89 protein-coding genes, 1 tRNA gene and 1 pseudogene are annotated in these 88,657 nt (G+C 71.8%); 42 read left to right on the top strand and 49 right to left on the bottom strand.

The features are described 5' to 3' along the window. The 3 genes from ACLF3M_RS27400 to ACLF3M_RS27390 form a co-directional block, all read right to left on the bottom strand. Positions 1-217 (bottom strand): NADPH-dependent FMN reductase (locus ACLF3M_RS27400; protein ID WP_430660179.1); only part of this gene is annotated, 217 nt, incomplete at its 3' end. A 361-nt stretch (positions 218-578) separates the two neighbouring features. Then, positions 579-1,496 (bottom strand): serine hydrolase domain-containing protein, encoded by a 918-nt coding sequence (locus tag ACLF3M_RS27395; protein WP_430660178.1) that lies wholly within the window; start codon positions 1,494-1,496, stop codon positions 579-581. Beyond that, entirely contained in the window at positions 1,493-3,043 is a 1,551-nt protein-coding gene (locus ACLF3M_RS27390; protein ID WP_430660177.1) for an ABC transporter substrate-binding protein, read from the bottom strand. Before ACLF3M_RS27390 ends, ACLF3M_RS27395 begins: the two co-directional genes overlap by 4 nt. Positions 3,044-3,784: 741 nt before the next feature. On the opposite strand from ACLF3M_RS27390, the gene ACLF3M_RS27385 reads away from it, so the two are divergent. After that, positions 3,785-4,438 (top strand): CopD family protein, encoded by a 654-nt coding sequence (locus ACLF3M_RS27385; protein WP_430660182.1) that lies wholly within the window; start codon positions 3,785-3,787, stop codon positions 4,436-4,438. Positions 4,439-4,597: 159 nt separating this feature from the next. On the opposite strand, the gene ACLF3M_RS27380 is transcribed toward ACLF3M_RS27385, so the two are convergent. The 10 genes from ACLF3M_RS27380 to ACLF3M_RS27335 all read right to left on the bottom strand — a co-directional run bounded on the left by ACLF3M_RS27380 (position 4,598) and on the right by ACLF3M_RS27335 (position 14,038). Continuing rightward, entirely contained in the window at positions 4,598-5,569 is a 972-nt protein-coding gene (locus ACLF3M_RS27380; protein WP_430660176.1) for a YeeE/YedE thiosulfate transporter family protein, read from the bottom strand. A 7-nt stretch (positions 5,570-5,576) separates the two neighbouring features. After that, positions 5,577-6,893 carry an NAD(P)/FAD-dependent oxidoreductase gene (locus ACLF3M_RS27375; RefSeq protein WP_430660175.1) on the bottom strand — a complete coding sequence of 439 codons (1,317 nt, stop codon included), beginning with the start codon at positions 6,891-6,893 and terminating at the stop codon, positions 5,577-5,579. Positions 6,894-6,896: 3 nt separating this feature from the next. Next, a complete protein-coding gene (locus ACLF3M_RS27370) occupies positions 6,897-8,045 on the bottom strand; it encodes a patatin-like phospholipase family protein (protein WP_430660174.1) in 1,149 nt (382 codons plus the stop codon). A 26-nt stretch (positions 8,046-8,071) separates the two neighbouring features. Beyond that, positions 8,072-8,893 (bottom strand): 3-hydroxybutyrate dehydrogenase, encoded by an 822-nt coding sequence (locus ACLF3M_RS27365; RefSeq protein WP_430660173.1) that lies wholly within the window; start codon positions 8,891-8,893, stop codon positions 8,072-8,074. Positions 8,894-8,954: 61 nt separating this feature from the next. Continuing rightward, positions 8,955-9,890 carry a LysR family transcriptional regulator gene (locus ACLF3M_RS27360; RefSeq protein WP_430660172.1) on the bottom strand — a complete coding sequence of 312 codons (936 nt, stop codon included), beginning with the start codon at positions 9,888-9,890 and terminating at the stop codon, positions 8,955-8,957. 119 nt (positions 9,891-10,009) lie between these two features. Then, on the bottom strand, positions 10,010-10,495 hold the full coding sequence (locus ACLF3M_RS27355) for a cupin domain-containing protein (RefSeq protein WP_430660171.1): 486 nt from the start codon (positions 10,493-10,495) through the stop codon (positions 10,010-10,012). 232 nt (positions 10,496-10,727) lie between these two features. Continuing rightward, positions 10,728-10,964: an anti-sigma factor family protein gene (locus tag ACLF3M_RS27350; RefSeq protein ID WP_430660170.1), complete on the bottom strand. Its 237-nt coding sequence runs from the start codon at positions 10,962-10,964 to the stop codon at positions 10,728-10,730. 20 nt (positions 10,965-10,984) lie between these two features. After that, positions 10,985-11,677, bottom strand: coding sequence for an RNA polymerase sigma factor (locus ACLF3M_RS27345; protein WP_430660169.1), 693 nt, complete (start codon positions 11,675-11,677; stop codon positions 10,985-10,987). Between the two features lie 150 nt (positions 11,678-11,827). Next, positions 11,828-13,285, bottom strand: coding sequence for a tetratricopeptide repeat protein (locus ACLF3M_RS27340; protein WP_430660168.1), 1,458 nt, complete (start codon positions 13,283-13,285; stop codon positions 11,828-11,830). A gap of 216 nt (positions 13,286-13,501) precedes the next feature. Beyond that, complete coding sequence (locus ACLF3M_RS27335; protein ID WP_430660167.1) at positions 13,502-14,038, bottom strand: hypothetical protein; 537 nt, start codon at positions 14,036-14,038, stop codon at positions 13,502-13,504. Positions 14,039-14,189: 151 nt separating this feature from the next. Here ACLF3M_RS27335 and ACLF3M_RS27330 point away from each other — a divergent pair, with 151 nt between their 5' ends. Then, positions 14,190-14,603 carry a recombinase family protein gene (locus ACLF3M_RS27330; protein WP_430660181.1) on the top strand — a complete coding sequence of 138 codons (414 nt, stop codon included), beginning with the start codon at positions 14,190-14,192 and terminating at the stop codon, positions 14,601-14,603. Beyond that, positions 14,531-14,716, top strand: a pseudogene (locus ACLF3M_RS27325) (transposase domain-containing protein); the annotation flags it as partial. The gene ACLF3M_RS27330 and the pseudogene ACLF3M_RS27325, both read left to right, overlap by 73 nt. A 480-nt stretch (positions 14,717-15,196) precedes the next feature. Here ACLF3M_RS27325 and ACLF3M_RS27320 read toward each other — a convergent pair. Continuing rightward, positions 15,197-15,286 (bottom strand) — tRNA-Ser (locus ACLF3M_RS27320). A gap of 260 nt (positions 15,287-15,546) precedes the next feature. On the opposite strand from ACLF3M_RS27320, the gene rplU reads away from it, so the two are divergent. From rplU to ACLF3M_RS27300, 4 genes are all read left to right on the top strand, one after another. Then, entirely contained in the window at positions 15,547-15,864 is a 318-nt protein-coding gene (rplU, locus tag ACLF3M_RS27315) for a 50S ribosomal protein L21 (RefSeq protein WP_430660166.1), read from the top strand. A gap of 30 nt (positions 15,865-15,894) precedes the next feature. Beyond that, positions 15,895-16,164, top strand: a complete 270-nt coding sequence (gene rpmA, locus ACLF3M_RS27310; protein ID WP_430660165.1) for a 50S ribosomal protein L27 — start codon at positions 15,895-15,897, stop codon at positions 16,162-16,164. A gap of 66 nt (positions 16,165-16,230) precedes the next feature. Then, positions 16,231-17,232: a GTPase ObgE gene (obgE, locus tag ACLF3M_RS27305; protein ID WP_430660164.1), complete on the top strand. Its 1,002-nt coding sequence runs from the start codon at positions 16,231-16,233 to the stop codon at positions 17,230-17,232. Between the two features lie 76 nt (positions 17,233-17,308). Next, positions 17,309-17,581 (top strand): hypothetical protein, encoded by a 273-nt coding sequence (locus tag ACLF3M_RS27300; protein ID WP_430660163.1) that lies wholly within the window; start codon positions 17,309-17,311, stop codon positions 17,579-17,581. Positions 17,582-17,590: 9 nt separating this feature from the next. On the opposite strand, the gene ACLF3M_RS27295 is transcribed toward ACLF3M_RS27300, so the two are convergent. Continuing rightward, complete coding sequence (locus ACLF3M_RS27295) at positions 17,591-18,568, bottom strand: Bug family tripartite tricarboxylate transporter substrate binding protein (protein ID WP_430660162.1); 978 nt, start codon at positions 18,566-18,568, stop codon at positions 17,591-17,593. 71 nt (positions 18,569-18,639) lie between these two features. Then, positions 18,640-20,103 (bottom strand): protein adenylyltransferase SelO, encoded by a 1,464-nt coding sequence (locus ACLF3M_RS27290; RefSeq protein WP_430660161.1) that lies wholly within the window; start codon positions 20,101-20,103, stop codon positions 18,640-18,642. Positions 20,104-20,183: 80 nt separating this feature from the next. Here ACLF3M_RS27290 and ACLF3M_RS27285 point away from each other — a divergent pair, with 80 nt between their 5' ends. From ACLF3M_RS27285 to ACLF3M_RS27275, 3 genes are all read left to right on the top strand, one after another. Continuing rightward, on the top strand, positions 20,184-21,683 hold the full coding sequence (locus tag ACLF3M_RS27285) for a M81 family metallopeptidase (RefSeq protein ID WP_430660160.1): 1,500 nt from the start codon (positions 20,184-20,186) through the stop codon (positions 21,681-21,683). A gap of 2 nt (positions 21,684-21,685) precedes the next feature. After that, on the top strand, positions 21,686-22,303 hold the full coding sequence (locus ACLF3M_RS27280) for a DUF1345 domain-containing protein (RefSeq protein WP_430660159.1): 618 nt from the start codon (positions 21,686-21,688) through the stop codon (positions 22,301-22,303). Positions 22,304-22,368: 65 nt separating this feature from the next. Continuing rightward, positions 22,369-23,352 carry a Bug family tripartite tricarboxylate transporter substrate binding protein gene (locus ACLF3M_RS27275; RefSeq protein WP_430660158.1) on the top strand — a complete coding sequence of 328 codons (984 nt, stop codon included), beginning with the start codon at positions 22,369-22,371 and terminating at the stop codon, positions 23,350-23,352. Positions 23,353-23,379: 27 nt separating this feature from the next. On the opposite strand, the gene putA is transcribed toward ACLF3M_RS27275, so the two are convergent. The 8 genes from putA to ACLF3M_RS27235 form a co-directional block, all read right to left on the bottom strand. Beyond that, the gene (putA, locus tag ACLF3M_RS27270; protein ID WP_430660157.1) at positions 23,380-26,778 is read right to left on the bottom strand and encodes a bifunctional proline dehydrogenase/L-glutamate gamma-semialdehyde dehydrogenase PutA; all 3,399 of its coding nucleotides are present in this window, start codon (positions 26,776-26,778) and stop codon (positions 23,380-23,382) included. Between the two features lie 206 nt (positions 26,779-26,984). Then, positions 26,985-27,707, bottom strand: coding sequence for an SDR family NAD(P)-dependent oxidoreductase (locus tag ACLF3M_RS27265; protein ID WP_430660156.1), 723 nt, complete (start codon positions 27,705-27,707; stop codon positions 26,985-26,987). Beyond that, a complete protein-coding gene (locus tag ACLF3M_RS27260) occupies positions 27,691-27,900 on the bottom strand; it encodes a hypothetical protein (RefSeq protein WP_430660155.1) in 210 nt (69 codons plus the stop codon). Before ACLF3M_RS27260 ends, ACLF3M_RS27265 begins: the two co-directional genes overlap by 17 nt. Further along, positions 27,897-29,717 carry a Rieske 2Fe-2S domain-containing protein gene (locus tag ACLF3M_RS27255; RefSeq protein ID WP_430660154.1) on the bottom strand — a complete coding sequence of 607 codons (1,821 nt, stop codon included), beginning with the start codon at positions 29,715-29,717 and terminating at the stop codon, positions 27,897-27,899. Before ACLF3M_RS27255 ends, ACLF3M_RS27260 begins: the two co-directional genes overlap by 4 nt. Further along, a complete protein-coding gene (locus ACLF3M_RS27250; RefSeq protein ID WP_430660153.1) occupies positions 29,714-29,863 on the bottom strand; it encodes a hypothetical protein in 150 nt (49 codons plus the stop codon). The genes ACLF3M_RS27255 and ACLF3M_RS27250 overlap by 4 nt, the downstream gene beginning before the upstream one ends. A gap of 5 nt (positions 29,864-29,868) precedes the next feature. Further along, complete coding sequence (locus tag ACLF3M_RS27245) at positions 29,869-30,087, bottom strand: hypothetical protein (protein ID WP_430660152.1); 219 nt, start codon at positions 30,085-30,087, stop codon at positions 29,869-29,871. Positions 30,088-30,146: 59 nt separating this feature from the next. Then, the gene (locus tag ACLF3M_RS27240) at positions 30,147-30,785 is read right to left on the bottom strand and encodes an NrsF family protein (RefSeq protein WP_430660151.1); all 639 of its coding nucleotides are present in this window, start codon (positions 30,783-30,785) and stop codon (positions 30,147-30,149) included. Between the two features lie 4 nt (positions 30,786-30,789). Then, positions 30,790-31,413 carry a sigma-70 family RNA polymerase sigma factor gene (locus ACLF3M_RS27235; RefSeq protein WP_430660150.1) on the bottom strand — a complete coding sequence of 208 codons (624 nt, stop codon included), beginning with the start codon at positions 31,411-31,413 and terminating at the stop codon, positions 30,790-30,792. Between the two features lie 439 nt (positions 31,414-31,852). On the opposite strand from ACLF3M_RS27235, the gene ACLF3M_RS27230 reads away from it, so the two are divergent. Next, positions 31,853-32,380: a hypothetical protein gene (locus ACLF3M_RS27230; RefSeq protein ID WP_430660149.1), complete on the top strand. Its 528-nt coding sequence runs from the start codon at positions 31,853-31,855 to the stop codon at positions 32,378-32,380. On the opposite strand, the gene opgC is transcribed toward ACLF3M_RS27230, so the two are convergent. After that, positions 32,377-33,510: an OpgC domain-containing protein gene (gene opgC / locus ACLF3M_RS27225; protein WP_430660148.1), complete on the bottom strand. Its 1,134-nt coding sequence runs from the start codon at positions 33,508-33,510 to the stop codon at positions 32,377-32,379. The two genes, ACLF3M_RS27230 and opgC, sit on opposite strands and share 4 nt — an antisense overlap. Positions 33,511-33,781: 271 nt before the next feature. Next, on the bottom strand, positions 33,782-34,957 hold the full coding sequence (locus tag ACLF3M_RS27220; protein ID WP_430660147.1) for a mandelate racemase/muconate lactonizing enzyme family protein: 1,176 nt from the start codon (positions 34,955-34,957) through the stop codon (positions 33,782-33,784). Positions 34,958-35,044: 87 nt separating this feature from the next. Here ACLF3M_RS27220 and ACLF3M_RS27215 point away from each other — a divergent pair, with 87 nt between their 5' ends. The 11 genes from ACLF3M_RS27215 (at position 35,045) to ACLF3M_RS27165 (ending at position 45,742) form a co-directional block, all read left to right on the top strand. After that, the gene (locus ACLF3M_RS27215) at positions 35,045-35,746 is read left to right on the top strand and encodes a GntR family transcriptional regulator (protein ID WP_430660146.1); all 702 of its coding nucleotides are present in this window, start codon (positions 35,045-35,047) and stop codon (positions 35,744-35,746) included. A 47-nt stretch (positions 35,747-35,793) separates the two neighbouring features. Next, positions 35,794-36,744 carry a tripartite tricarboxylate transporter substrate binding protein gene (locus ACLF3M_RS27210; protein ID WP_430660145.1) on the top strand — a complete coding sequence of 317 codons (951 nt, stop codon included), beginning with the start codon at positions 35,794-35,796 and terminating at the stop codon, positions 36,742-36,744. After that, positions 36,744-37,712: a Bug family tripartite tricarboxylate transporter substrate binding protein gene (locus ACLF3M_RS27205; RefSeq protein WP_430660144.1), complete on the top strand. Its 969-nt coding sequence runs from the start codon at positions 36,744-36,746 to the stop codon at positions 37,710-37,712. Before ACLF3M_RS27210 ends, ACLF3M_RS27205 begins: the two co-directional genes overlap by 1 nt. Positions 37,713-37,716: 4 nt before the next feature. Further along, positions 37,717-38,892: a mandelate racemase/muconate lactonizing enzyme family protein gene (locus tag ACLF3M_RS27200; protein WP_430660143.1), complete on the top strand. Its 1,176-nt coding sequence runs from the start codon at positions 37,717-37,719 to the stop codon at positions 38,890-38,892. A 276-nt stretch (positions 38,893-39,168) separates the two neighbouring features. Continuing rightward, positions 39,169-39,867, top strand: coding sequence for a GntR family transcriptional regulator (locus ACLF3M_RS27195; RefSeq protein WP_430660142.1), 699 nt, complete (start codon positions 39,169-39,171; stop codon positions 39,865-39,867). Beyond that, positions 39,858-40,949, top strand: a complete 1,092-nt coding sequence (locus ACLF3M_RS27190) for an isocitrate/isopropylmalate dehydrogenase family protein (protein ID WP_430660141.1) — start codon at positions 39,858-39,860, stop codon at positions 40,947-40,949. Before ACLF3M_RS27195 ends, ACLF3M_RS27190 begins: the two co-directional genes overlap by 10 nt. Next, a complete protein-coding gene (locus tag ACLF3M_RS27185; RefSeq protein ID WP_430660140.1) occupies positions 40,946-41,959 on the top strand; it encodes a Gfo/Idh/MocA family protein in 1,014 nt (337 codons plus the stop codon). Before ACLF3M_RS27190 ends, ACLF3M_RS27185 begins: the two co-directional genes overlap by 4 nt. 30 nt (positions 41,960-41,989) lie before the next feature. After that, on the top strand, positions 41,990-42,991 hold the full coding sequence (locus ACLF3M_RS27180; protein ID WP_430660139.1) for a TRAP transporter substrate-binding protein: 1,002 nt from the start codon (positions 41,990-41,992) through the stop codon (positions 42,989-42,991). A gap of 5 nt (positions 42,992-42,996) precedes the next feature. Then, on the top strand, positions 42,997-43,497 hold the full coding sequence (locus tag ACLF3M_RS27175; protein ID WP_430660138.1) for a TRAP transporter small permease: 501 nt from the start codon (positions 42,997-42,999) through the stop codon (positions 43,495-43,497). Continuing rightward, positions 43,494-44,780: a TRAP transporter large permease gene (locus tag ACLF3M_RS27170; RefSeq protein ID WP_430660137.1), complete on the top strand. Its 1,287-nt coding sequence runs from the start codon at positions 43,494-43,496 to the stop codon at positions 44,778-44,780. The genes ACLF3M_RS27175 and ACLF3M_RS27170 overlap by 4 nt, the downstream gene beginning before the upstream one ends. Next, complete coding sequence (locus ACLF3M_RS27165; protein WP_430660136.1) at positions 44,780-45,742, top strand: SMP-30/gluconolactonase/LRE family protein; 963 nt, start codon at positions 44,780-44,782, stop codon at positions 45,740-45,742. The genes ACLF3M_RS27170 and ACLF3M_RS27165 overlap by 1 nt, the downstream gene beginning before the upstream one ends. Positions 45,743-45,754: 12 nt before the next feature. Here the strand turns inward: ACLF3M_RS27165 and ACLF3M_RS27160 are convergent, their stop codons facing one another. From ACLF3M_RS27160 to aceA, 5 genes are all read right to left on the bottom strand, one after another. After that, positions 45,755-46,960, bottom strand: coding sequence for an FAD-dependent oxidoreductase (locus ACLF3M_RS27160; protein WP_430660135.1), 1,206 nt, complete (start codon positions 46,958-46,960; stop codon positions 45,755-45,757). Positions 46,961-46,965: 5 nt separating this feature from the next. Next, positions 46,966-47,709: a maleate cis-trans isomerase family protein gene (locus ACLF3M_RS27155; RefSeq protein WP_430660134.1), complete on the bottom strand. Its 744-nt coding sequence runs from the start codon at positions 47,707-47,709 to the stop codon at positions 46,966-46,968. A gap of 56 nt (positions 47,710-47,765) precedes the next feature. Beyond that, complete coding sequence (locus tag ACLF3M_RS27150) at positions 47,766-48,152, bottom strand: hypothetical protein (protein ID WP_430660133.1); 387 nt, start codon at positions 48,150-48,152, stop codon at positions 47,766-47,768. A gap of 344 nt (positions 48,153-48,496) precedes the next feature. Further along, the gene (locus tag ACLF3M_RS27145) at positions 48,497-48,715 is read right to left on the bottom strand and encodes a hypothetical protein (RefSeq protein ID WP_430660132.1); all 219 of its coding nucleotides are present in this window, start codon (positions 48,713-48,715) and stop codon (positions 48,497-48,499) included. A 25-nt stretch (positions 48,716-48,740) separates the two neighbouring features. Then, positions 48,741-50,009: an isocitrate lyase gene (aceA, locus tag ACLF3M_RS27140; RefSeq protein ID WP_430660180.1), complete on the bottom strand. Its 1,269-nt coding sequence runs from the start codon at positions 50,007-50,009 to the stop codon at positions 48,741-48,743. A 224-nt stretch (positions 50,010-50,233) separates the two neighbouring features. Here aceA and ACLF3M_RS27135 point away from each other — a divergent pair, with 224 nt between their 5' ends. The 5 genes from ACLF3M_RS27135 to ACLF3M_RS27115 are packed head-to-tail and all read left to right on the top strand — an operon-like array spanning position 50,234 to position 54,557. Next, complete coding sequence (locus ACLF3M_RS27135) at positions 50,234-51,634, top strand: helix-turn-helix domain-containing protein (protein WP_430660131.1); 1,401 nt, start codon at positions 50,234-50,236, stop codon at positions 51,632-51,634. Between the two features lie 11 nt (positions 51,635-51,645). Next, the gene (locus tag ACLF3M_RS27130) at positions 51,646-52,050 is read left to right on the top strand and encodes a VOC family protein (protein ID WP_430660130.1); all 405 of its coding nucleotides are present in this window, start codon (positions 51,646-51,648) and stop codon (positions 52,048-52,050) included. Positions 52,051-52,103: 53 nt separating this feature from the next. Then, positions 52,104-53,228, top strand: coding sequence for a flagellar motor protein MotB (locus ACLF3M_RS27125; protein ID WP_430660129.1), 1,125 nt, complete (start codon positions 52,104-52,106; stop codon positions 53,226-53,228). After that, positions 53,225-54,091, top strand: coding sequence for a flagellar motor stator protein MotA (gene motA / locus ACLF3M_RS27120; RefSeq protein WP_430660128.1), 867 nt, complete (start codon positions 53,225-53,227; stop codon positions 54,089-54,091). Before ACLF3M_RS27125 ends, motA begins: the two co-directional genes overlap by 4 nt. Before the next feature lie 31 nt (positions 54,092-54,122). Then, on the top strand, positions 54,123-54,557 hold the full coding sequence (locus ACLF3M_RS27115) for a PaaI family thioesterase (protein ID WP_430660127.1): 435 nt from the start codon (positions 54,123-54,125) through the stop codon (positions 54,555-54,557). On the opposite strand, the gene ACLF3M_RS27110 is transcribed toward ACLF3M_RS27115, so the two are convergent. Continuing rightward, positions 54,554-55,090: a hypothetical protein gene (locus ACLF3M_RS27110; protein WP_430660126.1), complete on the bottom strand. Its 537-nt coding sequence runs from the start codon at positions 55,088-55,090 to the stop codon at positions 54,554-54,556. The genes ACLF3M_RS27115 and ACLF3M_RS27110 overlap by 4 nt on opposite strands. A 36-nt stretch (positions 55,091-55,126) precedes the next feature. Next, positions 55,127-55,909 carry an enoyl-CoA hydratase/isomerase family protein gene (locus ACLF3M_RS27105; protein ID WP_430660125.1) on the bottom strand — a complete coding sequence of 261 codons (783 nt, stop codon included), beginning with the start codon at positions 55,907-55,909 and terminating at the stop codon, positions 55,127-55,129. Positions 55,910-55,993: 84 nt separating this feature from the next. Between ACLF3M_RS27105 and ACLF3M_RS27100 the strand changes: the two genes are divergently transcribed. Beyond that, positions 55,994-56,509 carry a pyridoxamine 5'-phosphate oxidase family protein gene (locus ACLF3M_RS27100; RefSeq protein ID WP_430660124.1) on the top strand — a complete coding sequence of 172 codons (516 nt, stop codon included), beginning with the start codon at positions 55,994-55,996 and terminating at the stop codon, positions 56,507-56,509. A 155-nt stretch (positions 56,510-56,664) separates the two neighbouring features. Here the strand turns inward: ACLF3M_RS27100 and ACLF3M_RS27095 are convergent, their stop codons facing one another. The 6 genes from ACLF3M_RS27095 to ACLF3M_RS27070 all read right to left on the bottom strand — a co-directional run bounded on the left by ACLF3M_RS27095 (position 56,665) and on the right by ACLF3M_RS27070 (position 61,725). Next, on the bottom strand, positions 56,665-57,423 hold the full coding sequence (locus tag ACLF3M_RS27095) for a potassium channel family protein (RefSeq protein WP_430660123.1): 759 nt from the start codon (positions 57,421-57,423) through the stop codon (positions 56,665-56,667). Positions 57,424-57,440: 17 nt separating this feature from the next. Beyond that, positions 57,441-58,319 (bottom strand): 3-hydroxybutyryl-CoA dehydrogenase, encoded by an 879-nt coding sequence (locus ACLF3M_RS27090; RefSeq protein ID WP_430660122.1) that lies wholly within the window; start codon positions 58,317-58,319, stop codon positions 57,441-57,443. Between the two features lie 188 nt (positions 58,320-58,507). After that, positions 58,508-59,431, bottom strand: coding sequence for an electron transfer flavoprotein subunit alpha/FixB family protein (locus ACLF3M_RS27085; RefSeq protein WP_430660121.1), 924 nt, complete (start codon positions 59,429-59,431; stop codon positions 58,508-58,510). 2 nt (positions 59,432-59,433) lie between these two features. Beyond that, complete coding sequence (locus ACLF3M_RS27080; protein WP_430660120.1) at positions 59,434-60,183, bottom strand: electron transfer flavoprotein subunit beta/FixA family protein; 750 nt, start codon at positions 60,181-60,183, stop codon at positions 59,434-59,436. 105 nt (positions 60,184-60,288) lie between these two features. Beyond that, a complete protein-coding gene (locus ACLF3M_RS27075; protein WP_430660119.1) occupies positions 60,289-60,486 on the bottom strand; it encodes a twin transmembrane helix small protein in 198 nt (65 codons plus the stop codon). Positions 60,487-60,525: 39 nt separating this feature from the next. Continuing rightward, positions 60,526-61,725 carry an MFS transporter gene (locus ACLF3M_RS27070; RefSeq protein WP_430660118.1) on the bottom strand — a complete coding sequence of 400 codons (1,200 nt, stop codon included), beginning with the start codon at positions 61,723-61,725 and terminating at the stop codon, positions 60,526-60,528. Positions 61,726-61,815: 90 nt separating this feature from the next. Between ACLF3M_RS27070 and ACLF3M_RS27065 the strand changes: the two genes are divergently transcribed. The 5 genes from ACLF3M_RS27065 (at position 61,816) to ACLF3M_RS27045 (ending at position 67,519) form a co-directional block, all read left to right on the top strand. After that, entirely contained in the window at positions 61,816-64,107 is a 2,292-nt protein-coding gene (locus tag ACLF3M_RS27065) for a mechanosensitive ion channel domain-containing protein (RefSeq protein ID WP_430660117.1), read from the top strand. A 127-nt stretch (positions 64,108-64,234) separates the two neighbouring features. Further along, positions 64,235-64,516, top strand: coding sequence for a hypothetical protein (locus ACLF3M_RS27060; RefSeq protein WP_430660116.1), 282 nt, complete (start codon positions 64,235-64,237; stop codon positions 64,514-64,516). A 143-nt stretch (positions 64,517-64,659) separates the two neighbouring features. Continuing rightward, positions 64,660-66,084, top strand: a complete 1,425-nt coding sequence (locus ACLF3M_RS27055; RefSeq protein ID WP_430660115.1) for a cytochrome ubiquinol oxidase subunit I — start codon at positions 64,660-64,662, stop codon at positions 66,082-66,084. Between the two features lie 5 nt (positions 66,085-66,089). After that, on the top strand, positions 66,090-67,136 hold the full coding sequence (gene cydB, locus ACLF3M_RS27050) for a cytochrome d ubiquinol oxidase subunit II (RefSeq protein WP_430660114.1): 1,047 nt from the start codon (positions 66,090-66,092) through the stop codon (positions 67,134-67,136). Between the two features lie 140 nt (positions 67,137-67,276). Beyond that, entirely contained in the window at positions 67,277-67,519 is a 243-nt protein-coding gene (locus ACLF3M_RS27045) for a hypothetical protein (protein WP_430660113.1), read from the top strand. Positions 67,520-67,526: 7 nt separating this feature from the next. Here the strand turns inward: ACLF3M_RS27045 and ACLF3M_RS27040 are convergent, their stop codons facing one another. Together ACLF3M_RS27040 and ACLF3M_RS27035 are read right to left on the bottom strand one after the other, a co-directional pair. Beyond that, positions 67,527-68,162, bottom strand: a complete 636-nt coding sequence (locus ACLF3M_RS27040; protein WP_430660112.1) for a glutathione S-transferase family protein — start codon at positions 68,160-68,162, stop codon at positions 67,527-67,529. A gap of 95 nt (positions 68,163-68,257) precedes the next feature. Next, positions 68,258-70,489 (bottom strand): primosomal protein N', encoded by a 2,232-nt coding sequence (locus ACLF3M_RS27035; protein ID WP_430660111.1) that lies wholly within the window; start codon positions 70,487-70,489, stop codon positions 68,258-68,260. A gap of 76 nt (positions 70,490-70,565) precedes the next feature. Here ACLF3M_RS27035 and fsa point away from each other — a divergent pair, with 76 nt between their 5' ends. The 6 genes from fsa (at position 70,566) to ACLF3M_RS27005 (ending at position 76,138) form a co-directional block, all read left to right on the top strand. Then, the gene (fsa, locus tag ACLF3M_RS27030; RefSeq protein WP_430660110.1) at positions 70,566-71,222 is read left to right on the top strand and encodes a fructose-6-phosphate aldolase; all 657 of its coding nucleotides are present in this window, start codon (positions 70,566-70,568) and stop codon (positions 71,220-71,222) included. A gap of 29 nt (positions 71,223-71,251) precedes the next feature. Next, positions 71,252-71,893, top strand: a complete 642-nt coding sequence (locus ACLF3M_RS27025) for a hypothetical protein (RefSeq protein ID WP_430660109.1) — start codon at positions 71,252-71,254, stop codon at positions 71,891-71,893. A 3-nt stretch (positions 71,894-71,896) separates the two neighbouring features. Next, the gene (locus ACLF3M_RS27020; protein WP_430660108.1) at positions 71,897-72,829 is read left to right on the top strand and encodes a tyrosine recombinase XerC; all 933 of its coding nucleotides are present in this window, start codon (positions 71,897-71,899) and stop codon (positions 72,827-72,829) included. Positions 72,830-72,991: 162 nt separating this feature from the next. Then, positions 72,992-73,213 (top strand): hypothetical protein, encoded by a 222-nt coding sequence (locus tag ACLF3M_RS27015; protein ID WP_430660107.1) that lies wholly within the window; start codon positions 72,992-72,994, stop codon positions 73,211-73,213. Positions 73,214-73,395: 182 nt separating this feature from the next. Next, positions 73,396-74,736, top strand: coding sequence for a glycosyltransferase family 61 protein (locus tag ACLF3M_RS27010; protein WP_430660106.1), 1,341 nt, complete (start codon positions 73,396-73,398; stop codon positions 74,734-74,736). Between the two features lie 64 nt (positions 74,737-74,800). Continuing rightward, a complete protein-coding gene (locus ACLF3M_RS27005; protein ID WP_430660105.1) occupies positions 74,801-76,138 on the top strand; it encodes a glycosyltransferase family 61 protein in 1,338 nt (445 codons plus the stop codon). 3 nt (positions 76,139-76,141) lie between these two features. Here the strand turns inward: ACLF3M_RS27005 and ACLF3M_RS27000 are convergent, their stop codons facing one another. From ACLF3M_RS27000 to ACLF3M_RS26970, 7 genes are all read right to left on the bottom strand, one after another. Then, the gene (locus ACLF3M_RS27000) at positions 76,142-76,660 is read right to left on the bottom strand and encodes an NADH-quinone oxidoreductase subunit B family protein (RefSeq protein ID WP_430660104.1); all 519 of its coding nucleotides are present in this window, start codon (positions 76,658-76,660) and stop codon (positions 76,142-76,144) included. 8 nt (positions 76,661-76,668) lie between these two features. Then, the gene (locus ACLF3M_RS26995; RefSeq protein ID WP_430660103.1) at positions 76,669-76,905 is read right to left on the bottom strand and encodes a hypothetical protein; all 237 of its coding nucleotides are present in this window, start codon (positions 76,903-76,905) and stop codon (positions 76,669-76,671) included. A 124-nt stretch (positions 76,906-77,029) separates the two neighbouring features. Further along, positions 77,030-78,541 (bottom strand): NADH-quinone oxidoreductase subunit C, encoded by a 1,512-nt coding sequence (locus tag ACLF3M_RS26990; protein ID WP_430660102.1) that lies wholly within the window; start codon positions 78,539-78,541, stop codon positions 77,030-77,032. Beyond that, positions 78,538-79,992 (bottom strand): hydrogenase 4 subunit F, encoded by a 1,455-nt coding sequence (locus tag ACLF3M_RS26985; RefSeq protein WP_430660101.1) that lies wholly within the window; start codon positions 79,990-79,992, stop codon positions 78,538-78,540. Before ACLF3M_RS26985 ends, ACLF3M_RS26990 begins: the two co-directional genes overlap by 4 nt. A 115-nt stretch (positions 79,993-80,107) precedes the next feature. Continuing rightward, positions 80,108-80,779 (bottom strand): hydrogenase-4 component E, encoded by a 672-nt coding sequence (locus ACLF3M_RS26980; RefSeq protein WP_430660100.1) that lies wholly within the window; start codon positions 80,777-80,779, stop codon positions 80,108-80,110. Beyond that, complete coding sequence (locus ACLF3M_RS26975; protein ID WP_430660099.1) at positions 80,776-81,735, bottom strand: respiratory chain complex I subunit 1 family protein; 960 nt, start codon at positions 81,733-81,735, stop codon at positions 80,776-80,778. Before ACLF3M_RS26975 ends, ACLF3M_RS26980 begins: the two co-directional genes overlap by 4 nt. Next, positions 81,732-83,768, bottom strand: coding sequence for a proton-conducting transporter membrane subunit (locus ACLF3M_RS26970; RefSeq protein WP_430660098.1), 2,037 nt, complete (start codon positions 83,766-83,768; stop codon positions 81,732-81,734). Before ACLF3M_RS26970 ends, ACLF3M_RS26975 begins: the two co-directional genes overlap by 4 nt. Positions 83,769-83,949: 181 nt before the next feature. Here ACLF3M_RS26970 and ACLF3M_RS26965 point away from each other — a divergent pair, with 181 nt between their 5' ends. From ACLF3M_RS26965 to ACLF3M_RS26955, 3 genes are all read left to right on the top strand, one after another. After that, positions 83,950-84,501 (top strand): TRAP transporter small permease subunit, encoded by a 552-nt coding sequence (locus ACLF3M_RS26965; protein WP_430660097.1) that lies wholly within the window; start codon positions 83,950-83,952, stop codon positions 84,499-84,501. A 130-nt stretch (positions 84,502-84,631) separates the two neighbouring features. After that, entirely contained in the window at positions 84,632-86,047 is a 1,416-nt protein-coding gene (locus tag ACLF3M_RS26960; RefSeq protein ID WP_430660096.1) for a TRAP transporter large permease, read from the top strand. A gap of 67 nt (positions 86,048-86,114) precedes the next feature. Continuing rightward, positions 86,115-86,579 carry a TrmO family methyltransferase domain-containing protein gene (locus ACLF3M_RS26955; protein ID WP_430660095.1) on the top strand — a complete coding sequence of 155 codons (465 nt, stop codon included), beginning with the start codon at positions 86,115-86,117 and terminating at the stop codon, positions 86,577-86,579. Between the two features lies 1 nt (position 86,580). Here the strand turns inward: ACLF3M_RS26955 and ACLF3M_RS26950 are convergent, their stop codons facing one another. Continuing rightward, on the bottom strand, positions 86,581-88,407 hold the full coding sequence (locus tag ACLF3M_RS26950) for a hypothetical protein (RefSeq protein ID WP_430660094.1): 1,827 nt from the start codon (positions 88,405-88,407) through the stop codon (positions 86,581-86,583). Positions 88,408-88,657: the final 250 nt, after the last annotated feature.

Raw genomic sequence — 88,657 nt, 5'->3', positions numbered from 1 at the left:
GCACGCCGTCCACTTTGGCGATCGCGGCCTTGAAATCCTTGGCGACCTTCGGAAAATCGGCGTCGTAGTCGTAGCTGTAGAGCGGCAGTTCGCCGAAGGGGATCTCCGCCATCTCGAGTTCGGCGGGGGCGAGGCGCACCAGGGCCATCGCGAGCCTTCGATTGATGGATCCCTTCGCCAGGCTGCCGACGAAATAGCCGATCCTGTAGTTCGGCATCGCCTTCACTCCTGTTCCGGTTCACCACGGCCTGCCGGTCCGCGTAGCAGTGTCCGAGGGACGATATAACGGCCCGGCCCCCGAGAAGGCCTTCCGGCGCGGTGCGGGATGGCAGACAAACGGTCGTCATTGTGCGTTCAGGACGGCCACCAGCCGGGCGAGGCCGCTGCGGCGAGCGCGAACTTCGTCCTCTGAGATTGCCCGTTCCGGGCGATGAACTTCAATCGGCCGAGCACCTAAGTGCCGTGGTCCGACAGCAGTAGGCGTGAACGCCAGCACCAATGCGCGGGCTGGTCCAAGACCCTCCGCGCTTGCTACCAGAGACTATCGGGGCGGCGAAGTATTTCCGTCGCCCATTGGCTCATTCTCCAGCGCAGAGCCGCGCCGTGAAGCCGGCGCGGATTCCATTGGGTTCCACCAAGCGATCGCGCCCGATGCCGACGTCAGCAATGGCGACGATGGCGGCGACGAGAGAGAGGCTTGGACAGCACCAGAGAAACGTGCGGATGGCAGTCCCACTGTCCGGGAAGGTCGCGGTGCCGCCATGACCGAACGCGTCGCGCGCCGCCGCGGGCCAGGCCGCGGCCTCGGCGTTCGAGTACCAGTTCCAGCCATAGCAGGCATCAAGCTCCGGATTCGCAGGCCGCGTCGCCCGCACGACATGCTCCGCCGGGATCAGGTCGCCGCCGCCCTCGGCCCAGAGCAGGCCCCAGCGCGCCAAATCCAGGAGGTTGGAATCAACGGCGAGCTTCGGCCCCGGGTCCTCGAACCGCGCCGGATCGAAGGGACGGTCGAAGTGGTAGAGGTGCCATGACGACAGGCCGAGCGGCTCCACCAGCGCCGTCCGGGTCTCGGCCAGGATGCTGTCCCCGGCCCAGCCATGCGCGCGGGCGACCACCCGTTCGGCGGCGGTGAAGGCAGCGTTGTTGTAGCGGAACCGCTCGCCGGGCCCTTCCGGCGCCAGCCAGCCGGAGGTGCCGGTCGCCAGCATGGCGAGAGTGATGGCGCGGTCGCGCGGATCGCCGCTGATCGCCACCAGGTCCGGCCACGCCTCGGCGGCGTTCAGCCCCGGCGTCAGCGTCCCGCGCGCGAGGGCGCGGCCGATCAGCGCGCTGTTGATGGACTTGCGGATGCTGCCGATCTCGAAGCGCGTCTCCGCGGTGAAGCCGTGTGCGAGCCGCTCTGCCGCCACCTGGCCGCGATGCAGCACCAGCCCGCCGAAGGGCGTGCCTTCGGACTGCGCGACCAGCCAGTCCAGCGCCGCTTCCGCCCGCCTCATGGCCGGCGCGCCGACATTGCCAGGGTGAGCTGGTCGAAGCGCGGCACGTAGACGATGCCGCCACGCGTTGCCCAGGTGTAGGATTCGAAGTGCAGCGGGATCAGCGCGTGGTCCGCTATCGCGGCCTCGGTCGCCTCGGCCAGCAGCGCCGCGCGCCGCGTGTCGTCGAAGGTGCGGAGCGCCTCGGCCAGCAGCGCGTCGACCTGGAGGCTGGAGTAGAGGCCGCGATTCTGCGCGCCCATGCCGGAAGCCGGGTCCACGGTCGCGACGAGGGCGCGGAGATTGGCCGACATCTCGCCCGAGGAACCGCCCCAGCCGCCCATCCAGAGGCTCGCCTCGCGCCGCGCGATGCGGGTCGCGGCGACCGAGAAGGGAACCGCCTCGAGCGTCGTGGCGATGCCGATGCGGCCGAACATCTGCGCCACCGCCTGCATCACCCGCTCGTCGTTCACGTAGCGGTCGTTGGGGCCGAGCAGGGTCAGGCGAAAGCCGTCCGGCCAGCCCGCCTCGGCGAGCAGGGCGCGGGCGCGCGCGGGGTCGTGCGGCGCGGGGCCGAGTCGGTCACTGGCGCCGAAATAGCCGGGTGGCGAGATCTGCCCGGCCGCGGTCGCGGCGCCGTCCATCACCCGCTCGACGATCTGCGCGCGATTCAGCGCCAGCGACAGCGCCTCGCGTACGCGGCGGTCGCGCAGCGGATTGCGCTCGACGGGCCGGCCCTGCGCATCCGCGACACCCGGCGAGGCATCGCGCGCCTGATCCATGCCGAGATAGATCACGCGTGGCGTCGGGCCGGTGAAAAGCGCGACGCCCGGCGCCCGGCGCAGCCGCTCGAAATGCACCGGGCTGACGCCGTCGATGAGCTGCACGTCGCCCGCCAGCAGCGCGGCCACCAGGGCCGTGGGGTTGGGGATGAAGCGGAACGTCACGACGTCCCATGCGGCGGCGCCGCCCCAATGGTCGGGGTTGCGGCGGAAGGTGACGCGGTCCCCGGGCGCGTAGCCGGTGAAGCGGAAGGGCCCCGTGCCGATCGCCGCGGGGCCGGCGTTGTAGTCGGCGGTCGACGCCTCCGCGCGGGCGGCGGAGATGACCGCGATCTGCGTCAGGTCGTTCGGCAGGCTCGGCGCCGGCTGGCGCGTCGCGATGCGGATGGTGAGCGGATCCACCACCGTCACGCCTGCCACCGCGGAGAGGTAGACGCCGAACGAGCCAGGACTGCCTGGCACGCTCGGCGCCCGCCGCAGGCTGGCGGCAACGTCGGCGGCGGTGAAGGGCGTACCGTCGTGGAAGCGGACATTCGGCCGCAGCGAGACTTCCCACTCCAGCGGGCCGGTCGCGCGCCAGGCGACCGCCAGCCCCGGCTGCAGCCGCAGCGCCTCGTCGGCATGAATCAGCCGGTCGAAGACATGCCGGTTAATCGCGTTGTTGGAGCCGAGCGTGTGGAAGTGCGGATCGAGGGAGGTGATGGCCGCGCTGAACCCGACCGTGAGGTCGTCGGCGCGCGCCGGGCCGGGAAGCAGCAGCAACGCGGCCAGTAGCAGACGGACCATGCGCCCAATCCTCCTGCGTCGTGCCGCAACCTTATGCACAGAAGTCAGTCAAAGCGGACCTCCCGGCCGTCCCAGCTCCTCGACGCCCGCAGAGCGGCGATCGTGGCTACCGAAGCCTGCGTTACCGGCGCGTCGCTTTGGGCATGCGGCTGTTCGTCCAACCCGCCTCCCCGAATGTGTCCGGGTTATAGTGCGTGATAGCGCATTAGGAGCATTGCTGGAGGCAGGGGCGCAAGTGCTCGCGCCGGGCTGCCACGCATGTCAGGGACGGCAGGCGGCGCTACCACCCACGACCGCTGGAACGCCTCCACCACACACAACTACCGCGCCCCAATGGGCGGCGCGGAGGCGCAGATCTCCTTGCCCAGCCCGCAGCCTGTCGCCGCGTCGGCGCTCGCCGAGCACCAACATTCGGCATCGCACCGTTTCCAGCGACTCGGCGCGCCGCTCGACAGCGGCTTGGCAGGTACCGAGGCGGCAGGGTTTCTCCTTCGGCACAGATGTTCTCCGGCCGGACACATGCCTCACGCGGGCCGGGTTCACCTGCCTGCCGGCGCCGCCCGGCCTCGCCGGCCCGATGTGTGTGGACGAGGTCTGGATGGGCTGGATCCAGGCTTGGGCCAAGCGCGAGCCTTTTAGCCCAACACGCCTCGGCTTCGCCTACATGATGGCGGGCGACAGCGCCACGGGCGGGGCGAGCAACACTGATCCCTTCGCCACCACGCCGACTGCGTCCAACGACTGGATGGTCGAGGGACCGCATGTGATGATCCTAACGCAGCGGGTTGGAAGGCGCTGGTCGCCACGGTCTACGGCCAGCTTGTCCTCGCGAAGGCCAGCGGGCCCGCGCTCCTATTTCTGCTCGCGATGCTGAACCACCTCTACCTGACCGCGGCGCTAGTTCGTAACGGCGCGCCAGTCTTGTCGCGCAGCATTCGCGCCGAGGTCGGGGTCGCAGCCCTTGTTCTCGGCGCGACCGCGGTGCTCGGCCTCACCGCGCCGCGCGCCGCCCCGACTGTGGGCAATGCCGCCCGTCGCGCGAGGCAGGCGCTTGCTGCGGCGCACAGCGTGGCCGTCGCCGCGAATGCCAGCGGTCTTGATCTTGTTCTGGAAGTCACGCCGGCCCGGGCCGGCAGCAATCGTCTTACGCTGGAGGTGAAGCCGCGGAACGGCAAGCCGCTCACCGCGAGGGAAGTCTGGCTGGAACTGTCGCAAACCGAGGCGGGCGTCGCGGGGCTGCGGCGCCGAATGCGCGCCGAGACGCCCGGCCGGTGCAGCTACAAGGGGACGGAACTGGCGGTACCTAGCCACTGGACCGCGCGCGTCGAGGTGCTGGTCAGCGACTTCGAGCAGGTTGCGGTGGAACTGGGCTTCGACATTGCATCGACTCGCTGAACAATTTTTTCTGGCCGCCGCGCCGCGCTCAATAGGCTGGCGCCGCGAAGCGGGCGCCACCTCCTGGCACAGCGGCCGTCGGGGGGGAGGCGTCCGCCCCATCACAAGCTCGGCGGACAGCAGACTCTCAGAGTGAGTTTTTGCGCTGACAAAGCCTCCTCAGGCGGACACCGCGGCGTACCGACGCGCCAGCAGGTGCATTGTCGCGATCGCAGCGCACATCGCGGCAAAGGCTACCCAGGCATAGGGCGCGAGGAGCGGCATGGCGAGCAGGATTAGCCCGTCGTTTGCGCCAGGCACGAGAAGGCCACCCCAGGCCATGATCGCGCCGCCGGCCAGACAGCGGAACAACTGAGCGGCCGTTACCCGGCGATGGCCGAGCTGACCCGCGCTCCACCCTCCCAGCACGGCACCCGCCAAAAGCGCCAGCAGGAGCAGCCCGCGCAGCGGAAGGCCCGGTGCCGCGCCGCGAGCGAGGTCGCCGAGCGCCTCGGTGTAGCTCCAGGCGCCGACGCCGATGAGCATGATGACGAAGGCAATGCCAATCACCACGGTCGCCGCATGGGGCGACCACGAGCTCGCGAGGAACTCGCGACCCCAGCCGCCGGCACGGCGGATCGCCAGGGCGGGCCGGAAGAGGCGCCATGCGAAGAGCGCCGTCACCGGCAACGCGGCCCAGGCCGGCGCCAGCAGCACCGGGGAGACGGTCCGCATCGGCGAGGGCGACGCGCCGATCAGCGGTCCGAAGCTCAGGCAGCCCAGGAAGAAACCGAGCGGCGTGGCAACATAGACCCACTCGCCGCGCCCGAGGCGCGCGATCGAGCCGAAGGCGCAGGCCCCGTTCACGAAGGCGCCGAGGCCGAGCAGGATCCCGCCCACCATCGTCCGAGCGCCGAGCTCGAAGCCCGGCGGCATCACGGCGGCGAGGCCGATTGCGTTGGCGATGACGAGCCCGCCCGCGACCCATAGCGATGCCTCTGTCATCGCGGCGAGACGGGTCGCGCGGCGCTCCGCCAGCACCTCCTCGACCGCGACCACGGCGCAGGTCGCGCCGCGCTGGATCGCGAAGCCCATTACCGCCGCGCAGATCAGCGCGACGGCAAGCGCCAGCTGGCCGGGCATGGTCCACATCGGCGCCTCACGCCGCGCGGCTCCGCTCCGGCTCGCCGACCGGCAGCGGTTCCTGCTCGATGCTGCGGGCGAAGCGGATATGGGTGATGTCCGGCGGGAACAGCATGCCCCAGCTCCATTCCACGAAGATGCGCAGCTTCCGGCCGAAGGTCGGCATCTGCGAGAGGTAGTAGGCGCGCCAGAGAAGCCAGGCCGGCAGGCCGCGCAGCGAAAGTCCCGTCAGCGCGGCGACGCCATTAAGGTGGCCGACCGCGGCCAGCATGCCGCGCGGGCGGTAGGCGAAGGGCCTCGGCGCGGCGCCGCGCACGACAGCAAGCAGGTTGTCGGCGAGCTGCCGCGCCTGGCGCACCGCGAACTGCGCGGTCGGCGGAGAGGTGCTACCGTCATGCGCATTCGGCACGAGGGCGCAGTCGCCGCAGGCCCAGACGTCGTCATGGCCCCGCACGCGCAAGGCCGGCTCGACGCAGACCCGCCCGCGTTCCGACACCAGGCCGAGCGTCGCGAGAAGCGCGTTCGGACGCGTGCCAATCGTCGCGACGACCGTGTCGGCGGCGAGCGTCTCGCCGCGTTTCAGCGTCACGCCCTCTGGCCCGATCCGCGCCGCGGCGGCGCCGAGCTGGACCTCCACGCCGCCATGCCGCAGCATCCCGAGCGCGGCCGCGCCGAGCCGTTCCGGCAGCTCCGGCAGCAGGCGCGGCAGGTCCTGCAGCAGCGTGACCTTCATCTCGTCCGGCGCCGCGCCCGGGTAGTAGCGCGCGATCCCTTTGAGGCAATCGCTCAGCGCCCCCGCCACCTCGACGCCGGAGAAGCCGCCGCCGATCACGACGAAATGGCCGAGCTGCCGGCGCCGCGCCGGTTCGGTCTCGAGCTCGATGCGCGCGATGCGCCGGAGCACGAGGTTGCGGATGTGCAGCGCGTCGCCGACCGTCTTCAGCGGAACCGCGTGCTCCGCCATGCCCGGGATGAGGTCGAGCCGCGCGCGCGTGCCGACGGCGAGCACGAGGTGGTCATAGGCGAAGCGCTGCTCGCCCGCGAGCGTCTCGCAAGTCAGCACGCGCCCGGCGAGGTCCGCGCGCGTCACACGTCCCATCACGAAGCGCCCGCCGCGCCGCACGTCAACGACCTGACGCAGCGGCGCGACGACATGCTCGGGGAATATGGCGGCGCCGACCACTTCGGGCAGCAGCGGGTTGTAGGTGGTCGTGCTCTCCTCGCTGAGCAGCATCACCTCCCAGCCCGGCGGCAGCCGGCCGAGCAGGCGCCGCGCGATGGCCGCGCCGGCGAAGCCGCCGCCGACGATCGCGATGCGGTGCGTGGGTTCCATCGCTCAGCCCTCGCTCACGATGTGGCCCGCCTCGGTCTCGTGCAGGATGAAGCCCTCCAGCGGATCGAACTGGTGGGTCCATGGCTGCTGCTCCAGCACGCGCAAGGTGTCGGCGTGGCCGGCTTCCCAGCGCGTGCGGATACCTCGGGCGCTGAAGTCGATGTCCTTGGTGTGGTCCTCGCCGGGCAGCATGGGTGCAAGCAGCCGCACCACATGCATGCGCGTCAGGCAACCATAGGCTGCGAGATGCCGCACCTCGGGATCGGCCCGCACGTCGTCGGGCAGCCGGGCCGCGAGTTCAGCGACGATGTGGCGCAGGCGATGCAGTTGCTTCTGTCGCAGAACCTGGGCGTTCGCGCGGCTGGCATACTGAAGGTCCTTTTGCCGGCTCATCACCGCGGCCATGTCCGCCGGCTCCGGGCCGTCGGGCTGCCAGATGTTGACAGTGAACACCAGCCCGTTGCGACGCGGGTTGTCGTCGAAGACGCACTCGACCGGCGTGTTGGAGAGGATGCCGCCATCCCAATAGAGGTCGCCCTCGATGCGGACCGCGGGGAAGGCCGGCGGAAGCGCACCGGAGGCCATGACGTGACGGATGGTCAGCGGCGTGTCGCGGCTGTCGAAGTAGCGCATCTCGGCCGTGCGCACATTGGCGGCGCCGACCGTCAGCCGCGTCGCGCAGGATCCGAGGATGTCGGGGTCGATGACCTGCTTCAGCGTCGCCTCGAGCGGGGCGGTGCTGTAGTAGCCCGCGGTCTCCGGCGTGAGCCCCATGCCCAGGAACGCCCACGGATTCGGCGTGAAGAAGCTCGGCAGCCCCCCAAGGATCGTCATGGCGTTGGCCGCCGCCGGACCGAAGACCGGCGCCTCGGCGAACAACTGCGTGAGCGGCGCGTGCGTCATGCGCGCCCAGAACTCGCGCAGCCGCGGCAGGCGCTGGCCGGGGCGGTTGCCCGCGATGATCGCCGCGTTGATCGCGCCGATCGAGGTGCCGATCACCCAGTCCGGCTCGATCCCCGCCTCGTCGAGCGCCTGGTAGACGCCGGCCTGGTAGGCGCCGAGTGCGCCGCCGCCCTGCAGCACCAGCGCGATCTGGCCGAGGCTCGCGTGGTCCAGCACCGGCCGCGGCGTCGTCATGGCATGCGTGTCCATCGCCCTGTCCCTCCCGCTGCCCCGGCTCAGTGCGCCGTCCAGCCACCATCGACGGCCAGCGCCGCGCCGGTGATGGAGGACGCGGCCTCGCCGGCCAGGAACATGACCAGCGCGCCGATCTCCTCGACTGAAGCGAAACGCTTGTTCGGCTGCTGCGCGAGCAGGACCTCGCGCACCACCCGCTCACGCGAGATGCCGTGCGCGGCGGCCTGCTGGTCGATCTGCTTCTCGACTAGCGGCGTCGCGACATAGCCGGGGCAGACCGCGTTGCAGGTGATCGGCTCCTCCGCCACCTCCAGCGCGACGGCCTTCGTCAGGCCGATCACGCCGTGCTTCGCGGCCACGTAGGCCGACTTGTAGGGCGAGGCCACGAGGCCATGCGCCGAGGCGATGTTGACGATCCGCCCGAAGCCGCCGGCGCGCATCGCGGGCACGGCGTGCCGGATGGTGTGGAAGGCGGAGCTCAGGTTGATCGCCAGGATCTGGTCCCACTTCGCCGGCGGGAACTCCGTGACCGGCGCGACATGCTGGATGCCGGCATTGTTGACGAGGATGTCGAGGCGCCCGTAGCGGTCGAGCGTTCCCTCGATCATCGCCTCGATCGCGGCGGGGTCGGACATGTCCGCCGGCGAGAAGGAGACGGGAACGCCGAAATCGGCGGCGATGGCCGCCTCCGCCTCCGCCACATCCTCGGGCCTGCCGAAGCCGTTCAGCACCACGGCCGCGCCACCGGCGGCGAGCGCCCGTGCGATGCCGAGCCCGATCCCGCTGGTCGAGCCCGTGACGAGCGCCACCCTGCCGGTGAGGGCGCGGCTGGCGGTGGCGCGGGGAAGGGTGTCGGTGAGCATTTGGGCTTTCCTTGCCGAGGTTGGGTCGCGGGTGGAATTCGTCGCAGGGCGCCGCGGCGTTTCATGCCGCCATGGCATCGTGGCGATGCGGCGCCGGCAGCGTCGCGCCGCCCTCCTCCGCCGCGCGCCAGGGGTGGCGGCGGACGGCCTCGACGAAGGAGGCGAGCGGCGGCGACCAGCGACGGCCGCGCACCGTCACCACGCACACCTCCCTCACCACCTCGGGATCCACCACGCGGCGCAGCAGGACGCCCGGGCAGGTCGCGGCGAATTCCGGCAGGAAGCAGACGCCCATGCCGGCAGCCACCATGGTTTGGATCCAGTCGTCGCGTTCGCTGCGGCAGCAGCGCTCGATGCGCGCGCCGCTCGCCTCCAGCGCCTCGCGCAGCGTGTCGCGGTACTCGCAGTTGACCCGCTGCAGGTAGAACTCGCCGTCGAGCTCACGCATGGCGACCTGGTTGCGCCGCGCAAAGGGATGCATCGCGCCGCAGGCAATGCCGAAGCGCTCGGCGTAGAGCGGCTCGGCGCGCAGCGGATCGTCGAAGCCGTCTGGCGAGGCGAGGATCGCGACGTCGAGCTCGCCGGCGAGCAGCGTCTGCGTGAGGCGTGCGGGCGTTCCTTCCGTCAGGGCCAGCTCGACGCCGGGATGGGCGGCACGGAAGCACGAAAGGAAGCCGACAAAGCGCATCGGCCCGATAGTGCACATCACGCCGATGCGCAGCGGCGCGTCATCGAGGCTGAGGAAGCGCAGTGCCGCCTCACGCGCCGTGCGGGTGCGCTCCATCACCTCGGCGAAGTGCGGCAGCAGCAGACGGCCGAGTTCGGTCGGATGCACGTTGCCGCGTTCGCGCGAGAAGAGCAGGCCGCCGAGCTCGGCCTCGATCTTCTGGATCGCTCGGGTCAGCGCGGGCTGGGTGACGTGGCAGCGCTCCGCAGCGCGGGTGAAGTTGCGGGTTTCCCCGACTGCCAGGGCATAGCGGATCTCGTGCAGTTCCATGGCGCGGCCTCCGATGTCCTGTCAGGACGTCTTCGCGCCGCGAGCCCCGGGCGTTACACCGCCGGCCGCGTCGCAAGCGCGCGGCCGGCGGAATCGTGGCGGGCGTGGCCCGCCGACCCTCACATCATGTGCGGGTCGTCCGCGACGGGGAAGAAGTCGGCGGACAGCAGCACGGCGGGACGGCTGCCGTTGTTGCGCCACCAGTGCTGCGTCGGGTTGCGCTCCACCGTCGCCTCGCCGGCGCGGTGGTCAATCGGCACGGCACAGGTGCTGGCGTATTCCGTGATCTCGCCCTCGACGATGTAGATGATGGCGGGGCGCATGCCGTGGCTGTGCCAGGGAACGACGCCGCCGGGCTGCACGACAAGGCGGCGCAGGCGCAGCAAGCGGTTCTGCACCGCGGCCGGCTCCTTCGCGAGATCGACGCTCGCGAGGACATCGTCGGTCACGCCGCGGGGCTGCGTCTCGACAGCGCGGTTGCTGTCGGCGACGACGCGGTCCGCCGGACATTCACCCGCGCGCGCGGTTGCGGGCAAGGCGGCGAAGCCTGTCGTCGCCAGCAGGGCGATCGCCGCGGGACGCGTGACCTGGAGAAGCCTGGCCATCCTGGACATGTTGTTGGATCCTTCTTCGCTGCCCGCGCCGGGAATGGCGCGGCACGGGCAGGATCGCGACCCGAAGCGCCGATCGGAAATGCCGATGCCATATCGCGGCGATGCCGGATCTCTATGCCCACGCATGGCGCGTCGCACACGTCATCCACGCATGCAGAAGGGCCGCACGCAGAAGGGCTCGATGGGCGCAAGCGAACCCGGCGGGGTGACGCAAAGGTCTGCGCTACGGTTTTCGATGCAGGCTGCGGAACAGCGCGACGGCCTGGCGTTCGCCCTCGGCGTCGTTGGCGTCGTTCGGCAGGCTGCGCAGCAGCCCCATCGTGCGGGCAAATTGCCGGAGATAGCGCCGGCAGTGCACGCAGACCGCGAGATGCGCCTGCAGCGCCACGCGCTCGCGCAGCGTCAAGCGGCCTTCCGCCTCGTCGCTCGCGCGTTCAGTGACGTCCTTGCAGTTCCACATCGCGTCCTCGTCCGGCTGGCTCAGGAGACGCCGCCGCCCTTGGGTGCGGCAGCCCCGTTGTTGAGTCCGCCGGATTGCCTCTGCGTGACATACGCCGGGTGCATGGCAGCTTCCAGCGCCGCCCGCAGCCTGGTTCGCGCACGGTGCAGCAGCACGCGCATATTGCCCTCGGTCACGCCCAGGATCCGGCACACCTCGGGCCCGTCAAGACCCTCGATGTCCCGCAGGGTCACGACGGTGCGCTGCGCTGGCGGCAGTGTCTCGAGCGCGGCGGCGAGATGCTCCAGCATCTCACGATCGCCCGCCGCCCGCTCGGGCGTGCCCTCGTCCCAATCGGATATCGGCGCGTTCCAATGGTCATCGGCGCGGAAGCGGTCGGGATCGAGGCCGGACCCGCTTTCGCCGTCCATTTCCGATTGCGCGAAATCCGAGAAGAGCAGCATGCGCCCGTCGCGCGCGGTGCGGGTGCGCGCCTTGTTGACGGCGATGCCCGCCATCCATGCGCCAAGCGGCGCCTCTCCGGTGTAGCGGTCGAGGCCGGTCAGCACCGCCACCCAGACCTCCTGCACGACCTCCTCCGCCGTGGCCCGGCTGCCGCGGCAGAAGCCGCGCACGAGGCGCAGCAGCCGGCCGTGCTGTGCGCGGACGAGCTCGGCGAAGGCGGCCTCCTCACCGGCCCGCAAGCGCGCAACCAGCGCCGCGTCGTCCGTCATCGGGCCCTCCACGACGCCGGTATGGGGGCCACCGCCCCCGGCCATGCCAAGCCTTCTCTGCCTGGCCTGCGTAGCGCCGCGACGGCCCGAGGAAAAGGAAAAGAACGGTAGGATTGCGGCTAAAGCGACGGCGGACACGTGACCGTCCCGTCAGACCCTGGCAACCATGATGATATCCGACAAGCCCATTGCCCGGCCGCGGGAAGGCGGCCGGCCGGATTGCCGCAGGGATTCCAGGCGGCGTGAACAGGCCGTTTCCCAGGCTCCGGCGCGTCGCAACGCCAGGCGCTCGTCGAACTGGGCTTCCGCCGCGTCGAGATCGCGCGCCGCCAGCGCGGCATCCAGCCCGATCCGGGCCAGGAGATCACGCTGGGCGTGGCTCCCGCCAAGCCGCTGCAGGCCCGCCCCGAGCGCCTGCAGAAGGTCAGTCGCCTCGCCTGGGTCGTCGCCTAGCGCAGCAGCGACGGCCTGCGCGACCAGCAAGCCGACGCTCGCGATTACCCGGGCCTGGCTGTCCACGTCGCGTAGGGCTCGCCCCCGCATGCCGGCCAGGAACGCTTCCAGGGCGCACTTTCGGCCGGTAGCGGCCAGGCTGAGCACGTGATGGAGGTCGGCAAAGGCCAGGCTGTGGTCGCCGATCCGGCGTTCCGCGATGTCGGCCAATTCATCCCAGCGCGCTGCCCCGACGGGCACGCGCTGCGCCTCCAGGCGCCAGAGAAGCGAGGCGGCATTGGCGACGTCGCGATACTCCTCGCTGGGCTCGTCGCGGATGCATCGGTCATAGAGCGCCAAGGCGGCGTCGCCATCGCCGAGGTGGAGGTGGCACAGTGCGGCATGCCAGGACAGGTGGCGCGCAAAGCCGCCGATTTCTGCCCGGTGCCGCTCCGCCGCAGCGAGCCAGCGCAGCCCGTCACGCGCACGGCCGTCCGTTTCGAGGACATGCGCAACGGCGTGCGCGCCCCAGACATCGGCGGGATCGCGCTCCACGGCCTCGCGGCCGATGCGCTCGGCGGCGGGATGGTCGCCGGTCTCCTCCAGCGCGAAGGCGTGGCAGCCCAGGACGAACGGAAAGGCGGCGCGATGCTCCCCGCGCCATGCCGGCAACGCGCGCTCGATGGCCAATCGCATCGCTGCGGCGTCGCCCAGCATGAAGCGGATCGCATGCGAAAGCTTCAGCGCCGCGGCGTCCAGCGGTACGGCAGCGAGCTGTGACTCCAGCCGGTCCGCCGCCACCTCCATCTCGCCGCACTCCTGCCACGCGGCGAGGGCGGAGACGAAGTGCCGTTCGCGGCTCGTGGCGCCGCGCCGCCGCATGGCCTCACGTGCCGCCGCAAGGTGACCGCCGGACACCTGCCGCGCCTCCGACCGAGCCAGCAGCATTTGCTGCAGCCCCGCGACGGCGTGGCCCATGACGCAGTCGGGATCCGCGCGCAGGAGATCCTGCAGCAAGCCCGGCAGTTCGACCCGATGGGCGAGCATCGCCAGCACAACCCGATCGAACGCGGCGCGCACGTCCGGTGTCGGGGTCATGAAGGCAAGCCCTGCGGCATCATCGTGCAGCGTCACGCGGACCGCGTGGCCACCGCGTGCGAAGACCTGAGTGCTCATCAGCTTCTCGGTTCCGGATTGCATGTGGACTCTTCGCGCGGCGCAGCTTTCCGTTACGCTGGACAGGCGTGCCTACGGTGCCGGCAGCTTTGCTGGGCTCGTTTTGGACGGACCACGCCCTGCGGCGCCGGCCGCCCGCACGGTGCCCGGTCAGCCCCTGAACGCTGCTGAGGCCGCGGGCACCTGGCCATCGTCCAGGGCTGGAACGGAGATGCCCTATTCGCGGCGCCAGGGCGCAATCCGAGCGTGAACCAGCCGGATCCAGCCGCGCCATTCGCTTCTATGCAGCACCAGGATCGCCGCGGCCACGAACAGCGTGATGACCGCCTCGGTGAACAGCACGCCTCCATCCCCATAGGGATCCACGCCAAGCGGACTCGCGAGGTGGAAGAATATCGCGCCGGCCATAGTCATGAACGACAGCGCTGCGCCAGGGACTCGGGTCCAAGGCAGCAGCACGAGCACGGCCGCGATGATCTCCTGACTACCGACGAAGAGTCGGAAGGGCTTCTCTCCGCCGGGTGTGCCGAGCCAGTCCGACAGGATCGTGAAGAGATGAACGGAGCCCTCGTCTCCGGTCAGCTTGAACTGCTCATAATAGCCGAACTCCCAAGCAATCCAGCCGGCACCAAGCCAGGAGAGGATGCGCGCCCAGCGTGGCAGCGCCGCCATGCCCGCGGCACCGACAGGTGAAGCGCCGGGCGGCGCGAGCCTCGCTTCCGCTTCGGACTTGGAGATTAGGCTGCTGCTCATCGCTGTCGTTCCCGCCTCGGCCGGCGTGCCCTACGCATCGCCGGTTGTCGAAGGCTATGTCCATCCTGTGGCGCCGGCGTTACGCGCTACGCCAACAACACGCCATGCGAGGTGACTGACAGCGGTGGCCCCGTGTCGGGGCCCACCTTAGCTGCGGATAATCGCTCGCGTCTCGACGCGCTGCCGGCGGCTTGGCGCGGTGCTGGTGGTGGCGCGGCGGGATCGGATCACGCGCTGGGCTCACACGCTGTCGCAGCTGTTCGAAGACCGCGTCTCGCTCCGGGCGGCCGACATGCCCGATGCGGACGATCTGATGATGTGGGTCCACGCGGCCATGGCGCAGAAGGAGCGCGAGCTGATCAGCGAGCGGACACGGGCCGCGCTGGCCATGGCATTTATCCCGTTGCCCGGCACCACCGCCTCGGCGGGCGTGCCCGCCGCAAGCGTAGCGCCTTCGGGCGGACTGCCCGGGAGAACGGTCATGGCACCGACCTGTTCGCCGGATCGCTCGCGGGCGGCAGGCGTGCAGCGATCATCTACACCCTTGTCGGCACCGCAGAACTGAACGGCTGGGACCCGCAGGTCTACCTGCGCTTGCTGCTCGACCGCATCGCCGACCACCCGATCAACCGCATCGGCGATCTCGCGCCCTGGAACCTACGGCCCGACGCAGACTGAACCGAGGCAAGGCCAGCAGGCCATAGTCGTCAGTGCACGCTTACGCTTGAAGTGGTCGCCCTGGGAGTGCGGAACAGCAATTAGTATGCGAACCAAATGTAGCGCGCCGCACCTAGGTAATCCGCTTTTCCAGCGTTCTGGGGCTCCATATCAAGAGCGGCCTGGTCAGGTCCGGAGAAAACCATGCCTCCAGAGACGAAACAGTTGCCTTGCGGGAATGCCCGGTCAACACGCCGTTCCCAAACGGCGCACGCAACCTGCCACTCAGCGCGGCGCTCGGCCTGGCGGAGAGCACGGCTCTCATGGGAACTGGCGGGCCAAGCGCGATTCGTACCGAAAGTACGCGCTGAGCCGAACCGCTCAGAACGGCTCAAGCACCTCGCTGTTGTTTGTGCTCGCCAGCAGCCGCCGAGAGAAGTGGGGAAAGAACTGCGGATCTAAGCCGCCGAGGCCGCTAAGGTGCTGATCGAATTGTTGGAATGGCGGAGAGGGTGGGATTCGAACCCACGGTCCGCTTTCACGGACTTCGGTTTTCGAGACCGACGCGATCGACCACTCTGCCACCTCTCCGCAGCGTGGGCGCCGCCCTATAGAAGCGCCGGGGCCCGCTGGCAACACGTCGCGCGGGCGCGCGCCGCCGGGCCACGGGCCATGACGGCACAGCGTTGACTCCCAGCCCGCCCGGCCGCTATACGCCCCCTCCTCCGGCGGGCCACGTGGCAGCCGGCGGTTGCACTTGGCCGCGACCCGGCCCGGGACAACCACCGATCACCCGGGCCCAAAGCCCAGACCGACCCCAGCACCGGACCCCGAAAGCCCGAGCGCGAGCAATGACCTACGCAGTGATCCGCACCGGCGGCAAGCAGTACCGCGTCACCCCCGACGCCGTGCTCACCGTCGAGAAGCTCGAGGCTGAGCCCGGCGCCACCATCACCTTCCACGACGTCCTCGCCATCGGCACCGATGCCGGCCTGACTGTCGGCGCGCCGACCGTCCCGGGCGCCAAGGTCACCGCCACCGTGGTCGAGCAGACCCGCGCCGACACCGTGATCATCTTCAAGAAGCGCCGCCGGCAGAACAGCCGCCGGAAGAATGGCCACCGCCAGCACCAGACCGTGCTCAAGATCGCCGAGATCGCGGCGGCCTGAGCGAGACGAGCTGAGAGAGAGCACCCCACCATGGCACACAAGAAGGCAGGCGGCTCTTCGCGCAACGGGCGCGACTCCGCGGGCAAGCGCCTCGGCGTGAAGCTGTATGGCGGCCAGGTCGTGAAGGCCGGCAACATCATCGTCACCCAGCGCGGCACCAAGATGCGCCCGGGCACCAATGTGCTCGTCGGCCGCACCCATTCGCTGCACGCCACCGTAGACGGCCACGTCAAGTTCGAGCGCAAGGCCGAAGGCCGCGTGCACGTCTCCGTCGTGCCGCTGCCGGCCGCAGCCGAGTAACCCTTCCGCCCGCGCGGACGCTGGACGGGGGCCCCACGGCCCCCGTTCGTGTTTTCAGGCCCACAGATGAAATTCCTCGACGAGGCCAAGGTCCATCTCAAGGCCGGTGACGGCGGCGACGGCGTCGTCGCCTTCCGGCGCGAGAAATACATCGAGTTCGGCGGTCCCGACGGTGGCAATGGCGGCAAGGGCGGCGACGTGGTGGTGGAAGCCGTGGACGGCCTCAACACCCTGATCGACTACCGCTACACCCAGCACTTCAAGGCCCGGAAGGGCGGCAACGGCGCCGGCAGCGACCGCACCGGCGGCGCGTCCGAGGACGTCGTGCTCAAGGTCCCCGTCGGCACCCAGATCCTCGCCGACGACAAGGAGACGCTGCTGGCGGACCTCACGCAGGTCGGCCAGCGCGTAGTGCTCTGCCATGGCGGCGATGGCGGCCGCGGCAACGCGCACTACAAGACCTCCACCAACCGCGCCCCGCGCCGCGCGGACAAGGGCTACCCCGGCGAGGAACGCGCGGTCTGGCTGCGCCTGAAGCTGATCGCCGATGCCGGCCTGGTCGGGCTGCCGAATGCCGGCAAGTCCACCTTCCTCGCCGCCGTCTCGGCCGCGCGGCCGAAGATCGCCGACTACCCCTTCACCACGCTGCATCCGCAGCTCGGTGTCGTCCGGCCTGACGCCTCCACCGAGTTCGTGCTGGCCGACATCCCCGGCCTGATCGAGGGCGCGCACGAGGGGGCGGGCCTCGGCGACCGCTTCCTCGGCCATGTCGAGCGCTGCGCGGTGCTGCTGCACCTCGTCGACGGGACCCAAGCCGACCCCGCCGGTGCCTACCACACCGTCCGCGCCGAGCTCGAGGGGTATGGCGGCGGCCTGGCCGACAAGCCGGAGATCGTGGCGCTCAACAAGACGGATTCCATGACCCCGCAGGCCAGGGCGTCCCGGCTGAAGGCGCTGTCCCGGGCGGCCGGCCGCCCGGCGCTGCTCCTCTCCGGCGCGACCGGGGAAGGCGTTCCGGAGGTGCTGCGGGCGCTTGCCGCGACCGTCATGGAAGCCCGCCGGCGCTGAAACCGGACACGCCTCGCGCTTCCGCGAGGCGCCGGCGAGGGCTACAACCACGGAACGTCCAGCGGAGTCCCGCGTCATGCGCCGTTTCGCCCTGTCCGCCAGCCTAGCCATCGCGGCCTGCGCGGCCGAGCCCCCGCCCAGGGCCGCGGCGCCCGCCGCCGGCCAGCCCGCGACGCCGGTCAGCGCCCAGGCCCCGCGCCCGCAGGGCACGCCCGCCCAGCAGCTGATCCAGGAATACCGGCAGGGACCGATGGCGGGCTCCGGCGGCATGCCGGGCCGCCAGGGCCTCGAGCCGCCGCGCGACGACTTCGACATCGGCGCGACGGGGCAGCTGCCCGGCGGGCTGTAGCCCCGCCGCCTACTCCAGCTTCAGGTCGAGCTCGCGGATCTTCCGGCCCCAGAAGGCATTCTCCTCCCGCACGGTCAGGAACCAGGCGTCGCGCGGGCGGACCGGCGCGGGCTCCAGCCCGTCCTGTTCGAGCCGGCCGGAGAAGCGCGGAGAGGAAGCGGCCTGGCGGGCGGCGTTCTCCAGCCGCGCCATCGTCTCGGACGGCGTGCCGGACGGCGCGAAGACCCCGTGCCAGCCCGTGATGGTCACGCCGGGCAGCCCGCCCTGTTCCAGCGTCGGCACATCGGGGATAGCGGGCATGCGCCGGTCGCCGGTGACCGCCAGCGCGCGCAGCCGCCCCTCCCGCGCCAGCTGGATGGCCGGCGGTGGCGAGGAGAAGTTCATCGTGATCCGCCCCGCCACCACGTCGAGCAGCGCCGGGCCGGTGCCGCGATACGGGATGTGCTCCATCTCGATCCCGACGGCGTCGGCGAAGAGCACGCCAGCGAGGTGGTTCGCGTTGCCGACCCCGCCCGAGGAATAGGTCAGCTCGCCCTTCGGACGGCTACGGGCATAGGCGATGAGTTCCTGCAGCGTGTTGATCGGCAGCCGCGGATCGATCACCAGCACGTACTGGTAGGACGTGACCTGCGCGACGGGCGCCAGCGCCGTCATCAGATTGGGCTCGCCGCGATGGACGTTGGGGTTCACCACGAGGTTGGTGGAGACCGCGAAGAGCAGCGTCGTGCCGTCCGGCCGCGCCCGCGCGACGGAGACCGAGCCGATATGGCCGGCCGCGCCGCCGCGGTTCTCCACCACCACGGTCTGGCCGCCCAGCGCCTCGCTGAAGGCCTGGCCGAATTCGCGCGCGGTCAGGTCGGTGCCGCCGCCCGGGGCATAGGGCACGACGAGGGTGATCGTGCCGCGGGACTGGGCCTGGGCGCGGCCGATCATCGGCACGGCGAGCGCAGCACCCAGCAGGGCGCGGCGCGGGGTCGCGATGGTCATGGGCGTCTCCTCAACCGGTCGCGCGCTGATGCGGCAAACCGCGTCCTGTCGCAAGCCAGAACGACGACGCCTCAGGTTCCGCAGAAGGTCTGCGCCACCACTTCCTCGGCCTGCGGCGGCTTCGCGTAGTCCGCCGCGCCGGGCTGGTCGTCGAAGGGGCGGGCGAGGACGGCCATCAGCGCCTCGAAGGGCGCATAATCCTCGCGCTCCACCGCCGCGGCGATCACGCGCTCCACCTGGTGGTTGCGCGGAATGAAGGCGGGGTTTTCCGCGCACATCGCATCTCGCCGCGCCGACGGCGCCATTGGCTCGGCGGCCAGGCGCTCGCGCCAGCGCGGCGCCCAGGCGTCGAAGGCGGCGGGGTCGGCGAACCGGTCGCGCACCGCCACGTCGCCCGCCACCGCATCGGCCAGGCCGCGGAAGGTCAGGGTGAAGTCGGCCTGGTTGTCGGCCATGCGCTGCAGCAGATCCTCGATCAGCGCCTCGTCGCCGTCCCGCACCTCCTGCAGGCCGATCTTACGGCCGAGCCCGGCGCGCCAGGCCGCGTCGAAGCGCGGCGCGAAGCCCGCCAGGATCTCCTGCGCGATCGCGACGGCGGCATCCTGGTCGTCGGCCAGCAGCGGCAGCAGGCACTCCGCCAGCCGCGTCAGGTTCCACAGCGCAATGCGCGGCTGGTTGCCGAAGGCGTAGCGCCCGCCATGGTCGATCGAGCTGTAGACCTGCATGGGGTGGAAGGCGTCCATGAAGGCGCAGGGGCCGTAGTCGATGGTCTCGCCGGAGATCGCGGTGTTGTCGGTGTTCATCACGCCATGGATGAAGCCGACCAGCATCCAGCGCGCAATGAGGTCCGCCTGCGCCGCGACGACGCGCGCCAGGAATTCGCGATACGGGGCCGCAGCCGCCGCCGCGTCGGGGTAGTGGCGCGCGATGGCGTGGTCCGCCAGCGCCTTCACGCCGTCGGCGTCGCCGCGCGCGGCGAAGAACTGGAAGGTGCCGACGCGGATGTGGCTGGAGGCCACGCGCGCCAGCACCGCGCCGGGCAGCGCGACCTCGCGGAAGACCCAGTCGCCGGTCGTCACCGCGGCCAGCGCGCGCGTGGTCGGGATGCCAAGCGCCGCCATCGCCTCGCTGACGATGAACTCCCGCAGCACGGGCCCGAGCGCCGCGCGGCCGTCGCCGCGGCGGGAGAACGGCGTCGGCCCGGATCCCTTGAGCTGGATGTCGCGCCGGACGCCGTCGCGGTCCACGACCTCGCCGAGCAGGATCGCGCGCCCGTCGCCGAGCTGCGGCGTGAAGCCGCCGAACTGGTGGCCCGCATAGGCCTGCGCGATCGGGTCCGCGCCGTCCGGCACGCGGTTGCCCGCGATGACCGCGACGCCTTCTTCCGACGCGAGCCAGTCCGGATCGATGCCGAGCTGGCGCGCGAGCGGCGCGTTCACCCGGATCAGCCTGGGCGCGGAGACCGGTGTCGGCGGCAGGCGCGCATAGAAGCGCTGGGGCAGGCGGGCATAGGAGTTGTCGAAGGCCAAGGACATGGCGTGGAGATCGGGGCTCCGGGGGGTCGGGACAAGGCCGCGCGGCTGCCTTAGCCTTCGCGCTTCCGAGGGACCACGAGATGCGCATCGCCGTCCTGCAGTTCACGCATGAGACCGTCACCTTCCTCCCCAACGACACCACGCGGGAGGACTTCATCTACCCGGGCTCGCCGGCGGCCGGCGAGGCGCTGCTCGCCACGGATCCGAAGGGCTACATGGGCGGCTTCGTGCAGGTCGCGCGGGAATGGCCCGATGTCGAACTGGTCGGCATCGAATCGCCGCTCTGGCCGAGGACCGGCACGGGATCGGGCTGGATCACGCAGGACGCCTTCGAGCATTTCCTCGGCCGCCAGGTCGAGGCGCTGAGGGCGGAGGGTTCCTTCGACGGCGCCTATCTCGCGCTGCATGGCGCGATGGGCGTGCGCGGCGTGCCGCGCCCGGAAGCCGAGATCGCGCGCCGCGTCCGCGCCGTGCTCGGCCCGAGCGCGCGCATCGCCGGCACCTTCGACCCGCATGGCAACGAGGATGCGGAATTCCTCCGCCACGCCGACCTTGCCTTCTGCGTGAAGTACTTCCCGCATTACGACATGCACCTGCAGGGCGAGCGCGCGGCGCGCATGCTGGTCCGCGCGATCCGCGGCGATTTCTCGCCCGTCACGCGCACCATCAAGGTGCCAATCCTCGCGCCGACGGTGCTGATGTGGACCGGCGCCTCGCCCTGGTCCGACCTGGTGCAGCGCGCCCTGGTGTGGGAGGCGCGGGAGCCCGACGTCTTCGTCAATGTCTTCTTCGGCTTCCCCTGGTCGGACGTGCCCGACGCCGGCATGTGCATCCAGGTCACGACGAACGGCGATCCGACGCTTGCCGACCGGGTGTCGCGCGACATGGCGGGCTGGACCTGGCGGCGTCGCGACGACCTGCTGCGCGGGACGACCGTGCACCGCATGGCCGAGGGCGTGGCGCTCGCGAAGCAGGCCATCGCGGAAGGCCGCAAGCCCGTGGTGCTCGGTGACCATTCCGACCGCTCCGGCGCCGCGACCTGGCTCCTGCGGGAGGTCATGGCGCAGGGCCTGTCGCGCACGCTGATCGCGACGATCGCGGATGCGGAGGCCACGGCCGCCGCGCTCGCGCTCGAGCCCGGCGAGGCCTTCGAGAGAGAGGTCGGCGGCAGGCTCGACGTCTCCGCCGGCGCGCCGGTCCGCATCGCCGGGCGCGTCATGGGCCAGGCGCACAACCCCATGCCGCGTGCCATGGGCGGCGGGCAGAGCTGGGCCATGGTCGAATTCGGCGAAGGCAACGTCCTGGTCCTCAGCCCCTATCTCGCCCAGGTCATCGAGACGGAGCAGCTGACCGCGCTCGGCCTGGATCTCTCGCGCTTCGATGCGATCGCGCTGAAGTCGCGCGTGCATTTCCGCCGCGGCTTCGACGACAGCGGCTTCGCGCCGACCATCCTGCTGGTGGAGCCGGACGAGCCCTTCCTCGGCACCGTGCGGCTGGACGCGCTGCCCTACCGGCATCTGCGCGTCGCCGGCTTCCACCCCTATGGCAGCCCGGCCGATCCGCTGGCGCAGGCGGGATAGACGTGCTGCGACACCGCCCCCGTCTCGCGGCGTCCGCGGCGCTCGGCCTCTGCGCCGCGCTGGGCGCGGGGCTGGCCGGGCTCGCGCTGCCGCTCGCGATCCTGCTGGGCTGGTGCTGCGCAGCCGCGGCGTGGCTGGCGCTGATCCTGCCACTGATGCTGCGCATCGGCCCGCAGTCGCTGCGCGCGCGCACCGCGGCGCTTGACGAGGGGGCATGGGTGATCCTGGCGGCGACGGTCTCGGCGGCGCTGTTCTCGCTGATGTCGGTCATCTGGGCGCTGGCCGACGCGCCGTCGCCCGTGCCGCCCTACGTCGTCGCGCTCGGCCTCGGCACGGTGCTGCTGAGCTGGCTCTTCGTGCATGTGCTCTTCGCCGTGCATTATGCGCATGAGCATTGCCGGAGCGGCGAAGGCATCGCCTTTCCTGGCAATGAGGATCCGGACTTCGCGGAGTTCCTCTACTTCGCCTTCACCATCGGCATGACGTTCCAGGTCTCCGACGCCACCACCACGACGCCGAGGGTGCGGCGGCTGGTCGTGGTGCACGGGCTGGTGTCCTTCCTGTTCAACGCGGTGATCCTGGGCGCCGCGGTCAACCTGGCGGCCGCCCTGGCGCGCTGACGCCGGGCCCTTGCGCGGCCGGGCCCTTGCCTGCACATCCCCGCGGCGACCCGCCGGAGACGACGATGAACCGCCGCGCCCTGATCGCCGCGCCCGCCCTGCTCGCCTGGCCGGCCGCGCCGCGCGCGCAGCAGGCCGCCGCCACCCCGTGGCCCGACCGGCCGGTGCGCATCCTCGTGCCTTTCGCGCCGGGCGGGAACACCGACGGGCTCGCGCGGCTGTCGGCCGAGCTGCTGCAGGAAGCGCTGCCGGGTTCGAGCTTCGTCGTGGAGAACCGCACCGGCGCCGGCGGACTGCTGGCGGCCGAGCAGATGGTGCGCGCCGCACCGGACGGGCATGTCCTGATGATGGTGGCCGTCGCGGTGCTGGCGGTGGCGCCGTTCGCCATGGCGCAGCCGCCGCGCTTCGATCCCGTCGCCGACGTCACGGCGATCGTCAACCTCGGCACCAACCCCTTCGTGCTGCTGACGCATCGCAGCGTGGAGGCGACCGACCTCGCTTCGCTGATCGCCTGGATGCGCGCGCGCAGCGGGCACTTCGCCTATGCCTCCGGCGGCGTCGGCAGCTTCCAGCACCTGACCATGGCGCTGCTGCTGCAACGGCTCGGCGTGCAGGCGGAGCACGTGCCCTATCGCGGCGGCGCTCCGGCGCTGGCCGACGTCATCGCGGGCAACGCGCCGATCATGTTCGCCAACCTGTCGGAAGCGGTGCCGCATGCGAGCAACCCCGCGGTGCGGCTGCACGGCGTGTCCTCCCTGATGCCGAGCCCGCAACTGCCGGGCGTGCCGCCGATCGCCACCGAGGTGCCGGGCTTCGAGACGATCACCTGGAACGGACTGATGGGCCCGCGCGGCATGCCGCCGGCGCTCGTTGCCCGCATCCACGGCATCATCGCCGCGGCGCTGCAACGCCCCGCGGTGCAGGACCGCATGCAGCGCATCGGCGCCGACCCGCTGGGCGAGGGACCGGAGGCCTTCGCGGCGCGCCTGCGCGCCGACGTCGCGCGATGGAACGAGGTGGTGCGGGTGGCAGGGATAAGGCTGGAGTAGGCCTCGGCGTGCTGCGGCGCGGCGGGGTCACGCGGCTTCCGCGAGCAGCGCGACGTTGCCGCCGGCCGAGGTGGTGTCCACCGAGAGCGTGCGTTCGCGCACCAGCATCGCGGGGTCGGGCGCGCCGACCAGCAGCGGCACGATCGCGCCGTCCCGCGCGGCCAGTGCGATCGCGACGTCGCGCAGGCCGTCCAGGTCCTCGCCGGCCAGCACGGCATCGAGCGACGGATCGGCCAGCGCCGCGCCGCGGTCGGACCAGCCGGCCAGGGCCATGGCGGGTCCGAGCGCCGCGCGCAACGCCGCGACCTCGGCCGCGGGCACGACCGCGACATTCCCGAGCGCGCCGGCCGCGCGCGCCTGCGCCGCGATGTCGGGCCCGAGGCAGAGCACGCGTCCGCGCGGATGCAGCGCCAGGCTGTTCGCCTCGCCCGCCGGTCCCGGCAGCACGCCGTCGATCCCCTCGACCGGCCGCGCATCCCGCTGGAAGCGCCGGAGATAGAGCGGCCCGCCCGCCTTCGGCCCGGTGCCCGAGAGCCCCTCGCCGCCGAAGGGCTGCGCACCGACCACGGCGCCGATCTGGTTGCGGTTCACGTAGAGGTTGCCGACGCGCGCATGCTCGACGACGGAGCGCACGCGCTCCTCCACGCGCGTGTGCAGGCCCATGGTCAGCCCGTAGCCCAGTGCGTTGATGCGCACGACGAGTCCGGGCAGCTCCGCGGCGTCGAAGGTGACGACATGCACGACCGGGCCGAACACCTCCTCCGGCAGGTCCTCCACGCGGTCGAGACGGATCAGCGCGGGGCCGAGGAAGTGCCCGCCGGCCGGCGCGCGGAGCCATTCCAGCACCCGGCCGCCGGCTTCGTGCCGCCGGATATGCGCCGCGACGCGTTCGCGCGCTTCCGCGTCGATCATCGGGCCGACATCGGTGCTGAACGCCCAGGGATCGCCGATCGCGAGCTCGCGCATCGCGCCGCGCAGCATGGCCAGCATCGGCTCCGCGACGTCCTCCTGCAGGCAGAGCAGCCGCAGAGCGGAGCAGCGCTGCCCGGCCGACTGGAAGCCCGAGGCCAGCGCGTCGCGCACCACCTGCTCGGGCAGGGCGGTGCTGTCCACGATCATGGCGTTGACGCCGCCGGTCTCGGCGATCAGCGGCGTGCCGGGGGCGAGATGCGCGGCCATCCCGCGCTCGATCGCCTTCGCCGCCGCCATCGAGCCGGTGAAGGCGACGACGCCAATGCGCGGGTCGGCGAGCACGGCCGCGCCGAGCATCGGCCCGTCCCCCGCCAGCAGGTGAAGCGCGTCGCGCGGCACGCCGGCTTCGTGCAGCAGCGCCACGGCGCGCGCGGCGATCAGCGGCGTCTGCTCGGCGGGCTTGGCCAGCACCGCGTTGCCCGTCACCAGCGCCGCCGCGACCTGCCCCGTGAAGATCGCGAGCGGGAAGTTCCAGGGCGAGACGCAGAAGGCGACGCCGCGCGGCGTGCCCGGTACGCCCTCGGCGGCGTAGTGGCGCAGGAAATCCACGGCCTCGCGCAGCTCGGCGACCGCGTCGGCGCGCGTCTTGCCGGCCTCCCGCACGGCGAGCGCCATCAGCTCGGGCGCCTGCGCCTCGAACAGGTCGGCGGCGCGGAAGAGCGCATCGGCGCGCGCCGCGACGGGCAGCGCGGCCCAGCCGGGCGCGGCGGCCGCGGCGGCGTCCAGCGCGGCGCGCGCGGCCGCCGCATCCGCCTCCATCACCGTGCCGACGACGTCGCGCGGATCGGCGGGATTGCGGAGCGGCGTGCCGGACCCGGCGGCGCCAACGGTCCAGCTGGCATGCCGCCACGGCGCCATCGCCCGTTCCAGGGCCTCGGCCTCGGAAGGCTCGTTCAGGTTCCAGCCCGACGAATTCCGCCGCTCCGCGCCATAGAGCGCCGCCGGCAGCGCGACGCGGGGATGCGGCGTGCCGCCATCCTCGCGCGCCTCCGCCACGGGATCGCCGACCGCTGCCTCCACCGGCACGCGGGGATCCAGCACGCGATGCACGAAGGAGGAATTGGCGCCGTTCTCCAGCAGCCGGCGCACCAGATAGGCCAGCAGGTCGCGATGCACGCCGACCGGGGCATAGATGCGGCAGCGCGTGCCGTGCCGGCGGCGCAACTCGGCGTGCAGCGCCTCGCCCATGCCGTGCAGGCGCTGGAACTCGTAGCCCTCGGTGTCGCCGCCGGCCATCTCCACGACGCTGGCCGCGCTGTGCGCGTTGTGCGTGGCGAATTGCGGGTAGAGCCGCGCGCGCGCGCCCAGCAGCCGCTTCGCGCAGGCTAGCCAGGAGACGTCGGTATGCGCCTTCCGCGTGAAGACGGGAAAGCCCGCCAGGCCGAGCGTTTGGGCGTGCTTGATCTCGCTGTCCCAGTAGGCGCCCTTGACCAGCCGCACCATCAGCCGCCGGTCGAGCGTCGTCGCCGTCTCTTCCAGCCAGTCGATGACGGCCGGCGCGCGCTTGCCATAGGCCTGCACCACCACGCCGAAGCCGTCCCAGCCGGCCAGGCCGGGATCGCGCAAGACGGCCTCGATCACGTCGAGCGAGAGCTCGAGCCGGTCCTGCTCCTCGGCGTCCACGTTGAGCCCGATCCCCGCCTGGCGCGCAACGAGCGCGAGGCCGAGCAGGCGCGGGACCAGCTCGTCCATGACGCGGGCGCGCTGCGCCGTCTCGTAGCGCGGATGGAGCGCGGAGAGCTTGACCGAGAGGCCCGGGTTGGTGCGGACGGAATTGCCCCGCGCCTGCGCGGCGACGGCGTCGAGCGCGGCGGCATAGGCCCGGCGGTAGCGCTCCGCATCCGCCGCGGTGCGCGCCGCCTCGCCGAGCATGTCGTAGGAGAAGGTGTAGCCCTCCGCCTCGCGGGGGGCGGCGACGGCGATCGCGTCCTCGATGTCGTGGCCGAGCACGAACTGCTCGCCCAGCAGCCGCATCGCCTGCGCCACGGCGGTGCGGACCACCGGCTCGCCAAGCCTGCGCAGCAGCCGCCGCGCCGCGCCGGTCACGTCCATGCCGGGCTCGCCCAGCACGCGCCCGGTCAGCATCAGCGCCCAGGTCGAGGCATTCACCAGCGGAGAGGCGGACCGGCCGAGATGGCGCGACCAGTCGGCGCCGGCGATCTTGTCGCGGATCAGCGCATCGGCCGTGGCGTTGTCCGGCACGCGCAGCAGCGCCTCCGCCAGGCACATCAGCGCGACGCCTTCCTCGGTGGACAGCCCGTATTCCGCCAGGAAGGTCTCGAGCATGCCCGGACGCGCCGCGCCGCGGAGGTGGCGCACCAGGCCAGCAGCCTCGGTCGCGACGCGCGCGGCGGCCTCCGCCGGCAGCGCCGCCGCATCGGCCAGCGCGAGCACGAGCGGGGCCTCCGCCGGCGCCACCGGGCCGAGCCGTGCCGCGGACGGGGCGGTCGGCATGACCGGGCCTAGTCCTTGGGCTCGTCGAGGAAGCGGCCGGCCGAGAGTTCGAAGGGGATGACGGGCATCGGAGGGCTCCCCGGAGTGGGTGAAATACTATCGTGAATGGATATGCTCCCGCCGGGTAGCTGTCGCGGATGTGTTTCGCCGGCAACGCCTCCGGTTCCTCGACCTTGGCGTCCCGCGCGCGGCGGTGACGCCGGGTATCAGCCGCGCGCGGTGACCGGGAGCAGCGCGCCGGTGATGCCGGAGGCCGCGTCCGACAGCAGGAAGGCGGCGGCCTCCGCGATCTGCGACGGGGCCACCCAGCCGGATGTATCGGCGCCGGGCATCGCGGCGCGGTTCTGCGGCGTGTCGAGCGTGCCGGGCAGCAGCGCGTTGACCCGCAGGCCCGTCGGCTTCAGCTCCTCGGCATAGGCTTCCACCAGACGCAGCACGCCCGCCTTGGAGGCGCTGTAGGCCGCGAGCCCCGCCGGCGCGCGCAGCGCGGCCATGGCGCCGGTCGCCACCAGGCTGCCGCGCCCGCGCGGCCGCATCACCGCGATCGCCGCGCGGAACAGGTTCGCCGTGGTCAGCAGGTTCAGGCGGAACATCCGCTCGAACAGGGCCGCATCGCCCGCTTCGATCGGTGCGGCGTCGAAGCCGCCGACCGTGTGCACCACGCCGTCGAGCCGCCCGAAGCGCGCGATGGCCTCGGCCGCCGCGCGGTCGCAATCCGCTGTCTCGCCGAGGTCCAGGCCGGGCAGCGCGACGTGGCGGCCGGGCTCCGGCAGGCCGGCGAGCATCGCCTCGAGCGGCGCCGCGACGCGGTCGAGCGCGATCACCGCCGTCCCGCGCGCGGCCAGGATCGCCGAGACCGCGCGGCCGAGATTGCCGGCCGCGCCGGTCACCAGCGCAACCGCCGGCATGCGCTCATCCATGTCCACCATCCCCTTCCTCCGTCCCTGTGCCGTCGTCACCGTCGATCGCGCGGCCGAGCAGGCCGAGCGCGAGCAGGCAAAGCACGCATCGCAGCAGGAATTCGGTGCCCGCGGGCGCGAGCAGGTCCACCGCGAGGCCCGAGGCGACCCAGGCCGGCCAGCAGGCCACGAGCGCCGCCAGGGTCAGCAGCCTCGACCTCATGGCCGCGCAGCCCGGAAGACGAGGATATCGCCGAGCCGCTCCACCTCGCCCTCCAGCGTGACGCGCCGCCCGACGAGGTCGCGGAAGGCCGGCAGCGCCGGCCCGCCGGCGGCATCGCCGAGCAGCAGGAAGCCGTGGCCCGCGACCGGGCGGCTCGGGACGAAGACCGCCGGCAGCTCGCCGTCCAGGCAAAGCGTCGCGCAGGCGCGGTGCCCGATGCCGGTGCCCGGCCGCATGCCGCCGGCGGCGCATTTGCCGTCGCAGATCTCGCCCTGGAGGCGCCAGCGGCCGAGCGGCACCGGCGCCGGGACGGCCGGGCCTGGCGTGTCCGCCACCGGCTTGAGGGGCTCGCCGGCGACCAGCATCTCGATCGTGCCGCGGCGCAGGACGAAGCCCTCCGCCGAGACCAGCCGCCCGTGCAGCGCCCGCGCGTCCGGCTGCGCGCCGAGCTTGCCGTCGCGGGCCAGCAGCAGGGTGCGGCTGCGCCCGCCCGGCGTCTCCGCGGGCAGGTGCAGCAGCGGATAGGGGCCGTCGAGCAGCACGCCGCGCAGTGCGGCCGGGGCGGGAAGGTCGGGCAGCACAGCCTCGCCCGGGACCGTGGCAAAGGTGGGGCCCGCCGCATCGCCCGCCGTCGCGCCGAGCACGACGCCGAGCGCCGGCATGCCGAGCGCGAAGCCCAGCGCCGCCAGCAGCACGACGCGGCGCAGCGCGGGATCGAGGGAACGGGCCCAGCCGATGAAGAAGGGCTCCGGCGCGGCGGCGCCGGCGGGCGGCAGTGGCAGTGCAAGCGCCAGCGGCTCCACCCGCGTCCCCGGCGGGTTCGGGCGCGGGTCGAGCAGCAGGCGGTCGCCGGCAAGCGCCAGCCGGTAGGTCGCGAGCTTCTCGGTGTAGGGCGGCGGTGCGCAGCCATCCTCCGGGCGGTACTGGAAGCCGTGCCAGGGGCAGGTGATGCAGCCATCCACGATCCGGCCCTCGCCGAGCGGGCCGTTCTGGTGCGCGCAGAGATTGGTCACGGCGGAAAGCCGGTTCCCGTGGCGGAAGATCGCCACCGCCTCGCCGCCCTCTGGCCGGACGACGATGGCGCGACCTTCCGGCACAGCGGCGGCGGGCCCGGCGTCCACCCAGGGCGTGCCCGCCACGGCCGCGTCGCCGGCGCGGCCGCGCCAGGCAGCGGCGAGATGCAACGCCGCAACGCCGAGCGCGGCCCCGACCACGACAGCCGCCAGCACCGGGCTCGCGCCGTCCTGCAGCGCGCCGAAGGCGACATGCGCGACGACCAGCGCATAGGCCGGGTAGATCGCCATGTGCAGCGCCTTCCAGCCCGGCGGCCCGAGGAGGGAGAGCCAGGCGTCATGGCTCGTCGCCGCCAGCGCAAAGAGGATCAGCAGGGCGAGCAGGCCGAGCGAGACGAAGGGCAGCCCCGGCGCTGCGCCGGGCACCGGCTCGCTCGACAGCATCGCCACCAGCGGCGGCGTCGGGCTGTAGGCGAAGTGCCAGCCCAGCACCTCGATCGCGTGCGACAGCGCGACGAGGAAGGTCACGACGCCGAGATGGCGACGGTTGTAGAGCAGCGGCAGCAGCCGCGGATCGAGCCGCGCCAGCGGCCCGATCACCAGCGCCAGCGTCAGCAGCAGGAAGGCGCAGCTCCCATAGGCCTTCATGGCGAGGCTCTGGCCGTCCAGCGCCTGGTCCGGATCGCCGAGGCGGGGCGCCAGATGCAGGAATGCCAGGATGTAGCCGGCGACGCCCGCGGCTAGGACCAGGTCGTAGATGCGCTTGGCCGGCGTCCAGCTGACCGGGAGGAGGCGCGCGCTCATGCCGGACGCTCCGGCGCGGCGATGCGCCGCGGCGCTTCCTCCGGTGGCGGGCGCCCGGTAGCGAAGGCCGCGATCAGCAGCGCTGGCAGCAGCGCCGCCAGCAGCAACCAGGCCAGCCAATGCGCCCGCCGGTGCCGGAGCCGCATGCGGCTCAGCTCCCGCGCCGGACGAAGCTGATCCAGCGCCACAGGACCCAGGGCCAGAGCAGCACGAGGCCCGGCAGCAGGAGGGGGCGGACGGCATGGGCGCCGCGCGCCGCCGGGTCCACGCGGTCCAGCCCGGACAGCAGGAAGGCAAGCCCGACGAGCAGCCCGGCCAGTCCATAGCCGCTCGCGGCCGTCAGCAGGATCTCTGCGCTTCGTGCTGTCATCGTAGTCCCCGTAGTCCAGGCTGCAGGTTGTCGCGCGAGGAGGGCGCGGCGCCGGGGCCTCAGGTCATCGCGCGCATCGCGCGCGGACCGAGCAGCCACGCTCCCAGCGTGACGATCGCGATCGAGCCGCCATGCCATATCAGTACCATCGCGGCCGCATCGAGGTGGTGCACGAGCGAAAGCCCGACCGACGCCGTCGCGGCCGCGGCGAGCCCGCCGAGCGCGGCGACCGGGGCAGGCCGGATCGGGCCGGCATGCCGCGTCATCCACAGCATCGCCGCGGTCAGCGGCACGCCGAAGGCGATGATGAAGCGCAGGCAGCCGAAGCTGGTGCCGAGCCCGAGCGTGCCGTCCTCCGCCAGGTCGCGCAGGCAGCCCCAGCCCAGCCCCGAAAGCCACAGCGCCGCGAAGGGCAGGGGCAGCAGCGCCCAGCGCCCGCTGCGGTCCGGAAGCGCGAGCTGGAACGCCGCCACCGCGGCGGCGAGCCCTGTCAGCAGCGCGGCCGCCAGGTTGATCCGCTCCTCCGTCAGCATCAGCCGCTCCGCCAGGTCGTGCCGGAAGCCGGAGACCGCGACGCAGATGCCGAGCACGATCAGCGCGAGCAGGAGCCAGGACGCCGCCGCGCTCCAGGGCGACGGGACCCGCCGCACGGGGGCGAGCCCCTGGGCGAGGTGGCGGATCAGGTCATCCGTGTGCATCGCCTCAGCCTTCCCCGGCGCCGAAGCGCCGCCGGAGTGCGTGCAGCGCCCGGTGCGTCGCGACCTTCAGCGCGGCGACGCTCAGCCCGGAGCGCTCGGACGCCTCGTGCAGCGAAAGCCCTTCCAGCTTGGCGAGCCTCAGCGCCGTCCGCTGGCTTTCGGGCAGGCTGGCGACCGCCTCGCGCAGCTGGCGCGCCGCGAGCCACTCCTCGCCCTGGGGTGGCGTGGCCGCCAGGTGCTCCGGCAGGTCGTCGATCGGCGCCTCGCGGCCGGCGCCGCGGGCGCGCCGCCGCACGCGGTCCACGGCCCGCCGGGTCGCAATGGTGGCGAGCCAGGCGCCAAAAGGACGCGCGGGGTCGTAGGTGTGGCGAAGCGAGTGCAGCGTCAGCAGCGTGTCCTGCACCGCGTCCTCCACCTCAGCCGCGTCGCGGATGCGGGCCCGGCACAGCGCGCGGATGCGCGGCGTCGCTTCCCGGAGGAGCGTCTCGTAGGCCTGCGCGTCGCCCTGCTGGCCGGCGGCCATCAGGGCGCTCCAGCGCGCGTCGCGCGCCGCGCCGGCGAGGTCCTCCGCCGTCATCCGCGCGGCCCGGCGGCGCGGCGGCGGGAGCAGTTCGAGCGTGGCCTCCATGTCAGGCCGTGATCCCGACGATGCCGCTGCGCCGATGATCGCGCGTGGTGCATGGAGGATCCCCGTCGAGACGCGGGCCGCTCGCCCGGTCGGGATGCTGCCATGCCCGCGCGGCGCGATCCATCACGCGATCGCTGCGCAGGGCGCGGCAGGGGCCGGGACGGGTCAGGGACATCGGGGAAAACTCCGCTCGCAGCCTGGACTTCGCGCGGCGGTGGCAAATGGTTACAGGCGCTCATGCGTCGGCGCGCAGGAGCTCGGCGAAGGAGGCCTCGTCGCCGGCGCGCAGCCGGTCGGGCAGGGGCGCAAGGTCCTTTATCTATCCGACACGCCGCGGTCGGCGTGCGCCCCGTAACGCGGGGCGGTCGTGGCGCGAAGAGGGACATGACGGCAGACCGCGCGATCCCGCGCGGCGCGGCGCAGCAGAAAGGCCCTTCGCATGTACACCGGAACCGCGTCCCTCCGCGACGGCCTGCAGCCCGACACCGGCGCGCGGACGCCGATCGGGGCGGCGGGGCTTGCCGCCATGCCGCGCGCGGCGCGGATCGCATCCTGGCTCGCCGCGGGCTGGATCGCCTGGGAGCTCGGCTACTACGAGCAGTACAAGCTGACCGGCGCCGAGGGCTCGGTCCACCTGTTCGGCATCCTGTCGGACTGGCTCGGCACGCCGGGCGGGGAGAAGCCGTTCCGCCTGTTCGTCGCCGTGCAAGAGATCGTCGGCGCCATCCTGGTCCTGCTGCCCTGGACGCGCGTGCCAGGTGCCGCGCTGTCCTTCGCCACCATGGCGGGCGCGATCTTCTTCCACACCGTGAGCCCGCTCGGCATAGACCCCTACGGCGATGGCGGCGTGCTGTTCAAGGAAGCGGTCTTCACGCTGCTGATGTCGGCGCTGATCCTTGTGCTGCACCGCCGCGAGGTGCCGGGCTGGCTCGCGCGGCTGCCCTGGATCGGGGCGCGCTTACGCTAGGCGCCGCCAGCCCGCTCCGGGCCGGTGCGCCGGGCGGCGCCGCCGCGGTCAGCCCAGAGCGCGAAGCTCGCCAACAGGCCGGTGCCGGCAAGGATCAGCAGCGGATCGAGCCAGGGCGCCGCTTGCGGATGCAGGCGCAGCGCCGTGCTGGCCACCCAGGAGAGCACGAGGCCCAGGCAGAAGACCGGCAGGCTGTTGCGTCCGATCGCCGCGAGCGTCATGCCGAGCCGACCCCGCATCCAGCCCGCCTCCCGCGGGAGGATGCAGGCGACGAGCCAGGCGAGCGCGAGCGCGTGCAGCAGCCGCGTCGGCGGAAGGTCCGACTTGCCTTCCAGCAGCTCCCCGCCCAGGCCGAGATAGGGCAATGCGCCATGGTCCACGAGCCGCGCGTAGAAGCCGACCGCCACCACCGCCGCGGCGCCGGCGGTCACCAGCGGATGCGCGGGCAGCGCGCGGCCCGCGAGCAGCTTCTGACGTCCGAACCAGGCGCCGAGCAGGAACAGGAACTGCCAGGCCAGCGGGTTGAACGAGAGCGCCGTGCCGCCGATGCCCGGCACCTCGAGCCCGCCGAGCTGCACCCCGGCATAGAGCGCCGCGGAGGGCAGCAGCGCCCAGGCGCCGAAGCGCCCGGCGAGCCACAGGAAGCCCGGCAGCAGCAGCATGCACCAGGCGAAGAGCGGCAGGATGCCGGTGAAGTCCGGCTGGTAGAGCCCGACGGCGAGCCCGGCGAGCGCCTCGGCGGGCGCCGCGGCCAGGAAGCCCCATCCCATCCGCGCCGCCTCGCCTGGCAGAAGCCTCGCATCCGCCCAGGCCGCCAGCACGGCAAGGACGGCGACCACGCCGAGATGCATCGCATAGAGCCGGCGCAGGCGCCCCCCGAGATCGCGCACGGCGCCGGCGAACCCGTCCCGCACCGATTTCAGCGCGAAGACGGAGCCGAGGCCGAGGCCGGAGAGAAAGACGAACTGCTCGGAACTGTCGGACAGGCCCCAGCTCGCATGGATGAACCAATAGAGGCCGGTGCCCGCGATATGCGAGACGAAGATGCTGAGCTGCATCCAGCCGCGCACCACGTCGAGCCGCAGGTCGCGCGGCGGTCGTGCCGGCATGGCGGGGACCGTCGCCTTCACCGCGCTGATCGGGCAGCTGCAGGGCGGGGCCGCACTGCCCTGGCGCGGGCGGGCGGAAGCAGGGGATCTGCGGCAATCCGGCGCGGCATCGGCACCCCATCGACGATCGGTTCGCACGCGCCCCCGTGCCGCGCGTAGCACGCGCGGCCTGGCGGCCCATCCCGCCTTCGCCGGGAGCGGCGCGAAGGTTTCGCGCCGGCCTGCCCGGCCGGACCGGATCAGCGTGGTCGACGCTCGTCGGCCTGCGCCCTGCCCACGCGGCGATCTCCGGCTAATCCCGCTGCACCTCGCCAAGCAGGTCGCAGCCCTTCAGGTAGTCCGGGCGGAGCTCGACACCCAGGCCGGGGCGGGTCGGCAGGGGAAGATGCCCGTCCACGATGCCGCGCTCAAACGCCTCGTCCACCATGTCCAGGCGGTCGTCCTCCGGCCAGGCCGGGAAGATCTCCTGGATCAGGAAGTTAGGCGTCGCGAAGGACAGGTTCACGCAGGCCGCGGTGGAAACCGGGCCGCCGCAATTATGGGGCTGGAGATAGACACCATGCGCAGCGGCCAGCGCCGCGATCTGCCGCACGCCGGTGAAGCCGCCGGCGATCCCCATGTCGGGCTGCGCCAGCGAGAAGGCCTTCGCCTCGAAATGCCGGCGGAAGTCGCCGGCCGTCGAGAGCCGCTCGCCGCCGGCGATCGCGATGCCGGTCTGCAGCCCGACCTCGCGCGCCGCGCCCGCGTCCTCGGCATCCGCCACCTCCTCCATGCAGAAAGGGCGCGTGTGGGCAATGCGGCGGCCGAAGCGGATGCTGTCCATCGGCCACATGTTGCCGTGCAGCTCGACAATGATGTCCATCGCCGGACCGACGGCGTCGCGCACCGCTTCCACGCGGGCGACCGCCAGGTCCTCGTACCAGCGCTCGATGTGGCGCGTGACGTGGTGGGCGCGGCCCTCGGCATCCAGCTTCATCGGGTCGAACTTCAGCGCGGTGAAGCCGCGCGCCTGCACCTCCTTCGCCGCCCGCGCATAGGCGTCCGGCGGGCCCAGGCCGCGGTACCAGCCATTGCAATAGAGCCGCAGCCGGTCGCGGCAGGCGCCGCCGAGCAGCACATGCACGGGCTGGCCGAGCGCCTTGCCCTTGATGTCCCACAGCGCCTCGTCCAGCGCGCTGATCGCCGCGCCGAGGATCGGGCCGGGAACATGTCCCCAGAAGGTGTCGCGGCGCAGTTCGTCCTGGATCTGCTCGGTGCGGAAGGGATCGCGGCCGAGCAGGCGGGTGCGCGCGAGTTCGAGCAGGATCTCCGCCGCGCCGCGGCCCCCCGCGCCATAGGCCAGGCCGATCTCGCCGGCGCCGCGCAGGCCGTCATCCGTGATCACTTCCACCGGCAGCACGGCATGGGCGGCGCCTTCGCGCATGGCGCTGAAGCGCGTGCGGTGGACCCGGACGGCGGCGACCTGCATCACCTGCTCCTCATATTTGATCAAAACGACATGCGAGTGTTGACTCGATGCGCAGCCCTTGTCCATCCTCACCGACAGGAACCCGCCATGTCCCTCATCCGCCCCGATCCCGATGTCGGAACCAGCGCGCTGCCCTTCGGCAGCACGGTCTACCAGCGCGTGCACGAGCACCTGCGCGCGGAGATCATCGCCGGTCGCCTGCCGCCGGGCATGCGGCTGAAGATCCAGGACCTCGCGACACGCTACGGCCTGTCGCACATGCCCGTGCGCGAGGCGCTGCAGCAGCTCCAGGGCGAGGGGCTGGTCGTGATGTCCCCCAACCGCGGCGCCACCGTCCGCCGCATGGACGCGCAGTTCGTGCGCAACCTCTTCGGCATCCGCGAGGCGCTGGAGGGATACCTGACACGCCAGGCCGCCGGCGCGCTGACGCCCGACGACATCGCGGCGTTGCGCGCCATCCAGGCGGAGCTCCGCACCGCGCATCGGACACGCGACATGCAATCCATCGTGCGCCTGAACCGCGCCTTCCACCGCACCATCGAGGCTGCCGCCGGCAACGACGAGGCGATCCGGCTGCTCGACCTGCACAGCAACCTCATCGGTGCGCTTCGCACCCGAGTGGGCTACCGCCCGGGACGCGTCGAAACGGTGCTCGCGGAACACGACGCCATGGTCGAGGCGCTGGCCGCCGGCGACGCCGCCGCGGCCGGCGAGATCCACGACCGCCACATCCGCGGCGCGCGGGACGACATCATCGACGCGATGGCGGAACCTGACGACGTGACGTGATGCGGGCGCGGCCGCGCGCTGCGCCGCGAACGGGGAGGAGAGGACGCATGCAACGACGTGCGCTGATCGCCGCACTGGCGGCGGGCGGCTTCGCCCGCCCCGGGCTCGCGCAGGGCGTGCCGGCCGAGATCCGGATGATCGTGCCCTTCGCCGCGGGCGGCGCCACCGACCTGCTGGCGCGGCGCCTGCAGCCGGTGCTCGAGCCGCGCGGGCACAGGCTGGTCGTGGAGAACCTGGTCGGCGGCGGCTCCATGGTGGGCATGAGCCGCGTCGCGCAGTCGCGCCCCGATGGCCGCACGCTCGGGATGGGATCCTCCGGCCTGATCGGCCAGATCGTCGCCAACGAGATCCCGCTGCGTTTCGAGCAGTTCACGCCGCTGGTCCGGGTCGCGGTGGACCCGCTGGTGATCGTCACCGGGGGCGCGTCCCGCTTCGCGCGCTTCCAGCTTGTGGTCGAGGCGATGCGCGCCGGGCCGGGGCCGTCCATCGGCGCGGCAGGGCCGCGCGGCACCATCGGCCATCTGCGCCTGGCCGGCATGGCGGAGCAGCTCGGCGGGCAGTTCACCTATGTCGGCTATCCCGGCGCGTCGCGCGTGGCGACGGAGCTGATCGGCGGCCATCTCGACCTCGCCATCGTCAAGCCGAACGACGTCTTCGGCCAGATCCGCAGCGGCGCGCTCCGTGTGCTGGCGGTGGTGGAAGAGGACCGCGTGCGGCAGCTTCCCGACGTGCCGACCGTGGTCGAACTCGGCCTGCGCGCACATCCCTTCGGCCGGCTGACGCAGATGACCTTCGTCAACGCCCCGGCCGGCATGCCGGCAGAGACCCGCGCCGCGTTGATCTCGGTGCTGCGCGAAGCCGTGCTGTCACAGGACTACCAGTCGAAGTCGCAGGACGACGGCTACATCGCCGACGCCCTGGCCGGCGAGGCGCTGGACGCCGCCATCGCCGAGACCGCGAACGCAATCCGCACCGCCCAGCAGAAGGTGTCGTCCTGATGAAGCGCCGCACCCTCCTCGCCGCCGCGTCGGCGCTGCCCGTGCTGCCTGCAGCCGCGCAGGCGCAATCCTTCCCGACGCGTCCGGTGCGCATGGTGATCGGCTTCCCGCCGGGCGGCGGGTCCGACCAGGTCGGACGGCCGCTCGCCGCGCGCATGCCGGACGTGCTCGGCCAGCAGATCGTCGTCGAGAACCGCGGCGGCGCGAACGGCAACCTCGCGCTGGAATACGTCGCGCGCATCACGCCCGACGGCTACACCATCTGCCACGTCAACAACTCCGTCATCGCGATCAACCCGCTGCTCTACCGCAACCTGCCCTTCAACGTGCTCGAGGATTTCGAGCCGCTGGGCACGGTGACGCTGGGCGGGCTGATCATCACCGTGCCGGCGACGCTGCCGGTCAGGACGCTTCCCGAATTCGTGGACTATGCGAAGGCACGGCCGGGGCAGCTGAATTTCGGCTCGGGCGGACAGGGCAGCATCACCCATCTCGGCTTCGAGCTCTTCGTGCGCAGCGCCGGGCTGAACGTCGTGCACGTCCCCTATCGCGGCAGCGCGCCGGCGCTGCAGGACATGCTCGGCGGCTCCATCCAGCTCATGGTGGATGGCGTGAACGTTTCCAAGGCGATGATGGATGCGGGGCGTGTCCGCGCGCTGGCCTTCCTTGGCCCGCAGCGCCACCCGCTGTTGCCGGAGCTGCCGACCGCGGTCGAGCAGGGCTATCCCGCCGTGCTGGTCGGCGGCTGGCAGGGCTTCGTCGCACCAGCGCGCACGCCGCCCGCCGTGCTCGACCGGCTCGAGGCGTCGCTGAAATACGCGGTGGAGACGGCCGAGGTGCAGCAGGTCTTCAACGCCGGCGGCACGATCGGCGCGTTCCAGGACCGCCGCACCATGGCGCGGCTGATCCGCGAGGAACTGGAGCGCTGGCGGCCGATCATCGCCGATCTCGGCCTGACGCTGGACTGATCGCATGCGCATCGCCCATGTCGAGCCGATCGTCGCCGATGCGGGGTGGCGGACCTTCTCCTTCCTGAAGGTGGCCACGGCCTGCGGCATCGTCGGCTGGTCCGAATACAACGAGGATTTCGGATCGAAGGGGCTGTCGGACGTCATCCGCGCCCTCGCGCCGCTGCTGATCGGGCAGGACCCGCGCCGCAGCGAGGCGATCGTCGCCCGGCTGCACGTCGCGACCCGGCAGGCGCGCGGCGGGCTGAACCAGCAGGCGATCGCCGCGATCGAGAACGCGCTGTTCGACATCCGTGGCAAGGAGGCCGGCAAGCCGGTCTGTGCGCTGTTCGGCGGGCCCGTGCGCGACCGCATCCCGCTCTACTGGTCGCATTTCGGCACCTACCGCGTCGGCCAGCGCGGAAAGGGGTTCCTGCCGGAGCTGCTGACCCTCGACGACCTCGCGCGCCATGCGGCGGAGGTGAAGGCGGCGGGGTTCCGCTGCCTGAAGACCAACACCATGCCGCTGCGCGACGGGCAGCTCGCATGGTTCAATCCCGGTTTCGGCCGCACGCCGGGCTGGCCGGAGCTGAACTGGGACGCGCAGGTGCTGGCCGACACGCAGCAGCAGCTGCGCACGATCCGCGACGCCGTAGGGCCGGGCTTCGGCATCATGCTCGACACCAACTTCCACTACCGGACCGAGGGCTACCTGCAGGTGGCCGAGGCCGTCGCGCCCTTCGGCCTGACCTGGCTCGAGATCGACACCCACGACCCCGCAAGCCTCGCGCTGATCCGCCGCCAGGCGCCTTGCCCGATCGCGTCCTGCGAGACGCTGCACGGGCGGCGCGATTTCCGCCCCTATCTCGAGCAGTATGCGATGGACGTCGCCATCGTGGACGTGCCGTGGAACGGAATCGGCGAGAGCGTGAAGATCGCGGCGATGGCCGATGCGTGGGAGATCAACTGCGCGCCGCACAACTTCTACGGCCATCTCTGCAGCTACATCAGCGCGCATTTCTGCGCCGCGATCCCGAACTTCCGCATCATGGAGATCGACATCGACAGCACGCCCTGGCGGGACGAGTTCGTGAGCCACCCGCCGGTGATCGAGGATGGCTGCTTCGTGCTGCCGGACCGGCCGGGCTGGGGCTGCGAGGTGAACGAAGCCGCGCTGCGCGCCCGCCCGCCGCGGGGCTGAAGCAGGTCGCGGGAAAGCGGGATCGCCTGACGGTGTGACTCTGCAAGGCCGATCCGTGGGCTTGCCTCGTCGTGGCTGCCCTACCTGCCACGACGCAATTGTGTATGCGTTACAGGATGCGGACGCGTCTTACCAACGGGTGAGAGATAAAGCAGCACTTGCGCCGCTGCCTCTTTGCATCCAACAATGCATGCATTGACCGCCCTTGTTCTCGATCCGACCCGACAGGAGCGCCACCCTGATCCCGCCCTCTCAACGCTATCGGGCACGCCGCTGATGCCGCCTGCGGCCATGCCGGGCCAGCCGGGCCGCGCGCGCCCGGGCACCGCTGCCGACGTCGCCTATGGCCGACTCAAGGCCATGATCCTGGACAACGCCCTCCCGCCCGGCACCCAGCGGCTGGAAGCCGAGCTGGCGCTTGAACTCGGCATCTCCCGCACCCCGGTTCGCGAGGCAATGCTGCGGCTGGAGCAGGACGGGCTTGTCTCCATCACGCCGCGCCACGGGATGCGCGTCCTGCCCATCGCGCTCGCCGACATCCGCGACATCTACGAGGTGTTGACCAGCCTCGAGCCGACCGCCGCCGAGGCGCTGGCGCGCCGCCAGCTGCCCGCCGAGCAGCTCCGGCCGCTCCACCGCGCCTGCGACGACATGGCCGCGGCCGTCGCCGCCGGAGACCGCGCCGCCTGGGCCGAGGCCGACGAGGCCTTCCACCGCGGCCTGGTCGAACTCTGCGGCAACCGCCGCCTCGCCGGCATGGTGATGCAGGTCTGGGACCAGTCGCACCGCGTGCGGATGGTGACGCTGAACCTCCGCCCCCTGCCGCAGGCGAGCACCGCAGAGCATCGCGCCATCATGACCGCGATCGCCGCCGGCGACGGCGACGGGGCGCGCGAGCTTTACCGCATCCATCGCCGCCGCGGCGGAATGGAGCTGATCTCCCTGGTGGAACGGAGTGGCCTGGCATGGCTCTAGGCAGCAACAGCGTCCATGTCGCCCTCATGCCCGGCGACGGCATCGGCGTGGAGGTGACGGAGGCGACGATGGCCGTCCTCGGTCGCCTCGCGAAGCGCCACGGCCTCGGCCTCGCGACGGAGACGCTGCAGGCAGGCGCCTTCGTTTATCGCGACACCGGCACGGCGATGAGCGAGGAGGTGTTCGGCCGCGCCAAGGCGGCGGATGCCATCCTGCTCGGCGCGATGGGCTGGCCGGGCATCCGCTACCCCGACGGGACGGAGATCGCGCCGCAGCTCGACCTGCGCTTCCGCCTCGGCCTTTATGCCGGTGTGCGGCCGATCCGCGCCGTTCCGGGCGTCCCGCTCGCGCTCGCCGATCCGCGCGCGAAGACGATCGACCTCGTCATCCTGCGCGAGAGCACTGAGGGGCTGTTCTGGGCGCGCGGCCGCGGCGAGGTGATCGAGGACCGGGAGGCGCGCGACACCATGGTGATCACGCGCGCGACGACGGAGCGCCTGTCCCGCTTCGCCTTCCGCCTGGCGGAGCGGCGCGCGGCGCGGCTTGGACGGCCGCAGAAGGTCACGCTGGTGGACAAGGCCAATGTCTTCACCTCCATGGCCTTCATGCGGAAGGTCTTCCACGAGGTCGCGCGCGAGTTCCCCGGCGTGCCGGCGGCCGACCACTACATCGACGCGATGGCCCTCGACCTCCTGCGGCGGCCCTGGGATTTCGACGTGCTGCCGATGGAGAACATGTTTGGCGACATCATGTCCGACCTCGGCGCCGGGCTGATCGGCGGCATGGGCTATGCGCCGAGTGCCGACATCGGCGACGAGCACGCGGTGTTCCAGCCGAGCCACGGCACCGGGCCCGATATCGCCGGCAAGGGCGTCGCGAACCCGACGGCGATGATCTTGTCGGCCGCGCTGATGCTGGATTGGCTCGGCGCGCGCGGCGCGGGCCAGGCCTGGACGGATGCGGCGACCGAGCTCGAGGCGGCGGTGGACGGCGCCTTCGCGAACGGCCTGCGCAGCGCCGAGTTCGGCGGCGTCGGCACGAAGGAGGTGGCGCGAGCCGTGGCGGAGCGGATTCCGGCATGAGGGTCGCCGTCCTCGGCTGCGGCTACTTCTCCCAGTTCCACCGGGACGCCTGGTCGCGCCTGCCGGTGGAGGTCGTCGCGATCTGCGACCGGGACCGCGCCAGGGCCGAGGCCGCCGCCGTCCCCTTCCCCGCGGCCCGCGCCTTCGACGACGCCGCGCGGGCGCTGGAGGAGGCGCGGCCGCAGCTCGTGGACATCGTCACGCCGCCCGGCACGCATGAGGAGCTCGTGCGGCTCTGCGCCGCGCGCGGCATCCCCGCCATCTGCCAGAAGCCGCTCGCGCCGGACTGGGACACGGCCTGCCGCATCGTGGAGGCGGCGGAGCGCGCCGGCGTGCCGCTCATCGTGCACGAGAACTTCCGCTTCATGCCGTGGTTCATGGAAACCGCACGCCTGGTCGAGGCGGGAGCGGTGGGCGAGCCGCTCGACATCTCCTTCCGGCTCCGCCCGGGCGACGGCCAGGGGCCGGACGCCTATCTCTCGCGCCAGCCCTATTTCCGCACAATGCCGCGGTTCCTCGTGCACGAGACGATCATCCACCTGATCGACGTGTTCCGGATGCTGTTCGGAGAGGTCGCGGGCGTCTTCGCGCGGCTGCGCACGCTGAACCCCGCGATCACCGGCGAGGATGCGGCGACCGTGCTATTCGCCTTCGCCGACCCGCGCCGACAGGGCATCGTGGACGGCAACCGCCTGGTGGACCACCCGAGCGACGATCCCCGCATGACCAACGGCGTGCTTCTGGTGGAGGGCACGGGCGGGCAGATCCGGCTCGACGGCCATGGCCGGCTTTTCACCCGCCGGCATCGCGGCGAGGAGACCGAGCACCGCTACGACTGGCAGGCCCGCGGCTATGGCGGGGATTGCGTGTTCCGCCAGACCGAGGCCGCGTTGCGTCACCTCAGGGACGGCGCGCCGGTGCCGAACATCGCGCGCGCCTGGCTCCGCAACATGCAGATCGAGGAAGCCATCTACCGGTCGGCTGCGGAGGGCCGCTTCGTGACCGTCTGAACGACACGCATCGAGGAGGAGGAAGCGACAATGATCATCACACGACGCACCGCGCTGCTCGCCGGCGCCGGCCTGCTGGCCGCGCCCGCCATCTCCCACGCTCAGCAGCCCCGCACGCTGCGGCTCAACCACACAGATACCGAGGTCGGCGCGCGGCAGGAAGCCGCGAACCTCTTCGCCCGCCGCGTGCAGGAGCTGACCGACGGGCGCTTCCGCGTGCAGGTCTTCCATTCCGGCCAGCTCGCCAACGACGCGCGCAGCCTGGAGCAGGTCGCCGTCGGCTCCATCGACATGGCCATCACCGGCGTGGTCACCTACGCGACCCATACGCGCCCGCTGAACCTGGTCGCCCTGCCCTATCTTGCAGAGACCTACCAGCAGGGCTGGCGGCTCTACGACCAGTCGCGCTTCATCGCGGAGCAGAAGCAGGCGCTGATCGGCCGAGGCATGCGCGTGATCGGCGATTGGGAAGCCGGCTTCCGGTCCTTCTCCACCAATTTCCCGCTGCCCTCACCGGCCGCGGCGCGCGGGCGCAAGCTGCGCATCGCGCCGGTAGACATGGTCCGCTGGATCATGGAAAGCCAGGGCTGGAACCCCGTGGTGATGCCGGTGACCGAGGTCTACCTCGCGATCCAGCAGGGTACGGTGGACGGGCAGGAGAACCCGGTGGACACCATCTTCTCCCAGCGCTTCTACGAGGTCGCGCGCCACATTACGCTGTCCAACCACGTCTACTCGCCGCTCTGGCTCTGCGTGGCGGAGCGCAGCTGGGGCACGCTGCCGCAGAACGCGCGCGACGCGCTGGTGCAGGCGGGGCTCGAGAGTGGCCGGTTCAACCGCGAGACGGTCGCCGCCAACGACGACAGGCTGCTCGAGCAGATGACGGCGCGTGGCGCGGTGGTGAACCGGCCCGACCTCGCGGCCTGGCGCCAGGCCTCGCAGGGCGCCGTCGCGCGGGCGCGCCAGGAATACGGTGCCGAGACGGTGGACCGCTTCATCGAGGAGGCGAGCAGCCTCCGCAGCCAGGGCTGACGGCCGTGCTGCGCGCGCTCGACCGCTTCTGCGCCATGCTCGGGCGCGCGCTGGACGGGTTCCTCGTGCTCGGCGGCGGCGGGCTAACCGCCGTCGTGATGGCCAACGTCGTCGCGCGCTACGTCTTCAACATCTCGCTCGCCTGGGTGAACGAGATGGGTGAGTTCACTTTGCTCTGGCTGACCTTCCTCGGCGGCGCGCGCGCGATCCAGCTCGGCGCCCATCTCTCCATCACCGAGCTCGTGGACGCCGCAGGACCCCGCGCGAAATCCGTGCTGGGCTGGATTGCGGAGGCGATGGCCGCCGCGGTGCTGCTCGCCTTCCTGGTTTGGGGCAGCGCGCTGTCGCGCCAGATGATGGGGCAGACGCTCTCCGTCACCTACATCCCGATGGGCCTCGCCTATGCCGCGATGCCGGTAGGCGCGGCGCTCGGGCTGCTCTTCATCCTGCAGCGCCTGGCGGCCGGGCCCGCGCAGGCGCCGCACCGGGAAGGCGGCGTGGCATGACGCTGTTCCTCTCGGCCTTCCTGATCTTCATGGGCATCGCGCTGCTCGGCGTGCCGCTGGTCTGGGCGCTGGTCGTCGCGACCTTCGCCTACATGAACCTCTCGCCGAACTTCTACGTCGAGGAAGGCATGCTGCTGTCCTTCATCGGCGGCGTGGAGCCGTTCCATCTGCTCGCGGTGCCGATGTTCATCGTGGCGGGCGAGATCATGGTGGCAGGCGGCGTCGGCCAGCGCATGATCGACTTCGCGGCCAAGGCGCTCGGCTTCCTGCGCGGCGGGCTCGGCGTAGTCACCGTCTCCTCCTCCATGCTGTTCGGCGGCGTCTCGGGCTCGGCGGTGGCGGACAGCGCGGCGGTGGGCAGCGTGATGATCCCGGGCATGCAGCGGCGCGGCTACACGCGCGAATTCGCCGCGGCGCTGGTGGCGGTGGCGGGCACGCTCGGCATCATCATCCCGCCGTCCATCCCGATGGTGATCTTCGCCTTCATGGGTGGTGTCAGCGTGAAGGAACTGTTTCTCGCCGGCTTCATCCCCGGCCTGCTCTTCGGGCTCGGGCTGATGGCCTGGTGCATGTATCTCGGCAAGGCGCGCGGCTGGGATCCCGGCGGGGAGCGCACCAGCGCGAACGAGCTCCTCGCCGCCTTCCGCGACTGCATCCCCGCGCTGATCTTCCCGGTGGTCATCCTGGGCGGGATCTTCGGCGGGGTCTTCACGCCGACCGAAGCCGCGGCCGTGGCCTGCTTCTACGCCCTGCTGGTCGGGCGCTTCGTCTATCGCGAGCTCGCCTGGGCCGACGTGCCGCGCATCCTGCGCGACAGCTTCATCACCTCGGCCACCGTCATGCTGGTCATTGGCGCGACCACCGCCTTCGCATGGGTCATGACGATGGAAGGCGTGCCGATGGACCTCGTTGCCACGCTGCGCGGCTGGAACCTCGACCGCTGGGAGTTCCTGCTGGTCGTCAACATCGCCCTGCTGCTGCTCGGCATCTTCCTCGAGCCCGTTCCCGCGCTGATCCTGACCGCGCCGCTGCTGCTGCCGGTGGCCAGGGGGCTGGGCGTGGATCCCGTGCATCTCGGCCTGATCATGACCTGCAACCTGGCGATCGGGCTGTTCACGCCGCCGGTCGGCGGCACGCTCTTCGTCGCGGCGAAGATCGCCAACGCGCGGATGTGGGGTATCACGAAGGAACTCGGCCCGATGTTCGGCATCTGCTGCATCGTGCTGGCCGTCATCACCTATTTCCCGGCCTTCGTGATGGCACCGGTGCAGTGGTTCCGCTGATGCTGGCACTCTCCGACGTCAGCTTCCACGGCAGCGGCCTGGTGCGGCCGGAATCCGTCATCGTCTCCCGCGCAGGAGAGGTCTTCACCGCGGATTTCCGCGGCGGCGTTGCGGCCCTCGCGCCGGACGGATCGCACCGGCTCATCGCGGGCCGCACAAGCGACCTGCCGCAGGGCCTGAAGCCCAACGGCATCGCCTTCGAGCCCGACGGCAGCTTCATCATTGCCCATCTCGGCGCGGAGGAGGGCGGCGTGTTCCGCCTGTCGCGCGACGGCCAGGCGACGCCGCTGCTGCGTGAGGTCGACGGCGTGGCGCTGCCGCCCACCAATTACGCGCTGCGCGACCTGCACAGCCGGCTCTGGGTGACCGTCTCCACCCGCCTCATGCCGCGCGACCGCGACTGGACGCCGCGCGCGGCGAGCGGCTTTATCGCGCTGGTCGATGAGCGCGGCGCGCGGATCGTGGCGGACGGGCTCGGCTACACCAACGAATGCCTGCCCTCGCGGGATGGCCGGCATCTCTACGTGAACGAGACCTACACGCGCCGCCTCTCGCGCTTTCCCGTGGCCGCCGACGGAAGCCTCGGTCCGAAGGAGGTGCTGCATGAATTCGCGCCGGGCGAGTTCCCCGACGGCCTTGCCTTCGACGCGGAGGGCCAGGTCTGGGTCACCGCCATCGTCGCCAACCGGCTGCTCCGCCTGGATCCCGCGACCGGCCGTGTCCGATGCATGCTCGATGGCGGCGATCCCGCCCATGTCGCCCGCATCGCCGCGGCCTGCGAAGCCGGCACGCTGACATCAGCCGACATGGCACAGGCGCACAGCCCGCTCGCCAACGTGTCGTCCCTCGCCTTCGCCGGCCCCGGGCGGCGCGAGGCCTGGCTCGGCTGCCTTCTTGCGGACCGCATCATGCGGGTGAAGATGCCGGTCGCCGGGCATCCGCCGCCCCACTGGGCGTGGTAGCGCCGATCCGGCCTACATCACCGCCGCCGCCGCGCGCACCCCTTCGATCATGCTCGTCCGCAGCAGGTGCGCGCGGGCCTTCGCGGGGTCGGCGGCCGTCGCGCGCAGTTCCGCGAGGCGCGCAGCGCGCGCGGCCGGGTCCTTCTCCTCCAGCGTCTTCTTGTTCGCGATCGTCATGGCCTGCAGGAAGGCCTCCGCGACGTGGCGGCGCTGGCGGTCGTAGCGGTCGAGCAGGTCGTCCGCGCCGCCATCCAGCACCGCGGCGATGCGCTCGGCGGCGAGGATCGCGTCGTGGATGCCGAAGTTCATCCCCATCCCGCCGAGCGGGTTGTTCACATGCGCGGCGTCGCCGGCCAGCAGCACGCGCCCGCGCCGGAAGCTTGTCGCGACGCGCTGGTGCACGGCGTAGAGGTTGGTGTGCACGATGGGGAAGTCGCCGTGCTGCGGGATCAGCGCGCGCACGCGGCCGCGCGCCGCGGCGCGGTCCAGCAGCGCGGCTTCCTCCGCTTCCGGGTCGGTCGGGAAGACGATGCGCCAGAGCGGGCCGAGGCCGTCCGGCGCAGGCTTGCCCGGCACCTTGAACATCGCGCACCAGGTCACGGGATCCGAGACATAGGACGAGAGGGCGTAGCCCTTGGCGCCCATGTCCTCGGTCGTCGTGACGACCAGGAAGCGCTCGGGCCAGGTGAAGCCTTCGAAGCCGATCTCCTGCGACTTGCGGACGACGCTGCGGCCGCCATCGGCGCCGACGAGGAAGGCCGCGCGATGCGTGTCGCCCGCGGCTGTGGCCACTGTCACGCCGTCCGCGTCCTGCGCGATGCCGATGACCTCGACCCCCCAGCGGATCTCGGCGGCAGGGTGCCGCGCGAGATGCGTCAGCAGGATGCGGCAGAGCTTGTGCTGCTCGCATTGCAGCCGGAAGGGGAAGGGCGTGACGTCGGAGAGGAGCGAGAGGTCGAACTCCGCCACCACGCCCTCCGCCCGGCCGCGGAACTGCCAGACCGGCGCACGGATGCCCTGGGCCAGCAGGTCGTCGGTGACCCCGCTCCCGGCATACATCTCCAGCGTCGGCGGATGGATGGTGGCGGCGCGCGGATCCTCGAAGGGTTCGGTGTGGCGTTCCAGCACGCGCACGGGGATGCCGGCGCGCGCCAGGAACAGCGCGACGGTCAGGCCCGCGGGACCCGCGCCGGCGATCAGGACCTTCGGGTCGGCCAAGGCGCTCAGTGCTCTTCCAGGATGCGGCCCTGGCCGGTCACGCGGTCCTCGATCCCCGTCGCGCGCATCGCATGCCAGGCCAGCACGGGATTGATCGCGAGCACCGGCTTGCCAAGCCAGCGCTCCGCCTCCGCCGCGACCGCCGCACCGGCCAGGTTGGTGCCGACCTGCACCAGCGCCTCGACATCCCCGCCGTCGAGCTCGCGCAGCGAGTCGCGGATCGTCGCGGGCTGCACATGCGCGATCTCGCGCGGCGACGGGCATTTCAGCCCCTTGAGCCGCACCACGTCGAAGCCGGATTCGACGAACCAGGCGCGCACCATGTCGTCGCCGCGCGGCTGGTGCGGCGTGAGGACGGCGATGCGCGTGCAGCCAAAGGCGCGCAGCGCCGCGGCAACGGCGGTTGAGCCCATTGTCACGCCGACGCCCGCCCTCTGCGACAGCTCGGCCTCGAGCTTCCGGGACGCCTCGACGCCGCCCCAGAAGGCTTCCAGCGCGACGCCCATGACCAGGTGGTCGGGGGCGGCGGTCATCACCTGATCGATCGCCGCGGCCAGACCGTCGCGCATCGCCTGGACGTGCTCCAGGAAGGCCTGCTCCGAGGTCAGCGGCCGTTCCTTGATGGAGACGCGCGCGATGTGGAAGGTGACGCCGCGCGGGCGCACCGCATCCGCCTCGGGCTGCACGATGGTGTTGGTCGACGGCACCACGAAGCCTATCCGCTTCCGCCAGCCCAGCGCGTCCGCCATCCCGCTTTCCCCTGATCCGCGTGATGGCGGGACGCTAGCACCCGCGCAACGCGCGGTCAGCGGGTGGGGGTGCGATCTGCCTCCGGCGCCGGTACCGACGTCGTGCCGGGCGCGAGCTGGCGCGTGATCGCATTGAGGTCCCGCATCTGCTGCGTGTCCTGCTGCGGCGACGGCGCGGCGCCCGAGCTGCGAAGCTGCTCCTCGGTCTGCGCGCGCCTGGTATCGGGCTGGCCGGTCTGACCGGGCGAGGTGCCGGGCTGGCCGGGCTGCGGACCCGCCGAGCCGCCGCCCAGAGCGCCGGGCTGCCCCGCCGTCGCGCCGCTGCCGAGAGTGGACATGTCGGGCCGGTTCAGCCCGGCGCCGTCCGTCGAGCCGGGCGGCGGGCTGGCCGTGCTGCTGCTCCGCCCGGTCGTTCCGCTGCCCAGGCCCGTCGTGCCGGTCATGCTGCCGGAGGTGGCGCCGCTCGGGCTGGACGAAGCGCCGCCCGCGCTGCCGCCGGCCGACCCTCCGCTGCTGCCGCCGCCACCGCCGCCACTCTGCGCGAGGGCGGGCGATGCGGCGAGCAGAGCGGCACTGCAGGCGAATGCGAGTAGACGAGTGGAGTTGCTCATCATGGGCGTCCTTCCTTGGCTGCGACTGCAACGCCGCAGTCGCGTGAAGGATCGCCTTTCGAGCAGGCGGCGCCGGTTTCGGAAGGAACCGGCGCCGCCGCTTTCACGTCCATGCCGTGTGTGAGGCGGGCCGATTCAGACCTTCGGGGCTGAAGCCCCTCCGGGCATCGGATCGCCTAGGCGCGGGCGCGGTCCTCGGAACTGGCCCAGCCATGACCATGCACCAGGCCGTCGTCATGGTCCTCGTCCTGCCTCGCCGCCGTGGCGCGGGCGACGAGATTATCCGGGAGCCGGTCGTCATTCGCCGGCCGCAGCAGCATGCCGACCGAGGGCGGCGGCTCCGTGGCCCAGCCGTGGGAATGCACTAGGCCGTCGTCGTGCTGATCGTGGTCCATGGTCGTCTCCTGTCCGTTCGGGTTGTCAGTGCGCGTGCGCGGGCTGCTTGCCGTCGTGAAACTGTGCCGCCTCGGTGGAGGTCGCGAGCGCGGTGGTGCTGGCCTGCCCGCCGCTCGCCGCGGTGGCGACCGCGTCGAAGTAGCCGACGCCGACCTCGCGCTGGTGACGGACGGCGGTGAAGCCCTCGGCCTCCGCCGCGAACTCGGCCTGCTGCAGCTCGGAATAGGCGCCCATGCCGCGCTCGGCGTAGCCGCGCGCCAGCTTGAACATGGAGAGGTTCAGGCTGTGGAAGCCGGCCAGCGTGACGAACTGGAACTTGTAGCCCATCGCACCGATCTCGCGCTGGAACTTCGCCGCGGCCTCGACGCCCATCTTCCGTTGCCAGTTGAAGCTGGGCGAGCAGTTGTAGGCCAGCATCTTGCCCGGGAACTCGCGCTGGATGGCTTCCGCGAACTCGCGCGCGTCGTTCAGGTCGGGATCCGACGTCTCCCACCACAGCAGGTCGGCATAGGGCGCATAGGCCAGGCTGCGCGCGATGGCGTAGGCCTTCCCGGCGCCGGGCCTGATGCGGAAGAAGCCCTCCGGCGTGCGCTCGCCCGTCAGGAAGGGGCGGTCGCGCTCGTCAACGTCGGCGGTCAGCAGCTGCGCGGATTCCGCGTCCGTCCGGCAGAGCAGCACCGTGGGCACGCCCTCCACGTCGGCCGCGAGGCGCGCGGCGTTCAGCGTGCGGATGTGCTGCTGGATCGGCACCAGCACCTTGCCGCCGAGATGGCCGCACTTCTTCTCGGACGACAGCTGATCCTCGAAATGCACGCCGGCCGCACCCGCCTCGATCATGTGGCGCATCAGCTCGTAGGCGTTGAGCGCGCCGCCGAAGCCGGCCTCGGCGTCGGCGATGATTGGCGCCATCCAGTAGGTCTGGTCGCCCTTCCCCTCCTGCACGGCGATCTGGTCGCAGCGGCGCAGCGCGTTGTTGATGCGGCGCACGACGTTGGGGACGCTGTCCACGGGATAGAGCGACTGGTCGGGATACATCTCGGCGCCGGTGTTCGCGTCCGCCGCGACCTGCCAGCCCGATAGGTAGATCGCCCTCAGCCCGGCCTTGACCTGCTGCACCGCCTGCATGCCGGTCAGCGCGCCGAGCGTGTTCACGAAGGGCTCGTTCTTCAGCAGCTGCCACAGCCGCCGCGCGCCCATGTCGGCCAGCGTGTGCTGGACGCGGAACGACCCGGCGAGGCGCGCGACATCGGCCGGCGTGTAGTCCCGGCGGATGCCGTCGAAGCGGCCCGGCATGGGCGCGCCGCCGCCGAAGCCGGAGCCGTCGGGGGCGTAGGTGGGGGAGGTGTTTGGACGGGTCATCGTGTGAACTGGGCTCCTGATCGCCGCTCTTCGTCGTCCACGGCGTCAGTCAATAATTCACATTGCGCTGCCGAAGTTCAGCGGAGAAACTGCTCCGAACCCCGCAAGGCTGTGACGATCTTCACAGACACACGGCGTGGATCTGTAAAGGAACACACATGGCGCGCCCCCTGATCGGCCGCACCGTCAGGCGTCTCCGCATGGAGCGCGGGCTGACCCAGCAGGCACTCGCCGCCCGCCTCGGCATCTCCGCGAGCTATCTGAACCTGATCGAGCACGACCAGCGCAGCGTCACCGCGAGCATCCTGATGAAGCTCGGCGAGCATCTCTCGGTTGATCTCGCCGCGCTCTCCGGCAACCGCGAACGCCAGGCCGAGGCCGGCCTGCGCGAGGCGCTGTCCGACCCGCTGCTCGGCCTCGACGAGGTGCCGGAGAACGAGGTCGCGACGCTTGCGGCCTCCGCGCCGAACGCCGCGCGCGCGATGCTGGCGCTCTATCGCGCCTGGCGCGTGGCGAAGGAGGATTCGTCGGGCATCGCCCTGCCGACGGGGCGGCGCATCCTGCTGCCGACAGAGGAATCGCGCGACTTCTTCCACGAGCACGCCAACCACTTCCCCGCGCTGGAGAGCGTCGCCGAACGCATTGGCGCCGAGCTCCGCGCCGCGCCGGCGGAGATGAACCATGCCGTCGCGGAACGCCTCCGCCGCACGCATGGCGTGACGGTCGCCGTCGGCACGCTGCCGAATTCCCTGCGGCGCTACGATCCGCAGCTGAAGCGCCTCGACCTGTCAGAGTCCCTGCCGCGCGAATCCCGCGGCTTCCAGATGGCGTTCCAGTTGATGCTGCTGGAAGCGCGCGAGGCCGTGGACGCCGTCGTCGCGCCGGCCGAGCCCTCCACGCCCGAGGCCGCAGCGATCATCCGGCTCGGCCTGCTGAACTACGCCGCCGCCGCGCTGCTGATGCCCTACACGCCGTTCCTGAATGCCGCGCGCGACCTACGGCACGAGGTGGAGGCGCTCGCCTCGCGCTTCGGCGTCAGCTTCGAGCAGGCGGCGCACCGGCTTTCGACATTGCAGCGCGACGGCGCGCGCGGCCTGCCCTTCTTCTTCCTGCGCGTCGATCCCGCGGGCAATGTGGACAAGCGCTTCAGCGCCGCCGGTTTCCCCTTCGCGCGCTTCGGCGGGTCCTGTCCGAAATGGATCGTGCACCGCGCCTTCGCCCATCCTGGCGAGACACAGGTGCAGGTCGCGCAGCTGCCGGACGGCGCGACCTTCCTGACCTTCGCCCGCGCCATCGCCTCCCCCACCACGCGCTGGGGGGAGCCCGCGCCGATGCACGTCGTCGCCATGGGCTGCGACATCGCGCGCTCCGACGAGCTGGCCTATGCCGACGCGCTCGACATCCCACGCGCGGCGGTCGGGATCGGGCTGTCCTGCCGGCTCTGCGACCGGCCGGATTGCCGGTCCCGGGCCTTCCCGCCGCTCGAGCACCGGCTCAAGCTCGACCCGAACGAGGACAGCGCCGCGCCGTGGCGCTTCGAGCCCGCCAAGAAGCGATAGAGGAGGAAGCGATGCCGGCACCCTGGACGAAGCTCGCACTGGATCATGTGGTGCTGCGCGTGCGCGACCTCGACAGCATGCTGGCCTTCTACACGGACGTGCTGGGCTGCGAGGTCGCGCACCGCAACGACCCGCTGCACCTGGTCCACTTGACCGCCGGCGATGCGCTGATCGACCTCGTCTGGATCGGCGGCAAGCTCGGCCGCGGCGGCGCGCCGGCGGACCAGGCGAGACCCAACCTCGATCACCTCTGCCTGCGCGTCTCGCCCTGGGACGAGGCGGCGATCGCGGCGCACCTGGCTTCGCACGGCATCACGGTCGATCCCGCGCGAGCGCGCTACGGCGCTGGCGGCCAGGCGCCCTCGGTCTACCTGACCGATCCCGAGGGCAACGGGGTGGAGCTCCGCGCGGCGTAATCACGTCTTAACCGCTGCGGCCCCATGACCCCGTGGCAGGAGCCACGAGGGCCATGGCGCGAGGCAAAGGCGCGACGATCGTCATCCGAAAAGTCGAAGAAGGCGGGCACGGCCACCATGGTGGCGCGTGGAAGGTCGCCTATGCCGACTTCGTCACGGCGATGATGGCTTTCTTCCTGCTGATGTGGCTGCTCAACGCGACGACGGAGGAGCAGCGGCAGGGCATCGCCGATTACTTCTCGCCGACCAACGTGCTCGGCCGCAACCAGAGCGGAAACGGCGAGCCCTTCGGCGGCCGCACGCCCAATAATTCCGAGCCGATGACGCAGGACGCCGGCGCCATCACCGTCCAGCGCGGCCCGATGCCCGTGCTGCCCGATGTCGAGACCGAGGACGAAAGCCAGACCCCGGCCCGCCCCGTCGTCTTCCGCGACGGCCCGGAAGGCGAGGAGGAGGACCGCGATCCCCGCCGCGTTCGCACCGCTCGCGCCGATGCCCCGGCCGGCGACCAGGACCCACGCCAGGTCCGCACGCCCCGTCCCGATGCGCCCGTTGGTGATGCCGATCCCCGCGCGGCGCCCGATGTCCGCCAGCTCTCCGACGCCGAGCTTCGCGCCGAGCATTCCCGCCGCGAGCGCGAGGCCTTCGAACGCGCGGCCGAGGACATCCGCCGCGCCATCGCGCAAGATCCAGCACTCGCCGATCTCGGGCGCCAGCTGCTGATCGAGCAGGCGCCGGAGGGGCTGCGCATCCAGCTGCTCGACGCCGACCGCCAGCCCATGTTCGCGCTCGGCGGCGCGGCGCCGAACGACCGCGCGCGGGCGCTGATCGCCCGCGTCGCGCAGGTTGCCGCGCGGCTGCCCAACCCGGTCGCCATCACCGGCCACACCGACGCCACGCCCTTCCGCGGAGGCGCCGAGCGGTCGAACTGGGACCTGTCGGCCGAGCGCGCCAACGCCACGCGCCGCCTGCTGACCGAGGCCGGCGTGCCGGAAGCGCGCATCCGCAGCGTGTCCGGCATGGCGGAACGCGATCCGCTGCTCGCCGATCAACCCGGCGCCGCGGCCAACCGCCGAGTCGCCATCACCCTGATCCGCGAGGCGCCTGACACTCCCGAGCCGCGCGGCCGAGACACGGCGGCGGTGCGGCCCGCAGCACCGGTGCGAGCCAGCCCATGACCGCGATCGCGGGCTTCGTCTTCCTGCTGGTGATGGTGTTCGGCGGCTACCTCATTGCCGGCGGCAAGTTCGCCATCATCTTCTCGACCATCGCCTTCGAATTCATGATGATCGGCGGAGCGGCGGTTGGTGCCTTCGTGATGTCGAACTCCATGCACGACGTGAAGCACACGCTCGGCGGCATGGCGAAGATCATGAAGGGGTCGAAGTACCACAAGCACGACTACGTCGACATCCTGTCGCTGCTCTACTACTTCGTGCGCCTCGCCCAGCAGAAAGGCGCGATGGCGCTGGAGGCGCATATCGAGCGGCCGCAGGAATCCGCGGCCTTCCAGAAGTTCCCGAAGATTGCGGGAGACAAGCATGTCGTCGCGCTGATCTGCGATTACCTCCGCATGGTCGGCATGAACGCCGACGACCCGCACCAGATCGAGGACGTGATGGCGCGGGAGCTGAAGAAGCTGAAGGAGGAGGAGCTGCACCCCTCCCACGCGCTGCAGAACATGGCCGACGCGCTGCCCGCGCTTGGCATCGTCGCGGCCGTGCTCGGCGTCATCAAGACCATGGGCTCGATCGACCAGCCGCCGCCGGTGCTGGGCAGGATGATCGGCGGCGCGCTCGTCGGCACCTTCCTCGGCGTGCTGCTGGCCTATGGGCTGATGGGGCCGCTGGCCACGCGGCTGAAGGGCATCGTCGAGGAGGACGCGAAGTATTTCGAGGTCATCCGAGCGGTGCTGGTCGCCCACCTGCACGGCAACGCGCCCCAGGTCGCGGTCGAGACCGGCCGCAAGATGGCGCCGACCCATTCCATGCCGAGCTTCCAGGAGCTCGAGGAATCGCTGCAGAACCTGCAGATAGCTTGACGCTGCGCCGCTTCGGCGGCACGGCGGGCCCATGAGCCTCGACACCCACCCTGCCGCCTTCCACGACCTGCTCGGCCTCGAGCTCCTCGAATGGCGCGACGGCTTCGCCCGCGTCGCCTGCGACACCGGGCCGCGCCACGCCAACCGGTCGGGCATCGTGCATGGCGGCGTGATGCTGTCGCTGATCGACCAGGCCGCGGCCTATGCCGGCCTCTGGTGCAGCGTGCCGGGCAACATCAGGCGCGCGGTGACGCTGGATCTCGACTGCCGCTTCACAGGCCAGGTGAACGACGGTCGCCTGGTGGCGGAGGGCAAGGTCGCGACGCGCGGCCGCAACATCTTCTTCTGCCGCACGGAGGTCTTCGACGCGACGGGCAGGCTGGTCGCCTTCGGCGCCTCCACCCATCGCTGGCGCGCGGGCAGCGAGACGACGGAGGGCCAGCCCCCCGGGACCGCGGAAGCCTAGTCCGCCGCCTCCATCCAAAGCGCGCGGCACAGCGCGACGACGGGCGGTGCCATCGAGCCGGGCAGGCCGGCTTCCGCCCAGCCATCGGGCAGCGCGGGCAGCGAGACCGTCGCCGCGCGCGCCCAGAGCCGGCGGCCCAGGCTGCGCACGGCCTCGGCGTCCTGCAGCTTGCGGCCGAGCATCGCCATCTCGATCACCTCGGCCTCCTGGCCCATGGCGCGGCGCACCGTCTCGATCAGCGGGTTGAGCGCGGCACGGGGGATGCCGGCGGGGTCCTTCAGCCAGTCGTCCGTCTGCACCAGCGCGGCTTCCAGCGGCAGCACCAGCAGGCGGCCGAAGCGCAACGGGCGGTCCGGGTGCAGGGCGCGGATGCGGTCGCGGAGCCCGGCCAGCAACCGGTCGGCCTCTCCGCGGGTCACGAGGCTGTCCAGCACGCCGACAACGCGGCGAAGCTGCTCGTCGGAGGCCTGGGACAGCGCGACGCGGAGCTCGGACGCGAGTGCACCGGGGACGGGTGAGGCGGAAATGCTCATGAGGCCGACCATGACCGGCCTCTCGTGAAAAGGGCGTTAGCGGCCGCGCCAGACGGGCTTGCGCTTCTCCCTGAAGGCCTTCACGGCCTCGTGAAAATCCTCGGTCTCCACGAAGCGGCTGTTCGCAGTGAGGTCTTCTTGCGTCAGCGGCAGCGGACCGCGCAGGCGCTGCAGCGCGGCCTTGTGGAAGCGGTTGGACAGCGGCGCGCCCTGCGCGATCCGCCGCGCCGTCTCCAGGGCTTCCGCGCCCACCTCCTCATCCCGCACCAGGCGGGTCAGCAGGCCCTTGCGGTAGGCCTCCTCGCCGGTGAAGACGCGGCCCTCGACCAGCAATTCCATCGCGACCCAGTAGCCCACGCTCTGCAGCAGCGGGTCGAGTTCGCCGTAGTGGTAGAAGTACGACAGGTTGCGCGCCGGGATGCCCATGCGCGTGCCGGGGCTGCCGATGCGGAAGTCGGACATGGTCGCGATCCCGCAGCCCCCGCCCATGGTCCAGCCGCGGCAGGACGCGACGACGGGATGCGGGCAGAGCCGGATGGACTGGAAGGCGCGGGACAATTCGCGGCCATAGACCGCCTCGCGCTCCGGCGTGCCGCGCTCCTGCGGGAAGGCCGCGATGTCGGCGCCGGCGGACAGCGCCTCGTCGCCTGCGCCCCGGATCACGACGCAGCGCAGGCTGTCGTCGGCGCCGAGCGCCTCCATCGCCTCGCGCAGGCCGATCCACATCGGCAGGTCCAGCGCGTTGCGCTTGGCCGGGCGGTCGATGGTGACGATCGCGATGTCGCCCTCGCGCTCGCTGCGGATCAGGGGGTGCGGCATGCCGGAAGGCTAATGCAGCACCGCGGCGGGGGGAACCGCGCGCACCGCAACCCGTTCCGCCCCCCGGCAGAAGGAGACACCGGGATGGTCGAGACGCGGACGGATGCCGAAGCGCGCAACAAGGTCTGGGACATGATCCGCGACGTCGAGGTCGCGATGATGGTCACGCTGGACGAGGAGGGGCGGATGCGGGGACGGCCGATGCGCGCCGTCGCGACGAAGGACTTCTCCGGCACGCTCTGGTTCTTCACGAGCCAGCACAGCCCGAAGGCCGAGGAAATCCAGCACGACGAGCGCGTGCTGCTCGCCTACTCCGATCCGAAGACGCAGAACTACGTCGCGGTGTCCGGCAGCGCGCAGGTCGTGCGCGATCCCGCGAAGCAGAAGGAACTGTGGTCGGAGCCGTTGCGCACCTGGTTCCCGGGCGGGCCGGACGATCCGAAGGCCGCGCTGCTGAAGGTCGAGGTCGAGGGCGCGGAATACTGGGACGCGCCGTCCAGCACCTTCCTGCACGCCTATGGCTATGTCAAGGCGCGCCTGACCGGGGAGCCGCCGAAGGGCGGCGAGAACGACAAGGTGGCGTTCAGGAAGCCGGCGTAGCGGCACAAAGGCCCCCTCTCCACCTGCAGGGGGGAGACGCGTGGGGTAAGGGCGGCGTCGGTCTGCAGGAATGCGTCCACGATCTCCGCCGTCCCCCTCACCCAACCCTCTCCCCCATGAGAGGGAGAGGGCTTGAGGGTGCTCATCTTCCCTGACTAGTCGTCATCATCCGGGATGTTCAGCAGCGCGCCGCAGGCCTTGCAGTGCACGGCGTCGGGCTCGTGCCGGCCGAGCCCGCATGACGTGCAGCGGAAGCGCACCTTGGACGGCCGGAACAGCGCCTGCGCCAGCCGCAGAAACAGCGTCACGCCGGCCAGCATGATGACCACCGAGATCAGGCGTCCGGTCGTGCCGGGAAGGGTGATGTCGCCGAAGCCCGTCGTGGTCAGCGCGGTGACGGTGAAGTAGAGCGCATCCGCCCAGTTCGCGATATGCGGATTGGTCCGGTGCTGGGTCGCATACACGATGCCCGTCATCACGACGATGAAGACCGCGAGGTCCGCGGCGGCGACGAAGGCGTCCTGGTTGCGCCGGAAGACCGGCAGGTCGTGACGGAGATGCGCGACCAGCCGCGCGGACCGCAGCAGCCGAAGGGTGCGCAGGCTGCGCAGGAACCCCCAGCCCGCGAAGAACGGCGCAAGCAGGAAGGAGATCACGGCGAGCAGGTCGGCGATCCCCGCGGGATGCAGCAATTCCCGCCTGGCGGAGGGCGAATGGCGCAGCCGCTGAACCAGTTCCGCCACCAGCACCAGGCCGAGGGCGATGTCGATCGCGAAGACCCAGCGGCTTGGCGGCAGGAAGGATTCCGCGATCACCCAGCCCAGCGCGGCGAGGTCGAGCGCAAGCAGCCCGTAGGCCGCGCGCGCCCCTCGCCGGCCGCCGACGCCGAAGAAGCCACCGAGCGACGTGTCCATCGCCCGCGCCCCGGTCTTCAGCGCGTCGGCCTGGGCGGCGTCACGGCGTAGTCGTAGAAGCCCTTGCCGGCCTTACGGCCGAGCCAGCCGGCCTCGACGTATTTCCGCAGCAGAGGGCTCGGCCGGTATTTCGAATCGCCGAGGCCGGCCTGCATGACCTCCATCACCGCGAGGCAGACGTCGAGACCGACGAAGTCCGCGAGCTCCAGCGGCCCCATCGGGTGGTTGCAGCCGAGCTTCATGCCGGCGTCGATGGACACGACGTCGCCCACGCCTTCTTGCAGCGCGAAGACCGCCTCGTTGATCATCGGCACCAGGATGCGGTTGACGATGAAAGCGGGGTAGTCCGCGGCATGGGCGACGGTCTTGCCCATGCGCTCGGCCAGGGCGGTGACCGCGTCCACGGTCGCATCCTCGGTCGCGAGACCCCGGATCACCTCGACCAACTTCATCATCGGCACGGGATTGAAAAAGTGCATGCCGACGAAGCGGCCGGGCCGGTCGGTCGCGGCGGCCAGCCGCGTGATCGGGATGGAGGAGGTGTTAGTCGCGATCAGGGCGTCTGGGCGCAGATGCGGCGTCAGCGTCGCGAAGATCTTCTGCTTGATCTCCTCGCGCTCGGTCGCGGCCTCGATGACGAGGTCGCAATCCCCGAACACGGCGTAGTCGGTGGCTGTGGCGATGCGGGCGAGCGCCGCGTCCTTGTCGGCGGCGGCCAGCGTGCCCTTCTGGACCTGGCGGTCCATGTTCTTCGTGATGGTCGCCACCGCCTTGGCCAGCGCGGCCTCGGCGACGTCGAGCATGACGACGGCGAGGCCCGACTGCGCCGCGACATGGGCGATGCCGTTGCCCATCTGGCCGGCGCCGATCACGCCGAGTTTCTGGATGCTGGGCATGGGTGCCTTCCCCTCAGCGTACAAGGGCGCGCGGACCCCCACCCGCCTCGCTCCGCTCGGCACCCTCCCCCGCAAGCGGGAGAGGGAAGATGGCGCCACCGCTCCCTCTCCGGCTTGCGGGGGGTCCGACGCACTGCGTCGGACGCCTCAGCAAAGCGGAGGCTGGGCGGGGTGGGGGTCGGCGCCCCTTACTTCTTGTCGAGCTCGGTCTCGAGCTCCGGGATCACCTTGAAGACGTCGCCGACCAGGCCGTAATCCGCGACCTGGAAGATCGGCGCTTCCTCGTCCTTGTTGACTGCGACGATGACCTTGCTGTCCTTCATCCCGGCGAGGTGCTGGATCGCGCCGGAGATGCCGAAGGCGATGTAGAGCTCGGGCGCAACGATCTTGCCGGTCTGCCCGACCTGCATGTCGTTCGGCGCATAGCCCGCATCCACCGCCGCGCGGCTCGCGCCGATCGCGGCGCCCAGCCGGTCCGCCACGCCTTCCAGGATCTTGAAGTTGTCCGACGAGCCCATCGCGCGGCCGCCGGAGACCACGATCCGCGCCGCCGTCAGCTCCGGCCGCTCGAGCTTCGCGATCTCCGCGCCCACGAAGGACGACACGCCCGGGTCGGCCGCGGCCGGCGCCGGTTCGATCGCCGCGTTGCCGCCCTCGGCCGGCACGGGGTCGAAGGACGCGGCGCGTACCGTCATCACCTTCTTCGGGTCCGAGGTCTTCACCGTGGCCAGTGCGTTGCCGGCATAGATGAAGCGGCGGAAGGTGTCCTCGCCCTCCACCCCCGCGACATCGCTGATGACCTGCACGTCGAGCAGCGCGGCGACGCGCGGCATGATGTTCTTGCCCATCGCCGAGCCCGGCGCGAGCAGGTGCGAATAGCCCGGCGCGAGCGCGACCAGCAGCGCCGCCGCGGGCTCCGCCAGGCCGTGGTCGTTGCCGGACGCCGTCAGCACCTTCGCGACCCCGGGCAGCTTCGCCGCGGCCTCGGCCGCCTCGGTGCCGATCACCAGGACATGCACCTCGCCGCCGATTTTCTGGGCGGCCGCCACGGCGCTCCGCGTCGGCTGCGACACCGCCGACCCGCTGCGGTCGGCCAGGACAAGGACGGCCATCGTCAGATCACCTTCGCTTCGTTGCGGAGCTTGTCGACGAGTTCCGCGACGCTCCCCACCTTCACGCCGGCCTGGCGCTTCGGCGGCTCCTCCACCTTCAGCACGGTCAGCCGCGGCGTGACGTCCACGCCGAGATCGGCGGGCTTGATCGTCTCGATAGGCTTCTTGCGCGCCTTCATGATGTTCGGCAGCGACGCATAGCGCGGCTCGTTCAGGCGGAGATCCGCCGTTACGATCGCCGGCAGCTTGAGGGCGACGGTCTCAAGGCCGCCATCCACCTCGCGCGTCACCTTGGCACCGCCATCGGCCAGCTCGACCTTCGACGCGAAGGTGCCCTGCGCCCAGCCCAGCAGCGCCGCCAGCATCTGGCCGGTGGCGTTCATGTCGTCGTCGATCGCCTGCTTGCCCATCAGGACGAGCCCGGGGCTTTCCTTCGCGACGATCGCCTTCAGGATCTTCGCGACGGCCAGCGGCTCCACCGTGCCGTCATGCTCGACCAGGATGCCGCGGTCGGCGCCCATGGCGAGGGCCGTGCGGATCTGCTCCTGCGCGGCGGAGGGGCCGACGGAGACCGCGACGATCTCCGTCGCCACGCCCTTCTCCTTCAGGCGCACGGCTTCCTCGACGGCGATCTCGTCGAAGGGGTTCATCGACATCTTGACGTTGGCGGTCTCGACGCCGGTGCCGTCCGCCTTCACGCGGACCTTCACGTTGTAGTCGACCACCCGCTTCACGGGCACGAGGAGCTTCATCGGGAGGACCCTTTGGGGATCGGGCGGCCCCGGGGCGGCCGCGAAACGGGGCGGACCATAGTGGCGGGCCTCGGGGGGGGCAAGGCGCCCGGGGTGCCGCGCCGATCACCCCCGGGACAGCGCCAGCAGCAACATGAACAGCATCACGGTGGTGAATTGCAGCCCGACGCGCCAGCGCATTAGCCGGTTGGACCGCTCGCCCGCCCCCGGCTCGCTTTTCGCCAGGCCGAGCATCCCCGCGAACATCACGCCGACCGTCGCCACCAGCGACATGATGACCAGGACCTTGAGCACCGTGAGCATGTCGGCAACATGGCAGGCCCGGCGCGAAGGGCAAGACGATCAGCGGCGCGGCGACGCCCAGATCGCCCAGGCCCCGACCAGCGCGGCGGCCAGGCAGAGCAGGAACCCGGCGGCATAGCCCCCGGTCAACGCCACCAGCCCCGTGAAGGCCGGGGGTGCCACCAGCATCGTCAGCCCGAAGGCGAAGGACACCGCGGACGTCGCGCCGCCGACCTGGCCGGGCGGGGCCAGGCGCGCCGCCTCGGCCAGCATCACACCGTTCCAGCCCACCGCCGTCGCGCCCGTGACCACGGCGGCCAGCAGGATCACGGCCTGCGGCCAGGACGGCCCGGCAGCGGCCAGCAGCAGCGCCCCCACCGCCGCGCCCAGCCCGCAGCCCAGCAGGGGCAGCCGCGCGCCGATCCGGTCCGCCGCCAGCGCCCAGGCGATGCGCCCGAAGACGCCGGCCACCTGGGCCAGCGCCAGCGCCAGCCCGGCCTCGGCGAGCAGCACGCCTAGCATCGTGACCTGGAAGGCGACGAAGAAGGTCAGGAAGCAGAACTGCGCGATGCCGTAGCCGCAGGACATGACCGCCAGGCGCCGCAGCCTCGCGTCGAGGCGCAACAGGCCGATCGAGGCCGCGGCCTCCTTCCCGATGGCGCCGAAGCCGGTGCCGCCCGCCTGAGGGTCCCGCCCGGCATCCAGACCCGCCCGGATGGGCTCCAGAGCCATGGCGACGAGAAAGGCGATGGCCGCGATCGCCAGCACGCCCGCCCGCCAGCCCCCCAGGAGGGCGACGGCCGGCGCCAGGGCGGCCACGACCATGGCGCCTCCGGGCACCCCCGCCTGCTTGAAGCTGAACACCAGCGCCCGGCGCCGGGCCGGGGTATGGGCGGCCAGCAGGTGGCTGCCGCCCGGGGTCACGGGACCGTGACCGATGCCCGCCAGGATCGCCGACAGCGCGAGCGCCCAGGCCTCGCCGACCATGGCCAGCGCGATGGCGCAGCCCATCAGCACCAGGCCCGCCTGCAGCACCCGCACGGCGCCATGCCGGCGGACCAGCGGCGCCGTCAGCGGCCCCGTCGTCAGCGTCCCGGCATAGACGAGCGCGGTGTGGAAGCCCGCGAGGCTCGCTGGCAGCCCGGTCTCCGCCGCGATGGCCGGCGCCAGCACCGGCACCGTCAGGAAGGCCCCCATCCCCGCGAGATGCACGGCCAGCAGCGCCAGCATCAGGACAGGCAGGGAGGCGACGGCGGGCACGGCGTCATCCTGTGCCCGCCCGTGCTGCACCGCAACAGCGCCCGCGCGCAAGGGTTGACCCGGAGGGCGCAGCCCTGTTTGACCCCGCCCATGCGCCTGTTCCGGCTGCTTGCCCTCCTGCTCCTCCTCGCCGCGCCCGCCCTGGCCCAGTCGCCCGCCCCCGCGGCCGGTGGCCCGGAGCTGCAGCGGCTGATCGAGGTGCTGCGCGACGACGCCCGCCGGGCGGAGCTGCTGCGGGCGCTGGAAGCCGCGCAGCGCACCCCGCCCGCCGCCGGGGCGCCTGCTGCCGCGCCGCCGGCTGACACCCCGCCCGGCCAGGCCGCCACCCCGCCCGCGACCGCGCCTGCCACGCCGGAGCTGCTGCCCGCCAATACGCTCGGCGCCCAGCTGCTGCGCGGCGCGCAGCAGCGCATCCAGGCGCTGTCCGACAGCCTGATCACCGCGGCGCAGGCGATCACCGACATCGACGGGATGGTCGTCTGGGCGGCCGGCGTGGTGCGCGACCCCGTCACGCAATACCGCGTGCGCGACGCCGCGATCTGGCTGGTGCTGCTGTTCGGCACCGGCCTGCTGGCGGAATGGATCTGCCGCCGCGCGCTGCGCCGCCCTGCCGAGAAGCTGGATGCGCTGGCGCCGGAACGCGGCGACGTCTGGACCTGGATGCGGCGCGTGCCGCTGGTGCTCGCGCGCTTCGTGCTGGACCTGCTGCCGCTCGGCGCCTTCGCCGTCATCTCCTACGGGATGATCGGCTATGTCCGGCCGATCGAGACGACCGAGCTGGTGCTGCTGGTCGCCAACAATTCCTACCTGGCGCTGCGCGCTGTGATGGCGGCGTCCCGCGCGCTGTTCTCGCCGGCATCGGCCCATCTGCGCCTGGTGCAGGTCGGCGACGAGACCGCGGCCTACATCACGGTCTGGGTGCGCCGCATCGCGGTCGTCGCGATCTCGGGCTACGCGCTGGCCGAGGCGATGTTGCTGTTCGGCCTGCCCTGGTCGGTCTACGACGCGATCCTGCGGCTCGACCTGCTGGTGGTCTCGCTGTTCCTGGTGATCGTGATCCTGCAGAACCGCGCGACGGTGGCCGAGGCGTTGCGCGCGCGGGAACCCGCGCCGGGCGAGCGGATCGAGGGCACGCGCCGCTTCCTGCGCGGGCTGCGCGACCGGCTGGCCGACATCTGGCACCTGCTGGCGATCCTCTGGCTCTTCGCGGCCTGGGGCGTCTGGGCGCTCGAGGTCCGCGACGGCTTCGAGCGACTGACCAAGGTCTCCGCCGCGACGGTGGTGGTGATCGGCATCGCCAAGCTGGTGGACCTGATCGTGCGCCGCGCGATCTCGAGCGGCTTCCGCATCGGGCCGGACATGGCACGCCGCTATCCCGGGCTGGAGGCGCGGGCGAACCGCTACCTGCCGGTGCTCAAGGGCTTCGCGAGTGCGCTGATCGGCTTCGTGGCCTTCCTGTTCCTGCTGGAGGCCTGGGGGCTGGAATCCTTCGCCTGGTTCGGCCGCGGGCAGCTCGGCGCCAGGCTGCTGGCCTCGCTCGTCTCGATGCTGCTGACCATCGTGGTCGCCGTCGCGGTGTGGGAGGTCGCGAACGCCGCGATCCAGCGGCATCTCAACAAGCTCTCGCGCGACGCGCAGGCCGCGCGATCGGCCCGCGTGCGCACCCTGCTGCCGATGCTGCGCACGGTGCTGTCGGGCACCATCATCGTCTTCGTCGCGCTGAACATCCTGACCGAGATCGGGGTGAACGTCGCGCCGCTGATCGCCGGCGCCGGCGTCGTGGGTCTCGCAATCGGCTTCGGGTCCCAGACGCTGGTGCGCGACGTCATCACCGGCGCCTTCCTGCTGTTCGAGGATGCGGTGGCGGTCGGCGACGTCGTCCAGCTCGGCGGCCTGTCCGGCGTGGTGGAGCAGCTTTCCATCCGCTCCATCAAGCTGCGCGCGCAGGACGGCAGCGTGCACATCATCCCCTTCGGCGCGGTCACGACCGTCACCAACATGACGCGCGATTTCGGCTTCGCCGTGCTCGACGTCAACGTCGCCTATGGCGAGGACACCGACCGCGTGGTGGAGGTGCTGAAGGAGATCGCGGCGGAGGTGCGCCAGGACGCCAAGTTCGGCCCGCAGATCCGCGACGACCTGGAGGTGCTGGGCGTGGAACGGCTGGCCGATTCCGGCGTGCTGATCCGCAGCCGCATCAAGACCGATCCCGCGGCGCGCTGGGCCGTCGGACGCGAGTTCAACCGCCGCATCAAGCAGCGCTTCGACCGGCTGGGGATCGAGATCCCCTATCCCCACCAGAAGCTCGTCATCGAAGGCGGGCAGAAGCATCCCATGCAGGACTTGGCCGAAGGCGCCGACGGGCCTAAGCTGGCGCCGTGACGACGATCCGGACCCTGACGGGGCGAATTACGCGCCCGGCCGCCTGACCCGCCTCCCGCTTCGGGATGCGGCCGTGCGTGGCCGGGATTTGCGAGCCCTTCCGTCAGCCCGATCCGGAGTTCCACCGATGTCCGATAGTCTCGACGAGCCGCTGGTCGCGGCGCGCTTCACCGTCACCGCCGACGTCTTCCCCGGCCTGCTCTCCCGCATCCTGGAACCCTTCGCGAAGCGCGACCTGGTCCCCGACAGCGTCCGCGCGACGCGGGACGGCGAGGCGATGCGCGCCGAGGTCTCGCTGGTCGCCATGCCGCTCGGCATGGTGCATCTCGTCGCGGGCAACCTCGGCCAGATCGTCGGCGTGCGGCGGGTGGAGGCGATGGAAGGCCGCATCGTGAGGCTGGCGGCGTAGCAGCCGACCCACCCCAGCCCTCTCCCGCCTGGCGGGAGAGGGGGCGGTTGCGACGGATCTCCCTCTCCGCCTTTCGTGACTCGCCCCCGCGCCATCCCGCGCGCTCTTGCATCGGGTTGACGACAACCGGCCGGAGCCGCGCCATGCTGACGGACGCTTTCCCGAGCGCGCTCGATCTCGCGCGGTTCCAGTTCGCCTTCACCGTCGTCTGGCACTTCCTCTTCCCCGCCTTCACCATCGGGCTAGCCTCCTACCTCGCAGTGCTGGAGGCGCTCTGGCTCGCCACCGGCCGCGCGATCTACATCGAGACCTTCCAATGGTGGCTGCGCGTCTTCGCGGTCGCCTTCGCCATGGGCGTCGTGTCGGGCATCGTCATGTCCTACCAGTTCGGCACGAACTGGTCGGTGCTGTCCGACCGCGCGGGACCGGTGATCGGTCCCCTGCTGGGCTACGAGGTGCTGACCGCCTTCTTCCTCGAAGCCGGCTTCCTCGGCGTGATGTTGTTCGGGCTGAAGCGGGTGGGCAAGCCGCTGCATTTCATCGCGACCTGCTGCGTCGCGATCGGCACGCTGATGTCCACCTTCTGGATCATCGCGGCGAATTCCTGGATGCAGACGCCGCAGGGGCACGAGGTCTCGCCCGACGGCCGCTTCCTGCCGCTGGACTGGTGGGCGGTGATCTTCAACCCGTCCTTCCCCTATCGCTTCGCCCATGTCGTCTCGGCGGCCTATCTCACCACCGCCTTCATCGTCGGCGCGGTCGGCGCCTGGCACCTGCTGCGCGACCGCGGCAATGCGCATGCGCGGCTGATGTTCTCCATGGCGATGTGGATGGCGCTGCTGGTGGCGCCCGCGCAGGTGCTGATCGGCGACGCGCACGGGCTGAACACGCTGGAACACCAGCCCGCCAAGGTCGCCGCGATGGAAGGCCATTGGGAGACGCGCCGCGGCGCGCCGCTGCTGCTGTTTGCCCTGCCCGACATGGCAGCCCAGGACAACGAGCTCGCCATCGGCATCCCGCGCCTCGGCAGCCTGATCCTCGGGCATAGCTTGGACGCGGAGATCCGTGGGCTGAAGGACTTCCCGGACGCCTATCCCACCAACGTCCCGCTCGTCTTCTTCGCCTTCCGCGTGATGGTGGGGCTCGGGCTGCTGATGGCCGCACTCGGCGTCGTCGCCTTCGTGCTGCGACTGCGCCGGCGGCTCTACACCACGGGATGGCTGCATCGCTGGGCGGTGGCGATGGGACCGTCCGGCCTGCTCGCCGTCAGCGCGGGCTGGATCGTGACGGAGGCCGGGCGGCAGCCCTTCACGGTCTATGGCCTGCTGCGCACGGCCGACAGCGTCTCGCCCATCGCGGCGCCGGCGGTCGCGACCTCGCTCGCGATGTTCGTCGTCGTCTATTTCGTCGTGTTCAGCGCGGGCATCTGGCTGCTGTTCCGGCTCTTCGCCGTCGCGCCGCATCCCGCCCAGGAAGGCCCGTCCGAGGGCGCGCCGATCCGCTCCGCAGGGATCACGCCGGGGCCGTCCCTTCCCGACCACCGCGTGCAACCCAGGCCGGCGGAGTGAGTATCATGGCGGATCTGGATCTTCCCCTGATCTGGGCGCTGCTGCTGGCGACCGCGGTGTTCCTCTATGTCGTGATGGACGGCTTCGACCTCGGCGTCGGCATCCTGTTCCCCTGGCTGGACCGCGAATCCCGCGACGTCGCGGTCTCCTCCATCGCGCCGGTCTGGGACGGCAACGAGACCTGGCTGGTGCTGGGCGGCGGCGGGCTGCTCGCCGTCTTCCCGCTGGCCTACGCGATCGTGCTGCCAGCGCTCTACATGCCGCTGATCGTCATGCTGCTCGCGCTGATCTTCCGCGGCGTCGCCTTCGAGATGCGCTTCCGGCAGGAGACCGAGGCAGGGCAGCGCGCCTGGGACCGCAGCTTCCAATGGGGCAGCACCCTCGCCGCCTTCTGCCAGGGCGTCGCGCTCGGCGGCTTCGTGCAGGGGATCGAGGTCGAGGGCCGTGCCTATGCGGGGGGCTGGTGGGACTGGCTGACGCCCTTCTCCGTGCTGACCGGCATCGGGCTGGTGATCGGCTACGGGCTGCTCGGCGCGACCTGGCTGGTCTGGAAGACCGAGGGCGCGTTGCACGAGCGCGCAAGAGGCCTGGCCGGCGTGCTGGCCTGGCTGACGCTGGCCGGCATCGCGGGGGTCAGCCTGGCGATGCCCTTCCTGCAGCCGGCCTTCCGCGCGCGCTGGTTCGGCCTGCCGCACATCCTCTTCGTCTGGATCGTGCCGGTGGCGGTGATCGCGCTGGCCGTCCTGCTGTTCCGCGCGCTGGCGGCGCCGCCGATCGAGGGCAAGCGCACCAGCCTGCTCTGGCGCGACGCGATTCCCTTCGGCTGCGCGCTCGGCCTTTTCCTGCTGTGCTATGCGGGGCTCGGGATCAGCCTGTGGCCGCACATCGTCCCGCCCGGGATCACCATCCACGACGCCGCGGCGCCGCCGGCGACGCAGGCCTTCCTGCTGGCCGGCGCGGCGGTGCTGGTGCCGCTGATCCTGATCTACACCGGCTTCGTCTACTGGATCTTCAGGGGCAAGGTGCGGGCGGGCGAGGGGTATCACCACTAATGCCGGCCGTGACGCGGCTTCTCTGGTTCGTCGGCCTCTGGGTCGCCGGCGTCGGCACACTCGCGGCGGTCGCGCTGGCGATCCGCCGCGCGCTCGGCATGTGATTGAATCGGGGCCGGCGCGGGGCCATCTGCGCGGCCATGATGTACCTGCTCGCGATCGCGGTGCCGCCGCTGGCGCTGATGCTCCAGGGCCGGCCCTTCCAGGCGGTGTTCAACTTCATCCTCTGGCTCGGGAGCCTGCTCTTCATCCTGCTGCCCTTCGTCGCGGGCCAGGCGGGCTGGCTGATCGCGGTGATCTGGGCGGTGGCGGTCACCTACAACCGCCGCCAGGACGCGCGCGACCGCCGCCTGATCCAGGACGCGCTCCGCCAGCGCGGCTGAACGCCGCTCAGCCCAGCTTCGGCCGCGTCTTCACGACGCTTTCGCGCGTGCTCATCCGCTTCCACCAGGCTTCGAGCTTCGGCCGCTGCGCGAAGGCGTCACGCCCGCTCGGCGCCATGAGGTAGTAGTCGAGCGGCGGCAGCACATGCAGGTCCGCGAGCGAGACCGCGTCGCCGCACATCGCGCCGTTCTCCATCAGGCGATGGATGACGTTCAGCACCTTCTCCGCGCCTTCCTTGCCGGCGGCGACGATGTCGGCATCGGGCGTGCCGCCCTGCATCGGCACGATAACCTCCTGCCAGAACACCTTCCCCACCATCGCGCCGTAGCCGTAGCTGTCGATGACGTCGCAGATCTGCGTCATCCGGGCGCGCGCCTTCACGTCGGCGGGCTGCAGCGACGGACCGGGGAAGGCCTCGTCCACGTAGCGGGTGATGGCGAAGGTCTCGAACAGGCCGAAGCCGTCATGCTCGAAGGCCGGCACCTTGCCCCAGGGCTGGCGCGCGAGGTGGGCGGGCTCGTGGCCCTTGCCCGTCAGGATGTCCACCTCCTGCAGCTCGTAGGAGACGCCCTTCTCCTCGAGCGCCAGGCGCGCGGTGCGGGCATAGGTGGAATAGGCGGGGCCGTGCAGGACGACGGGCATATGTGGGTCCTCCGGAGGGGGGGGAGCCTCATGGCCCCCTCCCAACCCTCCCCCGCGACAGCGGGGCAGGGCAAGAGCGAGTGCAGGGGAGGAAGCTACAGGAACCCCACGGGATCCACGTCCACCTGCACGCGCACGCTGTTGGGCAGGTCCACGCGGGCGATCCACTCCCGCAGCACGGGCTGCACCGGCACGTCGCGTCGCGCCTTCAGCAGCAGCCGCCGGCGGTGCCGGCCGCGCAGCAAGGCGAGCGGCGCCGGCGCGGGGCCCAGCACCTCGACCCCGGCGACGCGCGGCGCGGCGAGGCCGAGGTCGCGCGCGGCGCGGTCGGCCTCCTGCTCGTCCTCGGAACTGACGATCAGCGCGGCGAGCCGCCCGAAGGGCGGCCAGTGGCCGGGGCGGCGGCCCGCCGCCTCCTCCTCCATGAAGGCCGCGACGTCACCCGAGACGAGCGCGCGCATCACGGGATGATCCGGCGAGAACGTCTGCAGCAGCACCTTGCCCGGCGCCTCGGCGCGGCCGGCGCGGCCGCTGACCTGGTGCAGCAGTTGCAGCGTGCGCTCCGCCGCGCGCAGGTCGCCGCCGGCCAGGCCGAGATCGGCATCCACCACGCCGACCAGCGTCAGGTGCGGGAAATGCCAGCCCTTGGCGACGATCTGCGTGCCGATGATGAGGTCCACCTGCCGCGTCGCGATCGCCTCCGCCGCCGCCGTGGCGGCCGCCGGGCCGGGTATGGTGTCGGACGCCATGACGATCCGCCGCGCATCGGGGAAGAGCTGCTCGACCTCCTCCAGCACGCGCTCGACGCCCGGCCCCACCGGCGTCAGGCTGCCTTCCGCGTGGCATTCCGGGCAGAAGCGCGGGATCGGCTCGGCATGGCCGCAATGGTGGCATTGCAGGCGGCGCTGCGCGCGATGCTCCACCAGCCAGGCCGTGCAGTTCGGGCAGCGCATGCGGTGGCCGCAGACCCGGCAGAGCGTCAGCGGCGCATAGCCCCGCCGGTTCAGGAACAGCATCGCCTGCTCGCCGCGGGCCAGCGTGTCGCGCACCGCCTCGATCAGCGGCGGCGAGAGGAAGCGGCCGCGCTCGGGCGGCGTCTGGCGCAAATCGATCGCCTCCACCGCCGGCAGCCCCGCGCTGCCGTGGCGCTCGTGCAGGTGAAGGTGGTCGTAGCGGCCGGTCTCGGCATTCGTCAGCGTCTCGAGCGAAGGCGTCGCGCTGACCAACACGATCGCCGCCTGCGCCTGGCGCGCGCGCACCACCGCCATGTCGCGCGCGTGGTAGATCACGCCGTCCTCCTGCTTGAAGGCGGTCTCGTGCTCCTCGTCCACCACGACCAGGCCGAGGTCGGGGAAGGGCAGGAACAGCGCGGAGCGCGCGCCCACCAGCACGGGCGCCGCGCCTTCTGCCACCGCGCGCCAGGTGTCGCGGCGCGTGCGCGACGAGAGCTCGGAATGCCACAGCGCGGGATCCACGCCGAAGCGGCGCCGGAAGCGCTCCAGCCATTGCGCGGACAGCGCGATCTCCGGCAGCAGGACCAGCGCCTGACGGCCCTGCCGCAGGCATTCCGCGACAGCGTCGAGATAAACCTCGGTCTTGCCCGAGCCCGTGACGCCGGTCAGCAGCGTCACGTCGAAGTCGCGCTTCGCGACCTTGCCGCGGAGCGCCTCGGCCGCCGCGGCCTGGTCGGGTGCCAGCGTCGGGCCGGGATGGTCGGGATCGGGAAGCGGGAAGGCCGCGCCCTTCGGCAGCAGGCCGGGGATCAGCAGCCCCGCATCCGCCAGCCCGCGCACCACGCCGGGCGAGACGCCGGCGGCCTCCGCGAGCTCCGTCCCCGACCGCACCTCGCCCGGGCCGAGGATGTCCAGCACGCGCTGCCGCGCCGCGGTCAGCTTCAGCCCTTCCCGGATCGAGCCAGGGGCGATCTGCCAGCCCGCCTTGGCCGCCGGCGGCTCCAGCGCGGCCGGCGCGCTCATCGCCATGCGCAGCACCGCGCCTGGTGGCGAGAGCGTGTAGGTCGCCACCCATTCCACGAAGCGGCGCAGGCTCTCCGTCATCGGCGGCACGTCCAGCACGCCCGCGATCGGCTTGACCTTGCGCGCGGGCAGGTCGGGATCGGGCTCCCCGTCCCAGACCACGCCGATGGATTCCCGCGGGCCGAGCGGCACGACCACGAAGCTGCCCGGTGGCGCGTCCAGCCCCGCCGGCAGAGCATAGTCATAGGCGCCGGCCTGCAGCGGCAGGGGCAGCAGCACGCGCCGGCGTGGCGCCGGTGCAACGCCCGTGTGTTGGTTCGGTCCCAGCGACTTCCGCGTCAACTCAGCCATCCTGTATGCTCACTGCCGGTCGCCCTCCATGAAGAAGGGCCCCGCGCAGGGCGTTCCGCCCGGGACAGGATATAGGATGAAATTCTTCGTGGACACCGCCGAGGTGTCCGAAATCCGCGGCCTCGCCGATACCGGCCTGCTGGACGGCGTCACCACCAACCCGAGCCTCATCGCGAAGTCCGGCCGCCCCATGGCCGATGTGATCCGGGAGATCTGCTCGATCACGCCCGGCCCGGTCAGCGCCGAGGTCACTGCGACCGACTTCGAGACGATGCTGGCCGAGGGCCGGTACCTTCGCGACCTCGCGCCCAACGTCGCGGTCAAGGTGCCGCTGACCGAAGCCGGGCTGCGCACCTGCCGCGCGCTGGCCAATGAAGGCACGCCGGTGAATGTCACGCTTTGCTTCACGGCGGCGCAGGCGCTGCTGGCGGCCAAGGCGGGCGCCGCCTTCATTTCTCCGTTCGTGGGACGCCTCGACGACATTTCGACAGACGGAATCCAGTTGATTGCGGACATCGTCCAGATCTATCGGAACTACCCAGAGTTGAAGACGGAAGTTCTTGTGGCATCTGTTCGGCATCCGGTGCACTTGGTCCAGGCCGCGAAGCTTGGGGCGCATGTGGCCACACTGCCGCCACAGGTCATCCGTCAACTGCTCAAGCATCCGCTGACTGACAGCGGCCTGGCGGCCTTCCTGGCCGACTGGAAAAAGACAGGGCAATCCATCCTGTGAAGAACGCGGCCGTACCGATCCTCGACCCGATGGCCGAGGAGGTTGCGGCCTTCCTCGTTGCGAACCCGGATTTCCTGGCCCGCCGCCCGGAGCTGTATCGCGCGCTGACGCCGCCGCGACGCATCCATGGCGAGAACCTGGCCGACCACATGGCGGCCATGGTCGCCGCGGAACGCGCGCGGCTGCGCTCGATCGAGGACGAGATGCAATCGGCCCTCGCGGACGGGCGCGCCGGCGCGGGGCTGGCGCTGCGCGTGCGGCTCGCCGTGCTGGCGCTGATGCGGTCCCGCGACGTGGTGGAGACGGTCACGCAGGAATGGCCGCCCCTGCTGCGGGTGGACAGCTGCACCCTGCTCGCGGAGCCCCGCGCGGGGAAGCTGCATACCCTGCCGCGTCAGGGCTTCCGGCCGCTTCCCGAAGGCGCCGTCGCGCGCCTGGTCGGCCCGGGCCGCGAAGTGCGGATCCGCACCGAGGTGACGGAAGCCGAAACCCTGCACGCCGAGGCCGCGCCGCTGATCGCGCGCGACGCGCTGGTGAAGGTGCCGCTGTGGTCCGGCACGCCGAGCCTGCTCGTGCTCGGCGCCCGCGACGGGGCGGCGCTGCCCGCGCGGCAGTCCGCGCAGACCCTGGCCTTCCTGGGCCGCGCCATCGCGGCCGCGCTGACGCGGTAGCGCATGGACGGGGCAACCGCCCTCCTCGCCTGGCTCGAGATCCTGGCCCGCGAACGCCGCGCCAGCCCCAATACGATCGAGGCCTATCGCTCCGACCTCTCGCTGTTCCTCGGCTTCCTGACGCGCCACCTCGGCGAGGAACCCGATCTCGACGCCATCGCCGCGCTGCGTCCGGCCGACCTCCGCGGCTTCCTCGCCGACCGCGCGCGGGAGGGCGATTCCAACGCAACCCGTGCCAGGCGGCTGGCCGCCATCCGTGGCTTCCTCCGCCACCTCGCCCGCCGCCACCAGGGCAGCACGGCCGCGATCGCGGGGATGCGCGGCCCGCGCGCCAAGGCGCCGGTGCCGCGCGCGCTCTCGCCCGACGCGGCAAAGGATGTCGCGACCGGGATCGGCGCCGTGCACGACCCCGACCGCGCCATGCATCCCGCCATGCAGGCCGCGCGCGACGTCGCGCTGTTCACCCTGCTCTATGGCTGCGGGCTGCGGATCAGCGAGGCGCTCTCGCTCGACATCCGCGACGCGCCCCTGCCCGGCCAGGACGCCGCGCTGCGCATCCGCGGCAAGGGCGGCAAGGAACGCGTGGTCCCGGTGCTGCCCGCGGTGCGCCAGGCGATCGCGGCCTGGCTGCCGCACCACCCCTCGCCCGCGCCCGACCAGCCGCTTTTCGTCGGCGCGCGCGGTGCGCGGCTCGACCCCGCGGTGGCGCAGCGCAACCTGCGGAACTGGCGGCGCCTGGCGGGGCTGCCGGAACACGCGACGCCGCATGCGCTGCGCCATTCCTTCGCGACCCATCTGCTGGGCGGCGGCGCCGACCTGCGCGCGATCCAGGAGTTGCTGGGCCATGCCAGCCTTTCCACGACCCAGCGCTACACCAAGGTGGACGCCGCCGCGCTGCTCGAGACCTGGCGGAACGCGCATCCGCGCGCGGACTGACAGCCACCGGATCGGCACGTTGCCGCGCTCATTACGGCAATTTCAGCCCCGCCCCATCGCGGCGAGAGGGCGACCCGGGCAGTCTTTCAGCCTCTACGGCGTAGCCCCCCGGCGCCTTGGAAGATCGTGCAACCGACCAACCAATCCGGATCAGGACTCGCCATGACCAGTTTCCTTCGCGTGTCGCTTCTCGCTCTCGCTTTCGGGCTGCCGATGGTGGCAATCGCCCCCTCCGACGCGGAGGCGGCGCGCAACCGCTCCGGCACCACTACCGCCCAGGCGCAGGGCTCAAGCGGCGGCACGCATGCCCGTTCGTCGCGCAACCACCGGCAGACGGCGAATCGCACGCGCCGCACCCGCACCCAGACGCCGGCGCAGGGCTGAGTTTCTCCGCGGCGCTTCGGCGCCACGTGAATCGGCGACGGCCATTTCCCGGCAGGCCGCCGCCGACGAGGCCGGATCCCACGGGGTCCAGGCCCTTTCGGGCCGGTCGCCTCCTGGCGGCCGGCCCTTTCTTTTCTCCGCGCGGTACCGCTCGGCCTCGCATCGCTATGATGCGGTCCCGCATGTTTCCCTTCATCGAGCAGGCCCAGGCCTTCCTGACCGTGTCGCCGTCGGGCGGCCTCGTCCTGAAGCCCGCGCGCGAGTTGCGGGCCCGGTTCCTCCCCGGCCTCATCCGGCTGGAGCGCGATGGCGGCGCGGCGCGCCTCGTCACGCTGTCGGGCTCCGCGATCGCGGCGGGGCCGCGCGGTCTCCGGCCGCTGCCGGCGGGACGAATGCGGCCCGCCGCCCGCTGTCGCGTCACGCCGACGCAGGACGGCGCCGCCCTGTTGTCCTTCCGAGGTGCTTTCCTTGCCGCCGGGGCCGCGGGGCCGGTCGTGACGACCACGCCCGATGCCGCGGCGGCGCTGCGCTTCCGCCTCCTCGGCCCGCGGGCGGCCTTCCGCGCGGTCGAGGGCACCATCGTGCGGCTTCGCGGACAGCCTCGGCCCAACGGGCGCTTCCTGCGCTTCGCGCGCAACGCCTGGATCGGGGACGGTGCGGAGGAACTGCGCGACGCGCGCGTGCTCGCCCATGACTGGGTCGCCTTCACGCCCGGCGGCACCTGTCATCTGGCGCCGCATGGCTACAGCCGGCAGCGCCTGAGCCGCGACGTCGCCGCCTATCCCCTGCCCTCGCCAGGTCGGCTCGACGCGGCCGCCCTGCTCGGCGGCCACGACAACTACTACCACCACCTCGTCGACTTCATGGTGGACTGGTTCGACCTGCGCGGGCGGGTGCCGGACGGCATCCCCCTGCTGAGCGTGGCGCCGACGCAGCGCTTCCAAGCCGAGATCCTCGACGCCTTCGGCATCGCGGACCGCATCCGGCCGCTCGACGGGCTGAGCCTGACCCGCGTACGGCGGCTGATCGTGCCGCGATCCGCGGTCGTGCGCATGGGCGAGGTGCGGGATCCCGCGACGATCGAGGCGTGCCGCGCCTTCCTTGACGCGCGCATCGCGCCGCGCCTGGACGCCCCGCGCCGCCTCTTCGTCTCGCGCGCCGCGGCGGGCCGGCGGCGCGCGGCGAACGAGGCGCAGGCGATCGCGATCGCGCAACGCAGCGGCTTCCGCGCCGTCATGCTGGAGGAGTTGGGCTTCCTCGACCAGGTCGCGTTGTTCCGCCGCGCGGAGGCGGTGGCGGGCCTGCACGGCGCGGGCTTCGCCAACCTGATCTTCGCGCCGCCGGGCTGCCGCGTGATCGAGATCATGCCGACCGATCCCCAGCGGCCACCGCACTTCGCGAACCTCTCCGCCGGACTCGGCCTGGCGTTCCGTCGCGTGGACGCCGCGGGCGGCTTCCAGTCGAACGACCTCGCGATCGACCTGGCGGGCCTCGAGGCCGCGCTCGCGGCGCTGCCGGGCTGACGAAAGGCGCGGCGACGGCCGCAGTCGTTCCGCGCGTGGCTGCCCGATGCTAGATCGCGCGCGCATGGTCCCCTTCGCCGAGGATGCGCAGGCCTTCCTCCTCGCCGGCGGAAGCGGCTGCCCCGAACTCCTGCCCGCCGACCGCATCGGGAAGCAGGCCGTGTTGTCGCTGCTGCGCCTGGAGCGCAGCGGGGAGCATGGCGTGCTGGTTGCGCCCTCCGGCCATCGCGTCGTCGCACGGCCCGGGGGCCTTCGGCTGAGCCGACACCCGAACCCACCGCGCCTCGCGCATTGGCACGTCGCCGACCGGGGCGACGGCACGGTCGTCCTGTCGCTCGGCGGCGCCTTCCTGCGGGCGGACGCGGAAAGCCGCCTGGTCGCGGCAGGACCCGAAGCCTCCGCCCTCCGCTTCCGCCTGCTCGGCCCGCGGGAGGCGTTCCGGCGCGCGGAGTCGCGCATCGTCGGCAAGCACGGCGCGCCGCAGCCGAACGGCCGCTTCCTGCGCGTCCCGCTGCGGGAGACGCCGGGCGATGCGGACGTCCTGCGGGATGCGCGCGTCATCGCGCTGGACTGGCTCGCACTGATGCCCGGCCGGGCGCGCCGCGATGCGCCGGCGGACCACAACCGGATCCGCGTATGGCGCGGCACCATCGCCTATCCGATGCCGGAGTCTGGCTGGATCGCAACGGCCTGCCTGCTCGGCGGCAGTCCCAACTACTACCACCACCTCGTAGACTACATGCTGAACTGGTTCGATCTGCGCGATCGCGTTGACGCAGCGGTGCCGGTATTGACTCTGCCGCCGGCGCAGCGCTTCCAGGCGGAGATCCTCGACGCCTTCGGCCTCATGGCCCGCGTGCGGCCGGTCGCGCCGCTTGGCGCCGTACGCGTCCGCCGGCTGATCGTCCCGCGGCCCGCCGTGGTCGGGACCGGCGAGGTGCGCGACCGCGCCATCATCGAGGCCTGCCGCGCCTTCCTTGACACCCGGATCGCGCCGCGGCCGGACGCGCCGCGACGGATCTTCGTCTCCCGCGCCATGGCATCGCGGCGGCGCGCGTCGAACGAGTCGGCAGCGATCGCGATCGCCGCGCGCCATGGCTTCGCGCCCGTCGTGCTGGAGGGCATGGGCTTTCTCGACCAGGTCGCGCTGTTCCGCCGTGCGGAGGCGGTGGCCGGGCTGCATGGCGCCGGCTTCGCCAACCTGGTCTTCGCTCCGCCGGGCTGCCGGGTGATCGAGATCCTGCCGAGCGAGCCTTTGCGGCACGGCTATTTCGCCAACCTCGCCGCCGGCCTCGGCCTGCGCTTCGAGCGCGTCGCGGCCCGCGGCGCGTTCCACGCCGACGACCTCGAGATCGACCTCGCTGGCCTGCGGGCCGCGCTTGAGCGCGGCGTGGCCGGCTGAGCGCTACTTCTGCGCCTCCAGCAGCGACAGCAGGCCTTCCAGCAGCTGCGCCGGCGAAGGCGGGCAGCCCGGGATGACCAGATCCACCTGCAGCACGCTGCCGACGCCGGACTCCACGCCGTAGCTGCCCTTGAAGACGCCGCCATCCGCGGCGCAGTCGCCGGCGGCGACGATCCAGCAGGGCTCCGGCGTGCACTCCCGCGTGCGCTCCAGCGCCTCACGCATGTTGCGCGTGACGGGGCCGGTCACCAGCAGCACGTCGGCGTGCTTCGGGCTGGCCACGATGCGCAGGCCGAAGCGCTCCATGTCGTACAGCACGCCGGCCATCGCGTTGACTTCTAGCTCACAGCCGTTGCAGCTGCCGGCGTCCACTTCGCGGATGGAGAGGCTCCGGCCGAGCCGTGCGCGGGCCGTCGCTTCCAGCCGCTCGGCGAGCGCCTGCACGACCTCCTCCGGCGGCGCGGCGAGGCGATCCGTCAGCGGCTTCGAGACCAGGCGCTTCGCGAGCTTGGGCCAGAGCATGTCAGCGCCTATGCGGTCTTGGTGACACGGAGAAGGTCCACGCCCTCGGGGTCGCGCAGAACGAGCTCGGTGCCCGGCGCCACGCGCTCCGCGATCCAGCCGAGGTCGTCCAGCGCCTGCGCGCGCTCGTCATACGCCCAGTGCTCCACGACCTGTCGCCCCGGGCCGGGCTTCACCAGCGTGATGGTGAAAAGCCCGCTCGCGCCCGCGGCCTCGCCCGCCTTCGACGTGCCGCGGCCGCTCATGCTTTCGTGCTCTCAGGCGCCGGGCGGCTGCTCCGCGGCCTTTGCTCGCCGGACGGCCGGCGGACCGCGTTCGCGGCCTCGGCCACCTGCGGTGGCCGCAAGTCGTGCGCTACGACCGCACGCATCACAGGTCGACCCCGCTGTAGGAGCAATTGAAGCTCTTGTTGCACAGCGGGAAGTCCGCGACGATGTTGCCCTCGATCGCGGCCTCCAGCAGCGGCCACTGCAGCCAGGAGGCGTCGCGCGGGAAGACCGCGCGGATCAGGCCCCCGTCGTCGAGCGCCATCCAGGTCAGCACCTCGCCGCGGAAGGCCTCCACCGCCGCGATGCCCTCGCCGCCCTTCTGCGGCAGCGGCGCATGGACCTCGCCGGGCTCGAGCGCGGCCAGCAGCTGGCGGACCAGCGCGATGGAAGCCGGGATCTCGGCCGTGCGGATGCGCACGCGGGCGTCCACGTCGCCCTCGCTCAGCACGGGCATGTCGAGCGTGACGTGGTCATAGGGCGCGTGCGGCAGCGCGCGGCGGGCGTCGAACGCCCGGCCGGAGGCGCGGCCGACATGCCCGCCCGCGGCGAAGCGGGCGCATAGGTCGGGCGGCAGGATGCCGGTGCCGACGACGCGGTCCTGCAGGCTGGCGTGGCTGTCGTAGATCGTCAGCAGCGCCGGCATCTCCGCCTCGATCAGCGCCAATGCGGCGAGGATCGGGCCTTCCGCGCCCGGCGTGATGTCGCGCGACAGGCCGCCCGGGATGACGACGTCCATCATCAGCCGATGCCCGAAGGCCGCGGCATTGGCGCGCAGCACGCGCTCGCGCAGCACGCCGCAGCGCGCATGGGGGTACGCGAATGCCGCGTCGTTGCAGACGAAGCCCCAGTCGCCGACGTGGTTGGCGATGCGCTCGAGCTCCAGCATCGCCGCGCGCAGCAGCACCGCGCGCGGCGGCGCCGCGGTGCCGGTTGCGGATTCCGCGGCCAGCGCGAAGGCGAGGGAATGCGCGACGGTGCTGTCGCCGGAGATGCGCGCGGCGAAGCGGGCGGCGGCGCGCGGCGACTTGCCCGCCATCAGCGCGAGCGTGCCCTTGTGCGTGTAGCCCAGCAGCTGCTCGAGCCGCACGACCAGCTCGCCCTGCACGGTGAAGCGGAAATGGCCGGGCTCGATGACGCCGGCATGGACGGGGCCGACCGGGATCTGGTGCCAGCCCTCGCCCTCGATCGGCAGGAAGCTCGGCTGCAGCGGCGACGGGGGATCGCGCGGCGGCTTCGCGGCCATCGGCGCCGCGCCGGGCCAGCGGCCATGGTCGAGCCAGGGGCGGAGGTCCACCGCATCCTCCGCGACCAGGCCGAACAGGTCGCGGATCGCGCGTTCGAAGCGAACGGCGCCGGGGCGGGCGGGCGACAGCGCGGGATAGCTGCCCTCCGCCGGGCAACTCGCGAGCAGCAGGCCGCCATCCCCTTCGTCCAGGAAGGCCGCATGGACCATCGCGGGCTCCGCCCAGAGCGACAGCAGCGCAAGCGTCGGTTCCTGCGCCAGCGCCTCGCGCAGCGCGGCAAAGTTGGGGCGGGTCAGCAGGAAGCGCTCGAAGGGCTGGCAGCCCTGCGGCGCGCCGCGGCGGATGAGATCCGAAGCGACCCCGGTCATCCCAGCAGCCTAGCACCTTCGCGCAGCAGCGCGGTGAAGGCCGGCGGCGCGGCGAAGCCGAGCAGCGCGGCCAGCGCCAGGTGCAGCCAGATCGGCACCGTCGCCCACAGCAGCCCGCCGCGCACCGCGAAGGCGCCGCCGACGGGATTGTCGCGCGTCGGCTCGCCGAGGCAGAGCGCCTGCAGCGCGCGGACCAGCGCCGCCGTCGCGACCAGCAGACCGAGGCCGAGCGGCACGACCATCCAGGGGAAGCGCGACACCGCCTCGGCGACCAGCGAGAATTCCGACACGAAGAGCGCGAAGGGCGGCATGCCCGCCAGTCCCGCGATGCCGAGCGCGAGACCCCAGCCCAGCGCAGGATGGCTCGACGCCAGGCCGCCGATGTCGGTGACCTTCTGGCTGCCCTTGATCTCCGCCGCCGCGCCGACGGCGAAGAACACCGACGACTTCACCAGCGCATGGCCGAGCAGGTGCAGGATGCCCGCGAGGTTCGCGACCGCGCCGCCGATCCCGAAGGCGATGGCGGCGAGCCCGACATGCTCGATCGAACTCCAGGCAAACAGTCGCCGCGCGTCACGCCGCCGCCAAAGCGAGAAGGCCGCGAGCAGCAGCGACATCAGCCCGAAGCCGATCAGGAAGGGGCCGGCCGCCAGCGTCGCGGGATGCGCGGTGACGATGGATTCCGCGCGCATGATCGCGAGCAGCGCCGCGTTCAGCAGCAGCCCCGACAGCACCGCGCAGATCGGCAGCGGCCCCTCGGCCTCGGCGTCCGGCAGCCAGGAATGCAGCGGCACCAGCCCGGCCTTGGTGCCGTAGCCCACCAGCAGGAAGACGAAGGCGAGCGACAACAGCCCGGGATCGCAGCGCGGCGCCACCGCCTTCAGCGCCGCCCAGGACAGGCCGGGATCGCCGCTGCCCACCACCGGCTGCGCAGCGAGATAGAGCAGGATCGTTCCGAACAGCGCGAGCGCGATGCCGACGCCGCAGAGGATGAAGAACTTCCACGCGGCTTCCATCGCCGCCGGCGTGCCATGCGCACCGACCATGAGGACGGAGGCGAGCGTCGCGATCTCGATCGCCACCCACATCACGCCCATGTTGTCGGAAACGAGGGCCAGGAACTGCGCGCCCATGAAGACCTGGAAGGCGGTGTGGTAGGCGCGGATGCGGAGACTGTCGAAATGCTCGGCGTCCAGCGTGGCGGCGGAGAAGATCGCGGTGGTCAGCCCGACAAGCGCGGAGACCGCGACGAAGGGCAGGTTCAGCCCGTCGGTGCGCGTCCAGCCCTGCTCGCCGTGCTGATGACCGAGCAGCACGAGCGCAATGGCCAGCGAGACCGCTGATATGCCGATGTTGATGTAGCGCCCGATCCCGAAGCGCGGCGGCAGCAGCGCCAGCACGATGGCGCCGAGCCAGGGGAGGAAGACCAGGATCCAGGGCAGCGGCATCATCTATCTTGCGCCCTCAAGCGCCGGGCGCCGGCTTGGCTTCGCGGCACTTGCCGCGACGGCCATTCGGCCGCTCGGCTCGCTGCGCAAGCCGGTTCGCGCGCGTCAGGACGCGCGCTCATGTATCGCCCCTCTGCCGGTCCAGCACATGCGTGTCGAGCGTGTCGAGCTTGTCCCTGATCTGGAAGACGACCACGGCCGCGACGACCGCGACCATCAGCACCAGCGCGGCGGTCGAAAGCTCCACCACCAGCGGCATGCCCGCCACGCCGACCGCGCCCAGGATCAGCCCGTTCTCCAGGCTCAGCAGCCCGATCACCTGGCTGATCGCGTTGCGCCGCACGATCATCGCCAGCATGCCCAGCAGCACGACGGAGAGCGCGATGGTCAGGTCCACGCGCGCCACCGGCGTCGCCCCGCCCGCCGTGACCGGCAGCACCACCATGACGGACAGCCCGACCAGCCCGATCGCGGCGAGCAACGAGGCGCCGACGCCGATCGGCGGCTCCACCGCCTTATGCAGGCCGAGCCGCCCCACGACGAAGCGCAGCGCCACGGGGATCGCGATGGCCTTGGCGCCAAAGGCGATGGCGGCGGTCAGGAAGAGCTCCGGCGCGTGCTGGACATAGCCCTGCCAGGCCGCGGCGGCCGCCAGGAGCCCGCCCTGCACCGCGAAGGCGTTGATCACCGCACCGAGCCGCCGCTCGTAGAGCAGCACGAAGGACAGCAGCAGCACGCCGCCGCCCAGCAGATGCGAGACGTCGTAGGCAGGTGTGCCGAACCCGTTCACGCGAGCCTCGTCGACACGAAGAGCAGGATCGCGCCGAGCAGCCCGAGCAGCATCGCGATGCCCAGGAACTCCGGTACGCGGAACACCCGCATCTTGGCGATCGCGCTCTCGAAGGAGGCCAGCGCCAGGCACAGCACGCCCATCTTCACGACCCAGGCCACCAGGCCCGCGATCCAGCCCAGCGGTGCGAAGCCCGACGGCGCCGTGCCGAAAGGCACGAAGACCGCGGCGATCAGTGCGAGCCACAGGGTCAGCCGCAGCGCCGACGCCGCTTCCCACAGGGCGAGGTGCCGGCCGGAGGCTTCAAGGATCATCGCCTCGTGCACCATCGTCAGCTCGAGATGTGTCGCGGGGTTGTCCACGGGGATGCGCGCGTTCTCCGCCACCGCGACGGCGCAGAGCGAGATGAGCGCGAGAACCAGCGACACGCGCAGCCCGACCGAATTCTCCTGGAAGGTCGCCGCGATCACGTCCAGCGAGGTCGTCCCCGCGAGGATCGCGAAGCACAGCGCGGCGAGGATCAGCGCGGGCTCCGCCAGCGCCGCAAAGGACAGCTCGCGCGCCGCGCCCAGCCCGCCGAAGGCCGTGCCGACATCCAGCCCCGTCAGCGCGATCGCCACCCGCCCGACCGCGAGCAGCCCCGCGATCAGCACGAGATCCGCAAGCGGCGCCAATGCCATGCCGCGCGCGAAGCTCGGCACCAGCGCGATCGCCGCCACCGCCGCGCCGACCGCGACATAGGGCGCGCCGCGGCTGATCCAGGACGCGTTCTCCGCCAGCACCGGCCGCTTGCGCAGCAGCTTCGCGAGGTCCCGCCAGGGCTGCAGCGGCGAGGCGCCGATCCGCCCCATCATCCGCGCCTTCAGCCAGCGGATCACGCCGACGACGATCGGCGCCGCAAGCACCACCAGCGCGACATGCAGCAACTGAGCCAGGATGGCGCCGAGGGCGGTCACGCGCCGGACTCCAGCCACGCGATCAGCAGCAGCAGCGCCACCAGCGTCGCGAAGGGCAGCATCAGGCATTGCCGGATCGACAGGTCGCGCAACCGCTCCGTCCGCGCGATCACCGCGTCCCGCGCCACGGCCAACGGACCGATCAGCAGCGCGTCGGAAAGGTCGTGGAACCCTGCCTCGATCCGCGCCGCGGACACGTCGCCGGGAGGCGGCATCACCACGCCCTCATGCGCCGCCAGCACGGGCTGGCCGAGCATCCGCCGTAGCGGCTGCCCGAGCCCCGCGGCCGAGGGCTGGGTCAGCGGATCGCCGAAGGGCAGATGCGCAGGCGGCGAGGCGAAGCCGCAATCCCAGGCCGGGCCGCGCGCGCTCTCGGGCGCCGCCACCTTCGCCCCCGGGCCACGGCGCTTGACCACGGCCCAGGTGGCGACCCCGGCGGCGGCCAGCAGCAGCGCGAGCCCGACCGGCCAGTAGCTCGCCGCGCCATCGCCGACGGCGACGCCGAAGGCGCCGGCGCGCGCCTCCATGTCCGCGCGCACCAGCACCTGCTGCGCCGGCGCGCCGAGCGCCAGCAGCGCGCCCGGGATGAGCCCGAACACCGCCGTCAGCACCGCGGGGATCGCCAGCGCGATCTTCGCCGCGAGCGGCCCATCCTGGCCGCCGAGTGCCCGCGGCGCGCGCGGCCGCCCGAGGAAGACCAGCCCGAACATCCGCACCATCGCCGCCGCCGCCAGCGCCGCGGCCAGCGCCGCCAGCGCGGTCACCGCCAGCACCAGCAGCTGGAACGGCAGGTCGCCGACCCGCCAGGACGCCAGCAGCGCCTGCAGGAGCAGCCATTCGCCGGCGAAGCCCGACAGCGGCGGCAGGCTCGCCGCGGCGAGCGCGCCGACCAGCACGCAGGCCGCCGTCCAGGGCATCGAATGGATGAGCCCGCCCAGGCGATCGAGGCTGCGCGATCCCCCGCCATGCGCGACCTCGCCCATGCCGAGGAAGAGCAGCGACTTGAACACCGCATGGTTCAGCGCGTGCAGCAGCGCCGCCCCCGCCGCCAGCGCCGCCAGCGGCCCGAGATCGGCCGCCCTCAAACAGGCCGCAAGGCCGAGCCCGATCGCGACCAGCCCCACATTCTCGATCGTGGAGCAGGCGAGCAGCGTCTTGCCCTCCTCCTCGAGGTTCGCACGCAGCGCGCCGAGCGCAGCCGACGCCGCGCCGAGCACGATCAGCGGCACGCCCCACCACAGCGGCTGCGATGGGCCACACAGGTCCAGCAGCAGCCGCGCCGCGACATACAGCGCGACCTTCACCATCGCCGCCGACATCAGCGCCGAGACGTGGCTGGGCGCGGCAGGATGGGCGAGCGGCAGCCAGGCGTGCAGCGGCACCAGGCCGGCCTTCGACCCGGTTCCGGCGACGACCAGCGCAAGCACCAGCGCCGCGCGCCAGCCCTCCGGCGGGCGGGCGCGAATAGCGGCGAAGGACAGGTCGCCGGAGACCGCGAGCAGTCCCAACGCCGGCACCAGGCAGACCGCCGCCAGCGCCGCGAAGACGAGATAGAGCTGCGCCGCGCGGCGGTTCCCGGGCTTCGCATGATCGGCGGCGACCATGGCCCAGCTTGCCAGCGACATCGCCTCGAAGCCCAGCAGCATGGTCAGTCCGTCGGCGGCGATCAGGGTCAGCGCCATGCCCGCCAGGAACAGCGGATAGGCCGTGAGCACGCGCGCCGGCGCCGCACCCTCATGCCCGAGCGCGTACAGCGCCGAGGCTACGGCAGCCAGGCCCAGCAGCAGCAGGAACCAGGCGGACAGCCCGTCCAGCGCCACCATCATCGGCCCGGAAGGCGCCGACAACGGCAGCGGCATCGTCGCGGCTCCGCCCTCGGCCAGCGCCGCCAGTGCCACCGCGACGAAGACCGCCGCCGCCGCCAGCGCACCGCCATGCACGACCGCCGCGCCCCAGCTCAGCCGTGCCAGCGGCGGCGCGAGGAGGGCCAGCAGCACCAGGACGGCCAGCGCGGTCAGGAGGGCCGTCAGCACGGGCGGGAAGGCGCGGTCACGCCCGCCAGACTAGAGTCCGGCCCGCCCGGGCAGAAGGGGCTTGGCGGTTGAAGAACCGTCCATGATGGCGTGTCGGGGGGCTGCCGCTTCCCAAGCGCAGAACCCGGCGCTAAGTGGCGCGCTTCCGGGCCGGGAGCCCGCAGGGAACGCCAAGGGCAGCATGGCCCCTTTCCTCGCCTTCAGCCGCGCGGTGGACGCGATGAACACAGCCTTCGGCCGGGTTGCCGACTGGCTGGTGCTGCTCGCGTGCCTGCTGTCCGCCGGCAATGCCTTCCTGCGCTATGGCATCTCGCTCGGCTCCAACGGCGCGCTCGAGGCGCAGTGGTACATGTTCGCGGGCATGGTGATGCTCGGCGCGAGCTTCACCCTGTTCCGCAACGAGCATGTGCGGGTGGACCTGGTCTATGGCTCCCTCCCTTGGCGGGCGAAGCTCTGGGTGGACGTGCTGGGCCTCGCCTTCTTCCTGTTGCCGGCCATGGCGATGCTGGCGTGGATGACCTGGCCCTTCTTCGTGGAATCCTGGGTGCGGGCCGAGACCTCGTCCTCGCCGGGCGGGCTGCTGCGCTGGCCCGTGAAGGTGCTGATGCCGCTGGGCTTCGCCCTGATCACGGCGCAGGGCCTGTCGGAGCTGATCAAGCGCATCGCGCTCCTGCGCGGGATCGAGCTGCCGGCCGGGCGCATCCACGCGAACTACGAGCGGCCGGAGCAGTGATGGCCGGCCCGGACCTCTTTTTCGGCCGCCAAAGGCGGCCCGCGCACAGCGCAACACCAGTCCCAGGCGCGACAGCGCGTAGGCGCGAAAGCCAAGCCGCGGAGCGGCGCCGGCGCCTGAGGCAAGCTCCATGACCGGTCTTGAAGACATTATGCCGCCGATGATGTTCGGCGGGCTGGTCATCTTTCTGCTGATCGGCTTCCCCGCGGCCTTCTCGCTGGCGGCCGTCGGACTGTTCTTCGGCATCGCGGCGATCGAGCTCGGGCTCTTCCCGCAGGCCTATCTGCTCAACCTGCCGCTACGCGTCTTCAACATCCTCTCCAACGAGCTGCTGCTCGCGATCCCTTTCTTCACGCTGATGGGCGCGATCCTGGAACGCTGCGGCCTGGCGGAGGACCTGCTGGAAGGCAGCGGGCAGCTCTTCGGCAAGATCCCGGGCGGGCTCGCCTATGCCGTGATCATCGTCGGCGCGATCCTCGGCGCGATCACCGGCACGGTGGCCGCGAGCGTGATCGCGATGGGCATGATCAGCCTGCCGATCATGATGCGCTACGGCTACGACATGCGCATCGCGACAGGCGTGATCGCGGCGTCGGGCACCATCACGCAGCTCATCCCGCCCTCGCTGGTGCTGATCGTGCTCGGCGACCAGCTCGGCCAGAGCGTCGGCGACATGTATGCCGGCGCGATCGGCCCTTCGATCCTGCAGGTGCTGCTGTTCCTGGGCTTCATCGCGGCCGTCGCGGTCGTCGCGCCGCAGAAGGTCCCGCCCCTGCCGCCGGAGGCGCTGCTGCCGCGGGACTGGCGGCTCTGGTGGCGCGTCGCGAAGGGGATGGTGCCCTCGCTCGTGCTGATCTTCATGGTGCTCGGCACGATCTTCATGGGGCTGGCGACGCCGACGGAAGCGGGTGCGATGGGCGTGGTCGGCGCCTTCGCGCTGGCGGCGATGAACGGGCGGCTGTCCTGGCCGCTGGTGCGCCAGGCCATGGCGAACACCATGCGCATCACCGCGATGGTGATCTACATCCTGATCGGCGCGACGGTGTTCAGCCTGGTCTTCCAGGGCGTGGATGGCGGCATCTGGATCGAGCACCTGCTGTCCTACCTGCCGGGCGGCGCCACCGGATTCCTCGTCTTCGTCAACGTCTTCATCTTCTTCCTGGCGTTCTTCCTGGACTTCTTCGAGATCGCCTTCATTGTGATCCCGCTGCTCGTGCCGGTAGCGAAGAACCTCGGCATCGATCTCGTCTGGTTCGGCGTGCTGATCTGCATCAACCTGCAGACCAGCTTCATGCATCCGCCCTTCGGCTTCGCGCTGTTCTACCTCCGCGGCATCGCGCCGAAGGAGGTGCGGACGCGCGACATCTACTGGGGTGCGATCCCCTGGCTGTTCCTGCAGCTCGCGCTGGTGGCGGTCGTGATCTTCTGGCCGGAGAGCGTGACCTTCTTCACCCAGCACGGCCCGACGGTGGACCCCTCCACGGTCACGATCGACCTGCCGCCGCCGGTGATCCCCGACAACAACTCGGTGCCGGTGTTCCAGTGACGGATCCCGCCGGCCTCGCGCTGTTCATGGCCCGCGGTCGCTCTGAGTGTGCACGCCGCAGGCGGGCATGAGCAGCATCACGCTGCACCCCATCGGCCATGTCCGCGGTGGACGGACGGAGGTCGCCGACGATGGCTGGGACGCGGTGGAAGCCGAGATCGTGCTGGACCCCGCGCAGCTCGGCCCCGACGCCGCGCTCGGTCTCGACGCCTTCAGCCATGTCGTCGTGCTCTTCGTCTTCGACCGGCTCGATCCGACGACGCTGGAGCGCGGAGCGCGCCATCCCCGCGGGCGGCAGGACTGGCCGCGCATGGGCATCCTCGGCCAGCGCGGCTCGCCGCGGCCGAACCGGATCGGCGTCACGACCTGCCGGCTGCTCGGCGTCGCCGGGCTGACCTTGCGCGTGCGCGGGCTCGATGCGGTGGACGGCTCCCCGGTGCTCGACGTCAAGCCGCACATGACGGGCTTCGACCCCCGCGGCGCGATCCGCGAGCCCGATTGGGCGCGCGAGATCATGCAGGGCTACTGGTAGCTCAGCGCAGCGCCGCGCAATCGTAGCGATACACCTCGCCCGCCGGCCACTTCCCGCCGAGCAGGTTGGGCCCGCTCCGCGGCAGCGGGATCGTCCAACTCGCCGCCACCAGTCCCTCGATGCGGTCCGCCAGGACCAGGTAGTCCAGCCCCGTCTCGCTGCGGCAGATCGCTTCCAGATCGGCACGCGTCGCGGGCCTCTCAGCCGGCGTCATGTTGCCGGAGCAGGTGCCTTCGCGTCGCTGGAAGGCGAAGCGCTCGATCCGTTCCTGGTAGGCGATCGCGGTGCCGCGGAAGAACACCACGCCCGATCCCTGCACGCAGGAGAAGTAGGACGGCCGCTGCAGCCGGAACCACACGAGGTCGAGCCCGCCGTCCCAGAAGACGCCGCCCTCGCGCGGCAGGAAGGCTTCCAGGCTGCGCTGCTCCGCGCCCGGCGTCTCCACAAAGCGCGCCCAGGCCGTGCGCTGGTCGTGGCTGGCCAGCGCGATCATCGGCAGCAGGACGGCACCGGCCAGCATGGCGGCCGCCATCGCGCGCGGCCGGACGGGCGCGGTGGCGGCCGCCAGCAGCGCAACCGCGCCGGCAATCAGCAGCGTGCCCCGCGGCACGGTCCAGGGCAGTTCCTCGTATTGCGCGGCCTGCACCCAGACCGCGAGCACCAGTACCGCCAGTCCCCAGCCCAGCGACAGCACCAGCAGCGCCCGCATGCCGAGCAGCGCCAGGCGCGACGGCGCCGCGCGGCGCCGGTGCAGCAGCACCTGCCAGAACAGCAGCAGCCCCGGCAGCGGCAGCGCGATGAAGAGGCCCGGCGCGACATGCACGCCGACCATCAGGACGGTCAGCACGATGATCGTCGCGCGCTCCATCGGCCGCGCCCAGAAACCTTCGTCGCGCAGCCGCAGCATGGCCGGCACGAAGAGCAGGTTGCCCAGGCAAAGCATCGGCCAGACCGCGCGCCAGGGCTGGCCGGCGATGACGATGTGCAGCTTCGCGATGCCGCCGGCCAGGCCGCTCAGCAGCAGGCCGAGCAGCCCGACCACGAAGGCCGCGCCCAGCAGCGTCCGCGCCTGGCCCGTCAGTGCCAGCAGCAGCGTCACCGTCAGGATCAGCCGCCCGCCGAGCCTGGCATATTCCGCCGCCGACCACTCCGCCAGCATGGCGATCTGCACCGTGCCGCCGACGATCTCCGCCCACTCCGCATCCATCCGGCCGATGCGATCGAGCAATCCGTCGGGCAGCACGACCGGCAGGCAGGCCAGCAGCACGGCCAGCGCGACCAGCGCGCGGGTCAGGCGCGGCAGGCGCGACAGCCACAGCAGCGCCAGCACGCCCACCCCCGGCATCGCGATCAGCGGATGCAGCGACAGCGCCAGCAGCATCAGGAAGACCGGCAACACCCGGCGGCCGCGCAGCGCCAGGCCCCAGGCCGCCATCGTCGCGGCTTCCACCAGCGGGCGGGAGGTCACGAAGGGCTCGCCGTAGCGCAGCAGGGCCAGGTGCCCGAAGGCGTTCGGCAGCAGGATCAGCCCCGCCAGCGACCAGAGCCGCACGCGCGGATCGGGGATCAGCGCCGAAGCCAGCACCCACGCCCCGCAGAGCCACAGCGCCTGCTCGATCGCGAGCATCAGCGCATGCGCGGGCCCCGGCCCGAAGGCCTGGATCAGGGGACCATAGAGGCTCGAGAAGATGGTGAAGCGGTCCTGGCTGCCGAAGGCAAAGAACAGGTCGCGCGCGAAGGCGGCGGGATCGCCCCAGGCGATGGCCTGCGCGGTGTAGAGCTGCGAATCATGGACGATGCCGTGATAGGGCCGCGTCGCCAGCCACATCACCAGCAGCGCAAGGAGCGCGACCGGCTGGCTCAGCCTCGCCGCCGCGGTCCTGTCCGATACGCCGACGGGCAGGGCTCAGACCCGCGCCGGCACCATGCGCCCGCCCTGGTCGGGCGCGTCGCGGCTGGCTTCCTCGTGGTACTCAGCGTCCTGGTTGACGCGCCACACGTCGTAGATCTGCTGCCCCGCCAGGATGTTCCGCGCCGTCAGCATCGCGGTCATCATCGCGTGGTCCTGGTTGTTGTAC

The sequence above is a fragment of the Falsiroseomonas sp. HW251 genome (genome assembly GCF_050563545.1).
Taxonomy (GTDB): Bacteria; Pseudomonadota; Alphaproteobacteria; order Acetobacterales; family Acetobacteraceae; genus Falsiroseomonas.
This window is presented reverse-complemented; position numbering and strand designations above follow the sequence as displayed.

Coding starts and splice junctions, on each gene's coding strand:
- ACLF3M_RS27395 (WP_430660178.1), bottom strand. CDS start 1,496: ATGAGGCGGGCGGAAGCGGCGCTGGACTGGCTGGTCGCGCAGTCCGAA.
- ACLF3M_RS27390 (WP_430660177.1), bottom strand. CDS start 3,043: ATGGTCCGTCTGCTACTGGCCGCGTTGCTGCTGCTTCCCGGCCCGGCG.
- ACLF3M_RS27380 (WP_430660176.1), bottom strand. CDS start 5,569: ATGTGGACCATGCCCGGCCAGCTGGCGCTTGCCGTCGCGCTGATCTGC.
- ACLF3M_RS27375 (WP_430660175.1), bottom strand. CDS start 6,893: ATGGAACCCACGCACCGCATCGCGATCGTCGGCGGCGGCTTCGCCGGC.
- ACLF3M_RS27370 (WP_430660174.1), bottom strand. CDS start 8,045: ATGGACACGCATGCCATGACGACGCCGCGGCCGGTGCTGGACCACGCG.
- ACLF3M_RS27365 (WP_430660173.1), bottom strand. CDS start 8,893: ATGCTCACCGACACCCTTCCCCGCGCCACCGCCAGCCGCGCCCTCACC.
- ACLF3M_RS27360 (WP_430660172.1), bottom strand. CDS start 9,890: ATGGAACTGCACGAGATCCGCTATGCCCTGGCAGTCGGGGAAACCCGC.
- ACLF3M_RS27355 (WP_430660171.1), bottom strand. CDS start 10,495: ATGGCCAGGCTTCTCCAGGTCACGCGTCCCGCGGCGATCGCCCTGCTG.
- ACLF3M_RS27350 (WP_430660170.1), bottom strand. CDS start 10,964: ATGTGGAACTGCAAGGACGTCACTGAACGCGCGAGCGACGAGGCGGAA.
- ACLF3M_RS27345 (WP_430660169.1), bottom strand. CDS start 11,677: ATGACGGACGACGCGGCGCTGGTTGCGCGCTTGCGGGCCGGTGAGGAG.
- ACLF3M_RS27340 (WP_430660168.1), bottom strand. CDS start 13,285: ATGAGCACTCAGGTCTTCGCACGCGGTGGCCACGCGGTCCGCGTGACG.
- ACLF3M_RS27335 (WP_430660167.1), bottom strand. CDS start 14,038: ATGAGCAGCAGCCTAATCTCCAAGTCCGAAGCGGAAGCGAGGCTCGCG.
- rplU (WP_430660166.1), top strand. CDS start 15,547: ATGACCTACGCAGTGATCCGCACCGGCGGCAAGCAGTACCGCGTCACC.
- rpmA (WP_430660165.1), top strand. CDS start 15,895: ATGGCACACAAGAAGGCAGGCGGCTCTTCGCGCAACGGGCGCGACTCC.
- obgE (WP_430660164.1), top strand. CDS start 16,231: ATGAAATTCCTCGACGAGGCCAAGGTCCATCTCAAGGCCGGTGACGGC.
- ACLF3M_RS27300 (WP_430660163.1), top strand. CDS start 17,309: ATGCGCCGTTTCGCCCTGTCCGCCAGCCTAGCCATCGCGGCCTGCGCG.
- ACLF3M_RS27295 (WP_430660162.1), bottom strand. CDS start 18,568: ATGACCATCGCGACCCCGCGCCGCGCCCTGCTGGGTGCTGCGCTCGCC.
- ACLF3M_RS27290 (WP_430660161.1), bottom strand. CDS start 20,103: ATGTCCTTGGCCTTCGACAACTCCTATGCCCGCCTGCCCCAGCGCTTC.
- ACLF3M_RS27285 (WP_430660160.1), top strand. CDS start 20,184: ATGCGCATCGCCGTCCTGCAGTTCACGCATGAGACCGTCACCTTCCTC.
- ACLF3M_RS27275 (WP_430660158.1), top strand. CDS start 22,369: ATGAACCGCCGCGCCCTGATCGCCGCGCCCGCCCTGCTCGCCTGGCCG.
- putA (WP_430660157.1), bottom strand. CDS start 26,778: ATGCCGACCGCCCCGTCCGCGGCACGGCTCGGCCCGGTGGCGCCGGCG.
- ACLF3M_RS27265 (WP_430660156.1), bottom strand. CDS start 27,707: ATGGTGGACATGGATGAGCGCATGCCGGCGGTTGCGCTGGTGACCGGC.
- ACLF3M_RS27260 (WP_430660155.1), bottom strand. CDS start 27,900: ATGAGGTCGAGGCTGCTGACCCTGGCGGCGCTCGTGGCCTGCTGGCCG.
- ACLF3M_RS27255 (WP_430660154.1), bottom strand. CDS start 29,717: ATGAGCGCGCGCCTCCTCCCGGTCAGCTGGACGCCGGCCAAGCGCATC.
- ACLF3M_RS27250 (WP_430660153.1), bottom strand. CDS start 29,863: ATGCGGCTCCGGCACCGGCGGGCGCATTGGCTGGCCTGGTTGCTGCTG.
- ACLF3M_RS27245 (WP_430660152.1), bottom strand. CDS start 30,087: ATGACAGCACGAAGCGCAGAGATCCTGCTGACGGCCGCGAGCGGCTAT.
- ACLF3M_RS27240 (WP_430660151.1), bottom strand. CDS start 30,785: ATGCACACGGATGACCTGATCCGCCACCTCGCCCAGGGGCTCGCCCCC.
- ACLF3M_RS27235 (WP_430660150.1), bottom strand. CDS start 31,413: ATGGAGGCCACGCTCGAACTGCTCCCGCCGCCGCGCCGCCGGGCCGCG.
- ACLF3M_RS27230 (WP_430660149.1), top strand. CDS start 31,853: ATGTACACCGGAACCGCGTCCCTCCGCGACGGCCTGCAGCCCGACACC.
- ACLF3M_RS27220 (WP_430660147.1), bottom strand. CDS start 34,957: ATGCAGGTCGCCGCCGTCCGGGTCCACCGCACGCGCTTCAGCGCCATG.
- ACLF3M_RS27215 (WP_430660146.1), top strand. CDS start 35,045: ATGTCCCTCATCCGCCCCGATCCCGATGTCGGAACCAGCGCGCTGCCC.
- ACLF3M_RS27210 (WP_430660145.1), top strand. CDS start 35,794: ATGCAACGACGTGCGCTGATCGCCGCACTGGCGGCGGGCGGCTTCGCC.
- ACLF3M_RS27205 (WP_430660144.1), top strand. CDS start 36,744: ATGAAGCGCCGCACCCTCCTCGCCGCCGCGTCGGCGCTGCCCGTGCTG.
- ACLF3M_RS27200 (WP_430660143.1), top strand. CDS start 37,717: ATGCGCATCGCCCATGTCGAGCCGATCGTCGCCGATGCGGGGTGGCGG.
- ACLF3M_RS27195 (WP_430660142.1), top strand. CDS start 39,169: ATGCCGCCTGCGGCCATGCCGGGCCAGCCGGGCCGCGCGCGCCCGGGC.
- ACLF3M_RS27190 (WP_430660141.1), top strand. CDS start 39,858: ATGGCTCTAGGCAGCAACAGCGTCCATGTCGCCCTCATGCCCGGCGAC.
- ACLF3M_RS27185 (WP_430660140.1), top strand. CDS start 40,946: ATGAGGGTCGCCGTCCTCGGCTGCGGCTACTTCTCCCAGTTCCACCGG.
- ACLF3M_RS27180 (WP_430660139.1), top strand. CDS start 41,990: ATGATCATCACACGACGCACCGCGCTGCTCGCCGGCGCCGGCCTGCTG.
- ACLF3M_RS27170 (WP_430660137.1), top strand. CDS start 43,494: ATGACGCTGTTCCTCTCGGCCTTCCTGATCTTCATGGGCATCGCGCTG.
- ACLF3M_RS27165 (WP_430660136.1), top strand. CDS start 44,780: ATGCTGGCACTCTCCGACGTCAGCTTCCACGGCAGCGGCCTGGTGCGG.
- ACLF3M_RS27155 (WP_430660134.1), bottom strand. CDS start 47,709: ATGGCGGACGCGCTGGGCTGGCGGAAGCGGATAGGCTTCGTGGTGCCG.
- ACLF3M_RS27150 (WP_430660133.1), bottom strand. CDS start 48,152: ATGACCGGCACGACGGGCCTGGGCAGCGGAACGACCGGGCGGAGCAGC.
- ACLF3M_RS27145 (WP_430660132.1), bottom strand. CDS start 48,715: ATGGACCACGATCAGCACGACGACGGCCTAGTGCATTCCCACGGCTGG.
- aceA (WP_430660180.1), bottom strand. CDS start 50,009: ATGCCGGGCCGCTTCGACGGCATCCGCCGGGACTACACGCCGGCCGAT.
- ACLF3M_RS27135 (WP_430660131.1), top strand. CDS start 50,234: ATGGCGCGCCCCCTGATCGGCCGCACCGTCAGGCGTCTCCGCATGGAG.
- ACLF3M_RS27130 (WP_430660130.1), top strand. CDS start 51,646: ATGCCGGCACCCTGGACGAAGCTCGCACTGGATCATGTGGTGCTGCGC.
- ACLF3M_RS27125 (WP_430660129.1), top strand. CDS start 52,104: ATGGCGCGAGGCAAAGGCGCGACGATCGTCATCCGAAAAGTCGAAGAA.
- motA (WP_430660128.1), top strand. CDS start 53,225: ATGACCGCGATCGCGGGCTTCGTCTTCCTGCTGGTGATGGTGTTCGGC.
- ACLF3M_RS27115 (WP_430660127.1), top strand. CDS start 54,123: ATGAGCCTCGACACCCACCCTGCCGCCTTCCACGACCTGCTCGGCCTC.
- ACLF3M_RS27110 (WP_430660126.1), bottom strand. CDS start 55,090: ATGAGCATTTCCGCCTCACCCGTCCCCGGTGCACTCGCGTCCGAGCTC.
- ACLF3M_RS27105 (WP_430660125.1), bottom strand. CDS start 55,909: ATGCCGCACCCCCTGATCCGCAGCGAGCGCGAGGGCGACATCGCGATC.
- ACLF3M_RS27100 (WP_430660124.1), top strand. CDS start 55,994: ATGGTCGAGACGCGGACGGATGCCGAAGCGCGCAACAAGGTCTGGGAC.
- ACLF3M_RS27095 (WP_430660123.1), bottom strand. CDS start 57,423: ATGGACACGTCGCTCGGTGGCTTCTTCGGCGTCGGCGGCCGGCGAGGG.
- ACLF3M_RS27090 (WP_430660122.1), bottom strand. CDS start 58,319: ATGCCCAGCATCCAGAAACTCGGCGTGATCGGCGCCGGCCAGATGGGC.
- ACLF3M_RS27085 (WP_430660121.1), bottom strand. CDS start 59,431: ATGGCCGTCCTTGTCCTGGCCGACCGCAGCGGGTCGGCGGTGTCGCAG.
- ACLF3M_RS27080 (WP_430660120.1), bottom strand. CDS start 60,183: ATGAAGCTCCTCGTGCCCGTGAAGCGGGTGGTCGACTACAACGTGAAG.
- ACLF3M_RS27075 (WP_430660119.1), bottom strand. CDS start 60,486: ATGCTCACGGTGCTCAAGGTCCTGGTCATCATGTCGCTGGTGGCGACG.
- ACLF3M_RS27065 (WP_430660117.1), top strand. CDS start 61,816: ATGCGCCTGTTCCGGCTGCTTGCCCTCCTGCTCCTCCTCGCCGCGCCC.
- ACLF3M_RS27060 (WP_430660116.1), top strand. CDS start 64,235: ATGTCCGATAGTCTCGACGAGCCGCTGGTCGCGGCGCGCTTCACCGTC.
- ACLF3M_RS27055 (WP_430660115.1), top strand. CDS start 64,660: ATGCTGACGGACGCTTTCCCGAGCGCGCTCGATCTCGCGCGGTTCCAG.
- cydB (WP_430660114.1), top strand. CDS start 66,090: ATGGCGGATCTGGATCTTCCCCTGATCTGGGCGCTGCTGCTGGCGACC.
- ACLF3M_RS27045 (WP_430660113.1), top strand. CDS start 67,277: ATGATGTACCTGCTCGCGATCGCGGTGCCGCCGCTGGCGCTGATGCTC.
- ACLF3M_RS27040 (WP_430660112.1), bottom strand. CDS start 68,162: ATGCCCGTCGTCCTGCACGGCCCCGCCTATTCCACCTATGCCCGCACC.
- ACLF3M_RS27035 (WP_430660111.1), bottom strand. CDS start 70,489: ATGGCTGAGTTGACGCGGAAGTCGCTGGGACCGAACCAACACACGGGC.
- fsa (WP_430660110.1), top strand. CDS start 70,566: ATGAAATTCTTCGTGGACACCGCCGAGGTGTCCGAAATCCGCGGCCTC.
- ACLF3M_RS27025 (WP_430660109.1), top strand. CDS start 71,252: ATGGCCGAGGAGGTTGCGGCCTTCCTCGTTGCGAACCCGGATTTCCTG.
- ACLF3M_RS27020 (WP_430660108.1), top strand. CDS start 71,897: ATGGACGGGGCAACCGCCCTCCTCGCCTGGCTCGAGATCCTGGCCCGC.
- ACLF3M_RS27015 (WP_430660107.1), top strand. CDS start 72,992: ATGACCAGTTTCCTTCGCGTGTCGCTTCTCGCTCTCGCTTTCGGGCTG.
- ACLF3M_RS27010 (WP_430660106.1), top strand. CDS start 73,396: ATGTTTCCCTTCATCGAGCAGGCCCAGGCCTTCCTGACCGTGTCGCCG.
- ACLF3M_RS27005 (WP_430660105.1), top strand. CDS start 74,801: ATGGTCCCCTTCGCCGAGGATGCGCAGGCCTTCCTCCTCGCCGGCGGA.
- ACLF3M_RS27000 (WP_430660104.1), bottom strand. CDS start 76,660: ATGCTCTGGCCCAAGCTCGCGAAGCGCCTGGTCTCGAAGCCGCTGACG.
- ACLF3M_RS26995 (WP_430660103.1), bottom strand. CDS start 76,905: ATGAGCGGCCGCGGCACGTCGAAGGCGGGCGAGGCCGCGGGCGCGAGC.
- ACLF3M_RS26990 (WP_430660102.1), bottom strand. CDS start 78,541: ATGACCGGGGTCGCTTCGGATCTCATCCGCCGCGGCGCGCCGCAGGGC.
- ACLF3M_RS26985 (WP_430660101.1), bottom strand. CDS start 79,992: ATGATGCCGCTGCCCTGGATCCTGGTCTTCCTCCCCTGGCTCGGCGCC.
- ACLF3M_RS26965 (WP_430660097.1), top strand. CDS start 83,950: ATGGCCCCTTTCCTCGCCTTCAGCCGCGCGGTGGACGCGATGAACACA.
- ACLF3M_RS26960 (WP_430660096.1), top strand. CDS start 84,632: ATGACCGGTCTTGAAGACATTATGCCGCCGATGATGTTCGGCGGGCTG.
- ACLF3M_RS26955 (WP_430660095.1), top strand. CDS start 86,115: ATGAGCAGCATCACGCTGCACCCCATCGGCCATGTCCGCGGTGGACGG.
- ACLF3M_RS26950 (WP_430660094.1), bottom strand. CDS start 88,407: ATGTGGCTGGCGACGCGGCCCTATCACGGCATCGTCCATGATTCGCAG.